The organism is Microbulbifer mixtoriginis (SeqCode), from assembly GCF_052466865.1.
Window position 1 is genome coordinate 1249890 of the sequence record NZ_CP174293.1, and the last position, 115343, is coordinate 1365232.

Below are 115343 nucleotides of genomic sequence, written 5' to 3' on the forward strand. Positions count from 1 at the left end.
TCTATTGAAGAATAAGTATAAGAGTATTTCCATAGAGAGGCGTGAACTAAAAGAACAGGTTAGTAAACTTGAAGAAAATCAAAAGTTAAGAAAAGAAGCAGAAAGTCGAGTTTCTCTCCTAGAGAACGCCCTATCAAAAATTGAGCTTAACTTCAAGAGTGCAAATACGAAGAAGAATGAGCTTGAAGAACAAGTATGTGAATTTCAAGAGAAAGAGAAATCTTGGAAAAAAGTACATTCTCAAGTGGTGCAACAAGAAACTATTATTTCTGATCTAAAACGTAAACTTGAAAAGAATAATATAGAGAAAGATAAGTACAAAGAGCAGATTGGGTCTTTACTAGAGAAACAGAAAACTTGGCAAGAAACAAACGATCGAGTACGGTGTTTAGAAAAAACTATTACAGATCTTAAAAATAACGCTGAAGTTAATGCAGCTGAAAAGGATAAAGTTGAGGGGCAGCTTCAGAAGCTCCATGAAAAAACTAAAGTCGAAACTTTAGAAAAACAAAAACTTGAAGAAAGGATTGATAGTTTAAATGACAAGAATAAATTTCTACAAGGCAAATATGACAACTTAAAAGTTCTAGAAAAAGATTATGGCAATCTCAAACAAAAATACAAAAACATATCTATAAATAAATGTCAGTTAGACGAACAGCTTAAAAAGCTTCATTCAGAACAGAAGAAATGGCAGCAGACAAAAGAACATGCAGATTCTTTAGAAAATAAAATCATTGAAGCAGAAAAAATAGAGAAGTGTATTACAAAAGAACGGAATCATCTTGAGGATCAGGTCCGTATTCTTAGGGCAGAAGAAAGGCAATGGCAAGAAACACAAATCCATGTAAATAAGTTAAATAATAATATTTCAGAAATTAAGAAAAAATCTGAAACCCTTGCTCTTGAAAAAGAGCAGCTTGAACAGAAGTTTCTTAATCTTAAAAAAGAAAAAAATGATCTTATTGATAAAGTAAAAAATCTTGAAGAAATTCAATACAATCTACAACAGGCTCAAGATCGCATCGTAAAGTTTGAGAACGACTTTAAGATTCTAGAAAATAAATTATTGAAAGCTGAATGTATAGAAAAGGATTTAGACGAGTGGATACAAGCTTTTGAGGAAGAAGAGGAGCAACGGAAAAAGTCACAAATTTTCGCAAAACGTTTAGAGCAAGAACTCGCTGAACAATCTCGTGAGACTAAAAAGCTATCTAATGATAAAACAAAGCTAAAAGAGAGAATAATTCTTCTAGAAAAAAAACAACTTCATTGGCAGAAAATTGAAAACAGTAATCGTCAACTTATAGAGAGTCTCGAAGAATATAAACATAAAAATGTTGATCTGGTTAAAGAGAAAAGTGAAATTCTTGACCGCTGTCAAACTCTTAATAAAGATTGGAAGCAGTCTCAACTGTGTACAGATAAATTAAGCCTGGAAGTTGAGAAGCTTAAGCTAAAACTTGAAGATGAAGTCGCTAGTAAAAATTCCAATGAGAAGCGATTAAAGTCTCAGGAAGAGACTCTCATTCATAAAAATACACTTTTAGAAGATAGTAAAAGAAAGTTAAAAGAGCTTACGAATTCCCTTGATAGGTCTCAAAAAGAGAAGCTGATATTAAAGTCAAAATATGAACAAGAATTCACAAAATTAAAGGAAAAAATACAGCGGTTAGAGAGTTCAATTGAGCTGTTAGAGAAAACAATAAAATCGCAGAATGCAAATCTTGAGATACTGAAGAAATCTGAAATCTCTCAATGCAAGGTGATTGATAGTTTAAGGAATGATTTAGCCGAGAAAAATTCTCAGTGGGAGAAAGTTCAGAATCGTACACAGTTACTGGAAAAATCCATTAAGTCCTCTGAGGAGAAATTCAATCAGGCCAGTCAAATAAAACGTGATCTTGAGAAGGCTAGAGAAGATTTGATCCTACGATGTAAGAGCCTTGAAGAGGATCTTAGCACTGTAAAAATCGAAAGAGATAATCTTTTACAAACTAAACAGCAACTACAGCTTCGTGTCCAGTCACTGAAATCAGATCTTTCTGATGCGAAAAATTCTATTGATCAGCGTTTTAAAGAATTAACTTCATTGACCCGTTTACTTGAAGAAAAAGAAAATACATTAGCCCTTCATGAGTATGAAGCAATAGAAAATAACGATGATGAATTGGACGTTAAGTCATCTAGTAAGAGTAAGGCTTTTGTGATTGGTTTTCCTTTTGGTAAGTACACTAAGAAAGTTCGCAAACAAAAAAGAGAGCTGAACCAAATTAACAAATCAGGATTATTTGATTCTGAATGGTATTTAAACTCATATCCAGATATCGCGCAGGATAAAAACTCAGCAAATAACCCTGCTTTACATTATTTAAAAATGGGTGCTTTCGAAGGTCGTAACCCCGGACCAGACTTTAATAGCCAATGGTATCTTGATAGTAATCCCGATGTCAAAGATAGCGGATTTAACCCATTAATCCATTATATTTCAATGGGTAAGGATGAAGGCCGACAGCCACTTCCTTGTTGATCAGAACGATTACTGTGATGCTTATAAAGCGCCTATGGCGCATATTTTCCAAGAAATGTTTAAAAATTTCCCCATTGAGGGAAGATGAGCTTTACTTTACTGAAGAGCAATTCGATTCTGAATGGTATTTAAAAACGTATCCAGATGTTGCCGCAGCAGGATTCGATCCTTGGATTCATTATATTAAACATGGACGTTTTGAGGGTCGACGTCCTTATCGAAATCGTGCTATAGCATGGGAATATCATCTATGGGGGGGGGGGCATAGGTTACTTCTGCCTCGTTTAGAAAAGGCTTTATTGGATCCAAATACTATAACTCAAGAGCGTCAATATATAGCCTGGGCTATAGCGCGTTGGTATGCTGCTCATCAGGAGTGGTTAAAGGCATTGAACTCTCTTAAGCCATTCCTATTTGATCATTTTTTATACCCTTCTCATGCGGGCCCCTTGCTATTGCTGTTTGAATCTGCATTACGATGCGATCAATTAAATTTAGCTCTAAAAGCCTTTCATATATTAGCTCAGAGATTCCCCGACCAAGCCGATGTCCTGCTTGCCGAAGTCAATTTACTTTCTAATAATAATTTCGCTACTGATAAATACTTGAGTGAGCGACGCTTAAAAGTAATCAATAGTATTTTCACAAAGTATGGATTATGTAATCTTGTTAGTCGCAATAGTGAAATATTGAGTCTAGATTCTCTTGACCCTAAAGCTGATATATCCACAATTTATGTCAAGAGTGGGCCAAAAGTATCGGTGATTGTACCTGTCTATAATGCTCAAGAAACTGTGTTAAGCGCGCTTCGATCATTGTGTAAGCAGACCTGGAGAAATCTAGAAATACTTGTCATTGATGATGCAAGCGAAGATGATACATGGCGTTTACTACAAACCTTTGAGAATAATATTCACTCTAATAACGGAGTGAAAATACGCTTATTACGTCATAAAAAAAATTTAGGTGCTTACGCAGCTCGTAATACTGGTCTTTCAGTTGCCGATGGTGACATGATTACAACACATGACAGTGATGACTGGTCACATCCACAAAAAATTGAATATCAGGTAAAAGCTTTATTATCAGCGCCTGATAAAGTCGCTTGCACATCTCATTGGGTACGAAGTAACTCGGAATTATATTTTACTCATTGGCGACTTGAGGATAGCTGGATCTATCGCAATGTATCTTCTTTGATGTTTCGTCGTTCGGTTTTTAAAACACTAGGCTATTGGGATGGAGTTACTATCAATGGGGACACCGAATTTTACTTTAGAATTGAAAATGCCTTTGGTAAGGAATCATTAATAGAAGTTCTGCCTGGTGTGCCTCTTAGTTTTGGTCGCATTTGTGACGATTCTCTGAGTAGATGTAATGAGACAAATCTTCTTACGTGCTTTCACGGTGTCAGAAAGGACTACGAAGACGCTGCTAAGCGTTGGCACTCAGGAGCTAAATCGCCAAAAGATCTTTATTTACCATCCAATCCTAAATTTCGTTACTTCCTGGCACCCTCTTCGATATGCTCTGAAGAAAAACCTGTAAAAAATTTAAACCCGTTGGATCTTGTGCAGCAGTCGGGTTTTTTTGATGTAGCTTGGTACCTGGAGCAATATCCAGATTTACAGGATTCACAACTGAATTTGTTAGAACACTACTGCTTCATTGGTTCTTTAGAGGGGAGGGATCCGGGCCCAGAGTTCAGTACCACTGGTTATCAATATCATGTATCAGAGTCAGAGATAGGCAGTCAACCTATAATATATCATTTTTTGACGATAGGGTTAATGCAAGGACTAAAACCTATTTTAGAAATACTTGGTGCACAGAGTTATCGACCATCGGGATTGAATCTCTTAGTTTGTGCACATCAGGCAGGAAAAAATCTTTTCGGCGCGGAACGTAGTTTATTAGACGTGATAGCTGTTTTAAATAATTTAGAGGTTAATGTGACCGTAGTATTACCAAACGCTATAAACACTGACTATGTTGATACGATTAAATCTATGGTACGTGCTGTGATAATTCTACCCTATGGTTGGTGGAGGGCAGGGCGATTGCCCAATTCTCAAACCATGGCACATTTTGAGCGATTAATAAACAAGTATAATATTCATGCAGTGTATACTAATACTTTGGTCCTCGATGAACCATTACTTTCGGCTCGCGCTGCAGAAGTTATTACCATAATTCATGTACGAGAACTTCCATTTCATGATGAGGCTTTATGTAAGATATTAGGGGCAAATCCAACATTAATAACAGAACGTGTTAGAAATTTATCTGATATCACAATTGTAAATTCCAGGGCTGTTGAGAAGGAAATTGCGTCAAGTAATTCTGTATTAGTTCCCAATATGGTAGATATTACCAGGTTTGATCTGGTGCGTCAGATTAATATTTCTGAGGACAAACTCATATGTATCGCTTTAATTAGTAATAATCTACTAAAAAAAGGTTTAGTAGATTTTGTAAATATAGCTGAGATACTTGAACAAAGAGCTGTTCCTGCTGTTTGTAAATTAATTGGACCTGAAAATGATTTCATTAGGGACTTACGAGCAAGGCAACGCAGTGGAGAGATTTCATCGTATCTACAGTTTACTGGATATATACCCAGCCCGCAGGATGCTTTGGCCGAGGCTGATATTGTAGTGAATTTGTCCCATTTTCAAGAATCTTTCGGACGTACTGTATTGGAAGCCATGGCAGCAGCACGCCCGGTAGTCACCTATGACTGGGGAGCTCTATCGGAATTAGTCGTTGAGGGGGAAACAGGATATCTTGTCCCATTCGGTGAAGTAGAAGCTATTGTTGAACGATTGGTCAGGCTTATTCAAGATGCAGAATTGAGACTAAGAATGGGATTGGCCGGTAGGCGACATGCAGCAAACAAGTATAGTTTTGATAACAATGTTGTTTGTTTTAAATCAATTTTGCGAAAAATAGATCTTCTATCAGTACATACATCTTAGTATAAAAGATTAAATTTTTTAAATTTTATATTCAGAGAAAAATGAATTTTGTCCCAACTGAGGAGCTACCTCTTGGCTATATTTATATTCATGATAAAAGATACGTGTGAATAGTTTGTATGCGAATTCTAATTTACGGCTTGAGTAAGTCGGGTACCACGTTCTTGCATACGATAATAAAAAATTCTATGGAGGAATATCTTAGAGAAAATGTTCAAGAAGTTTTTGAGCCATTTGACATTCAAATGAAAGCTGGTGTAATACAGTATGTAAAGGAAGGCATAAGTAAAACTGTTAAATCTCACGAAAATGAAATTGTAAAAACCTTACTAGATTCTGGAATAACGCCTAAACAGATATTAGCTCATCAAAATTTTTATGATAAAAAAATTTTTATTGTTAGAGATCCTCGTGATAGGTTTATTAGTCAGATACTCTATAGATGGCACTGGGCACATCGACCAGATAAAGTTAAATTTGAGCGAACCCTCAGGTTAGTCAGATATAAGGAACTCAATCCAAAAGATATTCCTGCTACCTTTTTGTTTAATCAGAATCCAAATTTCTACCCAGTTTTTTCAGGAAAAATGTCTGATACCTATTTGAGAGCTTTAAGGTTTCTCAAAAGGGCAAGCAAGGATTGGCTCATCCTCAAGTATGAGGATCTTATCGATGGGAATGTTGAAAAATTACAAGATTATCTCTCTTTTCCAATTTTAAAGAATATTTCTGTTGATGAAAATCATAAAGGAGTTGTTAGAAGTAAAGCTTATGGAAATTGGAGGAAGTGGTATACCGATGAAGATGTAGTTTTTTTTAAGCCAATTTTTAAGAGGTATATGCATTATCTGAAATATGACTTTTCAGATTGGCAATTAGAGTATCCTGAGTCGCTTCCTAAGGAGCATGGTTCTGAATACATGCTAAAAATATCTTCTAAAGAAAAATCTATGTTAATCAATACTTTGAACAGCCTTGGGAATACCTCTGGGAATGGAATGTTTAGCTCTGAATTTAGGGCGCTTTTTTCCAAGATTTATAGGGCCGTCAAGTTAAAATAATACTTTTATATTAATTTCTTGACCAAATAATTTTAAGATTTGATTTCTTTGGAGCTGCGACGCTGTGATAACCAGTATGAAAATAATGGGGACTTATGGAGTTGTATATGAAGACTAAGTGCTCAGGAATATCCGTTCCACATTTAACTAGATACGACTTACGTCCTCTACTGCGCCCGCTTCAAGGGCTGCACGCAGGGGTTGATATAGATGGTTATGTTATAAAAAAAACGAGTGATATTCAATCTAAATTTGCTGTTGATAGTAAGTACTTTTCACGTGGTTGGTATATGGTGGAAGTTTTATTAGAGTCTGATCAAAGCTATTTGGATGCTGCTTTTATCCTGCAGCACAATGGCGGGAGGAAATCACAACACCTCCGCTTACCTATTCGTAGTGGTCGTTTATCAAAGCGTCTGCTCTGGTTTGCTAGAGGAGGGGAAGAATTACAATTTTCTCCTGCACAAAGTGAATGTTATTTAAAAATTCATCATTTAATTCTGGTTCGTGTATCTTTACTTTTCGCACGTGACAGAATGCGTTCGCGCTTAAAGCGCCGTCATTTACGAGTACCATTCAGGTTGGCCAATCGATGGGCTAATTATGATGCGACATTTAGACCTTCAGGTGGACGCGTATCCTATCGAGATTGGGTTAAAAAGATTGAACCTACTTTTTGGCCAAAGACACTTACATCCTGTAATAGTGTAAAATTTATACTATTAATGCCGATTGAAAATTCTGATTCCTTGGAGAATGTAAGATGCACAATCAGTTCAGTATTGGCTCAAGACTATAAATTGTGGCAAATTTTGCTTATGCCTTTAGGCGTTATTGGCAAAACCGTTTTAAATAATCTGAATGATTTCGTTAGTGCTGATAATAGAATCACTTTGATTGATAGATCTATATATGAATCGGTATATCCATCTTTATTTTACTCAGATACCTATCAGTTACTATGTCCTCCACGAGCTCTACTTGCATCCAAAACACTTACCTGTTTACTGCATGTTTTAAAGATGAAGCCTCATGCGAAGGTTATCTATGCAGATGAGGATTTACTTAATGAGGCAGGAAAAAGATGTTTGCCTGATTTTAAACCAGCTTGGAATCCAGATCTTTTCTTTTCTAGGAATTATATCGGTGAGTTTATTCTTTTTGCTCCTGCTTTGTTGGATTCTGCTGAAATTTATGATTTTTTTTCAAGTCAGGCTTGGGATTACTTATTTTTTCTTAAGGCACTACGAAAGCTAAAAGACCCTCAACGGGAAATTGTTCATATTCCCAGAGTACTTTTCCATAGGTTAAAAGGAATTGCCAGCACAACCTATTTGCCAAGCTGTCAACAAGTTTTAAAGAGTTATTTTAATGATATAGGATGTAGGGAAGTTAAAGTTAGAGTAGCCGATAATCATAGAGTGCTCCGAGTACTCTGGCCTTTACAAAAAGAGGAGCCATTGGTTTCACTCTTGATCCCTACACGAGATATGCTACCGATACTACGTCAATGTATCTCAAGTATTTTAGAAAGAACGACGTATAGAAATTATGAAATAATTATTCTGGATAATCAAAGTATTAATCCTGAAACATTAAGATATTTATCTTCTCTAAAAAAATATTCCAATATCACAGTGCTTCGGTACGACGCTCCTTTTAATTACTCAGCAATCAATAATTTTGGTGTGCAAAATTCTCGAGGCGCGATTATAGGCCTAATTAACAATGATATTGAAGTGATATCACCCGACTGGTTGAATGAAATGGTCACTCATGCTCTCAGGACAGATATAGGTTGTGTTGGCGCCAAACTGTATTATGGCGATGGCCGTATTCAACACGCCGGTGTTGTTGTTGGTCTAGGTAGATTAGCAGGTCATGCCCATAAGTTTTATCATCGCAACGAAGAGGGTTATATGAATCGTTTGATGTGTACACAAAATTTTTCTGCTGTTACAGCGGCTTGTTTAGTGGTCCGTAAGAGTATTTATGAATCTGTTGGGGGGCTAGATGAGGAACATTTTGAGGTGGCCTTTAATGATGTCGATTTCTGTTTGAAGGTTAAGGAAGCTGGTTATCGCAATCTATGGACACCTTGGGCAGAAATGTATCATCATGAATCCATCAGTCGCGGTATTGATAATACTCCAGAGAAACGGGCTCGATTTGATCGTGAGGCAATGAGTTTGAAGACACGGTGGTCTACAGATGAGGGAAAAGACCCTTACTACAGTCCATTTTTGACTCACACTAGAGAGGATTTTTCTCTAGGCCTTAATGAGAGAACAAAAGCCCCTTTGTGGCGTTGAGTAATCAAATCAGTCGACAAATGTCAGGGGTATTGTTTGCTCGGTTGATGGTCTTTCAAAACGGCAATATTAATTCTGACTATAGCATTTGAGTAGCTATTCAGGATGCTAAGCGCTCCAGTTTAGGAGTACGAAAAAAAGCTGAAAGACAGCTCGATGAGGGTTAAACTAAAATTTAGGATTTGTTTTAAGCTTCTAAGTCTTTTGTAGATGTAATATCAGTTTGCCCTATATCTCAGGTTGACCGAATATGCCGGCTCTATAGAGCTGACCCCCTAAATCCCTCGATCGCGAGATGATTAAGTTCCCAGCTATCAATAAGATTTCGTATATACGATAGTATATAGATTAATAGCTGATACTCCCTATCATACAGCCGCTTTCATACTCATTGCCAAATTTCATATGAGGCTTTAATGAGTGTTCACGGGCGAAATCAATTTATCCTATGATGACCCTCTGGGTTGGTATATTGCTTTATGTGGTTATGTTTTAACCAGATTGTAACTTTCGCGGTGAGAATCATGTTTGCGGTATTGAGAACCGGCTCCCTCATTAGTCTCTCTAAGGAGTTCTCTGAAAAACATGACCGTATGAACTCCTTTGATAGAAGAGCTGAGTTAATCTTGAGGATGGGAGAAAAGCTAATCGTTGGGTGTTGGCAACAGATTTAGTATAGTTTGCCTTTGCCAAAGATATCTATCAGGTGAAGTATCTACCTAGGTTACCAGAGCGACACTCCAACTTTATGACTTTCTCCCAATTCTTTGTAGCCGGCACTTTCGTTCTAGTTATCTTTACTTTGATTTTTAGTCGCGTTCGTCCCTCTCTGGTTTTTGCCTCTGCTGCTACTGTATGTTTTTTGACCGGCTTGGTTCCTGTCGAGTCGGTTCTACAAAAAGCAGTTAATCCCGGCCTGGTGACATTGGTCGTGTTACTACTAATCTCTATTGGCTTGGAGAAAGCACGCTGGCTCAGGGCGATCTCTGATGGATTGATCGGTGGGAGGTTGAAATCCAGCTTACTAAGACTTACTAGTGCTACAGCCTTGAGTTCTGCTTTTTTAAATAATACAGCTATTGTCGCGGCGTTGGCATCCAGCGTTAAGGCTCAGAAGCGCCACCCCTCAGGTAAGCTGCTGTTGCCGTTATCTTATGCGGCTATTCTCGGTGGTACGCTGACACTGATAGGTACCTCCACAAACTTGATTGTGAATAGCTTTGTTCTGGATAGGGGGGAAGCGTCACTGGACTTTTTTGCTTTCCTACCTATTGGTAGTGCTGCGGTTGTGGTCGGGCTGGTAGTATTGTTTCTGTGCAATCGTCTTCTCCCCGAAGGAGGCGCTGTAGAGGAGGAGGCGGCTCAGTATTTGTTGGAGGCTGAAGTCACTCCCGCTTCACCGTTGGATGGTCGTAGTGTCGAGCAAAATAATTTGCGCCAACTCGAAACACTTTACCTAATCGAGATTGTCCGTGGAGGGCAGAGTATTAGCCCTGTGGCCCCCACCGAACTTATTCGTAGTGGTGACAAGCTGATTTTTAGTGGTGATGTACGTGACATACAAAGGCTCCAGGCTATAGAGGGGCTGCATTTGTTTGCATTGGATGATGATACTCTGCATATGGACCTGACAGAGGTCGTTCTAACTCCCAATTCCAGTATTGTCGGTGAAACCTTAAAAAGTTGTCAGTTTCGAACTCGTTTCGATGCAGCCGTGGTGGCAATGCGCCGAGGCGGTGATCGCCTGTCCGGAAAGCTTGGTGAGATTGAGCTTCAACCTGGAGATGCCTTACTTTTGGCGGTAGGACAGGATTTTAAGCACCATCGTAATATTGATAAGAACTTCTATGTAATCAGTGGTACTGATGTACAGCGCCAACTAACTTCTAGGGACAGCTGGTTACTGGGGCTGGGGTTCGCGAGTGTTGTGGCAGGATCAGCTCTGGGGTTTTTTTCACTACTAAAAGGCTTGGTGGTATTGCTAGGTTTTATGGTGATATTGAACATCGTTACTACCACTGAACTACAGCGGCGCTTTCCATTCCAGATCTGGATCATTATTGCCAGTGCGTTAGTCTTAGCAGAAGCTTTCTCCGGTAGTGGACTGGCAGATAGTCTTGCTCTGTCAATGCGAGATTCACTCCAGGGGGCCGGGCCATTTGTTGGGGTTATTGGTATTTTTTTGTTAACTCTGTTGTTAACCGAATTGATGACCAATAATGCTGCAGCGGCGCTCACATTTCCATTAGCCTGGAGTTTAGCCGATAGCTTTGGCGTTAGTTGGATGCCGTTTGTGATGGCTGTAGCCTATGGGGCCAGTGCAAGCTTCCTGACACCTTTTGGCTATCAAACTAATTTAATTGTACAAAACTTGGGTGGTTACCATTTACGTGACTTCTTACGTGCAGGCTTACCCCTCACAATTGCCTATTCAATTACAGTTTTGATACTACTGCCAATCATATTTCCTTTTAAGTGATGACCCTATATTTACCTGAACTATTGGAGTATGAATGGAAGTAGTCAGCCGTTGGATCGTTGTAGAGGAGGGGCCTAATCCCTCGACCGATTACTTTGTTATTCCCTACTTACGCAAGCTTGGGGTAAATATCAAGCGCTTGAATTTCAATGAGCTTCCTTCTGAAGGTGAGCTCAAAGGGGCGCAGCTCATTTTTGTACGTTATATTTCTCGTTCCTGGCAATCACTGATACAACAGAATTTAAGCAAGTTATCTGGCGTCTCGGTATTTCTTGATGATGATTTGTTGGATTGGTCGGCCTTCGCGAGGATGCCAGTGCGCTATCAGGCCAAAATCCTGCGCTATAGCTGGTCCAAACAGCGTTGGCTAAAGTCTATAGGGGCGAAATTACTGGTCTCAACTTCATTTCTACAGAATAAATATCGGGATTGGTCCCCTGAATTATTGTCGGCAGAGCCACTGGATCTAGATAAAGGACAGCAACTTTCTATTTTCTATCATGGATCAGCGTCCCACTATGAGGACATCAACTGGCTCTATCCAATTATCAAAGAAGTAATGGCAGAAAATCCGGATCTGAGCTTTGAGATTATTGGGGATAAACATGTAAATCGTTTATTTAGTTGTGTACCAAGAGTACGGGTACTGTACCCCATGAAATGGCCTACTTATTTATCCTTGCTACGGAGGCCGGAACGTTCTATAGGCTTAGCTCCTCTCTTGGACAGCCCCTTCAATAGGGCAAGATCCCATACCAAATTTTATGATATTACGCAGGCAGGTGCGGTTGGCATTTATGCGGAGGGGGATATCTACGGTAAGGTGGTTCGACATCAGGAGAATGGAATTCTATTGCCTATGAAGCCATCACTCTGGATAGAAGGCATTTTACAATTGGCAGCTGATGATGCTTTAAGAGGAAAACTGCTGAGTGAGGCAAAAAAATGCCTGTAGTTGGGCACTGCTCTTTAGGGCTTAGCAGAATGCGTACCCTAGAGCGTTTTCTTGGTGCTAAGTGTCAATATGTATTTTCCAGACCTAATAGAAACGTAAGCCAAATGGTGGGCTGGGGGCTCAAGGCTACGTCGATAAAAGCAAAGCGAATAGCCACACGGAATGGGCTTCCTTACTTCTGTATTGAGGATGGTTTTTTACGCTCTCTGGGATTGGGAGTGGAGGGAGCACAAGCGCATAGTTTGGTCATGGACTATAGCGGTATTTATTACGACGCCTCTCGCCCCAGTGATCTTGAGGGCTTGATCAGTGCGAGTGATTTTAGCGTTGAAGAACTCAATAGGGCTGAAAATGGACTTCATCTTCTTCGTACCCACCGTTTGTGCAAATATAACAAATCGGTTGACATCCCTCTGGATTTAGCAGATGAGCGTCCGGCGATCCTGGTGGTAGACCAGACTTATGGTGATATATCAATAACCGCTGGGTTGGCTTCCGAGAGGCACTTCCGGGAAATGCTGCGAAGTGCGATTACTGAAAATCCAGGTGCTGAGATCTGTGTCAAAGTGCATCCTGACGTTATTTCAGGCAGAAAACGTGGTTATTTGCAAGAGCTTGCAAAGCAAGAAGGCTGTAGGATTATTGGACAGGATTTATCTCCATGGTCAATATTTGACCGCGTTGAAAAAGTCTATGTAGTTACCAGTCAGCTGGGTTTTGATGCATTGATCGCAGGTAAGGAAGTGCACTGTTTTGGTGTTCCTTTCTATGCAGGCTGGGGGCTTACAAAGGATCGCCAGCTTGTTAACAGACGCAATGTAAAACGAACACTGGCTGAAATTTTCTGTGCGGCCTATCTTCGCTATTGCCGTTATATCAATCCTTATACGGGTGTTATATGCGAATTTGAAGATACGTTGTCATTGATTTTGGAACAAAAAAGACAGTGGCAACGTTTTCAGGGGACATGGTTAGGAATTGGATTTTCCCCATGGAAACGCAGTTTTATTCCCAATTTTTTGGGGGATAAATCTAGGATTACTTTCTTCAAATCTCTTGATAGGGCTGCAATAACCAGACCTAATACCAATATTTTGGTGTGGGCCAGTAAGGTTACAGATACTTTGGTTGAGCAGTGTCAACAAAATCAATTAAATTTATGGAGAATTGAAGATGGTTTTCTACGCTCAGCGGGTTTGGGTGCTGACCTGGTAAAACCAAGCTCATTGGTGCTGGATGCGTGTGGTATTTATTTTGATGCCCGCTATTCCAGTGATCTGGAAGTGTATCTCAATAGTGCTAGATTGCCATCGGAAAGTTTAATTCAAGCAAAAATATTGCGAGATAATTTAATAAATAAAAGAGTAACTAAATATAACATTGGTCGAGAATTGTCACCTTATGAGCTGGAGATTCCGAGGGGTAAAAAAATTATTCTAATTCCCGGTCAAGTTGAGAGTGATGCTTCCATTGCCACTGGATCGCCACTAATAAAAAGTAACTATGCTTTGTTGAAAGAGGTGAGGACGAGAAATCCTAGTGCCCATATTATCTATAAACCCCACCCAGATGTTGTTGAAGGTGCAAGAGAAGGGGGGATGCCTGTAGGTGCAAAATCCCTTTACGACAGTTTAATTGAAAAAGGTGATATTTCTCTGCTTTTGGATAAAGTGGATGAAGTGCATACCATGAGTTCACTGTGTGGTTTTGAGGCTTTGTTGCGAGAAATCAAAGTGGTAACTTATGGGCTTCCTTTTTATGCTGGTTGGGGACTTACAGAAGATATACTTCTCAGTGCGCCAGTATATGACGCTTTCGATTTTCAGTCTTTTAAACTTCGGCGGCAAAGAGCGTTAAGTTTGGAGCAATTAATCGCTGGTACTCTACTTTTCTATCCTGTATATGTGGATCCGGTGAGCGGTGAATTTATTGATGCAAAAACCAACATTGAGATCTTGCAAAAAAACCGCAAATCTGAACAGTCGGCGAGCTTTTTCTTGCAGATGTTTCGTTGGTATCGGAGTCGATTTTTAAAGTATTAAATTTCAGCTCAATACTTTTTATCTATTGATGCGGCAACAAATATAAGTCGGTTTTGAGTGTTTGATTTTGTTGGGCCTCCCTCTTTTTTGTGGGGGTTAAAACCTGCTTAGAACATATTTTAATTTGGGGAGTGTTATGTGGCGTTCTATGGTTGGGCTAAGCTGGAAAGTACCAAAGTGGATTTTTGAGTTGCTCAGCTGGGGTAAAAGCTTTAAGAATAATCCCCTGCTGGGCAATAGCTTTTTAAATCGCTGTGGGTTACATGTGATCAGAGTTATTCTGGCCCACCTGCTTTTTCGATTTCGTCTTTTACTATTATCTCCTTTGGTCCCCTCAGAAGATCGACGTGAATTCATACGTAATGGTTATTTACTTAAGAAAAATTTTCTTTCTCAGGCTGAGTTTCAGCGCTTGACTAAAGAGTTGATTGAGCTGAAGGCCCCTGTCAGAGAGGTTATTGAGGGAACTACCATTACTCAACGGGTCTTTATGGACTCTACGGAGAGAGCTAAAACACCAAACTTTCAAAGGCTTTATTCCCATAAAGGTTTGGATAGATTGATGCGTTATTGCTCTTCAAAGAATCGACCACCACTCTTTTATATTGAAAATTTATGTAACCATGCGAACGTCACTCCACGTCCAGATCCTCAGCGAGATTTGCATGCAGACACCTTTCATCCATGTGTAAAAGCCTGGTTATACATAGATGATTCTTCAGATACTAATGGCTCATTTGTTTATGTTCCCGGTTCCCACCGGTTGACATGGAAGCGGCTCAAATGGGAATACAGGCAGAGTTTGGAAGCATGCAAGAAAGGAGCCGATCGTGCTCCAGGGCGCTATTGGGATGGCTCATTTCGCGTAAGTGCTCCGGAACTGGCTGAAATGGGTTTTAAAGTGGAGAAGCTATCCGTGCCGAAAAATACGCTTATCATTGGCAATGTTTATGGTTTCCATTGCCGTGGTAGGGCGCTACAAAAGTCACACCGAATGACGGTTTGGATGCAGGCGCGTGATAACCCATTTAACCCCTTGTTCACCCCTTTTCCGAGATCAACCGCGTTGCTATTTGAGTGGATATGGAAGAAGGCGTTGAGGAAGATTGATAGCCGGAAAACAGAGGGAGGAGAACAGAGTAACTATTTTGGTACCTTTAATCGTGCTAAAAGTGTGATGGCTTCCAAAATACTTGAGTCTGAATAATTCTGAGTGCAATCGATTGAAATACATTTTATTTTAAGTTGGGTCTGTAGTGCAGAGAAAAAGTTAGCTCTTGAAAAAGTGAGCGCGCATCAAGTGATTTGAAATATATTAGAGGATTTTAAACCTGCTAGAGACGAACATTGCTAGCGAGTCCCTCGTGTAATAGGCTGTCTTGGCATTATTTTCTTTACTCTCTAGAATAGCCGTCCGTGAAGTACGCCACACTCTTCAAATGAGCAATCTCAGTGAGTCATCTGTTCTGCTATATATAAAGTGAAGGCTACTGGTGTCTATTCCGGTTCCTATAGAGTCTGCTTCCAACCCCATTACTGAAATGAATTTTGAATCTGCATCAATTTAGCAGAGAAGTATTCACAGGCCCGCATCGTTATTTAAGGGGCAAACTTGTCTCTAAAGGTGGCTTTTCAGGCTATCGCCTGATGGATAAATTTGCAGTAATGTATCCTGAAGGCCTGTTTATGCCGCTAAATTAGTGCCTGTACAATCGATGTTCGTTTTTTGTTCAGAAATTCTTGGGCTATTGTATGACCAGCTTTGTGTTTCTTGTTGCGATGTTTATTGGTCTGCTATAGCAGTGGTTTGTATGTGATGAGTTATCGATCGTACCCTTGATGTTTCATTGTTCAGTTTCAATGCCCCTAGTAGGGTGACTCCGGAGTAGGCCTATTCATGTCTGTGGCAGTATTTTTACAGGGACCGCATGGCCCGTTTTTTGCCCAGCTGGCAAAGCGGTTTTCGCAACTCGGTGTTGTTACCCACAAGATCAACTTCAATGGAGGCGATCGCTACTTTGGCTGGGGGAACTACCAAGTAGATTTCACCGGTAGAGAAGCTGACTGGCCATCTTTTTTTCGTCGTTATCTTTCTGAGCATGGCGCTGATACGGTTTTTGCCTATGGTGACTGCCGTAGACTCCATGAGAGCGCAAAGAAAGTATGCCAATCCATGGGCGTCGCCTTTATCGTTTTTGAGGAAGGCTATCTGCGCCCCGATTTTGTCACTATGGAGTGGGGTGGGGTTAATGCTTTTTCCTCAACTGATTGGTCCAGGCAGGCAATAGATCAATATCTACCTAGAGGACGTACCCCGGCGCCTCCCGTTGGTCATACTTTTTGGCGGCGTGCCTACTTCGCATCTGCTTATTACTTGGCTATGCGTTTTGCCCAACCAGAGTTTGCCAGTTATCACCATCACCGGAATCGCAGTTGGTTACAGGAGGGCGTCTGTTGGCTGAGAAGCTTTTATCGTAAGGGGCTCTATAAGTTCAACGAGCGCGGCCTTATCCGCCAGATGACTGGAAAGTACAGTGGCCGTTTTTACCTGTTTCCTCTGCAGACCTGCGATGATTTTCAGTTGCGCAAGCATTCTGACCTGCTCTCGATTGAGAATGCGATAGATGTCGTGTGTAAATCTTTTGCACGAAATGCGCCTGAAGATACGGTCATTGTTTTTAAGCACCATCCGATGGACCGCGGCTTTTGCCACTATCAAAGGCTGATCAGTGTACTGGAAGCGCGTTATCGGATAAGTGGGCGGGTGATTTATTGTCATGATCTGCATTTACCGACCTTGTTGGACCATACAAGGGGTGTGGTAACTATCAACAGTACTGTGGGCATTTCCGCACTGCTTCACAAGGTGCCTACCAAGGTAATGGGGCGGTCCTTATATGATTTGCCGGGTTTGACGCACCAGGGCAGCCTTTCTAGTTTCTGGAAACAGCCAGAGCCGGTAGACATCAATTTTTTCCGGCGTTTTCATACTTATCTGTATGAGCGCACACAGGTGGATGGCAGCTTTTCCCGGGGGCTTAAGTCGACAGTGGACAGGGTTTGTGCCCGCTTGAAGGAAGTTGGTAGAAAAGACTCCATTTTGCCGCTATCAAAGCCTGTCGGCACTAATATCAGGACCGATGCAAAATGAGTGTTCAGTGGTTTTTTAACTAGATTGCGGCCCCTGCCTGGTCTTTTCTCTTCTATCATTCTCCCACTGTGGGGCCGAGATTTCGCAGCTGTTGTGGCTTTCTTCTGATATCTGCTTAAAAAACAGGCTGATCTGGGACGCCTAACCTGTTAGACTGCGCGACCTTTTGACCCACCGCTCCGGTCCCACGACAGGGACTTAGGCTTCAAGTGAATTCCGAAATGACCGATACCCCAAAACCGGCCGGCTTCGACCAGCTGGGCCTGCCGCCTGAAATCCTAACTGCCATCGAAAAACTGGGCTATGAGACCCCCTCTCCGATTCAGGCACAGACAATCCCCTCCCTGTTGGAGAATCGCGATGTGCTGGGCCAGGCCCAGACCGGCACCGGCAAAACAGCTGCTTTTGCACTGCCTTTACTGTCCAAGCTGGATCTGAAAAACCGTCGGCCGCAAGCTTTGGTACTAGCGCCGACTCGTGAATTGGCTATCCAGGTAGCTGAGGCGTGCCAGGCTTATGCTTCTAACCTGAAAGGCTTCCACGTAGCTCCAATTTATGGCGGTGCCGACTATCGTGGACAGATCCAACAATTAAAACGCGGTGTGCAGCTAGTGGTGGGTACCCCTGGCCGAGTGATGGATCATATGCGTCGCGGCTCCCTGGACCTCTCCAATCTGAGTACCTTGGTGCTGGATGAGGCCGATGAAATGTTGCGCATGGGTTTTATTGACGATGTGCAGTGGGTATTGGAACAGATTCCGGAAGAGCGCCAGATCGCGCTGTTCTCCGCCACCATGCCCAAAGAGATCGCTCGGATAGCTCGCGAGCATTTACACGAGCCGGTTGAAGTCAAAATCCGTGTTAAGCAAGAGACTGCGGAGACCATCCGCCAGCGCTACTGGCCCGTGGGCGGTTTGCATAAACTGGATGCCCTGACTCGTATCCTCGAAGCCGAGCCAGTAGATGCCACGATTATTTTCGTACGCACCAAAAACAGCACTGTTGAGCTTGCAGACAAGCTGGCCGCGCGCGGTTTTGCCAGTGCCGCCCTGAATGGCGATATGGCGCAGAACCTGCGCGAGCAGGTAATCGATAAGCTTAAGAACGGCAAGCTCGATATCGTTGTGGCCACTGATGTGGCAGCGCGCGGACTGGATGTGAAGCGTATCAGCCACGTGATCAACTACGACATCCCTTACGATACCGAAGCCTATATTCATCGTATCGGTCGTACCGGCCGCGCCGGTCGTGAAGGGGATGCCATCTTGTTTGTGGCGCCGCGTGAACGCCGTATGCTACGTGTTATTGAGAAGGCTACCAAGAAACCCATTGAGAAGCTGGAGTTACCCAGTGCCGAGATGGTTAACAGTGCCCGTATGCAGCGCTTCCGCGAGCGCATTACCGCAACCCTGGAAGGCCAGACAGACCTGGCACCCTACCGCTTGCTGGTGGAGGAATTCCTCGCCCAGAATGAAGTGGACCCATTGGATGTCGCTGCTGCCTTGGCCTCCATGGCTCAGGGTGACCAGCCGCTGCTGATCAAAGAGCAAGAGTCCAAGCCGCGCAGGGAAAGGGAACGCCGTGAGCGGGACGATGATTTTGAAAGGCGTCGTCGTAAGAAAGACGGTTATGAAAAAGACCGCAAGATGCCAGCACCCGATGAGGGGCTGGAGCGCTACCGTATCGAAGTTGGTCGCGAGCACGGTGTGCGTCCGGGTGGTATCGTTGGTGCCATTGCCAACGAGGTGGATCTGGATAGTTCCTTTATAGGTCGTATTGAGATCTATGGAGACTTCACCACCGTGGACCTTCCGGAAGGTATGCCCAAGGAAATCTTCCAGCATCTGAAGAAGGTACGGGTGGCTGGTAAGCCCATGAAGATTTCCCGTTTCGATGAGTCGGCCGTTAAGGCGAAGGGCAAACCTAAAGGTAAGCCCAAGGGCAAACCCAAGGGCAAGCCCAAGTTCAAACGGGATAATGGCGGGGAGTAATCTTTTCCCAGCGAGTCCCGAGGCATAAAAAACGGCGCTTATAGCGCCGTTTTTTATGCCGCAAATCTAGGGTAGCTGTGCCTAGCGCTGCGGTAGCATACGGGTCAGAGTGCTATCGCGCATGACGAAGTGGTGCCAGAGCGCGGCGGCGATATGCAGTCCCACCAATATCAGCAGGGCCGGCCACAGAACATCCTTATGCAGGAAACCGAGCTGCTTGCCCAGGTCTGAATTCTCTGCCAGTAGGCGCGGTAGGGCAAAAAGGCCAAAAAACTCTGTATCCCTGCCGAACAGCTGACGCATCGCAATACCCGAAACCGGCATTGCCAGTAAAACCAAGTAGAGAGCACCATGGGTCAGGTTGGATAAGGCCTTCTGCCAGGAGCGGCCCTGGATCTGCGGGCGCTTGTGGCGCGCACGCCAGTAGAGACGAACTGCCAGCAGCATTAACACCGCGACACCCAGAGAGAAGTGCAGGCGCATAAACCAGCCGCGCATTGGGTCGTCGCGTTCAAAGAATTCGTGCAGCTCTACGGCGCCCCATACCGCCAGTAGTAGAATCACAAACAGCCAATGCAGGCCTTTACTCACTGAGTTCCAGCGATCATTCGTTGTGGACATAGAACGTCTCCTGTAAAGCAGCGCCCAGCACGGGCGTTAGGTTGCGGCGGGCGTGTGCACCCGCTCCAGTTATCTGTTGCTGATAGTAGTGGCTAGTCCGCTTAACTCGCCGCGCGAATCCCGTTTAGATGGCTAAAACAGGTATCCCGGGCGGTCCGCAGAAAGTCAGCGGCATAGGCTTGCTCCAGCATTTCCTCGCGTACGGCGGCATAAAGAGTACTCCATAGACCCTTTTCCCCCAGACGCAGCTGCGCCACAAATCCTTTTTGCAGATATTCGTGCAAGGCCCAGTTGGGCAGGGCGCAGACACCTCGGCCACTGGCCACCAGCTGCACCATCATAACCGTCAACTCTGCCGTGCGTACACCCGCGGGCTCGATGCCAGCGGGCTCGAGGAAATTCTGGAAAATATCCAGTCGCTCCCGCTCCACCGGGTAAGTGATCTGTACCTCCCCGGCCAACTCCCCGGGAGTCACCCAGCGGCGTTTGGCATCATCTTGCAATAGGGGATGTTTGCGGCTGAGTGCCAGGCACATCTCAAAGCTGAATAGTGGCTGATAGTGGATGCCTTTCAAATCCCGGTCTGGATTAGAGGTGACCACCAGATCCAAGTCACCGCGGGTAAGGGCTGGTAGCGGTGCGAAGTGAAAGCCACTGCACAGATCCAGCTCCACCTCGGGCCAGTCGTCGCGATAAGTATTCAAAGCCGGCATCAACCACTGGTAACAGCTGTGGCATTCGATGGCGATATTCAAGCGTCCCGACTGGCCGGAGGCCAGCCGTGCCAAGTCTCGCTGGGCTAGAGCCGCGCGCGGCAATATGTCATCGGCCAGCTGCAGCAGGCGCAAGCCGGCGCTGGTAAAGCGCAGCGGGCGGGACTTGCGCACAAATAGTGGCAGGTTGTGGCGCTCCTCCATTTCCCGGAACAGATGAGAGAGGGCCGATTGGGTCAGGTGTAGATGCTCAGCGGCGCGCACCAGGCTGCCAGTCTCGCGCAGAACAGAGAGGGCGCGCAGATGGCGCATTTCTATCATCATTAAAATTATTCATGTTCATGGCAAAAAATATGAAATTGATTGAATAACACTGCGAGCACACAATCAAGTCCAAAGCCTCACAAGTGGTGAAGCCGCAATCGGTAGACAAATAGCGCCGACATGTGTGGGCAGGAAATAAGGGCTTGGCCCTCTCACAGGAACGGACTTGGGAAAGTAGAAAATGGTGCAAACGCATGTCCTTGGTTATCCGCGCATCGGCGCTGATCGCGAACTAAAGAAAGCTCAGGAAGCCTATTGGCGCGGTGAAATATCTCAGCAGCGGCTACTGGAAGTTGGTGAGAGTATTCGCCGGGAGAACTGGCAGGCCCAGGCAAGTGAGGGGCTCAATTTAGTGACGGTTGGCGATTTTGCCTGGTATGACCAGGTGCTCAATCATTCGCTGATGTTTGGTGTGGTTGCTGAGCGCTTTGCCGAAGGGGCTGCGAACAATAAATTGGACCAGTACTTTCGTCTGGCCCGCGGCCGCGCGCCCTCCGGTCAACCGGTTGCGGCGAGTGCCATGACCAAGTGGTTCGATACCAATTATCACTATTTAGTGCCAGAGCTTCACGAGAAGCAAACTTTTACCCTGGATAGTAATTGGTTGCTGGAAGAAATACGTGAAGCACAATCCCAGGGTTATAAGGCCAAGCCGGTGGTTCTCGGGCCGCTCACTTACCTCTGGTTGGGGCGGGGTGTTGATGATGTTCTGGATTTGCTCGCCAATCTATTGCCCTGCTATGCCGAGCTGTTTTCCCAGTTTGAATGCCTGGGGGTGGAGTGGGTGCAAATTGATGAGCCGATTCTCGGCTTGGATTTGCCAGAGCAGTGGCGCAAAGCGTTTCACGCTGTGTATGCCCAGCTCAACCACACGGCAAATTTGCAATTGTTGCTGACGACCTATTTTTCCCCGTTGCGGGAAAACCTGCAGTTGGCTTTTTCCCTGCCGGTTGCGGGAGTACACATTGACTGCGTACGGGCGCCAGAGGAGCTTGCGGAAGCCGCGCAGTTTCTTGGGGAAGATCAGGTACTTTCCGCGGGGGTACTGAATGGCCGCAATGTTTGGCGAGCGGATTTGCAGAAGTGGCACTCACAGTTGAAGCCTCTGGCGGATCGTTTGGGCGAGCGCCTATGGGTTTCGGGCAGCTGTTCACTACTGCACAGTCCGGTGGACTTGGATACCGAAACATCGTTGCCGGCTGAGCAAAAACAAAAGCTTGCCTTCAGTCGCCAGAAGTTAGCGGAGTTGGCCCAGTTGCAAAAACTATTGGCCGAGCCAGTTCCATCAACGGCCACTCCTGTAGAGAATCCTATCGCCGGCAACTCCGTCACTGAGCGCTTACAGGACAGCTGGCGTGCACAGCGCTATCAGGAGCGCGCGGTACTGCAGGAAAAACGCTGGCAGTTACCACTGTTGCCGACCACCACGATCGGTTCTTTCCCACAAACGGACCTATTGCGCAAGGTACGCCGCCAGCATCGCAGCGGTGAGATCAGTGAGTCGGATTACACCCAGCATTTGCGTGCGGAGATTGCCGAGGCGATCCGTCGCCAGGAAATTCTTGGCTTGGATGTGTTGGTACACGGTGAAGCCGAACGCAACGATATGGTGGAGTATTTTGGCGAGCAACTGCAGGGGTTTGTGCATACTGGCAATGGTTGGGTACAGAGCTATGGGTCCCGCTGTGTAAAACCGCCCATTATTTTCGGTGACATTACTCGTCCACAGGCTATGACGGTGGAGTGGAGCCGCTATGCCCAGAGCCTGACCCAAAGACCGGTAAAAGGCATGCTCACAGGTCCAGTGACGATTCTCAACTGGTCCTTCCCTCGTGAGGATATCCACCGAAGTGAAAGTTGCTTGCAGATTGCCGAGGCATTACGCCAGGAAGTATTGGATCTTGAGAATGCGGGTATAGGAATTATTCAGATTGATGAGCCGGCGCTGCGCGAGGGGGTTCCCCTGCGTGAATCCGAGCATGCTGATTATTTTGCCTGGGCGGTGGGATGTTTTCGTTTTACCTGCAGCGAGGTAAAAGCGGAAACCCAGATTCACACCCATATGTGTTATAGCAATTTCAATGCAATCATGGAGGCTATTGTCTCCTTGGATGCGGATGTCATTACTATCGAATCCGCCCGCTCAGACCTGCGTCTGCTCAGTGCTTTTGCCGATAGGAATGGCGGTTACCCCAATGAAATAGGGCCGGGAATTTACGATATCCACTCCCCTAATGTGCCTGAGCGGGAGGAGCTGGTTGAGCGTCTGAAGAAAATTGCCGAAGTAGTGCCGATACAGCGGCTTTGGGTGAACCCAGATTGTGGCTTAAAAACCCGCAGCTGGGCCGAGGTGGGCTCCTCCCTACTGAATATGGTGGAAGCGGCGCGTACTGTGCGCAGCGAGTTGGCCTAATATTTGGCTAATAAAAAAACCGGCAGTCTTTCTGACTGCCGGTTTTTACTTTTCTTTTTTTGCTTGCCGCTTTGTCTTTTTATTCAGACTTGGCTGCAATGGTAGTCGTACCATTTAATTCAAATGGCACCGAGGGGTGGAACGATTTGATGCCCAGGGCTTGATACAGTTCATCGGGACGATAGAGATTTTGCCCTTCAATAACCAATGCGGTGCGACGCAGTGCGCTGATATCTTCCAGCGGATTACCTTCCAGTAAAACCAGGTCTGCATTTTTACCCACGGTGATACTGCCAGTATATTGATCGGCTCCCATTACCTGGGCGGGTACCAGTGTGGCAGTACGTAGTACATCCATAGCGGGTATACCGGATTTGGCATAGAGCTCCAACTCGCGCAGCAGGGTAAACCCGGGAATACCATCGGAACCCGCTACCATGGTCACCTTGTGCTCATGCAGTTTACGCATCATTTTCAGCAGGGCATCGGCGGAGAGGTTGTAGTCATCCCTATGTTCCGGTTTTACATCCAGCTCGGCACCGACAAATGCACGCTGAATATTCACCGGTAAATGGCCGGCGATATCTTCAAACTCCGGATCTACTTTGCCAGGCTGGCGCAGCAACATAGAGCTAAATACGGTAGTCGTGGCATCTACCACTGTGCCTTTTTCAGCGAGTTTATCCAGGAAATCGCCAACCTCTGCACTTTCCAAGTCCAGCTCGTGGGCATGTTCACCAATCTCGGTAAAACGCAGTTTTTTGCGGGTGTCGATCTTGCCCATAAAATTGAGGAACAGCATATTGATATGCTGGATTTCATCAAAGCCGGCATCCACTGCTTCCTCTGCGGTCATAAAGGCGGGGATATGCCCGGATAAGCGCATGCCGTTTTCGTGGATATGTTTGGCTAAGGGGGCGATCCATTCAGGTTCCATGGAGCTGTAAGTTTTTATCTGTTGGTAGCCATGTTCCGCATACCACTCGACAATTTCCTTGGCTTCTTCCAGGCTATCTGCCGTTTTACCCATGCGCATGGCATTTTCACTTTCCCTGTCCATAAAGCCCGCACGGAACAGGTCACCGCCGATAATCTGTTCGGACTCATACAGGCCGGAGATGCGCATAATATTTTCGTGGGTATTACCGATATCGCGCACATTAATAATACCGGCGGCCATATTCAGGGCACCATCAGTGGGTGATAGGTGTGCGTGCATATCCCACAGCCCGGGAATCAGGGTGTGGCCTTTGGCATCGATACGGGTGGCGTTTTGGACTTTGATTGGGCGGCGGCTAATCTTGGTGATTTTGCCGTTTTCCACCAGTAGGTGGCGACGCTTGCGAAGCTTGCCCGCTTCTACATCGACCAGATTGACGTTGCTAATCAGGATCGGTTGGGCGGAGGTATGGGTGTGCTTTTCGGCGATATCCAGTAAATACTGGTCGGAAGCGGCAACCTGGTGTTCTTTGAGTTGTTGCAGGTGGGATTTATCCCAGCCTTTGCGCAGTATGGCGAACCAGCCTCCTTCATCGGCAGCAAACAGATCACCGGATTCATCGTACCAGGCCAGGTCCGGAGTAAAACCCAGGCCACTCACACCGTAGAGATACACGGTTTTCTTCTCATCGCCCTGCTCAAGAGTGAGCTGATCCAGCTTGTGTAGCTGAGCTTGTCCTTGGGGTAGTAAACCTATGCTGTGATCCTTATCGGCAAGTAGCGCTTTTACCAGCTGGGTTTGTACGGCCAGAGTCGAGTTTTTGGGAATATAAAACTGCGCTTCGGAAGTTTTTGCGCTGCCGTGTTCATCGGTGCCTTGCCAAGTGGCCACACCATCTTTCAGTGTAAATTCTTCATTAACTGGCGCGCCAAAGGGGCTGATACCTTCAATGTGGACCTGCTCGGGCATTTTGGCCGCGCCGATCGTGAAGCTTTCCTTTAGATTGAGTCGGCGGTTATTCCAACCGAGCTTTAATTCTCCGGAAATTTTCGAGCCCTTTTGTTCGATCACCTCGCTGCCGGCGATACCCTCTTTATCGTAAAAGATATATTCGATTGATTTTGCATAGGCGCAATTGGCCGTGGCAAATACCGCTGCGGCGACCAGTGTCGCTAGCCTGGACTTTTTCATAGGGTGAACCTTTCTTGTTGTTTTTGCGCAGGGGAGGTTGGCTGTTTTTTACTATTCAGGCAAGAGATAGCAGTACAGAGAGTGATGGCTTTAGGAGTAATTTCGGCAGAAGGATGAATCAGGGCGACAGGGCGTTGGGATAAACCTCAGTGGTTTTTTATTTTACCTGTTAAGGGTGAGGGAGAGCTTGAGGAGATCCGGCAACCTGGAAGACAGCAAAACCTGCCAGATTGCCTTACTCTTGGCGAGAGCGAGTTAGAGTATTTGTTTACCTATGGCATTAATACTCTGCCTCGCAGGCGCGGGTGAGGTTCTCGTTCGCTTCGGCACCCACCACAATATTGTCCTCAATACGCACGCCGCCGTAGGGGCGGAACTCTTCAACCTTATTCCAATTAACTTCACTGGTAAGGGAGGAGACTTTCAATTCCGCAAGCAGACTATCGATAAAATAGAGCCCCGGCTCAATAGTAAACACTTGGTTTTCTTCAATAGTACGGCTGGTGCGCAGGAAAGGGTACTCCGCAGGTGGGGGTGTGCTACCGCCATCGGGGCCACTCTGGTGACCACCCACATCATGTACCTGCAGACCGAGGAAGTGGCCCAGACCATGAGGCATAAATGGCCGGGTTAATCCGGACTCCACCGCACTCTCGGCAGAAGATTTGATGATATCGAACTGGGCCAGCAATTCGCCAACTTTCAGATGGCACTGGCGGTGTAGATCCGGGTAGGGCAGACCGGGCTTGAGGCCGTCCACCAGTTGCAGCTGTTTTTCATCCATCGATGCCACCAGCTGAGCGAACTCGCTGTCGGCATAGCTATAGGTCCGGGTGATATCCGCACAATAGCCATTGCAATCGGCCCCGGCGTCGATCAGAAAGGTTTTTAATTCTGTGCCGGGCAGGCGTTGGGTGGAGAGGTGGGTGTAGTGCAGTATCGCCGCGTGTTCATTGAGGGCCACGATATTGCCGTACGGCATGGTGTTCTCGCCCTGGCCGGTAGCACTCAAGTAGGCTTGGTTGATCTCGAACTCGCTGGCGCCACCGCGGAAAGCCAGTTCAGCGGCTCGGTGCCCTGCCACCGCAATGCGGTTGGCCTCGCGCAGGCAGGCGACTTCATAAGGGGTCTTGTTGGCACGCGCCCAATGTAGACGGTTGATTAGGATTTCGGGGTTGATCTCACCGAGTGGCCAGTCCTGGAACCTGTCGGCCTCACCAATGAAGGCGGCGTTATCCGCGTTTAGGAATTCCCGGGCATCTGCTGGCTTACTCAACAGCTCGATATCGTAGAGCTCACTCCAGAAGGTCTGTGGCGCGGGTGGGACATAGTGCCAGAAGTCCACCGGGCGATAGAACAAGAGTTTGGGTTTCTGCCCGCGCCTGAAGATCACCCAACTGTTGGGGTTGTCGGTGATCGGTACCAGGGCCTTGAACTGGGGATTGACCTTAAAAGGGTAGGGGTTGTCATCCAGAAACTGCATCCTGGGTGCACCGCTGAATACATTCAGGGTATCGAAGCCGCAGGACTCCAATATTTCATCGTAGCGGCGGCACAGGGTGGCCATATGATCTGCGTAAAGGTTTTTATCCATGTTCTCCCCGGAATGGATCGCTGAATCGATTAGACGGCATAGTGTATAGTCTGAACTCTGGATATTTGGCCTGAAATTCGACCATGGAAAAGAAGATACTGCTAACCGACTGCCCCGATGATAAGGGCCTGATCGCGAAGATTACCAATATTTGCTACAAGCACCAGCTCAATATCATCAAGAATGATGAATTTGTAGACCGCGCGGAGGGCCGCTTTTTTATGCGCACCGCCCTGGAAGGTATCTTCAACGACACTACCTTCCTGGAAGATTTGGATATGGCCCTGCCGCAGGGAGCCGAGCGGCGCCTGGTGTCCACCAAACGCAAGCGCCTGGTGTTGATGGTGACACGCGAGCCTCACTGCTTGGGTGACATCTTGATGAAGTGCTATTCGGGCGCACTGGATGTTGAGATAGCCGCTGTGATTGGCAACCACCCAGACCTGGGTGGGTTGGTAGAGAAGTTTGATATTCCCTTCCACTGTGTACCGGTACAAGACCTGAAACGCAGCGAGCACGAGGAAAAAGTGGCTGCTCTGGTAGATGAGTACAATCCGGATTACCTGGTTCTGGCCAAGTATATGCGTGTACTCACTCCGGAGTTTGTCGCTCATTATGCTGGCCGAATTATTAATATTCACCACTCCTTCCTGCCGGCCTTTATCGGGGCCAAGCCCTATCAGCAGGCCTATGAGCGCGGAGTTAAAATTATCGGTGCCACCGCTCACTTTGTGACTGATGATCTGGATGAGGGCCCGATTATTGAACAGGATGTAATACATGTGGATCATGCCTATTCGGCGGAGTCCATGGCGGATGCGGGCCGCGATGTGGAAAAGTTGGTTTTGTCCCGCGCACTGCAGTTACTGTTGCAGGAGCGGGTATTTATCCATGGCAATAAAACCGTGGTATTCAAATAATTGATAAAGTCTCCTGAGGCTAATAGCCTTTTATGGAAGCTATTGATGAGCCAAGAGGGCTTGCTGTGCTGAATAAAAATAAATTTAACTCCCCATTTTCCCCAATACGACTATTTGGGGGCTTGGCAATTGCCCTGATATTGACAGGCTGTACCAGTAACAGCCCGATACCAGGAATGAAGGAATCCTTTGAGACAGAAGTTGCTCCCAATGGCGCCAAGCGTTTTACTTTTACGTTAAAGGGAAAGCAGCGTGATATCCCTGCGCCAGTTGTGGCAGGTTCCAGTGCGCAGTCCCGTATGCCGAGAGGGCCAGTGGAGAGCGGTGGCCCTTCAAGTCGTCGGGTAGAAGCCTATTTTGATTGGGCTCTGGAGCAGAAGTTGATAGAAACCGGTTTCTGCGAGCGTGGTTATTTTGAAATTGAGCGAATTATCTCCCCATATGGGGGAGAAGTGCGGGGTGAGTGTAGAGAGGGGGCATTTTGATACTTTTAGTGTCTTGATTAGAAAAACTTATTGAGTTTGTTAATTTTTAAGAGGTTAGTCAGTAAGCTCAGCTATATTCCAGTTTTATACAAAATGTAAATAAGAATAATGAAGTATAAATCAGTCTTGGAACAGGTCTCTACGCAGCAGATCATTGCAGTGTTTGACCTTATATCAGATATTATTTTCTGGGTAAAAGATGAATCCGGCTATGTGGTGCATTGTAACCGGGAATTTATTGAGCATGTCGGCTGCAGGTCATTACATCAGGTAGTTGGCCGTTCAGATATGGATTTTTCCCCTTCTTATCTCGCTAAAAACTATATACGTGATGACAAAAGGGTGATGTCAGGAGAGACGATTACAGATCGTCTGGAATTGAATATTGGTAAAACAGGCGAGTTAGTTTGGTTTACGACATCAAAGCGCCCATTAAAGAGTGCCAATGGAGAAATCATAGGAACCTATGGTGTAGCTCGAGACCTTAATGAAACGGTTAAGACTCTCTCTAGAATGGATAAACTTAAAAGGCCAGTTGAATACATAAAAAATAACTATAGTCAGCCAATTGCGGTTGAAGATTTGGCAGAGGTTGCGAGTTTATCGGTTAGTGCACTAGAGCGGCGATTCAAAAAATATCTGGATAAAACACCTATGCAATTTGTTCGGGAAGTCAGATTAGAGAACTCTCGCCGTATGCTGGTGGAAACACAAAGCCCAATATCTGAAATTGCTTATCGGGTTGGCTTTACATCTCATAGTTACTTCAGTAGACACTTCAAAGGCATGTTTGGACAACTTCCAGCAAATTATCGTAGTGAAGTTCAGTCCAATATATAAACACCGAACAAGCTGAGTGTCCTCAGCTACTTTAGAGAGAGTTGTGTGTTAACTTCCCCCGATGAGTTGACAGCCGCCCATTTCATTCATTTCCGGAAATTCTAGACCCGAGTTTGACTTGGGATTTTATTCCTTAAAACAGGTAGTTAGTCGATTCATTTTTGGCTTTCTGCGACTGCTTGTTTTTTCTTAAAAATCTAAAACGCCGATTTTGTTTCATTAGTATCCCAGTATTGATTACCTCTCCATCAAGGTTTTTTTTTAGGGTTTTAGTGCTCAACAAATGAACTGTCTTTTTGGGGTTTAGGGTCCCCTGACAGTTTTACGCCAGCCCTTTGAAGGGGCTGGCATTTTTTGAACCGGTGAGAGAAAAAATAGAAAGTTGGGATGCTATGAAAATAATGAAGAAGAATAGCCGAAAAAGGGTTAATACCTGGAGCAGAGGTTTCAGGCAGAAGTCTATGGTTACTGCTATCTCGCTGGTCGTTAGCAGCATGGCAATCGCGGAAGATACTTCGGACTCTGATGAGAGAATTGAAGAGGTTCAAGTCATTGGAATTCTTGAGAGTGCTACCAAAAACCTTGAAATCAAAAGGGATTCCCTTGCAGTAGTAGATGCTATTACTGCAGAAGATATTGGTAAGTTCCCCGATAAAAATGTAGCTGATTCTCTCCAGCGTGTGCCAGGTGTCACTATCGATCGCAGTGGTGGTGAAGGTAGCACGGTTAGTATTCGGGGAACTAGCTCAGAGTGGACTCTCACCCAGTTAAATGGAAATTACATTGCTACTTCCGGTAGTGGAGCTCCCTCCAGAAATTTTAACTACTTATTACTTCCCTCCAGTATGATCAGTAGGGCAGAGGTTTATAAAAGCCCCGAGGCAAGAATTGATGAAGGTGGTGTCGGTGGTACCGTTATCCTACATAGCCACAAACCTCTTGATCTTGATGCTGGACAAGGTGTAATCACCACAGAGACGACTTATTCAGATACTACCGAAGAGTGGGACCCACAATATAATGCTTTCTACTCCTGGAAAAATGAGAGCGAAACTTTTGGTATTTTAGTGGGGTACACCAGCCAGGACCGTGGCGTAACCGGAGTTACCAATTATGCAAGTGGCTGGCGTTTGCACTCAGATACTGATGAAAATGCAGATTTGTCAGCTCTTGTTGACCAGACCACAGAAGAAGTTTTCAACAATGTGTGGGCGCCCACGCAGGTCAGTATTCACAACTCTAAGGAAGACCGAACCCGTGATGGATACCAGCTTGCCGCACAGTGGCGACCCACTGAACGCCTGGAGTTTGGTTTTGCTTATTTCGGTTCCAAGCTTGGCTATGACACTAATACTCAAAGCCTGACATTTGCGGAATGGAATGATCATGACGATGCATACTATGGCATTGAAGTGGATGGAGATACAGTCGTCACCTATGGTTTTAACGACAATGGTGACCTTAATGAAAATAACTGGGGCGATGGAGATGTAAATGGCGGTGTAGACGTATACCGTGGTTTGATGTCTCCCCAGCTGACAGGCTATACCCGCAAGGGTGAATCGGAATCTAATACTTATGATTTTGAAGTTATCTATGAAGGGGGCTTTTATACCGCGGCTATAAATGTTGGGCATACAGAAGCAGAGGGGGGAACTTCTGAACTCACATACGCTAATATGGATGCTCGTTATGGTTCCGTGGATAGCTGGCTTTGGTCAATTGCAGATGGTAAGCCGAGCTATGAAGTTTCCACAGATCTCACAAAAGATACTGAAGCTTATCCCTACTATGACTGGTTTGGCTCAGATGCTACGGAAAATAGCGATGAAGAGAGTTACTATCAGCTAGATTTGGCATTTGATACTAACTGGGGAATTGTTAATAAGTTTTATGTGGGCACAAAGTATAGGGATCATGAGGCTAGATCCTATAGAGATATCTATCGCTGGGATGACGAGACTGATGATAATGGCGGTTACCGAGGTTGGTTATCTGGCGATCAATGGTTCCACAATCCTGATTACCACCCAGATACTTCAACTTTAATTAGCGATAAGGTAGTTGATAATAGTGCTGGTAATACAGGTGCAATTGATTATCTGGCATTTGATACCGATGCCTTGATGGACTATGTGCGTGGAAACTTCAACCTCACTGTTATGCCAGTACTATCTGGCACTTATACAATTGATGAAGAAATATTCTCAACCTATGCCCAAGCTGATTTTATATGGCGAGACTTCCGCGGAAACTTGGGGGTTCGCTATGTCAGCACAAAATTATCTACAGAAACGTATGATGATATTACTGGAATGGAATCGGATGAAGTTATTGCTAACTCCCGCAGTAATACCACAAAAGAATTTTTGCCAAGTTTGAATGTTGCCTGGGATCTAACTGATGATCTGGTAATACGATTTACAGCCTCTAAAGCCATGTCAAGGGTGAGTTACGCTTATTTGGGGCAGGCTGAAACTTATGGTCCACCAGTTCATATTGTTTCTCCGGATGAGTGGACGGGGCGAGGAAGTGGCTTCTTTGCGAATACGGATCTGGAGGCCATGATCTCCAAGCAGTTCGATCTGGGCCTAGAGTGGTATTACGCCGATGGTTCTGCATTGGGTGTAACTTTATTTGACAAAGATATTGACAATCTGCCAATCCAAGTAACTGAAATTGTTGAGCGTGAGCACGATTGTTGTAATGGCCCTATTGAAGTGGAAATGAAGGGGCAGATAGGGGGAGGAAACGCAACTTCTAGAGGGGTGGAGTTGTTTGCCCAGCATGCTTTCGAAAGCGGCTTCGGTCTTATGGCCAACTATACATTTACGGATACCGGCACTTCCACCATCATTCTTGCTAATGAGTCAATCGAAGCTGAGATACCTGGTACCGCGAGACACCAATATAATTTATCTGCATTTTATGAGAATGAAAATTTCGGTGTTCGTGCCTCCTATAATTGGGTGGATGACAGGGTTACAAGTTTACATCGTGGGTATGCGGTATACGATAAGGACTACGGACAGTTGGATCTGAATGCAACCTATACCTTCACTGATAACTTTAATATCTCTGCCTCTATTATCAATTTAACTGAAGAAGTGGCGGAGGGATATTGGAAACAGGAAAATCGGATGACATACAACAACTACTCTGGGCGCCGATTTTATATTGGTGCAAACTATAAATTCTAACACCTCGTTGATCGTAGTATTGGGTGTAGAGCAAATGCACTACACCATTTTTTGACTTTAGATGTTAGATTGTAAAATTCACATAACTACATAATAAAAAATGAGCATAGATATGAAACAACCAACACTTAGAGCAATGCAAGCTGCTTGTGCCACCTTTTTATTTCAGGCTGGTGCCTACGCAGATATTGAAGTGGTCAGTTCAGGCGTATGTCCCTCTGATGCTACCAAAGTAAGCTATTCTGAAGCGCTTAATTATCCTGATGAATTTTGTGGTCTTCTCAATAGTGGTGATCTTGTCGGTCTATCAGGAGGGGCTTCAATAGAGCACCTGGGTGACAATTGCCAATTGACGGATAATGAAAGTCGCCAAATCTCCAAGACACTATGTAAGTCTGAACCTTCAGTACCACATGTTGTTAGTGGCAGCAGTTGTTCGTCCGATGCAGACCCGGTTACCTATCTTGAGGCACAAATTTATAAAGATGAGCTGTGCTCTGTTCTGGGAGACTGGGAAATTGCAAACCTTGCCGGTAATGCCTCCATGGATGGCAGTGGCTATGGATGTGGTTCACGCAAGAATGAAATCCGTGAGCTGGGCTCAACACTGTGTAAATCAGATACTCCTCAGGAAAGTGGATCTGCTCCCAAAGTTGCCTACGTAGAGGTTAACAGTAATAACTTGGGAAATGCGGGCTGTTTTACAGAGAGCGATGGCAGTCAGTTGTTCGATATAGCTGTGATCTTTGCGGCAAATATTAATTATGATGGTCAGAAAGCGGTCTTGCATTTTAATGACCAAGTGTCAGACCTGCTCAATAACAATTTGAGTACAGTACAAGACTTGCAAGACAAGGGTACGAAAGTGGTACTCAGTGTTCTCGGAAATCACCAAAATGCAGGTTGGTCTTGTTTTGCCGATGAGCAATCCGCTGATGACTTTGCTCAGCAGTTGAAAGATGCAGTGGATCAATATGGTCTGGATGGTATTGATATTGATGATGAGTACTCACAGTGCAGCCAAACCTATTCTGACTCCCTGGTAAAAGTGACTAGTGCATTGCGAGAGAAAATGCCGAATAAAATCATTTCCAAAGCACTCTGGAGTGATACCGATGCTTTTCAGGCTGAATGGAATGGCAAGAAACTGGGCGATCAACTAACTTATGGCTGGGAGATGAGCTATTGGTTGGGCTCAAGTTGTACATCAAGAATCCAGAAGTATATCAATCTGGGTGTTGATAAGTCTAAGCTGGGTGTTGGAGCTTCCACTGTGATGAATGGTGCATCTACCGCAAGTGCTTTGGCCTCCTGTAACGAAAATAATAACCTTGGTGGCGGCACAATGATATTTAATGTGACTAAAGATTCTAGCAGCTATCTTTCTACAGTTTGGCCAGGTACTTCAGCGGTTCCTAGTTGCCTTAAGTAGTTCAAAAATATTGATAGTTGTGATTTAGTTAATTCTCTTTAGTAAATCTATTTCGGAGTGGGTAGTAAACACTCCGAAATACAACCCTTATACTCAGCTCCTAAGGAGTTGTTTCTGACTCTTGGCGGATACACTTCTACTCTTTTTTAATAAAGCTCTTTTTAAAGAAGGCCTCATTGGGGTGTGGCTTTTTCTTTGCCATCGCTTCCATATGAGCTTTCTGTTCTGCCTTCGCTTGGTTTCTCTTTTTCCTACAGGGCCGGCAGCGAATCGCAGAGGTCTCAAAGTCTCCGTTGGTGATTTCATACCACCATTTTTGTTGCTTTGCTGTCCATACTTCATCTGAGCCACAATCTTTACATTGAAATTCTCGATCCAAGTAGTAGAGAGGAATGTCAATATAGTAAGAGTGGTGAACAATTGCTGCCCTATCTACCGCAATAGCCCAGCCGGGAATGGGGCCACTGAATTGACCAAGGGTCTAGCCCTTAATTAACTTCTCTATTCTCGTTTTCTTCGAGCTTGCTTAATTTCGGTTCTTCTCTGGTTACCGCTTTTCATTGGGTGTTCCTTACCACTGATTGAGAGAGAAAAGGGGTGCTTTTTAGGTGGTGCGAAGCTTAATTAGGCCCAATAAAAACGAAAAAAGCGGGCATTAAGCCCGCTTTTAAACCTTCCTGTGAGAGTGTCGGATTTTACTCGGCGTAGCTCTCGATCGGAGGGCAGGAGCAGATCAGGTTGCGGTCACCGTATACGTTGTCGATACGGTTAGCAGCCGGCCACACCTTGTGCTCTTTTAACCACGCCGCCGGGCGCGCAGCGATATCGCGGGAGTAGCTGTGGGTCCACTCTTCGCTCATCACGTCCTCAAGGGTGTGGGGGGCGTTGTGCAGCGGGTTGTCCTCAGAAGAATATTTACCGCTGGTGACATCTTCCACTTCCTGGCGAATTGTTGCCATTGCTTCGATAAAGCGATCCAGCTCGCCCTTGGATTCGCTTTCGGTAGGCTCGATCATCAGGGTGCCGGCTACCGGGAAGGACATAGTGGGGGAGTGGAAGCCAAAGTCCATCAGACGCTTGGCGATATCCTCTTCAGTGATACCGCTGGCTTCCTTGAGTGGGCGCAGGTCAACCAGGCACTCGTGGGCAACAAAGCCATTGGTGCCGGTGTAGAGCAGGGAGTAGTGTTCACCCAGTTTCTTGGCTACGTAATTGGCGTTCAGGATCGCCATCTCGGTAGCCTGCTTCATACCCTGCTTACCCATCATACGGATATACATCCAACTGATCGGCAGGATGCTGGCGGAGCCCCAGGGAGCAGCGGAGATGGTGCCGTTATCCAGATTGGTTTCCGGTACTTCAGTCACCGGGTGGGCCGCCAGGTAGGGCTTCAGGTGTTCGCCAACAGCGATCGGACCCATACCGGGGCCGCCGCCACCGTGAGGAATACAGAAGGTTTTGTGCAGGTTCAGGTGGGATACGTCACCACCAAACTGGCCCGGAGCTGCGACGCCGATCAAGGCGTTCATGTTGGCACCGTCGATATAAACCTGGCCGCCAGCCTGGTGAACCAGATCGCAAACTTCGCGGATACCTTCCTCGAACACCCCGTGGGTGGACGGGTAGGTGACCATCAGTGCGGCAACGCGGTCGCCGTGCTCTTCGATTTTGGCTTTCAGGTCTTCGATATCCACATTGCCTTTATCATCACAGGCAACCACAACCACTTTCATGCTCACCATCATGGCGGATGCCGGGTTGGTACCGTGGGCAGAGGCGGGAATCAGGCAGATGTCGCGCTGGGTTTCGCCCTTCGCTTCGAAGTACTTCTTGATAGCAACCAGGCCTGCGTATTCACCTTGGGAACCGGCGTTGGGCTGCAGGCTCACCGCATCGTAACCGGTACAGGCGGACAGCATTTGCTGTAGCTGGCGGAACATTTCCGCGTAGCCTTCCGCTTGATCTACTGGTGCGAAGGGGTGCAGCTTGCCGAACTCGGGCCAAGTGACCGGGATCATCTCCGCAGTGGCGTTCAGCTTCATGGTGCAGGAGCCCAGGGGAATCATAGAGTGATTCAGGGCGATATCCTTGGCTTCCAGAGACTTGAGATAGCGCAGCATCTCGGTCTCGGAATGGTAAGTGTTGAACACCGGGTGAGTTAGGAATTCAGTATCGCGCGCTAGGGCGGCGGGTACACCCAGAGAGCCCTTGCTGGCAATTTCGCTGTCCAGAGTATGCAGATCGATGCTGTGTTCGGTGCCGATAAAGGCATTGATCAGGTCGGACACATCCTGCAGGGTGGCGGTCTCACTCAGGCTCACACCCAGGGCGTCTTCACCAATTTTACGCAGGTTGATCTCAGCGGCCAGGGCGCGCTGGTAAATCTCTTCCTGCTTGGCGCCAACGGTGATATTCAGGGTATCGAACCAGCTGTCGTGGGCCAGATTGAAGCCTTCCTGCTGCAGGGCGGAAGCGAGAATATCTGCTAAGCGCTGGATCCGGGCAGCGATGGTTTTCAGGCCTTCGGGGCCGTGGTAAATCGCATAGAAAGCGCTCATTACCGCCAACAGCACCTGGGAAGTACAGATGTTGGAGTTGGCTTTCTCGCGGCGAATATGCTGTTCGCGGGTTTGCATGGCCATGCGCAGGGCACGCTTGCCTTTGCTATCGACGGAAACGCCGATAATACGACCCGGTGCGGAGCGCTTGTAAGCTTCGCGGAAGGCGAAGAAACCGGCGTGGGGACCACCGTAGCCCATGGGGATGCCGAAGCGTTGGTTACAGCCAACAACTACGTCTGCGCCCATATCACCCGGTGCTCGCAGGGCTACCAGGCTCATCAGATCTGCGGCCACGGTTACCAGGGCGTTGGCTTCGTGCACCTTGGTGATGATGTCGGTCAGGTCGCGTACGCGACCGGTGCTGCCGGGGTACTGCAGCAGGGCACCGAACAGTTCGGCGGGAATATCTTTTTCCACATCGCCTACAACGACCTCGAAGCCGAAGTGTTCGGCGCGGGTTTTAACTACGGCGATGGTCTGCGGGTGGCAGTCCTGGTCTACAAAGTAGACGTTGGATTTGTTGCGTTTGACCTGGCGCTTACACATGGCCATGGCTTCAGCTGCTGCGGTACCTTCATCCAGCATGGAGGCGTTGGCCAATTCCATACCGGTGAGGTCCATAATCATCTGCTGGAAGTTCAGCAGGCCTTCCAGGCGACCCTGGGCAATTTCTGGTTGGTAAGGGGTATAGGCGGTGTACCAACCCGGATTCTCCAGCACGTTGCGCAGGATCACATTGGGGGTAATGGTGTCGTGGTAACCCATACCAATAAAGGTGCGGTAGATCTTGTTGCGCGCCGCGATATCTTTCAGCTCTGCGAGGGCCTCAACTTCATTGATCGCGTCAGCCAGATCCAGCTCATCGGTCTTGCGAATGGCTTCGGGCACGGTTTTCTCGATCAGCTCTTCGAGGCTGGCAACTCCGAGGGTTTCCAGCATGGCCTCTACCTGTTTGGCATCGGGGCCAATATGGCGATGGATAAAGGCGTCGTGTTGTTCCAACTGCTGCAGCGATGGTTGGGTCATAAACTTCGTTCCTGTAGTCGCAGGGAGTCGTCGCGGTGCGCTCGCGGTTAAAAATAGCACCTGGCCTCGGTACCGCTTTTCCTGTGGAAAGCCTCGGGCCTCCGCGTAGCGGATAGGCGAGGGTAACGCTTGGGAGAATCGGTTTGATGGCAGCCCCAGTGTTGCAATACGGAACCAGAGGGGAAGCCGGGCCATAGCGGCAGGCGCGCATCTTAGCAATCGGCGCGAGTAGGGGCAATCTGCGGGTTTTGGGCGGGGAAACTGCTAAATTTTGGCGCAAAAAGTGGGTTAAATCCTGTAATGTGGGATATTGAGGTATTTTGTTCTGGGTGAGCCGAAGAAGTTATGGTTTTAAGTGCGAACAAAGGGTATGAGTGAACATATAGTCCCAGACCCTACGGTAGCGAGTAGCCTTCTACTAGGGCATCGAGTATATGTATATTCAGTAACGGCTGGAAACTAGAGATCTCCTTAGATGGGTATAACCTAATTTTGTCTCCAAGCTCATTCATTTAGCTTTCATCTAAGGTGCCTGGCTAAATTTTAAATGAATGATATAAAAGTTAGTAATCTGTAAAAGTGTACTATTACAGCTGTTACTTAAATCTAGCAATATTATTAAATAGAAGAAATATTCTGAGCTGTTCCAATCAAATTTTGTGCTTCAATCAAAATAATCCTTTTCCAAGACCGACGTTACTGGATGGCTAAACTTTTAACTTCAAGAATAATTTCTAAGCACAAAAAGAAATTTTTGAATATATACGCGTTAGATATCTGACGTTCATCAACGCCAAATTCTTTGAGTTTTCATTTGATAGCATAGCTTTACTATTTAATGGCTTTATACGGTAAGAAGAGGTATTTAATTTATCTTTACCTGAAAGATGTAGCGTTAAATGAAGGTTGTCTTTTTGTGTAATCTCTATCTCTTTCAAAGTAATCCTCACTTCAATCGCCATTTCATAATTACTATATATTCTAAGGGGTGGTGCATCTAGTTATATCATAGATTTCCTTTTGTGAAGCAGGTTTATTACGGGATCGACTTTTTTACAATCCCACTTCAGGCTTTAACTCTTCATAAAGTTGGTGGAGATAATCATTTAGACTGTCTTTTTAACCTGAAAATGGTGCAAGAGAATGGTTGGGAGGTTAGTAATTATCGGTGCTAGTAATTTATGAAGCCGTATTTTTATGATGCTGAATCTGGAAAAATGACATGAGACTTATTTAAGGTTAATCTTAGCCAAATACTTATCTTATCGGTTCATGATTCGGGATCCGATAAGGTTGGTATCTAACTATTAGCAAGCTACCGTAGTTAGATAAGTAGGATGTTTGAGTTTTGATACTATCCGGTAGCGGAGCTTATTAAAATGTGCAAAGGATTAGCGAGTGAAAAATAATAATTTATACATGGTGGTAACAATACTCATCCTAAGTGTTTGCAATACTCAAAGAGTAGAGGCTAACGGTGGTAATACCAAAAGAATAACTGAAGTTCTAAAGTCGGGTGAGGTTGGACTGAACCTTCGATACCGTACAGAGTATGTCGAACAAGATAATTTGTATGAAGATGCTGTAGCCTCTACTTTAAGAACACGTATTAACTGGAGAAGTGGTAGCTTTCAGGGGGCGAACTTCTTCCTTGAGTTGGACAATGTGAGTGAGATTGGTGTAGATAAGTATAACTCTACGGTTAATGGCAAGACTGAATACCCGGTTGTGGCTGACCCCAAAGGTACAGAGATTAATCAGGTGTACTTGAGATATAATTTAGAACAATTGAAAGTTACGGTAGGTAATCAGCGTATTAACTTAAATAACCCACGCTTTGTTGGAGGCATGGAGGGTAAAGCAAGCTGGCGTCAGAACGAAAGAACATACGATGGTATACGCTATCAATATGGTAATCCGGGTCAATTACAGTTAGATCACAGCTATATCTACAACATCAATCGTGTTTATGGAGAAGATAGCAACTTTTCAGATTTCAAAGGGGATATCCACTTATTTCGAGCTAGCTACCCTGTTTTAACAAAACATCAACTATCTGTATTTTTATATAATCTAGACTTCGATAATGCCATAAATGATTCTAGTCGTACTTACGGTATGGATTATCTGGGAAATTTTGGTGCCTTTGAAACCCGTTTGAGTTTCGCACACCAGAAAAATATTAATAAAAACCTTAATGATTACTCAGCAAATTATTATCTAGCTGAGATTACAGGCACCTTAGGAAAAATGAAGGGGAAAATAGGTTACGAGATACTGGGAGCAAACAACGGTATTGGTTTCAGTACACCACTTGCAACTACCCATAAATTTCAAGGATTTACAGATAAATTCAGAAAAACACCAGCAAAAGGCGTTGAAGATTTGTATGTTACTGCCAACTTAAAACTGATCGGTGGGAATTTGGGCATTAGTTATCATAACTTTGAAGCCAATCAGGGAAACGCGTTTTATGGTAGTGAATGGAGTGTCAGATATAATCGCAAATTCAGTAAGCATTTGTCTGGTATGATGAAATATGCAACCTATAACGCAAAAGATTATTTATCTGATACAAATAAATTTTGGTTGATGATTACTATGAACTTTTAATTTCAGGGGTGAGATTTAGATATTGACAGTGTATCTTAGATATTAAAATATTTTGAATTGTGGTATTTAGCTTGTCAGGAATATGACTTATATGAAAGGGCAAGCTAACCACCTAGCCTACATTAGCCTGTTGGTTAAAAATTTTGTATAGCATAAACTAAATTTTTTTCTCATCCAAAATAGGTAGAACTACCAGTGTTTAAAGTTGCCAGATGAAATTAAATGACGAACATTTATGCAACCATAAAATATCCAATGATTCTGCTGAAAAGTAGAAGTGATGTCTAAGAAATTTCGATTATCCGACAGATTTAAAGGATAAGTTGTGAGTTCTTTCTTAAGTAGGCTTCAGTCTTGAGAAGAGCAGGTAGTATGATTAATTACATGAACGAAACACCTCTCAAGAAGTCTGACAAATAATTACCCTGAATAGATGAAAGGGCTTTCTAGCGGTTTGGCATAGGAAAACTGTAATCTAGATATGGGAAAATAAGAATGGAAAGATGCTGACTGCTGACGATATTCAAGTAAGAAGTACCATAACAGCAACCTCAGTATAGAAATAGTTTTCCTCTCCTCCTCATGCTGATGCGACATTGCATATAAAAACACTTACTTTTCGTGTGGGAAATCGATAGTTCTTGAATCTCCTAAAGATGGCTTGGTGGGCCACAGTTTAGATAGTATCTGACGAGAAAGTTCAAGTAGAAGAATAGTTTCTAGTATGGATGGAAGAATGTTTCAAAAGTATCAATGGCATAAAGTAGAGTGAAATTTTGAAACTTTTGATATTTTCTGCCCCAGGCAGTTAAGCAGATGATAATTTAACATCTCTTCAGATCTTATATAACTTTACTCAACAAATAATCAAGATAGATAAGTCACAAAATAACACTTTAGATAAATAACATCCTATTTAGTTTCTTACCTGTAGAAAATGAAAGGTCGTTAGTTTAATTTCCTTGAAATGAAGGCAATCTAATGTATTCTCATGTGAAAAATTTGATGGATAGATGGATTAGATCAAATGGAGTTGTGTGGGAAAAAGTCTGTAATTGATGGTTGCGTACCATTTATTGTCTCTGATAATTACTTACAAGAGACAGGTAGGGCCCAGGGCAAGTGGAGCCAAACTTCTCTGCCACCTGAAATTGGCAATACAGAGTTCACGACGTGTAGAATATGCGACGATATTACTTTGACTGGAAGTAGCTGTACGTTTAATGACCACTATCTTTCGTGTATTCGCTATCAAAAAAATACAACACTACTGATATTTGGATTTGAAGGAGTTAGTTCCATTGGGTTTTCCAAAAATGATATAAATTATTTGATTAGACCTGGTGATGTTTGGTTGGTGAATACCGGAGGCAGTAAGCTTTTTCGATATACACCTTCTAAGCAAAAGAATGAAATGGTTGTAATCAAATATGCAACAAAACGTGTCGGTTTTGCCTTTCCTAATAAATCTAGAATTTTTTCCGATAATGGAACACCTTGGCTTATGAGGCTGGGTTATCAAGAAGCAAATGAATCCTGGATTTCAGACTTAATGGGAAACCCTTTTAATACGGCTTTAGATTGTTTGAGTGCTGAGGCAAAAACGCTCGATGTATTGGCTCGATGGTTGAGACCTCTCGCTGAACTTGCACCTGATGATACTCCCGTCGCAAAAAAATCATCCGAAATGGACAAGATAATAAACTTGATGACGGCTGATTTAGCTAATGTCCCTTCGCTGGAGGAAATGTCAAGAATAGTAGGGATGAGCCATAGTCGATTAAATAGAACCTTCAAAAAGACTTTTGGCAAGACAGTATTTGGTTGGCTAAGAGATTATCGGTTGGCGAGAGCACGATCACTGTTAAAAGATAAGCAAAGAAGCATTACAGATATTGCTTTCTTATGTGGATTTAGCAGTGCAAGCCATTTTGCACAGACCTTTAAACAGAGATATAGCTGCACTCCTATTGAATTTAGGAATAATGAAAAACTACAGGAAGTGTACTGTGAGTATGGAATCAGTTAAGTCTTTTAAGAAAGCACAAAACATTAATTTATTACTTCTTATCCTGGTTGCCAATGGAGTAGCACACAGTCTATTTGTTATAACATTTCCTTTACTTGGTAGAAATTTGGGGCTTACAGATATTCAAACCGGTTTTATATTAACGGTCTCCTCTCTCGCTATGATGATTTCGGCTCCATTTTGGGGGGTTAAAAGTGAAATTTATGGAAGAAAAAAAATTATATCTATTGGTATATTGGTCACGGGTTTATTTTTGATATTGACCGCAAGTACCATATATATAAAGCTAACTTTTGATATAACTGTGGCGTCTGTCTTTTTAATTATACTTTGCTTAAGGTTATGCCAGGCAATCGGGGTTGGAGGCATTATGCCGGCAGCTCAGGCATTTATTGCTGATCTCACCTCTCGTGACTACCGCGCAAGAGGAATGGGTAAAATGGGTGCTGCATTCGGAGTTGGTACTGTTGTTGGTGGTTTCATAGCAATGCTTATTGGTAAGCATTCCATTGCAATAGGCTTCTCGATCGTTGGATTAAGTCTATTAATATTGTGGTGGTTAGGCTGCAATAATCTACAAGAATCAAAGGAAATTGGAAGTTCGTCGTTTAATACAAAATTTAGATTATCTTATAAGAATCTGCTACCAATGTTGTTCATAACATTTTGTGGTCTGCTAATTTATGGAACATTACAGCAAGTTATTGGTTTGAGGTTACAAGATGAATTTGGTTATTCCTCGGGAGAGGCACTTAAAAGAACTGGTGCAGTAATGATGACCAGTATGACAGTTATGGTTATAACTCAGGGTGTGTTAATGAAATTACTTTCATGGTCCCCTGAGAAGTTATTAATAGGTGGTTGTATCATTCAAGTTGTAGCCTTAGTTATATCTGCTTCTGCAGATTCTTACCTGTGGTTATTTTTAGGTATGGCAATTCTGGGAGGTGGTATGGGTTTACTTTTTCCCGGAAATCTCGCGTTATTAAGTCTCAGTGGTGATGAGAATACACAGGGGAAAATAGCTGGAATCAATGGCGTCAGTAAAGGCTTAGGATTGGCCCTGGGCCCATTGATGGGAGCATTTCTTCACCAGTTTTCCCCTCTCTCACCTTTTATGTTTACTATATTATTAGGTGGGCTAATGGTCGCTGTTAGTTTTTGGAGAGTTAAAAATCATAAGTTAATCCTTCCAAAAGGAAATCAATCAATCTAATTTCTCTGGTGTAGCCAGAAACTGACTGAAATAGTAGTTCTGGCTTTCAAGGGAATTTAGCTGGCTACGAAACAAGGCCCAACTGATCTTTTTAGACCCTTCGCTATGATATTCATATGGATTTCTGATGTTCCATCTATAATACGATACAGTCTAGCATCGCGATAGAAACTCTCAATCACCTCTTCATCGTGACAGCCCGAGGCGCCAAAGACTTGGACAGCCCTATCCGCAACACGCCCCAAAGTTTCGGTTGCGAGTATCTTTACTTGGGAAATGGCAGCCCGAGAATCTAAGCCAGTATCAATTTCCTTAGCAGTTTGTAAAAGAAGTGCTCTTGCAGCTGCAATTTCAATATTACTATCAACAATCATTTGTTTTATTTGGCCAAAATCAATGAGGGCTTTACTAAATTGTTGACGATCTTGGGCGTGTTTCTTCATCAAATACAACAGACGATGGCACTTTCCAATTGCCCTGGCTCCGACTTTACTTAATCTTGCTTTTCCTAATGTATCGCCCAGGATTCTAAAGCCGTCATTCTCCTCTCCTAGCAGCGCATCTTTTCCCAGAATAAGATTGTTGAAAATTAGCTCACGATGCGTTGTACCCTTAAATCCGAGCATATTAAAACTTTTTCCATAGGAAAACCCCTGTTGACTCCTATCAACCAAAAATAAAGAGATTCCACGTGGACCAAGATCTGGTTGAGTTACAGCTGCAACTATAAAGTAGTCACAGAAATCCGCATCACTAATGAAATATTTCCTTCCATTAAGTATCCAGCCGGCATCACAGCGTACGGCCCTAGTAGTAATAGATGCCGCATCAGAACCTGCCTCAGGCTCAGAGACAGCTAATGCTGAGTGCCGATCGCCTCTGATACTAGGAATTAAAAAACGCTCAATTTGTTCGGCTGTACCTTCCTTAATACACTCATAGATATTTCCGGCCGCTCGACGTGCAAGAATTTCCTTGGTGGCTCCGAACTGTTCTTGCAAGAGAACGTTATCTAATGTGGTGAGTCCCCCCCCTCCAAATCGGCGATCAATATTGGCCGCAAAAAGACCTTCTTGTCGAGATTTTCTTATGATTTCATTAGAAGATTCTGAACTTATTCCACCAGATTTTTCAACCTCCTTTTCAAGAGGAAGGAGTTCTATTTGTACAAAATCACGTGCTCTCTGAACAAGCTTTTCTTGTTGTTTTGTTAATAATGACATGTTTATCCTTTAGCTGCTGGCTTCCATTAAAAATTAATTGCTTAACACGTATGATGGTTAGTCCATAAAAGTAGACATGTCTCGGCATACTGAATCGAAAGCAGAAATAAATCTCAATGCTTCTTGGGAATTCAAAACCAATGGAGGTTGAATGCGCATCACGCGACTATTGTTGGCAGTAAGAAAAGTTAAAATATTATGTTCTTGAGAAAGCTTTGTAACGAATCTTAGGGAAAACATATCTTCCAAATTGGACTCAATTGCATCAATGGCAGCAAGCATATGATGCTTGGCATTATCTGACAGCATTTTGTAAGTTTCACGAGAATTCCAGGGTAAGCGATGAGCAAGTTCCTGAGCAGTAGCATTAATACTGCCTTTGAAAGACTGAGAAAATTCAATTGCAAGCATAAGTCCCTTTCCCCTTACAGACTTAATGAAGGGGTATTGACTGGCAATTTCTTCTAATGAGCTTTTAAGTTTTTCTCCCATAGCTATAGCATTAGCCGCTAAATTTTCTTCTACAATAACATTTAAAGTCGCAAGAGCCGTAGCAGCAGCTAGGTTTCCGCCTCCAAAAGTTGATGTATGCAAAATACAGCGATCCATACTACCGTAAGCGCTATCCCATAAACGAGGATTTGATATCGTAGCACCAATTGGAATAGTGCCACCGGAAAGTGACTTGGATAATATTAAAATGTCAGGTACCACATTCTCCCACTCACAACAAAATAGTTTACCGGTTCGACCTAGTCCCGTTTGCACTTCATCGAGAATCATTATGATATTATATTTAGTACATAAGCGCCTGACTTCTTTTAAATATCCTTTAGGTGGTAATAGAACACCGCCTTCACCCTGTATAGGCTCAAGGATAAATGCCCTCACGTCACCTTTCTGTAATTCCTCCTCTAATGCGGTCAAGGAACCGAAAGGTATTTCATGGCATTCAGGTAATAGAGGTTCGAATTCTGATCTGTGTTTAGTGCGGCCAGTGATAGATAATGCCCCAAGGGTTTTTCCGTGATAGCCATTATCACAATATATCAAACGACCCGTTGAAGTTGCGGCAAGAGCCATTTTAATAGCAGCTTCCACAGCCTCTGTACCTGAGTTACTGAGGAAGACTCTTGATAAATCTCCAGGAGCAAGCTCAGCCAGCCTCTCTGCAAGTAGAGAAGCATGATATGGCATGGAGACATACTGAACAAAAGTAGGATTCTCCGATGATAAATAATCTGTGATAGCTTTTGTTACTTTAGGGTGATTATGGCCAGTATTAAGGCACCCATAACCGGCAACAAAATCTAAGTAAATTGTTCCATCCATATCAGTGAGTTGACATCCACTTCCGTGATGAAAAACACGTTCAATATGATTAAATTGGTAAAAATCTGCCATCACAGGATTAATGTGATGTCGAAATCTACTAATGGTTTGAGTGCGCTGTAGGTGTTTTGAAGTATCAAGAGAGACCTGAATATCACGATGATGGCGAAGAAGCCCATAAAAATGGGAATCGGTAATCCACTCTCCGTCGGTGGCCATTGGTACAGTGGTAAAACCATGTTTTTCCGCTAATTGACCAATGTTTAATACACGCTCTGGCGGCAGTATTCTACCTAATGAATAGTCTTCTCTGCATTGCTCTAAAGTTAAAACTATAGTTTCTGCTAAGCAACCATTCATGAACTTCTTTGGAGCAAAATTTTTAGTGGCTTCCCCGAAGCTGACTTCAGGACCTGCAGAAATCAGGCCACCATCTATAATCAGAATATCTTCTCTCGGCTGTAGTGTGGGCATTACATCCTTAGGTAAGGCTGCGTCAACCACTATTGAGCCAGAAAGAAGTCTGGCTGGATCTATTACACTGCCTGTAGAAGTTGCGGCAATATAGAATTTAATTCTACCGTAACAATCTTCAATATTATTAGTGAGCGTTACAGATGAATGCATCTGGCTAGGCAGGTAGTTCAGATATTTATCAGGATCGCTCTTACCTCGATGCACTAATGTTAGGTGACAACCTTTATCGATAAGTAGTTGAGCAATAGCGAGAGAAATAGAGCCTGGATAGCCTATAATGGCAACTTCTATACCTTGAGGTGATAGTTCGAGCCGCTCCATAGCTTGTAGAATGTTTCTTTGAGCAGCATAAGCTGTTAGAGAGTTACCTGTGGTGATTGGAATTGAGCATTTCTCTGCTGTCTGCAGGCCCCGATTTCCAACGATGCCAGTGAATCCACCTAACCCAACTAGTTCTGCTCCTCGGCTTTGTAAGTCATTGATTCCCTCAATAACACGTTTTGTTACATTTCGATGTTCCGAAAGCATTTCCTCTGCGGTTAGAGGCATATAGTGGATAATTCCACTACATTGTGACCCTGCCTTACTGATAACGGAATCAAAAGTAGTAAATGGCACAAGGTTTTGCTTTTTCCAGTAGTCCTCATGATAACCATTACTTTGCTCATCAATATTTCGGTTGACCAAATCAATAAGTTTAACATGACGCTTCAGGGCAACTGATGTTGGGTGAGCGATAAATCCAAATTTCATTCTTTTAAGTCCAAATTCAAGCTGTAATTCGATTCCAGGAGGCTTCAGAGATTAGGCTTAGACCATCTCCATCAGAATTGTGGGATAGAAGCACCTCAGCAATATTTATTCTTCCCTTTTGATTCAAAAGATCTCCTATTTGCTGCTCCTGATAGCTACTAACCCTTGTTCGATTAACAGTGATATTGCGGGAAGTAACAGGCTCTCTCTTATGCTCGGTATGGTTCTCCTGAAGTGGTAAAGGCACCACTACCTGTCGACCACAGCCGGATGGTGTTCTTTTGTCCAAATATGTTTGAATCATTGATAAAACACCATTGCATAGATACAAAAGTGTAATATTAATTTTTGTCCCATTTGGGTTTTGAGATAAAGCATGGACAAGTTGACTCTCAATATTGGGGACCAGTGCTCGTGCACCATCGCCAATAAATGCCAATACATTTTTATCAGAAGTTCTAGCAATGTAGGGTAGGGCAGAAAGCGCATCTCCCATTAGTGCTCTTCCGTACCAGCCAGAAAAACTACGACAGGTCCTTGGTATATTACGTATTGCAGATAACCCACAGCGCCCTACATCATAAACACCAATGAATTCAAATGCATTGTTCTCAATTAATCTCCTAACCTGTTGACCTAATTTCAACATGAAATAATTGGCTGACATTGGAAGGCTGGCCATATAATCCCCGGGTACACATTCGTCAAGATTTGTAGCCTCTGTCAAGTATGCTAAGCGATTTGCTTTGATGTGATCCTGTACGTCTAAGTGCGCCTTTATATACTCCAAGAGTTTTACAAGAGGCATATTAAGGGCAATATTGCTGTAAGGAGAGAGATGACGTTTATTTTTATTAACTTGGACGATATGGATATTACGCTTCAGTTTACCCTCTGAAAATGGGGTCGCAGCCTGATCAATTTTATGTTTTAAAAAAAATTGACTAAGAGTATCCGGCCCTCGTAGTTTTCCATTGTCATGTAGGTAGTGATAAACCCGTCGACTGAAAGCATAGACGCCGAAGGTTCCAAGATAGTTTTTATTTAGTTTTCCATTTCTATAAGCTTGAACCGTACCTGGATGAGTTAATGAATCGGTTAGAGCTATACCTGCATCTTGCGCAATCTGGGTTACCAACTCAAGCTCATACTTAGAAAGCGGACCACAGTTCCAGAGTAATCTGATATCAGAATTGTTAATTAGGTTCATAACAGTATCGAGATCATTCTGATGTATATCATCAGGTTCGGATACTTTTGATATGAATTCAGATGGGCTAAATGTATTCTCCCTAGACTCGAGTATATTTGGAGTGGCAAAAATGAAAACGGGACCAGGATTTTCATGCATGACTTGAAAAGCCTTATTCAGCTGTTCTGATAAGGTTTCCCGATCATGTAGGTATACGTGGGGTATCCTTCTGGCAGCTATGACCTCACGCCCATCAGTATCAACGTCAATTGTTCCCTGAAAAGCAAACCAAGAATCAGCTGGACTATCAGCACATATAATTAAACCTGGGGCTTTTGCTCTTTGAAGGTTGGATAAAGTACCACGAAATTCATCAATCATACCAGAAGTGACTGTAATAACGTATGAACGCTCGAATAGTTGCCATCCTGCTAATGCGCCAGCAGCTAAACAATGCTCATTATTACCAGTTAAACATCTGGGCGATGAATCATCCTGGACACCCGTACATAATGCCTGTATTGAGCGAATTAAGTTGGCTACCATAGAGCCCGTATAATAGTGGAAATCCCATTGCTTCGGCCAGAATTCTTGCATGTGACTAAATATTGCCTGGGCGAGTCCAATTGGTGATTTAGTGGTTGCTGCAGTTCTTGATAATAACTTATTGAGATAACCGTGCTCCATGTGATCAATCATTAGTTTTAGCAATTTCGCCCTAACTAAATCCGGATCGTCTTGTAGAACTTGAATCTGAGTACTGCCATCAACATATGATAAAATACTATTTAGACTCTCTTCTGGCACGTACATAACTTTAGAAAATGGAGTAAGTGTACGTACTTTACAAGATGATATTAATAAATCAAAAGGGCTTTCGGGTAAGCTAATGTTGGCCTCTTTGGAGTATTCAGGTAAATATTCAGTGTCAACAATAAATATGTCAAAAACAGTATTTTCTCCAGGCAACACCTTAATTGCTTCATTTAAATCTCTAAATATATATGGAGTAAATGAGAATTCATGACGTTTGCCAGCATTCGTTAGATAGTGTTGAGCTTGTTTTATAGTGGCATTCAATATGTCTCTATTATTTTTCGGCGGTAGAGAAAATGGCTCTATCGTAAATGAGCAATCATCCTCAGGATTTTGAATGACATGGATAAGAGAAAAAATATAATCCAGCTCTTCAATAAGAGCAGGATTCTCAGAAATAATGCATATCCCTATGTTGTGATTCATCTCTAAAGTTGAGCCTCTAATTCATTTTGTTAAATATCGTTTGGGTCAATAATTTTTTCTGATATAAGCAGAGCCTGCAGAAGAAAAAAATATCCCCATATTGTTTCACCTAAACTTTCTTCGCTAGAGTTAATACGAAAAAAGCAACCGTTAAAATATGCCTCATGGGACTGGTCGTTTATATTGAAGTAGTCAGACTCAATTATATTTCTAATAATAGAGTTGGCTTCTGCTCGCCAATCAATCATATTGTTTGGACATGCGGAAAGTTTATACATGGATAATGCCGCGATCAGTGATGCAGAGGGGTCCAGGTGATTTCGATTTCCATTTTTAATGTTCTTAGGGAATTTATCAGAATATTCATTAAGCCATTCAACGCACAATGATTCAGCCAATGTATGATAATCTCCGCCCCAAAGACGGGAAGCAGTAGCCAAGCCCAAAAGTCCCCAACTATGGCCTCGAGCCCAACCCTTGGAAGAATTGCTTATTTTTATTTTATTGCTTCCAAGTGTAGCATTTGCAGAAAAATTACCACTTGGGTCGAGCATAAACTTAATAATTGAATCGGTGTGTGATTTTGCAGTAGAACGGGTTTCAGAGTCACCATACTGTAACAGTTGGATAAGAGCAGCAAGGCCATCAATATTTAGTGTGTTTTTTCCTTTTTCTCCTGCCCCCAAAGCGGTTCCCATAGGATAGCAATCCCACTTCGAATTGAAACTTTGAAAGATGGTTTTTGCTGCTTTTTCCGCAAATAAAATAGACTTAGTATCGTTAAATAAACGAATGCCAGGCGCTAATGCATACCAATAAATCATGCTGCGGAATATTGTGTCTGAATATAGTTTTGGTGTGAGACGTTCTAAAATAGAAGACGCGTAATTTCTATCAATATCCTTTCCACTGACTTTTGCCTTTAACCACCAGCTGCCACACCAAAATCCGCCCATCCAAGAACCTCCTGAAGAAAATTTCCACTGATTATCCTGGGGGGATGTAAATATTGGGAAATTATCATCACAAGAATAAGAAATTCTCTCTAAAGTATTGGTTATGGCATATATGGCAGTGTAATTTACACTTGTAGAAGAGTCTGAAAAAGATGACTCTTTATTCTCTACCAACAATGAATTATTCATTTTAAACAGCTTCTTGTTGAGTGAGAGAATGTTGGTTTGCAAGAATCAGGCAAGAACCCCCACTTATCAACAGGATTAAAATAGTAAATATCCATCCACTTGTAAAAGATTCAAAGAATGAAATGATCATTCCAAAAATAGATGATCCGACGGCTATACCAGCAAAAAAAGCAGCAGATATCATTCCAGATGCATAGGCAATAGGGCCAAATCTTGAATCCTTTACAACCATCCCCATAGCTATTGCATTAGTTGCCACAATACTTAATCCAATTCCAATGACTCCAATATAAATTGGCCAAGAGGCCTCAATATTTGATTTCATTGTGATAAATATGGCTAGAATAGCGAATCCAATCATCCCTACGATAAACATTGCTTGATTATCAAATGATGAGGCTATAGGTGTCATTATAATTCGAGAGGACATTCCTGTAATACCAAACAATGTAATGAGAAGCCCTGCTTGCTCTGGGCTTAGGGATAAACTGATTGCAAAGCTTGGTATATAAGTGATGTATGCAGAAAGAACTGCTCCAATTCCTCCTTGGGTTAACATTAATAGCGCAAGCTTTCTATTTGGAATGTATTGTTGAGAGGATTTCCTTACTAGAGGCTTATTTGGAGATACTTTCCAACTTAGTATTGCCATTACTATTGCTATAGGTACTACAGCCAAGAAGGATACTCTCCAACCCCAATTATTTGCTATAAAAGGCAGAGTGAAACCGGCAAGTAATGCTGATAACTGCACTCCAGATTGCTTCATACCGACCATCATGGCCTTGCTAGAGTCTGGGATTCTTAGTGCAATTAACTTATTAGTTAAGGGATTGGCTAAGGCTTGAGAAAGACCAACTATAGAAATTGCGCCAATGATTGTCCATAAGCTATCCGAGATACTAATTATAAAAAAAGATATTGCAATTGTTATGAAGTGAAGAACATATGATGCCCTAAGACCAAAATAGTCGACAGCATTTCCCGCAAATAGGGATAAAATTGATGCTAACCCAAAAGAAACCATCACAATATAGCTCAGGTCACTCTCTTGTACTTGTAGTGCTTTAGTTAAATATGGGCTCAGCACACCAGTTGCATAAAGAATGAACATTGGTAATGCCATTGCAAGTAAAAGAACCAGTCCAATTTTTATTTTATCGAACGGATCTATATGAGTTGGAGGGGCACTCATGATCGATTTAATCCTTTTTAGGGAGATGGGGTATCCAAAATGGTAGCAAAATTATGTTACAGTATCGTATTCACTATTCCTTGATTGTTCTCTGCTCTTTCCCAATGAAGAGATATTTTCCACAAGCATTTTTTTATTAATTTTTCCGGCAGGGGTCATCGGTAGTTGCCGGTAAAATTGCAGATACTCTGGTAGTTTATTTACTTCCAGGCCTTGATCCCTAAGGTAATCATTAATTTCATTAAGTGAGAGAAGATCTGAACCTTCGCGTAGAGTGATACAGATACAAACTCTTTGGCCAAGATCTTCGTCTGGTACAGGAATACAAGCTGCACTTATAATCTCAGGATGAGAGGTTGCAATTTTTTCAATTTGAACAGGGCTAATATTCATTCCGCCCCGAATAATGATATCTTTTTTTCTCCCGAGAAGAATAAGATATCCATTATCATCAATACAACCCAGATCACCAGTATAAACCCAGCCTTCATGATCCCTGTAACGTTGGTCTAGATCTGGGGCATTTACATATTGCATCGGCGTCATTGGCCCTCGCCCAGCTATTTCTCCGATCTCCCCTTGAGCCAAAGGTTGCTTTTGATCATCTACAATTCGAATTTCACAAATACTAGGATTTGGACGTCCAACGGATCTACAAATAGAATCTAAAGAATCTTCCAATGTATTATGACAATTAATACCATCGGCTGATCCATAAAGGCTAATAATTCTACAGTCAAAAGCACTAACACAGCGATAAATTGTCGCTTGATCAATAATGGCGCCACCACTGACAATGGCCGTAAGACACGATAAGTCAGTTTTTTGTAGTTCTGCAGCCGCCGCCATACGCTGAAACATGGTGGGAACACCAAAAATATGACTTGGTTTATGTTGCTGTATAGCCTCTATAGCAGTAGTTATATCAAACTTTGGAAGAAGTACTAATGAACCTCCCATCCAGGAAAGCACGCCAAATGTCGCACTAGAGCCAAATGCAGTACCCAAAGGCATAAGGTATAATGCACGAAAGTCTCTATTGGGCTTAGTAATTCTTTCTAAAAACCGTCCTCTTCCACCCAATATAGCATTGTGTGAATAAGCAACTAATTTGGGTTCTGATTCAGTACCTGAAGAAATAAGAAACCTTACGGGGCTATTAGGGCATACTTTGATCGGTGTTTTAAGCGGATCATTTATAAATAATTCATCAAGATCATTCCAGTTAGTTTCACTGGATGCTGGTTTATCACCTTGGACGATAAATGTTCTCAATGATAATGCATTTGGACGAATCGATTGAATTATTTCACAGTAATCAATATCTGCATAAGATCTTTCAGTAATCAATGCTCTGGCATTAGTACGCTTGATAACAGATTTAATATCAAGGCTGCCTCGCCCAAGTGGAATCGGGCAGACAACAGCACCGATTGCAGCACATGCAAGATCAATAGCACATGATCGCCAGGAGTTGACCAGCTGATAAACAACAACGTCCCCACTGACAATCCCCAATTTTAAAAAACTATTAGCAAGCCGGGCTGCGGATTCAGATAATTGGCTGTAAGTTGTTATTGTATCTTTCTCAAGTACTGCGGGTTTATTTGGTTGTTTTATAGCGTTTTCGCAAAATTTTTCATAAACAGTTTGCTCGGGATAATATCCTTTAGAAGTCCAATCCTGTCGCACCGAAATGGGCACTATATCAATCACACCTGTATTGTTCATTTGAATCTCCATGGCGTGGTTACACGAGAATAATTTGAGGTTTGAAAGTTTTCTTTAAAGCGAGGCTGCTTGGGTAGCTCTTCGAGTGACTCTATTACTTGACTACATGGGATGTTATGTTTCTCGAAAATAAATAACCACTCTTGAGCATTTTTGTCTTCAAGAATTTTCTCTAATTTTTCATCTATGTTCGATTGCTCTAAATCTCTGACCGTCAAATTTATTTCATCTAGCAAAGGAATTAGTTCATTAGATGAGGAGAACTCTAGGATGATATATCCATCTAAGGTCTTGAATAGCCTTCCTTTCTGAAATTCAGGCTTTTGATGTTTTTCCCTAATAGATTTAATAATTGGTTGGGTTAAAAGTGTCGCGCTTCCTAGTAATGAGGTATCTACACGACATCCCTGGTTATTAAAAAATTTACGGAATAGACCTAAGGTGGTTCCTTGAGCTGAAATTATCCCACCAAGAACATCGAGGGCTGTATATAGGGTACCTCCATTATTCTTATTATTATGTGAAAGCTCACTAGCTAGTCCAGAATAAGCCTGTACGGTGAAATCAGTACCAGGATAGTGCACATCGTTATCTAGAATTCCCCATCCACCGGCATAGTTATAAACAATATCAGGATTTACCTTTTTCAAATGTTCGTGGTCGAGTTGTAGTTGCTTGGCTTTTCCTGGAGCCCAGTTATGAATAAAGACATCCGCAGTAGATACTAATGAAAGAACTTCAGCGCGACCCGCAGGTGTTTTAATATCGATTTCCCGAACCTCTTTAAGATGGTTTAGTGCGTCAAATCGCGCTGAACAATCTCCAGCAAGAGGAGGCATTCCTCGTAATGGGTCACCACCAGGTGGCTCAATTCGTACTACCCTAGCTCCCAATAAGGCTAGTAAATGGCCAGCTATAGGCCCTTGAATCCGTCGGCAGGATTCGATAACAGTAAGTCCACTCAAAGGTTTACTTTGGTCAGTAATAAAGTTATTTGAAGTATCTTGATTTAAAATATTTTTTGAAGAATCTTTGTATATATCATTATTAATAACTTCAGGTCTAAGTTGCCATGGGCCTCGTTCCAATAAAATAGATATATCTCTATCAGTGGACCTTTCTAAAAGTGTTCTCTGACGACATACTGCGACCCCCGATTCACTTGCTAACAATTCAATATCTTTAAATTTACAAGAAGAAATTTTTGATATGAGGGTTCTTGGCAGATATGATGTTGCTTTCGCATACCGCTGCAGAAATGACTGCCAACCTTTGCTCATATCCTCCTGGCTGATCCCAAGAGCACTCCAGAATCGACGCCAAGGTTCTGGAGAAAGAGTTTCTAATTCAAAAAGCACACCATCTGCTGAGCAGAAAGGTGGTCGTTGAGAATGATCGTGTACTCCGGGAGGAATATTCTCCGCATATTCATTTACAGTTGCACCAGCAAGGTATTGCCCAACACACAATAACCCTGCAGATACCATGGAGGTTTGAAATCCTCTCGAATTTAATCCGCGTCTATGGCCTATAGCGGTGGCTATACAGCCTAAAAGAGTTAAAACAGCTGATGCGCTAGATAGATAGGGTGCATTCAAGGCATCTATTCCACCAATGGAACGTCCATGAACCGACATCAAGCCAGTTGCGGCTTGAATCACAGACTCTGAGCCTTGCCGTAGGGGATCATCTGACCAAAAAGAGAAAAGGTTTTCCTGAGTTCGTCTATCTGAAGATATAAATTTGAATGGAAAATTTACATCACTATTTAAACTTAAATCATTTTCTACTTGAATTCCTAACGCATGGCACTGATACTGAAAAGTATTTATTGTTGACTGTAGGTGAACCGGAACTTCTTTAAAGTTACCAATAATTGTACAATCGCTAAGAAATTTATCCATTTCCATAATTTATATACCACCAAAATCTGTTGCCAGTAACACAGTTAAGTAAATTAATTTAGGTCGTCATTTAAGAGCAACAAGTTAACTCTGGTTATTTCTCTACCGGTTAGATTAGGTATCACTATATAATGTAAAAAGGTGAATCGATAATGCCGACCACCTTTTTCAGATGTTAAGGTTTTTTACAGTTTTTTATTTGCTTTTAATTAGCCACCTGCGACAGCTGGAAGTATAGTAATGACATCGCTTGACTTTATGTCTGTAGCTAATTGGTTTTTGAAGCGGATATCATCTTCATTTACATAAATGTTCATAAATTTGTGAACTTCCCCTTCTTTTAATAAGCGGTCTCTGATCCCTGGATATTGCGATTCTAGAGATTCTATTAACTCTTTGACTGTTTGTCCTTCAGAGGTTACTTCTTTTTGATTGTTAGTTAGAGTTCGTAAAATAGTGGGAATCTTTACTTTCACTGACATGCTTTTATCTGCCTATTTGTTTTATTGCGATACTACGTTAATTGTTTCTTCGATGGCCTTTTTGTCTACTATGCGATAGCTACGCACTTCACCTGGTTTACCCCCAGTTGTTGAAACCAAAACATAACTGGCATCAGGATACCAAGCATGTTGAATATCTTCTTTACTTGGAAAGGCTCGGGAGTTTGTATGTGAGTGATAGAACACCATTGGCACTTCATTTTTTTCTTCCATTTCTTGCCAGACCTTAAACTGTTCTTTAGGGTCAAATGCAAAAAAATTTTCAGAGCGTGCTGCATTTTGCATTGGCACTATTCTATGGGGTACTTGATTATCTTTTTTACCAAGAATAATGCCGCAAGCCTCTATAGGGTGCTCAGCAAGTGCTTGATTCATAATAGATTCTATATGTACATCTAAAATCTTCAGCATAGTAAATTTCCAGTCTGTGCTTTAGTGTTAATAAGCTGGAAGTTCAGGTTCAATATCTTTAATCCAGGCAAGAATGCCTCCATGGAGATTGTAAAGATTAGTGAACCCCTGATTTTCTAAAGCGGCCAGAGCTTGTCTGGATCTTCCACCAACTTTGCAGTGTAAAACTATGAAGGTGTTTTTATCTACCGACTCTAATCCACGCCCGGCTAGAATGTCAGCTTTAGGAATATGAATAGCACCTTCAATACAGCAGATGTCTCGCTCTCCGGACTCCCTTACATCAATCAGCAGATGCGATTTTCCTGTCTGCCGAATTTTATGCAATTCAGTGGGTGTTAAAGTGGGAATTTCTTCTTGTGCTTGCGAAGGCTTAGTTAGTCCGCAAAAAAATTCATAGTCACAGAGTTCTGTAATTGGTTGTCTATCGGGATTACGATAAATGGGTAATTTACGGAAGGTCATATCCAGTGCATCATAGACCATCAATTTCCCAATAAGAGGACTCCCAATACCGGTGAGTAGTTTTATGGCTTCAGTCGCCATAATTGAGCCTATTGCTGCGCATAGGACTCCTAACACCCCTCCCTCCGAACAGGAAGGTGCATGCTCAGGGGGGGGCGGCTCTGGATATAGATCACGGTAGTTGATTCCTATATCGCCAGGAGCATTTTCCCAAAAAACAGAGGCTTGGCCTTCAAACCTGAATATTGAACCCCATACATAAGGTTTTTTGGCCATTACGCAAGCATCATTGACTAGGTAACGAGTAGCAAAATTATCTGTTCCATCTAAAATAAGATCATAATCTGAAATTATTTCTAGAGCATTTGTCCTATCTAGACGTGTTTCATGCAGTTCAACATGAACGAAAGGGTTGACCTCTTGAACTGTTGCTTTTGCGCTATCTAGTTTATTTTCACCTATATTGGATTGGCCGTGGATAACTTGACGCTGAAGATTAGAGGCATCTACCGTATCAAAATCTACGATACCGAGTGTTCCTACTCCCGCTGCAGCCAGATACAGTAATGCCGGTGATCCGAGTCCGCCTGCACCAATAATCAAAACTTTACTGTTTTTTAACCGTTTCTGCCCATCGATTCCAATATCTGGCAACAGTAGGTGACGGCTATACCTCTCCATTTCTTGTTTACTGAGTTCGTGAACGGGGCTGACAAGCGGGGGCAGTGTCATTACGTAGTCCTTGTTATATCTTTTATCTATCGAATTTGATTATCAAACCGTTTTTTATTGAGGTTCGATATAAAATTAGGCTCAAGATTTTGTCATATCACGAACAGTCGAAAGGGTTAACGGCGTTCAGCAATTGATATTCCTTCGCTCCTGTAATGATAGGAAACGATTGCAGAGCAGCCTATTGTGTTCTCTTAAAGTAAGTATCAAGGAGCGATGTGAATCCTGAAGCTAATTTTGTCTACAGGTTACTTTGGAGCAAATAGGAACTCTGGAATGAGATTTAGATCTGTTTGGTATCTATAGCTATTTATTGCGTTTTCTACTTAACCCTGTTACCAATTTGTCAATAAATGGCTTAAAGCTTTAGTTATTAGCTTTTAAATTTTATAAATAATTTAATCTGACTATGTTTAGAAATCTCAATTGTTAACCGCTGGGTTTTCAGGTCATCTGTCTTATTGGGTAATCTTTGATTATAAAGTTTGTGATTAGATATCTATTGTCAGAAAATATTGGAATTATCAATGTTGTTTAATAAATCCTCCTTTGGGGATGATGCTCAATTTTTTTTATTTGATACTCTAGTGGCTCCTTTACGGTGGGAGATTCTATCAGCAGGGATAAAACTTAAAATATTTGATTATCTGCAGGATGCACGTACAGTTAAGGACGTTGCTCTTCACTTTGATTTTCTAGAGAGCCGGGCTGAACTTTTCCTTAACTCAATGGTTTCAATAGGGTTGATTAATAAGTTTAAAGGAAAGTATCAAATAAGTAGCTCCTATCGTTCTTTATTGACTTCTGGTTCAGATTCTTCTTTGTGTGGGTTATTGCAACATCTCAGTCAGATAAAGCATGTAAGTGAATCTGAGATTATTGACCTCCTGAGCAGTAAGCATCAGAAGAAAAATGGCCCTACTATGAAAGATCCAGAATTTTGGAACGATATGATAGAAGGCCTTAGGTTATTTCATTTATCAGTTAGAAATCCAATAGTTTTAGATGTTCTAATGTCACAGCCTAACTGGTCTGATGTTAATCATATATTGGATCTCGGAGCAGGTTCAGAGCAGTTGGCTATAGATCTACTTTCGGTTAAGCAAGATCTTAAAGTAACAATTTTTGATTTGCCTGGTATTGCCTCTCTAATTAAAAAACAAGTTTTTCAAAAAGCACAGATAAATGTTTTAGAAGGTGATATGAACACAGCTTCTCTAGGGAGCGGATATGATTTAGTTTTTGCTTCGATGGTCTTATATTACGCCGATGATCTTACTCATACCTTAGAGAAAATACGTCAATCTCTTAATCCTGGTGGAATGTTCCTTAGCTTTCATGAAAAGCTGAACAGCGAAAGAACATCTCCTGAGTTTCACATTGTTGGTCGTATTCACGCAGAACTAAAGTTGGGTCCACTCTCTTTATCTGCTGGTTCAGTAGAAAAAGCTCTTGCTGAAGCTTGCTTTAAAGATATCTTTACTCAAGTCTTGAAGACTCCGTTTGGTGATATCGAGCTGGTGAGTGGAATTGCTTAGTAATGGTTACTAATTTTTGTTAGAAAAATATTCTCTTGGGAGACCATATATAATGGAGCAACTATTTAGAGGGATTCTATCGCGTCCAAAATTGGTATTGTCTATTTTTTTGCTTTTTTTTGTTGCCTGTACAGTTGGTGCTAAAAACCTTTTTTTTCGTGGTGATTATGCAATTTTTTTTGACGATTCGAATAAAGAGCTTCAGGCGTTCAATGAGATTGAAGGTACCTTTAACAAGACTGACAGTTTGGCGATAATTATAGCGCCAGAAACTGGCGATATTTATACTGAAAGATATCTCGAATTGATAATGCTCCTCACAGAAGATGCTTGGAATATTCCTTATTCCAGTAGAGTGGATTCAATTGCCAACTATCAGCATACTGAGGCTCAAGAAGATGATCTTTTAGTTGAAAATCTCGTATTCAAGAATTATCCGTTAAATACAGAATATATTAATAAAGTTAAGTTTGTTGCTGAGAATGCCCCAAGGCTTAAGGGGGCCTTGGTTTCAAAAACAGGTGATTCCGCAGTTATTAATATCACTTTTCAATTGCCGTCAGGCGATAAGACCGCTCGAGTAGCTGAAATCACGGACCATTCAGATAGGATGCTTGCTTCCTATCAAGAGTCATACCCTGATGTTTCATTTCATCAGGCTGGCATCGTTGCTATGAACTCTTCCTTTACCAAGGCTGCTCAAAAAGACATTCTCACTTTAGTGCCAGTAATGTTTGCGGTAATTAGTTTATTATTAATTATGACGCTAAGGTCGATCACCTATGTAATTTTAACCTTGGTTATTGTTGTTACAAGTGTAGTGGCAACTATGGGGATTTATGGTTGGGCAGGAATGTATTTGAGCATTGCCACAGTTAATGTTCCCACAATGATAATGACTTTGGCAGTGGCAGATTGTGTACACTTGATTACCTCTGTCAATGAAGGCAAAAGGCAGGGATTGGGGAATCGAGAAGCTGTTGTTCATAGTTTTAAACTGAACTTTATGGCTATTTTAATTACTTCTGTGACGACGGCTATCGGATTCCTAATAATGAATGTTTCTGATTCGCCTGTCTTACGGCATATGGGTAGTTTATCTGCTTTGGGAGTTATGTTGGCTTTTGTTTTTTCGATTTTCCTTTTGCCAGTGCTGTTATTATTGATACCAGTAAAAGTATATAAGGAAAGAGGAGGTGTTTATTCTAAATTATTTCAATTGCTGCCAAATCTGATAATTCGTTACCATCGAAGTATCTTTTGTGTCTCCACTATTGTGGTTTTGATTGCTGGCTATATGGTGATGCAGAATCGAATAAATGATGAGCCGATAGAGTACTTTGATTCCAGTCATAAATTTAGAATTGCTGCCGATTTTATGGAGAACCATATTAGCGGCATGACTAATATTAGTATTGCTGTCAAGTCTGGTAAATCGCAGGGTGTAGTTGATCCTGATTTTATTTCTATGCTAGATGATTTTACAAATTGGCTTCGTATGCAGCCACAAATAGATCATGTTGCTAGTCTAGTGGATACCTATAAAAGGTTAAATAAAAACCTACATGGTGACAAGGAAGAATACTACAAGTTACCCAATGATAGAGAGTTGGCTGCACAATATCTTCTATTGTATGAACTTTCCTTGCCCTATGGATTAGATATTAATAATGAAGTCGATATTGATAAATCAGCGGTTAAACTGCAATTGACAACTAAAAATTTAGGTAGCGGTGAGCTTGTTGATTTTGAAAACAAAATATATGACTGGTTCAGTAGTAATGCTCCACAATATGAAATAGTTGCATCTAGTCCCTCTCTTATGTTCGCACATATTGGAGAGACAAACATGCACAGCATGCTTAAATCATTACCAATTATTTTAGTGTTAATTTCTACACTCTTAGTTATTGCATTAAAGTCTTTGAGGATTGGAATAATCAGCTTGTTACCTACATTGGTTCCAGTTTTATTGGGGTTTGGTTTATGGGCGTTTATTTCAGGAGAGGTGAATCTAGGTTTGTCTGTTGTCGTGTCACTTACATTGGGTATTGTGGTGGATGATGCTGTTCATTTTTTGAGTAAATATCAATATTCTCGTCGGCGGGGAAACTCTGTGGAAGAAGCAATATCCTACTCTTTTAATACCGTGGGGCGTGCTCTCTGGGTAACTTCTCTCGTACTGGTTGCTGGATTTCTTGTTCTTGCATTATCTAGTTTTCGGTTGAATTCAGATTTAGGTCTTTTAAGTGCTTTAGTGATTACAATTGCCCTAGTTGTCGATTTCTTACTTCTGCCAGCTGTGCTTTTAATTTTTGATAGAAGAACGGATATTGTGCAAGCCAAGGCCAACAATGAGCTTTTGTCTGCTGCCAATTAAAAATATCAATAGGAAAAATCATGATAAAGAATGGAATTTTAACTTGCCTGTTACTTCTTTTGGCTTCCCTCGCGATGGCGAATACCGAAATGGGGCTGGAAATTGCCAAAGAGAGAAAGGTAAGAGATGAAGGCTGGAGAGACTCAATTGCAACTGTCAGTATGTTGTTGAAAAATGCATTGGGTGAAACTAGCTCAAGAGAACTTAGGGTTAGAACTCTGGAAATTGAAGGTGATGGAGATAGAGGATTAACTGTATTTGATGAGCCTCGTGATGTAAAAGGAACTGCTTTTTTATCCTATTCTCACATTAATAGTCCAGATGATCAGTGGCTTTATCTACCTCGGTTAAAGAGAGTTAAGCGAATAGCCTCACGAAATAAATCAGGGCCTTTTATGAGTAGTGAATTTGCCTATGAAGACATGACTTCCTTTGAATTGCAGAAATATAAGTTCAGCTATCTAAGAGAGGAGCTAATAAAGGGGAGGGAAACCCTTGTTGTGGAACAAATACCTACTGATGAGTATTCTGGCTATACAAGACAGGTAGTCTGGATTGATAAAGATCACTATCAACCAATTAGAACGGAATTTTACGATCGAAAGGGGGAGTTATTAAAAACATTACATTTGGAGGACTATCGCCAATATTTGGAGCAATATTGGCGGGCACATGTTTTGACAATGATAAACCATCAGACGGGCAAAAGTACTGTGCTCACCATTCATGATCTTAAATTTAAAGTAGGGTTGGGTGAAGATGATTTTAATGTAGCGACGCTTAAAAGAATACGTTGATTTTTTTACAATGAAGCTACACATCTTTAATTGTCTTTTTTTTATATTTCTACTTGCTTCCGCCTCTAGTGCTAGTTGTGTCGAATTACGAGGGATTGCTGCAGTTGAGTATCGCCAATTCCTTGCTAGAGGCGAGGTTGGTCAGAAGACCTTTCAGCCTTCTGTTTTTGTTGAACCAGAACTCTATCAATCTTTTTTGAAAGACAGTGCTAGCATCACTGTAGTACCTTTTTTACGGTTAGATGCTTTAGATGATGAACGGTCTCACTGGGATATCCGTGAATTTATGGTGCGATATCACTTTAAAGAGGTAGATCTTGAGGTTGATCTTGGAATAGGTAAGGTATTTTGGGGTGTAACTGAGTCTCAGCATCTAGTGGATATAATTAATCAAACTGACAGTATCGAATCATTAGATAATGAGGATAAACTCGGTCAGCCAATGCTTCATGTTTCATGGATTAAGGAATGGGGAAGTGTTGAGGGTTTTCTACTCCCTTATTTTCGAGAACGTACATTTCCAGGTGAGGATGGGAGACTTAGTTTAGGCGTTGAAAATTCGTCTGCTCAGTATAAGTCCTCGAAAGGGAATAGGCATTTGGATTTTGCAGTTAGATACTCTACTAGTATGAATTCGGTTGATCTGGGGGTAAGCTATTTCCAGGGCACTGGTAGAGATCCTGATTTTATCTATAACCAGCAGCAATTTTTACCTTTTTACCGGCAGATTAGACAAGTTGGAATTGATGCCCAGTGGCTAAAAGGAGATTTTTCTTGGGTTTCCGAAGCTCTATGGCGTGATACTGGTGAAAAAGAGTACTTTGCAATAACCGCAGGTTTTGAATACAGCCTTGTAGGGATCACTGATACAAATATGGATTTAGGTATTCTAACGGAAGTTTTGTATGATTCCCGTGGACAGAGTGCTACGACAGCATGGCAGCAAGATATTTTTATAGGAACTAGACTTACAGTTAATGATATCGCAGGGACTGAGATATTGCTGGGGGTAACCCAGGATCTTGATTATTTTAATTCCAGAGCTATAAAGCTTGAAGCATCGAGCAGGATTACAAATTCTTGGCTGTGGAGGGTGAATGGATGGATTTTTAATAGTTATGGTAAAGAGGATCCATTGAGTAGTTTCCAAAAAGATGATTATTTAGAGGTAGGTTTAGAATATTATTACTAGTACTTTAGGGTTGACTAATTTCTCAAAATTACCTTATTAAGGATCTTCGAATGCCCCCCAATATCCCTCATAACACTCTGTCAATAGAGTACGGGGGGCTAATTTCAATTTAGTAAATTACAGTCTACATCTAGATCCCTTACGGGCAGAATTAAAACGATCGCGCAGGCGCTCAATCATTGTAGTGCGTGCGGCATCGTGGTTGATACCCATTACGACATTCACTTCTAGGCCCTCGCCGTTTTCGGCAAAAGTGGTTTTACCCACGGTGGGGTCGAAGGAAATGGGGTCGTAAGGAGTCATACTGTCAGCCAGACCGGTATTTAACTGGTCGACTTCAATAAATCCGGTCACCAGATCCATTTCTAGAGTTTCAGGCTCCAACAGTACCAGTGCGGCGATAATATCCCACAGGCGAATTACTGCATCCATAGCGAAGTCACCATTACCCTGGAAATCCCCACCTTCAAATTCACGGATAGAGCTGAGGAGTTTAGAGGTATAGCAGGCCTCAGGGGTTGCGCGACGTTTAGCCAGGGCTTCGATGGTGCTGCCCTGTACCTTGGCCATGTCGGTAGAGTTGGTGGGTACCAAATAGGTTTCAATATCATTTTCACTCAGGGCGTTAAAGGCCCACTGCGCACTCAGTGGGTCGAGTAGAATATTGAATTCCTGGTGGGTGCTGAAGTCGCTGTCACAGCCAAAACTTGGGTGGGAGAAAATATTGCCGCCCAGATTTCTAGATTTATCGCCAAAGCAGGCTGCTTGGTGATTCTCGGTAAACGGCTCATAATTCTCAAAGCCTCCACCCATCATAATCACACGATCAATTTTTGCCAGCTGCTCTTCGTTCGCTTTTCCAAGTACCCGGGCCAGTGTGGTGAGTTTGCCGGTATTGAAAACCACTGGGCGTTGCTCCAGTTTATCCAGAGTTTCCAGGATAATGTCTTCGGCCAGTTCAAAATTGAAGGAGACACCATTGTTACCTTGGTAGCGGTAGTGTTCCTGTTTTGCGCGGGGGATTAGGTGGTCAGTTCCGTATAAGGTGGAGCCGTTGTCACGCCAGGGACCGGGCACATACTGGCCATAGAGGTTAATGCCCATGGCATTGCGGCGCTCCAGATTCCATGTGCCGGTGCTGAAATCGGAGGAGTTGGGCAGCTGGTAATCATCGCGGTCAGTTACAGCGTTGTCGTCATTTACCGGAGCGCTGGAAGCCTTACCGTTAGCCCCGTAAGCGACCTCCTCAGTGGCAAAGTAGGCACCGCGTATCACTTTGGTATCGTTGTTACCCAACCACTCGAGGATGTTGTAAACCGTATTGGCTCCGTGCGCTACAGTATTGAAAGAGTCTTCAACCACTGCCAGCTCCAGGGTGTAGCGCGGGTCTTTGGCAATCAGCATCAATGCTACGGCATCGTCAAAGTTATTGAAGTCGCCGATCCAGATAATCGGTTGGGCATCTTCATTTTTGGTTGCTTGGTGCAGGCGCTTTACATGGCGACCATTATCCGCATGGCAGGAGGCCAGGGTTGCAAAGCTACCAAGAATCAGGGCTCCGGCAGATAGCCAACGTTTTAATTTCATCTATATTTCCCTATGGTTCGAGAGTCTTTAATTGGCGATTTCACGACCCTTCCCTGTGTCGATACATGGCCACTCCTGTAATAACTGCTATTAACGCTTGTTAGCTATAAATAGTGCTCAATTACAAAAGTTAATGCCGGCTTTTAGGCCGGCACAGGTATATCCCTATACCATTTAATTTCTTTTATTCGTTTTCCATTAGCTTTTAATTCTGGATAAAAGATTTCAGGTTGCGTGCTAGTTGCTGAGGCAATGGTTCGTTCCCTTTAATGCCCAGGTTTGTTAAGCGCGATTTATCCAGCTGACAATTGTAGGGGCGCGGTACTGAAAAATCGGGTTTGCTATCTGCGCTGATATGGTCAGCACTCAATTTGCACACTTTGGCAATAATATGCGCAAGTTCAAAGCGGGTGCAGGCGGTGTCGCCGCTCCACTGATAGATACCTTCAAATTGGGTGCCACGCTGGGTTTTCAACAGGCATTGCTCCAATACTTCTGCCACTTCCTCCACACTGGTGGGAAAACGAATTGCCCAGTGATCCAGTGTGACGGGTTTTTGTTCTCGCAGTGTCTCTAATAGGGCGGTAATACCCGATTCCTCCAGGTAGGAGACGGGTCCAAACAGCCAGGGCAATCTTAAAACCCAATGGTTACCGTTTTTCAATACTGCTTCCTCTCCCGCCAGCTTGCTGCGGCCGTAGAAATTCACGGGATTGGGTGTGTCATCAGGGGCATAGGGTGGGGCAGTACCATCAAAGACATAGTCTGTGCTGATATACACCAACTGTGCATTGATTTCGCTACAGTGCTTGGACAGCAACTCTGTGCTGCTGACATTGAGTTGCCAGGCGGTATCTGGATTGTCAGCACAGCGGTCTGGCCAGCGCTCAGCGGCACAATGGATCACCACTTCCGGCTTGATATCGTTCAGGGAAGCTTTCACTGCGCTGCTATCCGATAAGTCCAGGCGAATTAAGTTTTCGCCTGCGCGAGAAAAAGCGGTGCCGATTACGGAAAAAGTAGGGTTGTTGGAAAGTTGCTTAAATACACTACGGCCCAGCAGGCCGGAGGCGCCGGTAATCAGGATTTTCACGGGTTACTTTCCTTTAATTAGACCAGTGGGGAAGCGGTGGCCTATGTGGGGCAATGAATGGTGCAGGATAGTTTGGCTGGAGGCTAGGGAAGCCTGCCGGCCAGAGAGCCGCCCGGCCAGCCAGCCTGCAAATTTGCTGGAGGTATGGCCGGGCAGGAACAATTTACATCTGCTCCATAACTTCAATACCGAGCAAGCCGAGGCCAGTCGCGATAGTGCTGGCCACCAGGTTACACAGCTGCAGACGGCTGTGCTTCTGCTCTTCACTTACCCCTTCTTTCAATACCGGGCAGGCTTCGTAGAAGCTCATATAGGCACTGGCCAGCTCGTACAAATAAGTACAGAGCACGTGTGGGAAGGTGTCTTTGGCTACCTGATCCAGTACTTCACCAAATTGGTTCAGTTTTACTGCCAGTGCGCGCTCTTGGGGGCTTTCCAGATTAATATCGCCCTTGAGTTCACTCGCCTCAATACCGGCCTTGCGAAAAATACTGCGCACGCGGGTATAGGCATACTGTAGGTAAGGCGCCGTATTGCCTTCAAAGCTGAGCATGGATTCCCAGCTGAAGATGTAATCGTTAGTGCGGGTCTTGCTCAGGTCCGCATATTTCACCGCGCCGATGCCCACCTTGCGCGCGATTTCCGAACAGGTTTGTGCATCCAGCTCAGGGTTCTTCTCGGCTACCAGTTTTTCTGCTCGCTCCACCGCTTCCTCTAGCAGGGCGGCCAGTTTTACCGTACCGCCGGTGCGGGTTTTAAACGGCTTGCCATCGTCGCCCATCATGGTGCCAAAAGCGCAGTGCTCAAGAGAAACGGATTCTGGTAAAAAGCCCGCTTTGCGTGAAGCGACAAAGGCCTGCTGTAAGTGCAGGGATTGACGGGCATCCACTACGTAGAGAATACGGTCTGCATTGAGCTGGTTTGCGCGGTAGCGAATGGCAGCCAGATCGGTGGTAGCGTATAGGTAACCACCGCCCTTTTTCTGGATAATCATCGGGCTTGGATTGCCTTCTTTATCGGCCATCTCTTCCAGGAAGACTACGATAGCACCCTGGTCCTCTACGGCGATGTCGTTATCCAGCAGTTCTTTAACCAGCACCGGCAGATCGTCGTTGTACTGGCTCTCCGCGTAAACGTCTTCCTGCTTTAGGGTGACATTGAGCTTGGAGTAGATCTCTTCACAGTGGCTGATAGAAATATCGATAAACTGTTTCCACAGTTTCAGGCACTGTTCGTCGCCGCCCTGCAGTTTTACAACGTATTCACGGGCGCGGTCTGCAAAACCCTCTTCCTCGTCGAAGCGTACTTTGGCTTCGCGGTAGAAGGCTTCCAGGTCGGCCAGGGCTACTTCCGCAGCATTGTCTGCCAGCTTGTCGGACAGATGTGCCAGTAACATACCGAACTGGGTGCCCCAGTCGCCCATATGGTTTTGACGGACCACCTTGTGGCCCTGGAACTCCAATAAGCGCGCCAAGGCATCACCGATAATGGTGGTGCGCAAATGGCCTACGTGCATTTCCTTGGCCAAATTGGGGTGGGAATAGTCGATGACTACGGTTTTGGGTTCTTCAACAGAGGCAATATTGAGACGCTTGTCGCCTTGGGCAGCCAACAGCTGTTGGCTCAGCCACTGTTCACTCAGATGGATGTTTAAGAAGCCAGGACCCGCGATCTCGACCTTTTCGATCATATCGCCCTTGTCCAGCTGCTCAAGGATCTTGCTGGCCAGCTCACGCGGGTTGGTGCCCAGTCGCTTGGCGGCGCCCATAGCGCCATTGGCCTGGTAGTCGCCAAATCCGGCTTTCTTCGCAGGTGCCACAATCGGGCCGCATTCTTCGGGGATACCGGCGGCAAGCATGGCGGCCTGGAATTTGTCGGAGAGGAGTTGGCGAATATTCATAGAGGGTTATAGCTGTCTTAAATTCGTGGAAACGCCGAATTTTAATGGGCGGTGGCGGCTTTGCAACCAGCGAGGGCTGGAGAGCGACTCAAATCTGGGTACAGGTGTCCAGATGGTGTGGTGCTCAGTGGTATGATGCCGCCAAATTATGGAGGTACCGTGAGTTCTACCACACTTTATTGGCACGATTATGAAACCTGGGGCACAGACCCGGGTGCCGACAAACCGGCGCAGTTTGCCGGTATCAGGACCGACGAAGCACTGAATATCGTCGGCGAGCCATTGATGATTTACTGTCGCCCCTCGGCGGACTGCCTGCCGCAGCCTATGGCGAGTCTGGTGACGGGCATCAGCCCGCAAAAGGCCCTGGCTAACGGCGTGCCGGAAATTGAATTTATCCAGCGTATCCTCGCTGAACTGGGTGCGCCGGGTACCTGCGGAGTGGGCTACAACAGTTTGCGCTTTGATGACGAAGTAACCCGCTACACCCTGTACCGCAACCTGCTCGACCCCTATGAGCGAGAGTGGCGCTCCGGCAATAGCCGCTGGGACATTATCGACATGGTGCGTCTCACTTACGCCCTGCGCCCGGAGGGTATCCAGTGGCCGACACGCGAAGACGGTGCGCCGTCTTTCCGCCTGGAAGAACTGACTGCAGCCAATGGAATTTCCCACGAGGGCGCTCACGATGCACTCTCTGATGTCCACGCTACGATAGATATGGCGCGGCTGATCCGCAAGCAACAACCGAAGCTTTACGATTATGTTTTCCGCCTGCGCCGAAAGCAGGAAGCCGCCAAGATGATCGATATGCGTGAGCGCCGCCCGCTGTTGCATATCTCCGGCAAGATCTCTGCCAATCATGGGCATTTGACCTACGTGATGCCGTTGGCCAGCCATCCGGTGAATCGCAACGCCGTAATTGTTGCCAATTTAGCGATGGACCCCGAGCCTTTACTCAACCTGGATGCGGATACGCTGCGTGAGCGCCTCTATACCGCTCGCGATCAGCTGGGCGAAAGCGAACTGCCGGTTGGGCTGAAACTGGTGCACTTGAACAAGTGCCCGATATTGGCCCCAGCCAATATGCTCGACGATAAACGCGCCAGTGAGCTGGGCATCGATAGGGCGGCTTGCGAAGCCAACTGGCAGAAGTTGAAAAGCGTTGATCTGACCGAGAAACTGCACAACGTATTTCTGGATCGGGAGTTTCCCCAGAAAGATGTAGAGGCGGATCTCTACGGCGGTTTCCTTAGCGATGCCGACCGCGATATCTGCCGTGAGCTGCACCGCGGCTTGGCAGCCCGCGGGCCCGAAGCCCTGGCTGGCGAAGTGCCATTCAGTGACAAGCGCTTACCCGAGTTATTGTTCCGCATGCGTGCGCGCAACTTCCCAGAGACCCTATCGGACGAGGAACATCAGCGCTGGCAGATCTGGTGTTTCCAGCGGTTAACCGATCCCACCGCAGGGGCCTCTATCACCCTCGAAGATTACTTCCGCCAGCTGTCCGAACTGCGAGTACAGCATCCAGAGCGGATATCGCTGATTACCGAGCTGGAAAACTGGGGCGATAGCCTACTCGCCTAATGTGTTGAATCGCGCCAGCGGCCATTCTTTCACTGGGCTCTATTGCGGTGCCCGAGTAGAATGCCGCTCGCGAACACCCGCGCCCACAAGGCGCAATCACTGGAGTAACCATGGACTTTATCGGAGCCAATATTCTGTCCGTCAGCCAGTTCGAACGTGCCGATATAGAGCGCGTATTCGATGTGGCTGACGCCATGACCCCTTATGCAAAGCGCGAAAAAGTAACGCGCGTATTGGAGGGGGCGATTCTCGGCAATATGTTTATGGAGCCGAGCACCCGTACCCGCCTGAGTTTTGGGGCTGCTTTTAACTTATTGGGTGGCACGGTTCGGGAAACTGTGGGGATTACTGCCAGTGCTATGGCTAAGGGAGAATCCCTCTACGATACGGCACGGGTACTGTCGGGCTACAGCGATGTGATTTGTATGCGCCACCCTCAGGAGGGCTCTGTGGCAGAATTTGCCGCAGCGAGTCGCGTGCCGGTGGTCAACGGCGGTGATGGCGCTAATGAGCATCCCACCCAGGCGCTGTTGGATCTCTACACTATTCGCAAAGAGCTGGCCGCCCATGGCCGCACCCTGGATGATTTCCGCATTGCCATGATTGGCGATCTCAAACACGGCCGTACCGTGCACTCCCTGTGCAAGCTGCTGTGCTTATTTGGCAGTGTGCATATCACTCTGGTTTCCCCACCGGAGCTGGCAATGCCCGATGCGATTGTGGAGAAGCTGCGTGAGGTGGGGCACGAGGTAACGGTGACCGACCAGCTGGAATCCTCGATCGCCCATGTGGATATCGTCTATTCCACCCGTATCCAGGAAGAGCGCTTTGCCTCTCAGGATGAGGCCAACCGCTATCGCGGGCGTTTCCGCCTTAACCGGGCGATTTTTACTCGCTACGCAGAGCCCAATACGGTGATTATGCACCCCCTGCCGAGGGATTCACGCGCAGAGGCCAACGAACTGGATACCGACCTGAACGAACATCCTAGCCTGGCGATTTTCCGCCAGACCGATAACGGCCTGCTGGTGCGTATGGCTCTGTTCGCCCTGCTATTAGGGGTGGAACGTCAAGTGGATAAATACGCCCGCGAAGTTAACTGGCATAGCCGTCGCAACCCAGTTTAACGTCACTTTCCTTGTTTTCGGATAACGCCGTTTTTTTCTGTTAATCTGATTGAGTTACCCCGGCCAGAAATACGATGGCTGGCCCGGGTTTCTCCGCAATCGCATCAGGGAAAGATGCATGTCGAATCAGATATCGTCAGCGGTATTCTTGCGCGGCGCGCTCATCCTGACGCTGCTTCTCGTCGTTTTGATTTCAAAAAGTGCCGCACAGGAAAGTACTTCCCCCCATGTGGCGCTGTTGACTATTGATGGCGCTATAGGCCCCTCTACGACGGATTACTTTAAGCGTGCCACTGAGAGTGCTGGTGAGCGCGGCGCTGAGTTAATCATTGTACATATCGATACTCCAGGCGGTCTGGATGCGGCTTCCCGAGATATTATTCAGCATATCCTTTCCTCTCCTATCCCTATTGCCATGTATGTGTACCCCTCGGGCGCCCGTGCAGCCAGTGCCGGCACCTATATCCTCTATGCCAGCCAGATAGCAGCCATGGCCCCGGCTACAACTCTGGGGGCCGCCACGCCGGTACAAATAGGCGGACCACCGGGAACGCCATCTCCAGGTGGCAACCCGAAAGAGAGCGACCAAAAAGAGGAAAAAGAGAAAGCGAATAAAGACGACGAGGAAGGTAAAGACGAGGACAAAAAGGAAAAGCCATTATCCGGCACCGCCATGGAGCGCAAGATGGTTAATGACTCCGTTGCTTTTATTCGAGGCTTGGCACAACGCAATGGACGCAATGCCGAGTGGGCGGAGAAGGCCGTTCGTGAAGCGGCAACTCTGACCGCTTCGGAAGCGCTAGAGATGAATGTTGTCGATATTGTTGCCAAGAATGACGAGGATTTACTGAAGCAAGTGGCCGGACGTAAAGTATCTCTTGATTCCGGTGAAATTACCATTTCAGCAGAGATTGCCCAACTCCCCATAGAAAATTACGAGCCAGATTGGCGTAATGAGTTACTGGCTCTGATTACCAATCCCCAGGTGGCTTATATTCTTTTATTGATCGGTATTTATGGGCTGATTTTCGAGGGGTATAGCCCCGGCGCTTTTGTGCCCGGCATTGTGGGGATTATCTGCCTGCTTTTGGCATTTTATGCTTTGCAGGTTTTGCCGATTAATTATGCCGGATTGGCGTTGATTATTGTTGGGGCGCTTTTGATTGTGGCGGAAGTCTTTATGCCCAGTTTTGGCGCCTTGGGAATTGGTGGGATTATTGCCTTGGTGATTGGTTCAGTAATGCTGATCGATACCGATGTGCCGGGCATGCAGGTATCGCGAAAACTCATCGCGGCAATTGCTGGAGTGAGTGGTGTTTTTCTTTTGGGTCTTTTAATGGCGGTGGGCAGGAGTTTGCGCAAACCGCGACTTGCCTCCGATCAGGCCCTGGTGGGACGAGTGGCGGTGGTGAGCAATGTGAGCGAAGAAGAGGTGCTGGTGCACCTCGGTGGTGAAATATGGCGGGCGCACTGTGAGACGCCACTGGAGCCTGGGCAGCGAGTGCGTGTTATCGCCCAGCGTGGTTTGCTGCTCTATGTTGAGCCGGGCTAGTCATTGCGGTTGGCATTTAAATTGGCTTTTGCTGGTGCGAATTTACCCCAGCAAAATTTACAAGCAGTTATAGGGAGAGATAAGCATGGTCAGTTATTTTGTTGGGCTGTTGGTGCTCGCGGTATTACTGCTATTGATGTATGCCATCCGAATCTTGCGGGAATATGAGCGTGCGGTGGTCTTTTTTCTGGGGCGCTTTCAGACGGTGAAAGGACCTGGCCTGATTATCATCATCCCAATTATCCAGACCATGGAGCGCGTGGACTTGCGCACCGTAGTGATGGATGTCCCTACACAGGATGTGATCAGTCGCGATAATGTTTCAGTAAAAGTGAATGCGGTCGTTTATTACCGGGTTGTTAATTCACAGTCAGCGATTATCAATGTTGAATTTTATCACGAAGCTGTCAGCCAACTGGCCCAGACGACGCTTCGATCTGTACTGGGTAAGCATGAGTTAGATGAGATGCTTTCCGAGCGGGACAAACTCAATGTGGATATTCAAAAAATCCTTGATGAGCAAACTGATGCCTGGGGTGTTAAAGTCACTAATGTCGAAATTAAACATATCGACCTGGATGAGAGCATGGTGCGTGCTATTGCCCAGCAGGCTGAAGCAGAGCGGGCACGACGAGCCAAGGTAATTCATGCAGAAGGCGAAGCCCAGGCAGCCTTAAAATTAACAGAAGCTGCCAATCAGCTATCTCAAAATGCTAACGCCATTACTTTGCGCTACATGCAGACCATGATTGATATTGCCGGAGCAAATAATAGCTCAACCATTGTGTTTCCACTTCCACTGGATTTGATTGAGCCTCTATTGAAGCGTGGTGCTGAGGCGCAGAAATAAAGAATTCTCTTTCTCTGTGAAACATAACTAAAAAGGCCACATTTTGATGTGGCCTTTTTAGTGGAGCTCTCTGTAAATGGTCTTACAAGAGCTTTTCCATCAGAGAGCGAGTTGAACTATCCCAATCCTCGGGAACATTTCCATCTGCGGCATTATAAATCTGCGCACTTAACTGTTTGCCTAGCTCTACCCCCCATTGGTCAAATGGGTTAATTCCCATAAGGCAACCGCTGGTGAATACCTTGTGCTCGTAAAGCGCTAACAGAGCTCCCAAGTGATGCGGGTCTAACTTTTCCAGTATCAAAGTATTACTTGGGCGATTACCGGGAATGGCTTTATGTGGTGCCAGCGCATGGGCTTCGCGGTGGGTATAGCCGGCATCTTCCAGTTCCTGGCGGGCTTCGTGCAGGGATTTGCCCCGTAGTAGAGCCTGGCTCTGGCTGATACAGCAAGCCAGTAACCAGCGGTGTTGCTCGCTTAGCTCAGAGGTCGGTTGCTTGATGGCGATAAAATCCGCTGGAATCAGGTCAGTGCCCTGGTGCAATAGTTGATGGAAGGAGTGCTGTCCATTGGTCCCCTCGCTGCCCCAGATCACACTGCCGCTGGGATACTCCAGAGGCTTGCCCTCTTTATCCACGCTTTTACCCAGGCTCTCCATATCCAATTGCTGCATCCAGGCAGGAAATTTGGATAGACGCTGAGCATAGGGCAGAATCACTTGGCTGCTGGCACCCCAGCACTGGCGATACCAGAACTGAATAAGAGCCAGCAATACCGGCAGGTTTTCCTTCAGAGGGGCACTGGCAAAATGGGTGTCCATGCTATGGGCACCGGCCAATAGTTGCTCATAAACGTTGTAGCCGCAGGCCAGGATGATCGGCAGACCAATGGCCGACCACAGTGAGTAGCGGCCACCTACCCAGTCCCACATAGGGAAAATATTTTCTGGGGCAATACCAAAGTCTTGTGCGGCCACAATATTGCTGCTTACGGCAACAAAGTGTTGGGATAATTGTTTTTCAGTGGCACCTGCCGCTAGTACCCATTGACGTGCACTCAGAGCATTCTCTCGGGTTTCCAGAGTGGAAAAAGACTTAGAGGCAATGATAAAGAGAGTCTCTTCCGGGTTGAGACCTTTGAGGGTACTACTGAGGTCGGCACCATCAATATTTGCTACGAAATGTACTCGAATACTTTCCTTATGCCATGAGCCTAGAGCCTCAACCACCATGCGCGGACCGAGATCGGAGCCACCGATGCCGATATTGACGATATGGCGAATAGCTTTGCCGCTGAATCCGAGCCATTTTTGTTGATGGATGCTATCGGCAAATCGCTGCATCTGAACGCGGCAGTCGGCCACGGCGCGTTCGTGTTCGGTTTTTGCCGCTCCCTGAAAGCGAAGGGCGGTGTGTAGGGCTGGTCGATGTTCGGTATTATTGACATTGGCACCGTCAAGCAGGGCAGCAATCTGGCTGCCCAAATCCTGATCTTCGGCATAGTCGAGTAACAGTTGCAGAGTGTCCTGCCGCAGGTGATTTTTACTGAAGTCCAGATAGATACCAGAGGCTTCACAGCTAAAACTGGTTGTGCGCTGGGGATCGGTGGCGAAAAGTTCGCGTAAAGACCACTTTTGTTGTTTGAAATGAAATTGGAGTTGTCTGATTGCAGAGGCACGGCTCAGGGCCAGAGTTTCACTTGTCATGGTGGTCGTTAATAAACTCTCTTTTGAGTAATTTTTTTCGGTCTTCCCAAGCTGAATGGCGCTTGGTGTCAACGGGCTGGCCATCCTAACTTATTACTTTCGCGGGACCAGTATTAGAGACGGTACAGTCTATTACAAGAAAAGAGTCTTCGCTAAGAATGGGGGAGAGAAAAAACAAATGCCGCTCGTTAAAGCGGCATTTGGTGGTGATCCATACTAAATAATGCTTTGTTACTTGTGTGTCTGTCAGTGTAAATTTAGTCAAAACCTCATTTAGTATGAATCACCACGCTGTTCTGCTTGAAAAGATTTTACTTCACCACTTTCATGCAGCGTACTCTGTCAGAAGCCATCCAGCAGTCAGCATCTGCAGGGCAGGCCATGGAAACTGGAATTTGTTCAGCACCTGGTGGGCAGTAAGCTGGCGGTGCCGGAGGGCTACAGCAACCTGCTAGAACCAGTGCACTGATAATACCGATTAAGTACTTGGCTGGAGTGAAATTCATCCCCTAACTCCTTTCCGTTGATGTTAGCCATTAGCATAGCCAATAAAACGTCACCTGTTGGTCAGCTTTGTAAAATGTGTTTTACAAAGAAGCCGCCTAATTGAGTGTAATAGGCGCAGGAAAAAAATAGCTGTCAGGTGCAAAGTCAGGGAGAAGTTTGCGCCAATTTGTGGGGTTTTAGGCTGTAAAAATAGCGTTTTCTTTCTGAGGCGCTGCTAAGTGTATTGTTTTTTGTGACGGCGGAAGGCGTTGGAATTTATTTTTTAATGTTTTTTGTTGCAGTTTTCTTTAGCGGGATTTTAGGTGAACTATTGCTGGAATAGAAGTTGGCGAATTTAAAAATGGCAGTCTTTTATTCGTTACGTGGATGAGTACATTTTTTATGAATATGGCGAAATTCACTTATAGGTGAAATGTGTAAAGATAAGCAATGAAACATGGCAATGAGGTAGGCTGAAATTTTGCTACATCATTGCCAGATTGAAGACCCTAGTGAATGGGTTTGGGTCCATGAAGGAAATGACCGAAGGCCTGAGCTAGGGTTTCATTCCGTTCGGGGTCCCGTAATGTACTCAGTAGAGAAGTGCGCACCTTGGGCAGAAACATCAAGTCAGAGAGCAATAAGTTAAAGGTATCCTGGTTATTACTATCTGCCAGTGCATTGAGCCAGAGTTTGGCTAATTGTGGATTTTCTAGGTCTTGGGGGCAGCGGCTGCCGATGGCAGCGAGAAGCTCTAGAGACTTGGCCTTGATGCTCTGAGTGCCACTCGATGATTTTTGTGCCAGATGCTTTAAAACTTCTTGCAGTAAAGTGCTGCGCAACCCCTGCGCCGGCGAATGAGAGATACCACGCACTGCAGCTGCAATCAGGGTGAAATCTGGAGTGTCATCGTGTAAAGAGTCACGTGCCCGAGTGGCGATGACTTCTACCAACTGGTGATCGACCGCTTCATTTTCCAGACAGTGGCACAGATTGACAAAAACTGGCGCAGCAATATGGGGCAACTGATTTAACAGAAGCTCTTTCTGGGAGTCCCAGCGGGCTGATAGATCGGCAATGCCCTGTAGGGCCAGGTTATCCCAGCGGGACTTCTGGGGGTTGTGAAAATAGTCGAGTACTGCTGCATAGTGCGCGCTAGGTGTACGCTTCAGAAGCCGTTGGGTGTGCGCGTGAAATGCAGCTTGGCGCTCGTTGGAAGGGGTATAAAGTAGACCGCTTTGTTGCAGTAATTGGTCCAGCTGCGCTGCGGATTCCGAAGCGGGCGCCTGCTTCAGCTCTTGGGCCAGGGCGCGCAGCAAGCCATCGCGGGCCTGTAGCTGTAGCTTGCCCTGCTCATCGAGGGGAAAGCGCAAGAACCATACCGCCGGTTGACCACCCTCAACGGGCTGCAGTAAGAGCCCGCTCCAGGCCTGGCGCAAATAGGGGTGAGGCCAGGCTTTTTGGCCCGCCTCGAAAGCCTCGGCTGTAGACTTTGGTACAGATTGAAGACGCCGGCCCAGATCGAACCAGCGTAATTTAAAGTCCGCCTCTTCTATCAGAGCGCTCAGGGTACCGCTTTCACTCATGACAGCTTTGTAGATTTCCTTCTTTTTTATCGGAGGGTGCTGTGGCCGCAACTGAGATCGGCATCTGCTTAAAGTGCAACCAGCCGTAGGCGATCGCTAGCAGCGGGCAGATGATGTTAAACAGGGCATAGGGTAGGTAAGAGAAGGTATAAATGCCAAGGGTAGCCGTCATATAGGCCCCACAGGTATTCCAGGGGATTAGCACGGAGGTGATGGTGCCGGAGTCCTCCAGTGTACGGGACAGGTTTAGCCCATGCAGGCCCTTCTCTTCAAAGGCTTCTCTGAACATACGGCCCGGAATAATAATTGCCATGTACTGGTCGCCAGCGGCGGCGTTCATGCCGAAACAGGTGAATACGGTGGAGGTCACCAAGCCGCCCACGGTTTTAATACGCGACAGAGTCCAGTTGACAATCACTTGTAGGAAGCCGGCGCGCTCCATGGCGCCACCGAAGGCCATGGCGGAGGTGATCAGCCACACAGTATTGAGCATGCTGCTCATACCGCCTTTCGAGAGGAGTGCGGCGACATTCTCATTCGTAGAGGTGGATTTATAGCCATCGAACAGGCTGTACCAGGCGCCTTTGAGTGCGGCCAGGGCACCTTCATCTCCCCCCAGACGGCGGGCAGTCTCCGGTTCGAAAATCAATGCGATGGCACAGCCCACCAGGGAGCCGACGATCAACGTGGGGAAGGCGGGGACTTTGCGCCAGGCCATAGCGAGTAGCAAGATCAGAGGCAGCAGGCTGATCAGGGAGATTTTGAATTCGCTCTTCAGGGCGGTAAGTAAAGACTCGATATCTGAGGCGGAGGCAGTGCTGGCTTCAGAAGTGAGGCCGAGATACGCGAACACCACCAGGGCGATAACGAAGGCTGGAATCGCGGTCGACATCATATGGCGAATGTGCTGGAACAGATCGTTCGATGTTACCGCCGCAGCCACGTTAGTCGTATCAGATAGCGGCGACATCTTATCGCCAAAGTAGGCGCCGGAAATTACCGCACCCGCAGTGATTTCCGGGGACAAGCCAAGAGCACCGGCAATCCCCATCAGAGCCACACCCAGTGTGCCTGCGGTGGTCCAGCTGGAGCCGATGCTAAGACCCACTACGGCACAGATAATACAACTGGCGGCGTAGAACCATTGGGGCGAGAGTATCTGTACCCCGTAATAAATCATCGACGGCACGGTACCGGCTAATATCCAACTGCCGATCAAAGCACCCACTGCCAGTAGTATCAGAATCGCGCCGAATACCAGGCCGATGCCGTGCAGCATGCCGCCTTCCATATCACTCCAGCTGTGGCCATTTTTCATGCCCATCAGCGCAACTACACAGGCGCACAACAGCAGTGCAATTTGGTTGGGGCCGTAAGAGGAGTCGGCGCCATAGAAGTACACTGACAGCGATAAGAGAGCGACCAGGATCCCCAAGGGGATCAACGCATCCAGCAGGCTGGGCGTGCGCGGTTCATTGGTGGGGGTGGCTTGAGACAAGGTGGACTCCTGCTTGACTGCGTGGCTTGTGCCGTATTCGTTATCGTTGTTTTTGCCGTCGGCGGCGGTTGACCTTGCTATTCTCCCGGCTTGGGACGGCGAAGTCTACTTTGAATAGCAATTGGGACAGGAGGACCTTTTTGCTGACTGACCCGTCTAACGGCTATTTCATCGCCTTGGTCATCGATCTGGTCGGGTGAGGCGCTAGCAGTTCGGCGAGGCTTCCGGTATGTTCTGCGCCGATTTCTTATCCCGGCTACCCTGTGGCCGTACAATAAAATGAGCCTGGGCCACGGGTAGATAGTCGGTCCGGCAGGTAGTGATGTCATGAGAGCAAGTGAGTTAGACCCCGCTCAATTTGAGGATATGCGCCCTTATCGCGACGATGAGGTGCGTGCTGTATTGGACAGGCTGATCGCCGATCCGGAAATGTCCCATGCTGTAGCGCATTTCCTGATCCCCAAACTGGCGCGCCTGGAAGGCCCCCTGGCCTGGCTGGTACGCCAGTTCCTGCGTTTTGAATTTCGCAAAGTTAACGATGTACGTGGTGTACAGGCGATTGTAGAAAAATATATCGACAAGGTGGTGAGCCGCACCACCTCCGGGCTGACGATTTCCGGGCTGGATACCCTGCCGCGGGACCGCGCCTGTCTCTTTGTAAGCAATCACCGGGATATCGCCATGGACCCGGCTTTTGCCATCGTGTCCATGTACAAGGAGGGGCATGAGACCTCCCGAATCGCCATCGGCGATAACCTGCTGGGCAAGCAGTTTGCCGGCGATATTATGAAGCTCAACAAGTGCTTTACCGTTAAGCGCAGCTCTGGCACCCGCAGGGAAAAGCTGCAGTCGGCGACAATGCTGTCTAACTACATCTACCATTCCATCGTGAATGACAATGAGCATGTGTGGATCGCGCAGCGCTCCGGGCGTGCGAAGGATGGTATGGATCGTACTAATCCGGCCTTGGCGGCCATGTTCGCCATGACGAAAGATCGGGATATGCCCTTTGCGGATTTCTGGCGCAAGTTGCACATAGTGCCCCTGTCCATCTCCTACGAGTGGGACCCCTGCGATGCCCAGAAAGCCAAGGAACTCTACATCACCGAACACAAGGACGAGTACAAGAAGGCCAAGAACGAGGATCTGGCCTCCATCGGCAAGGGTGTGATTGGCTTCAAAGGGCGGGTGCACACCGCGTTTGGTACACCGATCGAGGCGGATTTCAATGACGTTAACAGCGTCGCTGAAGAGATTGATCGCCAGATTGTCGGCAATTACACCCTGCATCCCACGAATCTGATCGCCTACGAAATGATCTACGGCGAGGTGTCCGGATTGCCGGTGGGTTACCCGCACAAGCCCTGGGATGCCAGTGAACACCTGGAGACCCGTGAGAAGTTTGAAGCGCGCATGGCCAAGGTCGATGAGCGTTGGCGGGAAAAGGCGATCCAGGCCTATGCCAATCCGGTAGTTTCACGCCTCGCATTTGAATAACTGTTTTGGAATCAGTGTAAGAGGGGCACTCAGCCTCTGCGGTGCTGGTGAGGAGGGGGCGCTTAGTGGATAATAACGCCCCCTGCGCCACCCACTAGCGAATAGACTCTCCCCCGTGCTCAACGATAAACACAAAACTGCCATCCAGGCTGCCTACAGCCAATTCCTGTCCAGCCGTGGCCTCAAGGCCCGTTATGGGCAAAAACTGATGGTGGCAGCCATTGCCCGTACGCTGGGCTCGATTGTGCAAAGTGCCAGTGGCGAGCGCGACAATAGTAAGACAGATGGCGAGCATATCTGTGTGGTGGAAGCCGGTACCGGTACCGGTAAAACGGTCTCCTATTTACTTGCCGCCATTCCCCTGGCCCAGGCCCAGGACAAAACCCTGGTGATTTCCACCGCCACAGTTGCTTTGCAGGAACAGATTATCCACAAGGACCTGCCCGAAGTGGCGCGTCACAGTGGCCTCAACTTTGAGTTCACCCTGGCTAAGGGGCGCGGTCGCTACCTGTGCCTGTCAAAATTAGATCAACTACTCTCCAGTTTTTCCGCCAGCGGTACCGGCCTCTCTCTGGGACTCTATGAAGACGAGCTGCCCCAGGTGGGAGAGGACAGTGTTGCCCTCTACCAGAAGATGACTGACAGTCTGACCTCTGGCCGTTGGGATGGTGACCGCGACAACTGGCCGGAAACTATCGAGGCCGATGACTGGGGTCGGATAACTACAGATCACCGTCAATGCAGCGGCCGTCGCTGCCCCCATGTCACCAATTGCAGTTTCTTTCGTGCGCGCGAGAGCTTGGGCAAGACCCAAGTGATTGTTGCCAATCACGATTTGTTACTGGCGGACCTGGCCCTGGGCGGCGGTGCCATATTGCCTCCCCCAGAAGAGACGATTTACGTGCTCGACGAGGCCCATCACCTGCCGGACAAGGCCCTCAATCACTTCTCCCATCACAGCCGTGTCGGCGCCTCCACCGGTTGGCTCGACCAAGCCAACAAGGCCCTTGGCCAGATGTTGGGAGAGATCGGCGATGGTGCCGAACTGGATCGTTGTGGTGAACAGCTACCGGCGGTGCTCACCTCTGCCAAACAGGGCTTGGAGCAAATGTGGCCGCTGATTGAAGAATTGTGCGAATTTGAGGATGAGCGGGGTAATACCACTCGACACCGCTTCGAGGGTGGAGTGGTGCCGGATTCCATGATGCAGCTGGCGGAAAAGTTGCGCGAGGATTTTGACGAGCTGGAGGGGCTGTTCGGCAAAATGTTGCAAACGGCCCAGCGTATGCTCGAGGACGCTCACTCTCCGGTGCCTATTGTAGATCTGGAGCGTTGGTACCCGCAGCTAGGCAGCTGGTATGGGCGTGCCGAAGCCAATTTGTTGCTCTGGGCCAACTATGCCCGCGCAGATGCCGATGGGGCCCTGCCTCAGGCGCGCTGGGTTACCCTGGTGGATTGGGGTGGTTCGACCGATTTCGAGGTGTGCAGCTCGCCCATCCTGGCCGGCAAGACTTTGGATTACAGCCTTTGGCGGCGCTGCTACGGTGCGGTGCTTACCTCCGCGACGCTCACCGCACTGGGCAAGTTTGACCGCCTGCGCATGCGTGCCGGTACCCCGGAAAATGCCAGCTACCAAGTGGTTCCCAGTCCCTTTGATTTTTCCAGAGCCACTCTGCAGGTTCCCGCTTGTGCCGTGGACGCAGGTAATGCGGACCAGCACACCGATGCGGTGATTGATGCTCTGCCGGAGTTGCTCAAGGACTCAGGTGGTTCCCTGGTACTCTTCTCCTCTCGCCGCCAGATGGAGACGGTCTACGAGGCATTGCCCGGTACTTGGCGCAACCGCATCCTGATGCAGGGGCAGCAGTCCCGTCAGCATTTACTCGACTCACACCGTGAAATCGTCGATGGTGGTGGCAGCAGTGTGTTGTTTGGTCTTGCCAGTTTTGCCGAGGGCCTGGATTTGCCTGGGGATTACTGCAGGCATGTGGTGATTGCCAAGTTGCCTTTCGCGGTGCCCGATGACCCAATTGAGGCGGCCTTGGCAGAATGGATTGAGGCCAAGGGTGGCAATCCATTTATGCAGATCACCGTGCCGGATGCAGCCCTGAAACTGGTACAGGCCTGCGGTCGTTTGTTGCGTGCGGAAGGGGATAGTGGAACAGTCACCCTGCTGGATCGCCGTGTAGTGAGCCGTCGCTACGGCCAGGCGATTCTCAATTCACTGCCGCCCTTTAACCGCCATATCGAATAACCTCTTACTCTTTGGCGTGCCCCATTTTCGTCTGCAGGTTTGGAATTCCTGCCAGGGGCACTGGGATTACAAGCCGCCCGGCAGGGCGGTTTAGGGATTGGATCTATGCAAGCTATTTACTCTGAAGTCGCCGATCAATTATTACAGCTCGAAGCCGAGTTGCGCCGCATGGCCCTGTGGCAGGAGGAGGCCCCAACAGCGGAAGCCTTAGCCAGCAGGGAACCTTTCTGTGTAGATACCCTGACTCTGCCGCAGTGGCTGCAATTCATCTTTTTGCCGCGTATGCGCCAGCTAATTGAGGGGCAGATGCCGTTACCGCAACAGTGTGGCATAGCGCCAATCGCGGAAGAGTTCTTCAAAGAGAGGGGAGGCGCTGAGCCTCTGATCAAGATTCTCAAGGGCATCGACGAGCGCCTGCAGCGCGGCTGAGTCCTCCTCTCTGGCGTCCACTGGGCGCCCCACCTCGCTTTCATCTACTTTGTTAGCTATAACGATTCACGGTTGGCCGTCAAATTCTCAAGATCTGGCGCGTGTCACATTGTGGCGCTTGCATCGCTCGACTCTAGGAACATCCCTGTTCACCAAGCTCTTTCATAGGCTAATATCGGCCTTTTGCTTGCGTTGGGAGGAATTTCTGCGCTTGCTACCGTGAACGCTGCGAAGACAGTGCGGTCGGATTGGAATGCTAATGGGGCTAGAGGTAATCGTTAGGATGCAGAAATTTTCCCTTCTGTGGTTATTGGTCGCGGTCCAGTTATTGCTGGGCTGTCAGTCGCTGATGTACCCCGCACAGAGCCAGCAAGGGGCAGAACCCGCTACTGCACAATCGGGCCAATCTCAGGGCGAAATACTCCAGTGCCCAGAGCCTGTGGAGGTGATCTGCGCAGAGCCAGAGGTCAGGGTCGTTGAAAAAGTCATCGAACGAACCCTAGAAAAAGTAGTCGAAGTGCCCGTCGCCAAGGACAAACTGGTACTAGGAGCGGTGGAGAAAATCTCTATCGAGCCCTCCGGTCTGGTTGTTGAGTCTGTGGTGGATACCGGTGCGCCGACAACCACCTTGCGCGCCCAGACACTGACACGCTTTGAGCGCGATGGTGAGGACTGGATCAGAATTCAGCTGGCACTGCCGGAAGTGGATGGTAAGGCCGAAACTTCTACCATCGAACTGCCCATCAAACGCCATATCCGTGCGAACCGTATTGGTTTCCCGAGCCAGCGTCGCCCGGTAGTGGAGATGAATCTTACTGTGGGTGAGGTTACTCATATGGTTGAGGTCAGTCTGACGGATGAGGGCCGCAACGATATTGTGATGGTGCTGGGACGCAATTTCCTCAAAGATGCCGCGGTTGTTGATGTGAGCCGGCGCAATATCCAAGGGCAGCCTCGGGTGTTCGGGAATAAATAGGCCGCTTATTAAGATTAGGTTCCTTTTGGAACCCTAGAGTTACGGGGAAGGGCGAATGTCGCCGCGCGTTCAAGTTTATGTTATTGCGGCATTGCTCGCATTGATCGGGGCGGGTCTCACCGCTTACAAACATTTCGAATTAGGTTTTCCACTGCTGCCGGGTGAATACCGTACTGTCTGGACCATTGAGGCCAAAGTGGGTTTCGATGCGGAGGGCGGCCCGGTAAAAGCTGCGCTGACTTTGCCCCGTGAGCAACGCAATATGGAAATCCTCGGCGAGACTTTCAGTTCCTCCGGCTTTGGCTTTTTTATCGCCCGGGAAAATGATGAGTATCGGGCAGTTTGGACGCGCCGCTCTGCCGAGGGACCCCAGTCCCTGTTCTATCGCTTGGATGTGTACCAGACTCCCGGTGCGGCGCTCGAACAGCCTTTGAATCTCAGCACTCAAGTACAGAAACCTTTCCTCGGTGCACGGGAGCAAGAAGCCGTGCGCCTGGCGATTGATTCGTTAGTTAAGCAGGCCCGCGAGCGCTCCTCCGACGTGGAATCTTTCACCACTCAATTGCTGTTTGAGCTGAACGACGATGGTAACCAGGATCGCAACCTGGTCTTCCGCCACTACACCGATAAATCCCTGGTGGATGTCGCTCTGCTGATGCTGGCCACCGCCGATATTCCCGCGCATCGCATCCGCGGCCTTTACCTTGAGGACGACCGTCGCCGCCTTGCTCCAGAGGATCTGCTCGAAGTTTACGATGGTCAGCGCTGGATTGTTTTCGAGCCAAGCAGCGGCTTGCCCGGAATTCCAGAAAACTTCTTTATCTGGCAGCGCGGTGGCAAGAGTCTGCTGGACCTGGAGGGTGGCCGCAATTCGCAGGTGACTTTCTCGGTCATTTCCAATGACGTGCCTGCACGGGATGTCTCCATGCGCAGCACAAAGGGCGAAAAAGAGGCGCTGGTGGATTTCTCCATCTACAGCCTGCCCATCGAGCAACAGAGCATCTTTAAATTGATTTTACTGGTGCCGGTAGGTGCCCTGGTGGTGGTGCTGCTGCGTATCTTTGTCGGCTTGCGCACTTCCGGTACCTTTATGCCGGTACTCCTGGCAATAGCCTTTATTGAAACTCAGCTGCTCACAGGGCTATCAATTTTTGTATTGATCCTGGTGCTCGGATTGTGGGTGCGTTTCTACTTGAGTCGGCTCAATTTGCTCCTTGTGTCGAGGATCGCCGCCGTGGTAGTCACGGTGGTGCTCATTATGGGGGTGATCAGTGTGGTCAGTTATAAGCTCGGAATTGAGCAGGCACTGACGGTGACCTTTTTCCCGATGATTATTTTGGCCTGGACTATTGAGCGCATGTCCATCGTTTGGGAGGAGGATGGCCCCTACGAGGTAATTGTACAGGCCGGCGGCAGCCTGCTGGTGGCTGTTTTGGCCTGGTGGGTGATGACTAACCGCTATGTGGAACACTGGACCTTTAATTTCCCCGAGCTGCTGCTGGTGCTGCTGGCCTTTATCCTGGTTGTGGGTAACTACACCGGTTATCGCCTCAGCGAGCTGATGCGTTTTCGGCCTCTGATCAAATAGGGGGTTGCGATGCTTCAATTTTCATTCAAGCACATCATCAACAAGGTTCGCGGTGGTATGGTTTCGCCGATGGCCCTGAATGAGATGGGCATACTCGGGATGAATGCACGCAATATCAATTACATTGCGCGCTACAACGATCGGGAAAAATTCCCAATTGTCGACGACAAACTGAACACTAAACGAGCGGCCAAGCGCGCAGGCATACCAGTACCGGAATTGATCGCAGCCTTTGAAACCCCGGCCAGCCGCAAGCGTGTGATGGAAGTGATCGATCCCTTGTGGAAGTTTGTAATCAAGCCCGCACGCGGTTCGGGTGGCAAAGGTATTCTGGTCATTGCCGGTCGCGATGGGGATAAGTACAAGAAGATTTCCGGCTCTGAAGTTGAAGCCCTGGATATTCTGCGTCACGTTAACAATATCCACAGTGGCCTCTACAGTCTCGGGGGCAAGCCTGACCGGGTAATGGTGGAGGCTCTGGTGGATTTCGACCCGGTGTTTCAGGATTACTCTTTTGAGGGAGTACCGGATATTCGCGTGATTGTGTTTCGCGGTTTTCCGGTGATGGCAATGCTGCGCTGTTCTACCCATAGCTCCGATGGTAAAGCCAATCTGCACCAAGGCGCTGTAGGAGTGGGTATCGACCTGGCCACAGGCAAGAGCTGCCACGCTGTACAGCGCGGCCTACGCATCCAGCACCACCCGGATACCAAGATGTCTTTCGGTGAGCTGAAGGTTCCGGGTTGGTACGATCTGGTGCGTCTGGCGGCGAGCTGTTATGAAATGACCGGTCTCGGCTATCTCGGTTGCGATATCGTTTTGGATCGCGAGCGCGGTCCGCTATTACTCGAAGCCAATGCTCGTCCCGGTCTCGCAATACAGGTAGCTAACGGTGTGGGTCTGCGCCAGCGCCTGCGCTTTATCGAGGGGCTGGATGAAGAGATGCTCGAGAAAGGGGTGGACGAGCGGGTGGCGTATTCCATGCGTGAATTCGCCGCGGAAAAAACCCTTTAACCCACTCGAAGGCAGTTGCCTATTGCCACTTTCCAGTATTTTCGCAGCACTGTTAGGAGGATGTGGCTGAATCCGTCTGGCACTGCTTTATCAGTCTACTCAGACGCCGGCTCTGCATTTTCAAGCCGAACTCTAACTCCTTAACCTTGTTTTGAATTGCCAGCGAACGCCACTTCTCAGCGATCTTATCCCCGCGGCACTGGGCGCGCTGTAACTGCAGATTTTTCCAGTTTTCCAGAGCCCTGGCGAATTGTATGGCCTCGTTCTCCAATAGTTTTAACCAGTCCTCCCGGTGTGCGCTGCCTCCGAGCTTCTCCTCCGCCTGGCTGAACTGCACCGACAGTTTGGCTTTCTGTATTTGTACCGCTGAGGGGGTTTTCAGGTCGTTGGTAATACCGATCCAACTGAATAGCTTGATCATCCATTTAGTTGGGTCGTACGCAAACCAGCCGACGCCATTGCGATAATCCGCAGGAAAGGCGTGGTGGTAGTTGTGGTATCCCTCACCGAAAACCAACAGGTTCAGGAAGATATTATCTCGCGCACTGATATCGTTTTTGTAGGGGCGTTTGCCCCACATGTGCGCCAGGGAGTTGACCAAAAAAGTTGTGTGGTGGTTGACTACGATACGGAGTATTCCTGCGAGCAATAGCATGCCGATCACATCGCCGGTGAGAAGCCCAAGCGCTAAAGGAATGCCCAGGTTCATACTGAGGGTGATGGGGATATAGTGATTGTGTTGCCACATCACGATCTTGTCGCGCTTTAGATCCCCGACATTTTTATAATCCAAGTGGCTGCTTGGATATTCGTGCATCATCCAGTCGATATGTGAAAACCAGAAGCCGCGCATTGCTGAGTAGGGATCGCGATCATTGTCATCAATATGGCGGTGGTGCAAGCGGTGCGCAGCGCTCCAGGTCAGGGTGGAGTTTTGTAGGGCAGCCGCGCTGAACAAGGCAAAGAACAGGCGTAGAGACCAGTGGGCTTTATAGCTTCTGTGGGACCAGAGCCGGTGATTGCCTGCTGTTACCGAGAGACTGCACAAGGCGGCTAATAGAGCGAAGGCGAGCCACTGGTACCAGTGATATCCAACCATCAGCCCGTAGATGGGCACGGCGGTCAGGGCCAGGAAACCTGTACTGGCAAACAGCACTGTGGGAACCCAAAAGCATTTGCGCTTAGTTGTGGATGTTGGTGAAGCAGTATTCATAATTCGAGCCTGTTTGTGAAACGGCCTCGGGAAGCCCCGTATAGTTAGTGGCGCAGTTTTTCTATGATGTTATTTGGCGGTGTATTTCTGGGGATAATTTCCAATTACCAATACGACGCTACACAGAGAATATAGATAATTATTTTGAGGAGGCGCAGTGGGCTTTTTACCGTCATCCATACTGCCAAGTGCTGCCCAGCCAGCTGAGACCCTTTCGCGGGAAAGGCGTGATGGGAGTTGTGATAGCCCTCGCCAAAAGCAAAAGCATGGATAACAGAGTTGTCCTGGGCCGCAATATCGCCCTGAATTTTCTTTTGCTCCAGCGGTGCCCCCAATGAGTTGAAAGCGAATACGGCATGGTGATTGTGTACCATACGCAAAGCACCTGCCAGAAAAAGCATGGCGGCAATATCTCCGGTAATCAGACCGAGGATTAGGCCGAAAGCAAAGTTCATACTGGCGGCGATCAGCAGAGAGTGGCGGTGTTGTCCCATCACAATGTTGTCCCACTGAAGGCCTTTGGCATTGATGTAGTTTTTTCTACCTAAGGGATGTTTTTGGATCATCCAATCATGTGGCGCACAGAATTCCTCAGAGGCATTTGCATCAGACCTCTACTGGTTGCTGCCCTTGGCAGGTTGCGCCTCTTTTTGGTGCGATATTTAGGTTTTTTGGCACTTGTTGGTTCATATTGCTTGGTCGCCAGGAAAAAAAAGAGATCGGCCACCGCAAAATCCTACGAGAAGTTGGCATACCGATTGCAGTATTAGAAGCGTACGGGACGCATGACCCGTACTTCGGGGAGTTTGCATGGGGTTATGGCAAACCGTTTCCAATGAGGAACTCCCCGTTTTCTCTCATCATCGCTGATTATGGCCCCGCTTTGCGGGGCCTTTTTTATTCTTTTATCCCTCTTTCCAAGCGCTCCCGCTCGAAAAAAATTTTATTTTTGTGACTCTGTGTGGAATTCTGATTGGCACTAATGCTTGGTAAATAGACGCCCTTTTCGCGCCTAGGTATAAATGCCCCTTTTTTTGCCAGCAATGCCAACGAATCGAGTTAAGCGTGTCCGAATTTCAGAACCCCGTTCCGCCCCATCTCCCTTTCCTGCTGGCAACTCCAGAGGAGTTGCACTCTCTGGATGTTCTGGAGCTCACACACCAAACCGGTCGCCTGCAGGGGCTGATGATGGATGTGGATTGCGGCCTGTGGGAGTGGCACCTAAATAGTGGCGCCCAGCGCGCTCAGGGGGATATCTGGCATTTGTTTGCCGATAGTGCTGATCGCGCCCTTCAGGGTCTGTGGTCTGGCGCCGAGTTGCATCCGGTGCATTCTGATGAGCGTCACCGCATTTTTGCGTTACGCAAAAGGATCGCCAGCGAGGGTGGCTACTTCGACATCGCTTTTCGCGCCTACGACATCTCCGGACAAATGCGCTGGCTGCGCTTTTGTGGCCGGGCTACCACCAGTGCCGATGGCAGCGAGGTGATCGCGATTGGCACTTGTGCCGATTATAGCGAGGCACTTTCGCAGCGCTATCTGACCAATCTACCCAGTGAGCGGCCACTGCAGGCGTTGTCCGGGGTGGGAGATGGTTTGTGGGAATGGGATTTACGCGCCGATGAAATGGTACTCGATGACGCCTGTTGGGGGATTCTTGGCTACGAGGTGAGCCCGATTCGCAGTATTGGGCGCTCTGCTGCGGAGCAATGGAAAGCGCGTATTCTCACCGAGGATATAGCCAGGGTGGAACAATCCATGTTGGACCATGTGCGCGACCGGCTGCCCCTGGATGTGGAATTCCGCCTGTGGCGCTCCGATGGCAGCTTGGTTTGGGTTCGCTGTCGCGGCAAGGCCCAACTGGACAGCCGCGGTCAACCGGTGCGGGTGTTCGGGGTTTTGCAGGATGTTAGCGCTGGACGTGAGAGCCAGGCGCGGCTGGAACGGGAGTTGCACCAGCAGCGCGAGGAAAATGCCCATCGAGCCGATCTTTTATTCAGCCTGAGCCACGAGCTGCGGACCCCTCTCAACGCCATTTTGGGGTACAGCCAAATGGTGGAGTTGGATCAGAGCTTGAACTCCGACCAACGCCAGCGGCTGGGGGAGATTCGCCGAGCGGGCCAACACCTATTGCACCTGGTGGGGGATGTACTGGAGCTCGCCCGTATCGACAGTCGGCGGCTCGGCCCCTCAATGGAGTCGGTGCGCCCGGTGGAATTAGTGGCCGAGTGTAAGCGCCTGCTGGAACCTCTGGCGGAGACCCGCCGGGTCAGTCTGGTCTACGAGCCTCTCGGCTGGGAATCCGCCTATATCTGCGCTGATCCGGTACGTTACAAGCAAGTGGTTTTGAACCTCGCCGGCAATGCAGTGAAATACAACCGGGATAACGGCAGGGTCATTATTAATTTTACTCCCCAGGCAGAGGGTTGGCTGCGCCTGAGCATTCTCGATACCGGTAAGGGCATTTCGCCGGATCGGCGCAGCGAGGTGTTCGAGCCCTTTAATCGTTTGGGGGAGGAAAAGGGCCATATTGAGGGGACCGGCGTGGGTCTGGCAATTGCCAAGCGACTCACTGAGGCTATGGGTGGACGAATCGACTTTGATAGTCAGGAGGGGCAGGGCTCAGTTTTCTGGATCGAATTCCCTATGATTGATGCGCCCGATGCTCTTATGAGCTTTTCCGCTCATCCACAGGAGCCTCCGCAGTTGCCGGAGGGGCGCGTTTTACTTGTGGATAACCGCCCTGCTGCGGCCGACCAGCTAAAGGAAATGCTGAAGGAGAGTCCCCAGGTTCAGTGCCTGATTGCCACCGATGTGGTGGAGGCAATTTTTATCGCGCGAACGCAGCGCCCCGATGTACTGTTGTTTCACAGTGAGGTGCCGGGCATGTCCGCTGCGGACCTAATCTCTATTTTGCAGGAGGATATCGCCACCAGAGCCATGCGCTTTGTACTGGTTGGTAAAAAACCCAGTGGGGAGAACTATCCGGCACTGCCGGCAGAGTTTGACTTTATGCAGTTGTCGCGTGTGCTGGCGGAAACCCTTGGGCGGGCCGGTCGGTCAGTTTAGCGGCACCGTAACAGCTGGCCCGGCAGTCGCCGGGCCAGTGAGCGAATAAAGCTTAGCGCACGGAGCCCAGGTGCTTACCGACGATCTGCACCAGCGGCTTGAAGACTTTGGGGGTGGCACAGACCAGATTGCCGGATTCCAGGTAGTCCTCTCCACCGCGGAAGTCGCTGATTAAACCGCCGGCCTCTTTGACCAGTAGCGAGCCTGCAGCAATATCCCAGGTATTCAGATACATCTCCCAGAAACCGTCGAAGCGCCCGGCCGCTACATAGGCCAGGTCCAGTGCGGCGGCGCCGGGGCGGCGGATGCCGGCGGTCTGCCCGGCGATCTCTTTCAAAGCGCCCAGGTAGGGGTCGATGTTTTCCAGAGCGGGGCCATTGAAGGGTAGGCCGGTGCCAATTAGAGCGCCGCGCAGGCCCTGGCGGGGGGAAACGCGGATGCGACGGCCGTTAAGGGCCGCGCCGCGACCGCGGCTCGCGGTGAATTCTTCGCGCTTAATCGGGTCGAGTACCACCGCGTGCTCAATGCGGCCGCGGTAGCGGCAGGCGATAGATACCGCAAACTGGGGTACGCCGTGGATAAAGTTGGTGGTGCCATCGAGAGGGTCGATAATCCACTCGTAGTCGGGCTCGGCGCCTTCGATCAGGCCGCTCTCTTCAGCGCGGATGCTGTGCTTGGGGTAGGCTTTGCGCAGGTGATAAATAATCTCCTGTTCGCTGGCCTTGTCCACTTCGGTGACGAAATCGTTGCGCGCCTTCTCCTCGAATTTCATCAGGTCGCCGCGCTCCCAGGCCCGTTCGATCAATTCTCCGGCCTTGCGCGCCGCGCGCAGGGCAATATTTAGCATGGGTTCCATAACTATTCCGCACTAAGTGGTTGAAGTGGTTAAAAAGCAGACCGCGGGTTAACCGCAGCGGACGCGATTGTATGGATTCCCGCTCCTTTTTGCTACACTCGCGCGCCCCCATGACACCGAATTATTACTTTCAGTATGGCCAAGTCCCCATTAGACACGACTCCGCTCAGTGCGCTCGACAATGTGCGTGTGGTTCTGGTTAACAGTGCCCACCCAGGAAATATTGGCGGCGCGGCGCGCGCCCTGAAGAATATGGGCCTGAGCCAGCTCTATCTGGTTGCACCGCGGGAATTCCCTGCGGCCAATGCCGTGTGGCGCGCCGCCGGTGCGGCGGAGCTGCTCGACAGTGCAGTAGTAGTGGACACTCTGGAAGAGGCGGTGGCAGATTGCGGCCTGGTGGTGGCTACCAGTGCCCGCGAGCGACGTATTCCCTGGCCTCTGCTGACACCACGCCAGTGCGGTGAGCGCGCAGTGGCCGAGGCCTCCAGCCACCCGGTGGCGCTGGTGTTTGGTCGCGAAGACCGCGGCCTGACCAATGAAGAGCTTCAGGCGTGCAATTACCATGTGCATATTCCGGCCAACCCCGAGTACAGCTCTCTAAACCTGGCGACCGCCGTACAGGTGCTTTCTTATGAGGTGCGTATGGCGGCGCTGGAAGCAGAGAAAGGCGAGCCTGTGAGTTATGCAGACTGGGATCGCCCACCGTCCAAAGCCAGCGATATGGAGCTCTATTTTGAGCACCTCCAGCAAGCTTTAGGTGAACTGGGCTTTATCGATCCGGATAACCCTCGCCAGACTATGACCCGACTGCGCAGGCTGTACAGCCGTGTGCGCCCGGATGATATGGAGCTGGGTATCCTGCGCGGCATGCTCACCTCCATCCAGAACTATATTCACCGCTCTGGTGGCAAGGGGCGCCCAGACTAGTTGAGTACCCGAGTACTTTGCTTGGTTATATACTTGACTAAGGTGCTGGGTTATTTCATACTCGCGCCCCGATCGGAAAAGGGCTGTTCATCAGTTGGGAGCTGGTATGCGTTTAACAACCAAAGGCCGCTATGCGGTAACCGCCATGCTGGATCTGGCGTTGCATGCAGAGCGTGGGCCGATCAGCTTGGCAGATATTTCCAAACGGCAGGGTATCTCCCTGTCCTATCTGGAACAGTTATTTTCCCGCCTGCGGCAATCCGGACTGGTGTCCAGTGTGCGCGGCCCCGGCGGTGGTTATCGTCTAGCCCGCGATGGCGAAGAGATTTTTGTGGCTCAGATCATTGATGCAGTCAATGAATCGGTGGATGCCACCAGCTGTGGCGGCAACGCCGATTGCGCCAATGGCGAACAGTGTCTGACCCATTACCTCTGGTCAGACCTGAGTGATCAGATTCACGGTTTCCTGAGCGGAATCAGCCTGGCCAACTTGGTGTCTCGCGCCGAGGTACAGGAAGTGGCACGCCGCCAGGATATGCGCGAAGCGCCGGAAGAGCGGGTCGCCGTACTCGGCGGCTTGTAAATATCGGTCACAACTGTGGCCAAAGCGGAATATTTGAGAATTATTGAGCGGAAACGGTATGACTATGAAGCTTCCCATCTACCTGGATTATTCAGCTACCTGTCCGGTTGACCCGCGTGTCGCTGCAAAGATGGCAGAGCAGCTGACGATGGAAGGCAACTTCGGTAACCCGGCTTCACGGTCTCACCTGTACGGCTGGAAAGCCGAAGAGGCGGTGGAAAATGCCCGTCGTCAGGTGGCTGAGCTGATTAATGCTGACCCCCGCGAGATCGTCTGGACCAGTGGTGCCACCGAGTCCGATAACCTGGCGATCAAAGGTGCGGCGCACTTCTATCAGGGCCGCGGCAAGCACATCATCACTTCCAAGATTGAGCACAAGGCAGTACTAGACACCTGTCGTCAGCTGGAGCGTGAAGGCTTCGAAGTAACCTATCTGAACCCCCGTGAAGACGGCATCGTTACTCCGCAACAGGTTGAGGAAGCGCTGCGTGAGGACACCATTCTGGTGAGCCTGATGCACGTGAATAACGAAATCGGTGTAATTAACGATATCGCCGCGATCGGTGAGCTGTGTCGCTCGCGCAAAATTATTTTCCATGTGGACGCGGCGCAAAGCGCAGGCAAACTGCCTATCGACCTGCAGGAGATGAAGGTCGATCTGATGTCCTTCTCCGCCCACAAAATCTACGGCCCCAAAGGTATCGGCGCCCTATATGTACGCCGCAAACCCCGCGTCCGTCTGGAAGCGCAGATACACGGTGGCGGCCACGAGCGCGGTATGCGTTCCGGCACCCTGCCGACTCACCAGATTGTCGGTATGGGTGAAGCCTTCCGCATCGCCAAAGAGGAAATGGTGCAAGAGGGCGAGCGTCTGGTTTCCCTGCGCAACCGCTTCTGGGATCAGATCAAAGATATGGAAGAAGTCCATATCAATGGTTCCGCCGAACAGCGTGTACCGGGCAACTTGAACGTGAGCTTTGCCTTTGTAGAGGGCGAGAGCCTGATTATGTCCCTGCGCGACCTGGCAATTTCCTCCGGTTCCGCCTGTACCTCCGCCAGTCTCGAGCCCAGCTACGTGTTGCGTGCCCTGGGAGTAAACGATGAGCTGGCGCACAGCTCCCTGCGTTTCAGCTTCGGCCGTTTCACCAGCGAGCAGGACGTGGACACCGCCGCGGCCGCCGTGCGCAAGGCAGTGGAGAAACTGCGTGAATTGTCGCCGCTTTGGGATATGTACAAAGACGGTGTGGACCTGAACAAGATTGAATGGGCCGCTCACTAAGCGCGCACAAGAGTTAGGAGAAAAGTCATGGCCTATAGCGATAAAGTAATTGACCACTACGAACACCCCCGCAATGTCGGGCGCATGGACGACAAGGCGGACAATGTAGGCACCGGTATGGTGGGTGCGCCCGCTTGTGGTGATGTGATGCGCTTGCAGATCCAGGTGAACGACGCGGGTGTGATTGAAGACGCCAAGTTCAAAACCTACGGTTGCGGTTCCGCTATCGCCTCCAGCTCCCTGCTCACCGAGTGGGTGAAGGGTAAGACGATCGATGAGGCGGAGCAGATCAAAAATACCGCTATCGCCGAGGAACTGGCGCTGCCACCGGTGAAAATTCACTGTTCCGTGCTGGCCGAAGATGCAATCAAGGCCGCTGTACGCAACATCCGTGAAAAGCGCGGTGAGTCTGCCGAAGCCGCTGACGCGCCGGAATCCGCCGCAGGTTAACCACCGGGCCCAGGGCCCAATAGCAGTGAAGGTATTGTTTTGGCTATTACTATGACCGAGGCCGCTGAGGCTCATATCAAGAGTCAGCTGGCCAAGCGCGGTAAGGGAATCGGCATTCGTGTGGGTGTTAAGACCGCCGGGTGTTCAGGCCTTGCCTATGTACTGGAATTTGTCGATTCGGCAGAGGCCGAAGACGTGGTATTCGAGCAGGATGGAGTAAAGCTGATCGTAGACCCCAAGAGTCTGGTTTACCTAGACGGTACCCAGCTCGATTTCGTTAAAGAAGGGCTCAACGAAGGCTTCACCTTCACCAACCCCAACGTCAAAAACGAGTGTGGCTGCGGCGAGAGTTTCCACGTCTGAGCGTGGCCCGCTTCAGCGAGGCCGGATGCACTGCGCATGCCGGCCTTTTTATTGGCCCGGCAGTTGCCGGGTGCGGCGCCGCCGCCCAGTTTTTAAGGCCCAGTGCCGGCAGGTGAACTGAGATGGCAACCAACCTGACCCATTTTGAAATATTCGGGCTTGACCCCGCCTTTGAACTCGATCGCAGTGCTCTGTCCGCACGCTATCGGGAATTGCAGCGGGAATTCCACCCGGATAAATACGCTTCCAAATCCGAGCGCGAACAGTTGCTCGCTATTCAAATGGCTGCGCAGATCAATGAAGCCCACACGGTACTTCGCGATCCGGTGCAACGCGCTGCTTACCTGCTCAAGTTGGCTGGGGTGGAAGTGCCACCTGAGCAGACTACTGCCGATACAGAGTTCCTGATGCAGCAGATGCTGCTGCGCGAGCGCCTGGAGGAAGTGCGCGAGCAAGCAAATCCCACTGTTGCCCTGGAGGAACTCGCCGAAGAGGTGGATGACCTCTACCGCGGTGCGCAGCGGCAATTTGCTGGGGCCTATGCCGCGGGCAAGTTCAGCGAAGCAGAAGACGCCCTGCGCAAGCAGCAATTCCTGGTCAAGCTGCAGTCGCAAGTGGAAGAGCTGGAAGCTGATCTGTTCGGCGATTAAACAAGCGCTACCAGAAAATAAACCGGGATCAGGCACAGGCGGTGCCAACGCGAACAATCCCGCTGATAGAAGAGATAAGTAATGGCTTTACTGCAGATTTCCGAGCCGGGACAGAGTCCCGACCCCCATCAGCGCAAATACGCGGTGGGCATCGACTTGGGCACCACCAACTCACTGGTGGCCACGGTGCGCAGCGGCTCGGCAGAGGCCATTGCGGCAGAGGATGGCAGTGTCATCCTGCCCTCGGCGGTGCACTACAGCCGCGACGGTATTACCGTTGGTAGCGAGGCGCGTCTGCGTGCTGCTGCTGATCCCTACAACACCATGCTGTCGATCAAGCGCTTGATGGGCCGTGGGGTCGCCGATGTAAAAAGCCTGGGCGAGCAGCTGCCCTATCATTTTTCCGATACCGATGGCGGCATGCCCACTATTGAAACTGCCGCCGGCCCGGTCAACCCGGTGCAGGTGTCTGCGGAAATCCTTAAGAAGCTGGCCCAGCGTGGCCGCGATGCACTCTACGGCAAAGTGGATGGCGAGCTCGACGGCGCAGTGATTACCGTGCCGGCCTATTTTGATGATGCCCAGCGCCAGGCGACCAAGGACGCGGCCAAGCTGGCCGGCCTGAAGGTGCTGCGCCTGCTCAATGAGCCGACTGCCGCGGCGGTAGCCTATGGCCTTGATCGGGGGGAAGAGGGCGTGATCGCTGTCTATGACCTGGGCGGCGGCACCTTTGATATTTCAATCCTGCGACTGTCCCGCGGTGTTTTTGAGGTAATGGCCACCGGTGGTGATACCGCCTTGGGTGGCGATGACTTTGACCGCATTATTGCGGCCTGGATTGCCGAGCAGGCGGGTTTGGGCACCGATCTGGATGCGTCGACTCAGCGGTTGTTACTGGATAGTGCCTGCGCTGCTAAGGAGTCCCTGAGTGGTGCCGAGCAGGTAGAAATACACCATGGGGACTGGCGGGGCGTGCTCGATCGGGCGACCATGGCCTCGTTGCTGGATCCCATGATCGACAAGACCCTGCGCGCCTGTAAACGCGCCCTGCGCGATGCCGATATCGGTGTGGATGAAGTGCAGGAAGTGGTTCTGGTGGGTGGTTCCACTCGGACTTTGCGGGTGCGTGAGCGGGTCGAAGACTATTTTGGCCGTGCGCCCCATGCGGAAATCGACCCGGATCAAGTGGTAGCCATTGGCGCCGCCCTGCAGGCCGATGTGTTGGTGGGCAATAAATCCGACGACGACCTGCTGCTGCTGGATGTAATCCCGTTGTCTCTGGGTATTGAGACCATGGGTGGACTCACCGAGAAGTTGATTGCGCGCAATACCACCATTCCGGTGTCTAAAGCTCAGGAATTCACCACTTTCAAAGATGGTCAGACCGCCATGGCGATTCATGTGGTGCAGGGTGAGCGAGAGCTGGTTAGCGACTGCCGCTCGCTGGCACGTTTCGAATTGCGCGGAATTCCTCCAATGGTGGCGGGTGCCGCTCATATTCGCGTGACCTTCCAGGTGGATGCGGATGGCTTGCTATCGGTGACTGCCATGGAGAAGAGCAGTGGTGTTAGTGCAGATATCGTAGTGAAGCCTTCCTACGGCCTGGAGGATAAGGACATAGCGCGCATGCTGCAGGAATCCTATACCCACGCCGCCGAGGATATTGCCCTGCGTGCTTTGCGCGAGGCGCAGGTTGAGGCGGAGCGGACTTTAGAGAGCTTGCTGATGGCCCTGCGTGAAAACGGTGCCGAGCTGCTGGAAGAGCATGAGCTGAGTGAGTTGGAGCATGCAATGGAAGCTCTGCGCTTGGCCCATAACGGGGGCGATGCCGATGAGATTCGTCAGCGTATGGAGACCCTTAACCAGCTGTCAGAGCCCTTTGCGGCCAAACGTATGGATGCTTCTATCAAGCGCGCCATGCGCGGCCACAGCCTGGATGAATTTGATAAATAAGCGGTGGGCGCCTAGCCCGCACAACTTGCGGCCGGGGCTTGCCCCCGTCGGATTGAGACCATAGAGAGTCAGTACCCATGCCGAAGATAGTATTTTTACCCCACCCAGAAATGTGCCCTGAAGGTAAAGTGGTGGAAGCGGAGAGCGGTGTCAGTGTAATCGATGCGGCACTGGCCAACGATATCGAGATCGAGCACGCCTGCGAGAAGGCCTGTGCCTGTACTACCTGCCATGTGATTGTGCGCGAAGGCTTCTACTCCCTGGAGGAGCCCGATGAGCTGGAAGAAGACCTGCTGGACAAGGCTTGGGGCTTGGAGCCCGAGTCGCGCCTGTCTTGTCAGGCGATCGTTGAAGATGAAGATCTGGTGGTGGAAATTCCCAAATACACCATCAACCAGGTATCGGAAAAGCACTGAGTGCCGCGGGTAGTGAGGAAGCCAAAACAATGAAGTGGACCGATATTCACGATATCGCTATTGAGCTCTGCGAAGCCCATGAAGATGTGGACCCGCTCACCGTCAATTTTGTCGACTTGCGCAACTGGGTGATGGCGTTACCTGAGTTTGATGACGAGCCGGGCCGTTGTGGTGAAAAGATTCTGGAGGCTATTCAGGCCGCCTGGATTGAGGAACGCGAGTAGTCAGAATGGGTTTAAGGGGGTATTGGTATTGGAGTACAAAAGTCGATCAATACCCCGTATAATCCGCCGGCCGCGAAATGCGGTGATCAAAAATTGAGTACCCCCGGTGGGTATGAAAGGAATACTAGGGAAGAGCAACTGTGTAGGTTGCTCTTTCTATATGTAAGTTAAGTTACAAAAATCAATTTGGAGATAACCATGGCCCTGGAGCGTACCCTTTCCATCATCAAGCCGGACGCAGTAGCCAAGAATGTAATCGGTGAAATCGAGAGCCGTTTTGAGAAAGCTGGCCTGAGCATCGTTGCCATGAAAATGGTTCAACTGTCCCGTGAAAAGGCTGAAGGTTTCTACGCTGAGCACAAAGAGCGTCCTTTCTTCAAAGACCTGGTTGACTTCATGACTTCCGGTCCGGTTGTTGTACAGGTTCTGGAAGGCGAGAACGCTATCCTGGCAAACCGCGATCTGATGGGCGCTACCAACCCGAAAGAAGCGGCTGCTGGCACCATCCGCGCTGACTTCGCTGACAGCATCGACGCCAACGCTGTACACGGTTCCGACTCCGCAGAGTCCGCTGCCCGCGAAGTAAGCTACTTCTTCGCCGACGACGAAATCTGCGCGCGCGCTTAATTGGCGCCACAAATCGCACCGGTCTGTCCGGACCGGTGCAATTCTTCCCCCGAGGTGAAATGAATGACCACAGAGAAAACCAACCTGCTCGGCCTTTCAGTAGAAAAGCTGGCCGCCTTTTTTGAATCATTGGGCGAGAAGCGCTTCCGCGCAGTTCAGGTTTTAAAGTGGATTCACCAGAATGGGGTTGATGATTTTGCTGAGATGACCAATGTCAGCAAGGCCCTGCGTCAAAAGCTGGTGGAAGTGGCCGAAGTCCGTGCCCCGGAAGTATTGAATCAGTGGGATTCTGCCGACGGCACACGCAAGTGGCTAATTAAAGTCTCCGGTGGCAATGCTATCGAGACGGTTTATATCCCCGATGGTGATCGCGGCACTCTGTGTGTCTCCTCGCAGGTGGGCTGTTCCCTGGATTGCAGTTTCTGTGCAACTGGCAAGCAGGGCTTTAACCGCGATTTAACCGCGGCAGAAATTATCGGGCAGGTGTGGATCGCCTGTAAGTCTTTCGGCCAGCTGGACCCGAAAGGACCGCGCAAAGTCACCAACGTGGTGATGATGGGCATGGGTGAGCCATTGCTCAATTTCGACAATGTGGTCGATTCCATGAATCTGATGATGGAAGACAATGCCTACGGTATTTCCAAGCGCCGCGTCACCCTGTCAACTTCCGGTGTCGTGCCCGCACTGGACCGCCTAGCCGATGTGACCGATGTGAGCCTGGCGATTTCCCTGCACGCGCCCAACGACGAATTACGTAACGAGTTGGTGCCGATCAATAAGAAATACCCCATTGCTGTGTTGTTGGATTCCGCTAAGCGCTATATCGAGCGTATGCCGGATACGCACCGTAAAATGACCATTGAATACACGCTGATGCGCGAGGTTAACGACCGCCCGGAGCACGCTGAGCAATTGGCGGAGCTGCTGAAAGAGATTCCGGTGAAAATTAACCTGATTCCCTTTAACCCGTTTGAGCTGTCCGACTATCAGCGAGTGAGCAATAACGCACTGCGTCGCTTCCAGCAGATACTGCTTGATAAGGGTTATACGGTTACCGTGCGCACTACCCGCGGCGACGATATCGATGCAGCCTGTGGCCAGCTGGCCGGCAGTGTTAACGACCGCACCCGCCGCTCCGAGCGCTACCGCAACGCCGAACGCCCCGTCCGTATAGTCGGCTGATCACTCAATCCAGCCTGGATGATTTGCATAGCCACTTGCTAGCTTAGATCCGGGCTTGTCCTATCATTTCTGTAGGCCTTAGGGTCGTAATTCCTTTAAAGCCTCTCCATTTTTTTCTGATCTCCCTTTTATTGGTGTCAACCAAATCCCAGGATACTGCGTTAACAGTCCAAAACTTTACGAAAGTGGATGGAAAGGACTGTTAAATTTTATGCGTACTGAAAAAGTGGATTTTAAGGTGTCTGCCAATGTCCTATTGCGATATTTATTTTTAATACTCTGTATATCCTTGGCAGCTTGCAGTTCAGGATCATCTGGAGGTGATGATGATACTTCGACACCGAATACTGTAGAGGGTGATTCAGACTCAGACTCAGACTCAGACTCAGACTCAGACTCAGACTCAGACTCAGACTCAGACTCAGACCCAGAGCCCGATCCGCAATCAGAGCCGGGTAGTGGGCCCGGTAAATTGATTGGCCATGCCTTTTCCGGGACCAGCATCGGCCTTGCTTGGGAGCGGGATGGTGAGACCTATTTTGTTTATCGCAATGGTGAAAGAGTCGCGCAAACCAGTAATAACTTTTTTGTCGATAAAAACCTCACGGTAGCGACTGAGTACAGCTACTTGCTAAATACGGTCGATACTGCCAGCGCCTCTGAGGCCGATCAGATTGTTGTTAAGACATTGGTAAATGACACGAATACTGGGCTAAATAACGGCACAGAAGACGATGTCTTAAACGAGCGTATATCCACTTTTGCCGAGTGTAAAAATGTCGCCAGCGCCCTGGATTTACTCGAGGAAGATCTTGATAACTGCCTGGCAGCAATGCTTGAGCTCAATCGCATGGCCTCTCTTGTTGAGGATATACGTGCTTTTGCCGCGCGTGTTCGCAGCGAGCAGGAACCAGCCATGGTCGAGCTGGGTATGCGCCTGTTCCACAATAAATCCCTGAGTGCCAATCAAGATGCTTCCTGCTCCTCTTGTCACCACCCGGCGATTGGCTGTGGTGGGGATGATCTATCAATGCCGGTTGGCATTAATGCGGTAGATAGTACGTTGCTAGGGCCGGGGCGCTCTGACGGTATTAATGAAGTGCCGATAGTGCCGAGGAATTCACCAGCGACCTGCAACACTTCGCTCTGGTCTCGTGGCCTGTTTTGGGACAACCGGGTTTCATTGACTCCTAATGGTGTGTTGCGCACAGATTCAACGGACGTTACCCGAAATACTTCCTCCGCGGTAGGTTCTGGTTCCCTGGCGCTACTGATGGCACAGGCACACTTCCCTGTTACAGCACCACCTGAGATGGGGGATATCGTCGACTTTGGCTACGATGATTCTGTCGACGAAAACTTTACTGCATACCGCGAAGATATATTGGCGGCGAATCTGGATATCGAAGCTTGGGGGCCGCTATTTACATCCGCTTTTGGTGATCCTGAGATTAACTTTAGCCGTATTGCCCAGGCTATTGCAGCTTATGAGGCGGTGCAGATATTTATAGATAATTCATTTTTTGCCTATGTTGAGGGCAATTTACAAGCGCTTAGCGCCGAAGAGAAGCGTGGTGCTATCACGTTCATGTCAAGAGACTCTGGCTGTACTTTCTGCCATAAGGGGGCCTTCTTTACTTCCGAAGCGCTGATGGCTGCCAGCTATCCGCAGATTGGAATTGGTACTGACGAGAGTGGCAGTGGAGCCGATTTGGGTGGTGAGGGGTCTTTGGGTTTTGAGGCATTCCGAGCCCCAACTCTGTTAAATGTGGCGATTACTGGCCCCTGGGGACATAGCGGGCAGTTTGGCAGCTTGCGTAGAAATGTCGAGCATTACAGGGATCAGGGTGTCTCAATTGCCAGTTACTTTGCCAATAATGAAATGTGTGATCTTGAACAGTTTAAAGATTTACAGGATTGCCCCAGTAAAGTAGCGCCTAATGGTTTGGTTTTGTCTCAGGATATTCTTGCAGGGAATGATGGTGGTGGTGTCAACCGCCTGACTGATGATGAGATCGACCTTGTTGTCATTTTTCTGGGCACTCTCACTGACCCAGCCGCTGCCGATAGTAGCTCTAATGAGATTCAATTTTTGATTCCTCCCAGAGACGGTGGTCCGGATGGCAAACAGCTGGATGCTAGAAACCGGAATGGGGAGAGTTTGTAATTCTCTGTTTACCTTGTTTTATAGCCAAGTGAATAGCTAGAAAAAAGTCAAAAGTATAGAGGGTATAGTTTTTATACCCTCATACTTATCTTTGCGATTTGTGAAATTAATTTTTTAGGCTGGGTCGCAGTATGGGCAAACTTAGCTTGTAGCCTTCTCAATACCGTTTTCTCTATTTCTTTAAACCCAGAGACAATTCACAGTATCCAATATCACTGTTCCAGCATCAGTGCTTTGCGACTCTCTCAACAGAATTTGCCAAGTAAAAGCTTTAGGGTCACTACCTCGGTATCCCATGAAATTGACAAAAAAGTTCGGTTTCATGAAAAGTATTGTGAGGGCAGGCAACTCTTTCTGCTCCCCAAAAAACTACCTTTAAAAATGTTGGATAGTTCCAAAATATTAGCTTTTGGTGCCGTGTAGGGCACTAGTAGCTCCATTGCCTGTCCAGTGCTGTTCAAAACGATTTTTCAGTGGCGGAGTCGAGCTGTATTTATGAAAACCCAGAGCAATAATTTGCCGATATCATGCGCAGCACTGTTGCGATTAGTGCTACTGCCGCTTGTTCTGTTGGCAGTGGGCTGCAGCTCCGGTTCATCCGGTGGCGATGACAGCTCTGGCTCGGAAACGGTGGAAGCTGACACTGACACTGACACTGACACTGACGCTGGGGGAAATACCGATACAAACTCCGGTGGTGATGATACGGTCAATGGCGGTGACACAGATAATGACGATGATGCAGGCAATGGCACAGAGACCGGGCAAGGCAGTGCGCCGAAGGCCTTGATCGCCAATGCTTTTTCAGGAACGAGTATCGGCCTTTCCTGGCAGCGCGATGGGGCAACCTATGCTATCTATCGTGGCGGAGAAAAAATTGCCGAGACAGATAATCATTTTTATGTTGACCAGGGCCTTTCGATAAATACCGAGTACAGCTACTCAGTGACCAGTGGCGATGTGAACAGCGAGAGTGAAACGGCCCGGGTCAATGCGAAAACACTAATCAATAATACGAATGGCGGCCTTAACAATGGTGCGGTTGCGGTACCGGTCCTCGAGCGCCTTGTGAACATTAGTGAATGTAAAAATGTTCGCAGTGCATTGAATTTATTAGATGAAGATCTGGATACCTGCCTGGCGGCCATGCTGGAATCGAACAACATGGCTGGGCATCTGGAAGATATGCGCGCTTTTGCTGCCAGGGTGCGAAGTGAACAAGACCCTGCCATGGTCGAGCTGGGTATGCGCCTGTTCTACAGTCAATCCCTCAGTGCCAATGGCGATGTAGCCTGTGCCTCCTGTCACCACGCTGCTATCGGCTGTGGCGGTGACAATCTCTCTATGCCCGTGGGTGTGAATCCATTAGATCCTGCATTGGTTGGCCCAGGCCGCTCTGACGGTATCAATGAGGTACCCATAGTACCCAGAAACGCTCAGCCGATATGTAATGTGGCATTGTGGAGTAGTGGGCTCTTTTGGGATAACCGGGTGGCACTTACCGATCGCGGTATCCGCACCGACTCACGGGATGTCAGCTTCAATACCGAAGCGGCGGTGGGTACTGGCACCCTGGCCCTGATGATGGCGCAGGCGCATTTTCCCGTAACCAATCCTGCGGAAATGGGTGATGTTACTCAATTTGGTTACGATGCGAGTAGTGATAGCGGCACCACCGATTACCGCGAAGATATAGTGGCGGCCAATCTGGGACGGGAATCCTGGAGTGGGTTATTTAACGCAGCTTTTGGTGACGACGAGATTACTTTCAGCCGTATTACACAGGCTATAGCCGCTTTTGAAGCGGTGCAGCTCTTTATCGACAACCCTTTCTTCGACTATGTAGATGGCGACTTGAATGCGCTCGATAATGATGAGAAGCGCGGTGCCATTACTTTTATGTCAGGGAATTCCGGCTGTACTAATTGCCATGCGGGTGCATTTTTTACTACTGAAGGGCCACGGCCTGCGAATTATCCACAAATTGGTATAGGTACCGATGAGAATGGTAGTGGCGCGGATCTGGGGGCGAACGGTGCTGGTGCCTTCCGTCCCCCAACATTACTGAATGTCGCGCTCACTGGCCCTTGGGGGCACAGTGGTCAATTTGAGACGCTACGCAGAAATGTCGAACACTATCGCGACCGTGCGGCATCGGTTAACCAGTATTACACCAACAACGAAATGTGCGATTTGTCACAATTTTCTGGGTTAACAGATTGTGCCAGTAAGGTGGCGCCCAATGGCCTTGCGCTCTCCCAGGCAATCCTTGCGACCACTGGTGGTGATGCCGGTAATAATCTCAGCGATGCCGAGATCGACCTGGTCGTACGTTTTCTTGAGACCCTGACCGACCCGGATGCGGCCAACACCTCTTCAAATTCCGTTCGCGCCCTGATCCCTCCCCGCGACGGGGGTCCTGATGGCAAACAGCTGGATGCGAGGGATAGCTCCGGTAAGGAACTCTAGTGGTGGTTTTATTACCGGTACTAACGAAATTTTCTGACTTTTGTGCAGGTTCCGCACTGCCCCGATTTTATTTTGTTATCAGCGAGAGATATCGCCGAGTCAATTGGAATTAATTAGGGGTACACAGCTGAAACTCACGGTGCTTTGCGGCACTATATGAGTCGGGAGGCAGGATCTGCGTCCGGGTCCAGTATCGGAAGAGGCATTGCAGACAGGTTATCTTGGGGACTGCTCTGCCATCACAGTGGGCACACCACTATTTTTTTACTTTGCCCCCGCCCTGGTGCTTGATCGATAGTGATTAATCACTGCGATCCCGCTTGATGGATAGATGAAAAATAAATGTACAGGTGATGTCGTGTCTGCAAATTCTTTTGGCCTGCGGTTCTTAGGCCTGATTCTCACTGTGTTACTGGGGGGGTGTGTAACCACTGGTTTGCCAGAGCGCCAGGAGGTCAATCTGGAGAAGGCTTTGGAAACCCATGTTCAACTGGGTATTCGCTATCTGCAGAGTGGAGAGAACCGCGAGCTGGCTCGCCGCCACTTCAACAAGGCGCTGGAGCTGGGCAAGAAGAATCCTATGGCCCACCATGGCCTGGCTCTGCTGTATCAGGCCGATGGCGAATTGAAGGTGGCCGAGTCCCATTTCAAAAAGGCCCTGCGCTACAGCGACAATTTCTCCATGGCGCGCACAAACTATGGTGTGTTCCTTTACCAGCAGGAGCGCTATGAGGATGCTTTAGAGCAATTTCGTCACGCCTCCAATGACCTGACTTACAACCGCCGTTTCTTTGCCTTGGTTAACTATGGCCGTACTGCCAATCGCCTGGGCTTAGCAGATGAAGCAGAACGGGCCTACACGCGTGCGCTCGCTCTCAACAGCAATCTGCCGGTAGCGCTACTGGAGTTGGCGGAGCTTAAATATGAGGCCGGCGACTATTCTGCGGCCAAACAGTACCTTGATCGTTACAGTGAGAATAAACGCCAGACACCCCAATCCCTATGGTTGGGGATACGTATCGAAAAGGTGTTTGGCAACCGCGACAAGGAGCTGAGTTATGCTCTTGCGCTAAAAAATCTGTACCCGTACTCTGCGGAAACACTGAAATATCAGGAGTTGAGTGGTAATGACGGATAGTAACTCCGTGCACCGCGACAGCGGCCAAATCGAATCCAGTACACAGGCTTCTCCCGGTGCGCTACTGCACTCTGCGCGCGAGGCGGCCGGGCTGTCTCGCGAGGAGCTGTCCCGACGCTTGTGTATTATCGACAATACGGTGGAGTGGTTAGAAGAAGACCTTTACGAGCGCCAGCCGGAAGCGGTTTATGCGCGGGGTTATATTCGCAATATTTGCCGGGAGCTGAGCATTGACTCCGCTCCTGTGCTTACCGCCTACGATGCCGCACGTCCAAAACAGCCGGTGCGCAAAGAATCGCGACGTATCGAGATGAAAGCCGACGCCCTGCGCCCGGCGCGCAAACACGGCTATGGTCTGTTGGCTCTCCTGCCATTTGTGGTGGCGGGCGCTGTATTTTGGTGGCTCTATGTTGGCCCGGTAAATATTCCCGGTCTGCAGAACTCAGTAGAGCAAAATGCAGCCCCAGCCGAAACTGCTGAGCTATCCGTTGCTGAGCCATCCGTAAATATCAATGAAATAGCATTGGCGGAGCCTGGTTCAACCCAGTTGCAGGTTGCTGAGGCACCGGCGCAACAACTAGAGCCCGCCGTGGAAGCAGTCGCGGAGGAGGCTCAAACTCCCGAACATAATGCGCTTACTGAACCTCAGATCCGCGTGCAAGCTGAAGACACTACCGCCCAGCTACCCGCAACCGTTGCGCAGCTGGATGAACAGTTGCAAGGAGCGCTGCGTCTCAGTTTCGACGAGGATTCCTGGGTTGAAGTAAAGGATGCCGAGGGTGTTGTACTGCTCGCCGGTGTTCAGCAAGCCGGCAGTTCCAAGAACCTGGATGGGCGCGCGCCCTTCGAAGTGATGCTCGGTAATGCCCGTGCAACCAAGGTGGTTTACCGCGAGCAGACGATTGAAAGCGACCCCATTGGCAATCGCCGCACCCGCCGCCTGATTGTGGGCAATTAAAGGATCTCCGCCGTTTGGGCGCGAACTCTGTAGGTTTGCGCCCAATCTCTCTATAATCTCCCCCTCGAATTTTTAGCAGCAATACTGCCAGGTCAGCCCTATGCAATTTGAATCTCCCATTGTCCGCCGCAAGTCGCGCCAGATCATGGTGGGTAATGTACCGGTCGGTGGCGATGCGCCGATCTCGGTGCAGAGCATGACCAATACCGAAACCTGTGATGTGGCCGCCACTGTGGGCCAGATCCAGCGTCTGGAAAATGCCGGTGCGGATATCGTGCGGGTCTCAGTGCCCAGCATGGAGGCCGCTGAGGCTTTCGGGGAAATTAAAAAGCAGGTGAATGTTCCGCTGGTGGCGGATATTCACTTCGACTATCGCATTGCTCTGCGAGTGGCCGACCTGGGGGTGGATTGCCTGCGCATCAACCCCGGTAATATTGGCCGTGAGAAGCGTATTCGTGCGGTGGTGGACAAGGCCCGCGATCTGAATATCCCGATTCGTATCGGTGTAAACGCAGGCTCTCTGGAAAAAGACCTGCAAAAAAAATACGGTGAGCCCACGCCAGATGCACTGGTGGAGTCCGCACTGCGCCATGTTGAGATTCTTGATAGCCTGAATTTTCAGGACTTCAAGGTGAGCGTGAAAGCCTCGGACATCTTTATGGCTACCGCTGCCTATCGCAAACTGGCCCAGCAAATTGAGCAGCCCTTGCACCTGGGTATTACAGAAGCCGGCGGCCTGCGAGCCGGTACGGTGAAATCCGCAATTGGCCTCGGCGCCCTGTTGCTCGACGGTATTGGCGATACCCTGCGGGTATCCCTGGCGGCAGACCCGGTGGAAGAGGTGAAAGTAGGTTGGGATCTTCTGAAGAGCTTGCGACTGCGCAGTAAGGGGATCAATTTTATCGCTTGCCCCAGCTGCTCACGCCAGAACTTCGATGTGGTAAAAACCATGAACGAGCTGGAGACGCGCCTTGAAGATGTCACCACGCCGTTGGATGTGGCGGTGATCGGCTGTATCGTCAATGGCCCGGGCGAAGCGAAGGAAGCGGATATTGGCCTCACCGGCGGTACACCGAGCCACGCGATTTATGTGGACGGCCAGCCAGACCGCAAATTCAAAAATGAGAATCTAGTGGATGATTTGGAACGCCTAATTCGCGAAAAGGCCTCTGCCAAGGCCGAGCGCGAGGCAGATATCATCGCCAAAGCGTAGCGGGCACGTCTATTGCACTGCCCTATTCGTTGATTTAAGTAATTAGAAATTTAAGGAACAGCGTTGAAACAACTTCGCGCAATTCGCGGCATGAACGACCTGCTGCCGGAACAGTCCCCGGTTTGGCAATATGTGGAAGCCACCCTCAGTGAACTCTTTGCCCGCTACGGCTACAGTGAAATCCGTACGCCGACTCTGGAGGCAACCCAGCTGTTCAGCCGCGCCGTGGGCGAGGCTACCGATATTGTCGAAAAGGAAATGTACACCTTCGAGGACAAGAGCGGAGACAGCGTTACCCTGCGCCCAGAGGGCACCGCAGGCACCGTGCGCGCAGCGATCCAAAACAACCTGCTGATTCAGCCCCAGCGCCTGTGGTATTTCGGCCCCATGTTCCGCTATGAGCGCCCACAGAAAGGCCGTCTGCGCCAGTTCCACCAGTTTGGAGTGGAAGTGTTCGGCATCGAAGGGCCGGATATCGACGCGGAAATGCTGATTATGACCGCGCGGCTGTGGCGTCAGCTGGGTATCGGTGAACACGTCACCCTGCAGTTGAACTCCCTGGGCAATTCCGACAGCCGCGCAGCCTATCGCGAGGCCCTGGTGGCCTACCTAAGCGAGCGCCGCGAGCAGCTGGACGAGGACAGCCAGCGCCGCCTGGAGCGCAATCCCTTGCGTATTCTCGACAGTAAAAATACGCAAACCCAGGAACTGCTCGTCGAGGCGCCCTGTCTATTGGATTTCCTCGATGAGGAATCTGCCGCCCACTTTGCCCAGTTGCGCGAGCTACTGGATGCAGCAGGGGTGAAATACGAGATCAACCCCAAACTGGTGCGCGGTCTCGATTACTACGGTAAAACCGTTTTTGAATGGGTGACCGACAGTCTCGGTGCCCAGGGCACTGTCTGTGCCGGCGGCCGCTACGATGGTTTGGTAGAACAGATGGGTGGGAAGCCCACTCCAGCAGTTGGCTTTGGCCTGGGTGCCGAGCGCCTGGTATTGATGTTGGAAACCCTTGAAGTACTACCGGAGAGTCTGGCGCAGCAAGTAGATGCCTACCTGGTGGCGGTGGGTGATGTACAATCAGCCGCCTTGGCTGCCGCCGAACAATTACGCGACGGGCTACCATGGTTGCGTCTACAGGCGCACTGCGGAGGTGGGAGCTTTAAGAGCCAAATGAAGAAAGCGGATAAAAGCGGTGCCGATTACGCACTGATTATCGGCGAGGATGAGGCTGCAAATGGTCAGATTACAGTGAAATATCTGCGCTCTGAGCAACAGCAGCAGACTCTCGCGCTCACGGAACTTGCGGCATTGCTGCAGGGCTGATTCAAATACTCAGGGTGGCGGTGGCCCCCGCCAGGATAGTTAGAAACCACAGGAAAGGCGATTTACCCAATGTCTGAGCATCTTACCGAACAAGAACAAATAGAAACGCTGAAGCGCTGGTGGGCGGAAAACGGCAGGGGCATTCTTACCGGCATAGTCCTGGCTCTGGCCGGCTACTTTGGTTATCAATGGTGGCAAGGTGACCAGCGCTCCAAGGCTGAGGCGGCCTCGGACCTTTACCAAGGTTTTATCCAGGCGGTATCCGCTAATGACAACCAGCCAGACAACAAGCAGCTGACTACTGCGAAGTCACTTGCCGAGCAGCTGAAAAACGAGTACGGCAGCCGTATCTACGCTAGTCAGGCCTCTCTGCGCCTGGCCGCAATTGCTGTGGAAAAGAATGACCTGGAAGTCGCGCAGACTCACTTGCAGTGGGTGCTCGACAACACCAAAGAAGATGCCATGAAGCTGCTGGCCAAGCGCCGCCTGGCCACGGTGATTGCCGCGCGCGGCAAACCAGATGAAGCTTTGAAGCTGATTGAGGGCAGTGTGCCCCCGGCCTTTGCCGCCCTCTATTCTGAGACGCGCGGTGATATTCTCCGACAGAAAGGCGATGACGCCGGCGCGCGCAGCGCCTACGAACAGGCTTTGACCGAGCTGTTACCAGAGCAAGCGGGCAGTACCCAGCTGCTACAACTCAAAGTTGAGAGCCTAGCAGTGGCCTCTGGCGAAGAGCAGAAACCAAGTGAACCAGCACCTGAGGGAGGCGAATAATGGGATTTCTCAATCGCGCTGTGGGGCGCACCGCAGCGGTTGCCCTAGCGGTAGCTCTGGGTGCCTGCGCCTCCAACGAGAGTAAGGAGGATGTCGAGCCGGTAGACCTGGTCGATTTCGCGCCTAGTGTTCAGCTGCGCGAAGTCTGGTCGGCGGATGTGGGCAGCATCGACGAGAAGCGTTATGCGATGCTGCAGCCGGGTCTGGCTGACGGTAAACTGATTGCCGCCAGCAGCGACGGTGAAGTGACCGCTTTTGATCGCAGCAGCGGTAGGCCCCAGTGGGAAACCGATCTGGATATTGAATTGAGCGGTGGTGTCGGTGTTGGATTGGGTATCGCTGTAGTTGTTGACTACCGCGGCCGTGCGGTGGCCCTGGACTTGCGAAATGGCGCTCAACTATGGACCTATCAGGTCTCTGGTGAAGTGGTCTCCGCTCCGGCAATAGGATCCAGTGTTGTGGTCCTGCAAACCGTTGACGGTAAGTTGGTGGGCCTGGATGCCAGCAGCGGAGAAAAGTTGTGGAGCCAAACCACCACCTTGCCGGTACTGACTCTCCGCGGCACCGCGGCCCCCGTGATTAGCGGCGGTCTGGTAATTGCCGGTCTCGATAATGGCAAATTGGTTGCCCTGGACGCCCGCGACGGCATAACTCGCTGGGAACAGCGCGTTGCCATTCCGCAGGGTTCTGCTGAATTGGAGCGGGTTGTGGATATCGACGGGTCGCCGGTAGTGCGCGGTGATCTGGTGTTTGCCGCCAGCTACCAGGGTCGTGTTGTCGCTTTATCCAAGGAAAACGGTCGTGGCCTTTGGGCGCGTGATGCCTCTACCAACCACTCAGTGGCTGTTGGTGGAGGGCATGTGTACCTGAGCGGCGCCTCGGGCAGTGTATACGCTTACAATGTGGGCGCTGGCCAGATCGCCTGGAGTAACAATGAATTACTGCGCCGCGAACTGAGTGGCCCGGCTTATTTCCAGGATGTTGTGATTGTCGGCGACTTGGAAGGTTACCTGCATGTGCTTGACCCCAGTTCCGGTCAGTTTATCGGCCGCGAAGAGGTGGATAACGATTCGATTCGTATCCCCATGCTGGTGGATGGCGACCTGTTGTTTGTCCTGTCTGATGACGGCAAGTTGGTAGCCCTGACCCTCGCTCGGAGCTAAGCGCGCAATATTGCTGTGGCGGACAGGCAGTCCGCTTTTGGGCACCAGCCCGCAAAAGGAGCCTGCTTCGCAGGTGAATTGAAATCGCCCGCCTTGTGCGGGCGTTTGTATTTATTTATTAGGCTAAAGCCAGAATTCTATGCTGCCAGTTATCGCCCTGGTCGGGCGCCCCAACGTGGGCAAATCCACACTGTTTAATCGTCTAACCAAGAGCCGTGACGCCTTGGTGGCTAATTACGCCGGTCTTACTCGCGACCGCAAATATGGCGAGGCCGAAATCGATGGACGCAAAGTACTTCTCGTAGATACCGGCGGTATCACCGGCGGGGAAGAGGGCATTGATGCGGCCATGGCGCAGCAGTCTATGCAGGCTATCGAAGAAGCGGATATCGTGCTGTTCCTGGTGGATAGTCGCGATGGCCTGACCCCGGCGGACGAAATGATCGCAGACCGGCTGCGCACTCGCTCCAAGCCGACCTTCCTGGTTGCCAACAAGGTCGATGGTGTCAACCCGGATATCGCCCTGGCGCCCTTCTATGAGCTGGGTATCGGTGAACTCTTTCCCACCACTGCCACCCACGGTCGTGGTGTGCGCAGCCTGATGCAGCGCGTGGTTGAGGATCTTCCTGAGGTGGCGGCTGAAGAGGAGCCGGAAGAGGCCACCGGAATCAAGATTGCCATTGTTGGGCGCCCCAACGTGGGTAAATCTACCCTGGTCAACCGCCTGCTCGGCGAGGACCGCGTAGTGGTATACGACCAGCCTGGCACCACGCGCGACAGCGTCTATATCAATTATGAGCGGGATGAGAAGCCCTATACCTTGATCGATACTGCCGGTATTCGCCGACGCAAGAACATTAAGGAATCGGTGGAGAAGTTCTCTATCGTCAAAACCCTGCAGGCCGTGGAAGACGCCAATGTGGTGGTGCTGGTGATTGATGCTCGCGAGGGCCTGGTGGACCAGGATATGCACCTGATGGGCAGCGTGATTCAGGCCGGGCGAGCCTTGGTGGTGGCTCTGAACAAGTGGGATGGCCTGGAGGCAGATCATCGCGACTACGTGAAAACGGAGCTGGAGCGCCGCCTGCGTTTTGTCGAGTTTGCCGACGTGCACTTTATTTCCGCCCTGCACGGTACTGGCGTCGGCCATTTGTACGAGTCTATCGAGGCCGCCTATCAGAGTGCGACAGATAAGCTCTCCACCAACCACCTCACGCGTATTCTGCAATGGGCAGTAAGTGAGCACCAACCACCGCTTGTGCACGGCCACCGTATCAAACTGCGTTACGCCCATGCGGGCGGCCAGAACCCGCCGGTGATCGTTATTCACGGTAATCAGACCGAACAGGTGCCTGCGCACTATGTACGTTATCTGGAAAAGACGTTCCGCAAGGCCTTGGAGCTACACGGGACACCGGTGAAAATCGAATTCCGTACCGGTGACAACCCCTACGCCGGTAAGAAAAATAAACTGAGTGATCGCCAGAAGGCCAAGAAACGCCGCCTCATGAAGTTTGTGAAAAAGAAAAAATAAAGTTCCACACGCCTACAAGCCAGAGTGTCGCCAATCCCCCCCTTGTCTTGCACTGCGGGGGGCATTTTACGGGTTAATATCCTTAGCGGTAGATCGCGGATCCGACCGGGATCATGGACGACACCTAAGGAGATGGCGATGCTGGAGCTGAAAAAACCCGCGCTATTGCGCACCCAGTCCTATATCAACGGCCAATGGGTCGATGCCGATTCCGGCGCTACATTCGACGTTAAAGATCCGGCCACCGGCAAGGTAGTGGCCAGCATAGCTGACCTTGGTGCCGATGAGACCCGTCGCGCTATTGAGGCGGCCAGTGCTGCCTGGCCAGACTGGGCCGCTACTCCGGTTAAGGAGCGGGCCAAGTTACTGAGGCATTGGTACAACTTGGTGATCGATAACACCGAGGACTTAGCCAGAATTCTTACCGCCGAACAGGGGAAGCCCCTCTCTGAGTCACGCACAGAGATAGTCTACGGTGCCAACTATATCGAGTGGTTTGCCGAGGAGGCTAAGCGCATTTATGGCGATGTCATAGCGCCCCCCGCCAACGACCGCCGCATCGTGGTGATCAAGCAACCTGTTGGGGTCACTTGTTCAGTCACGCCATGGAATTTCCCCAATGCCATGATCGCCCGCAAGATGGCGCCGGCCCTGGCGGCCGGTTGTCCATTTATCGCCAAGCCGGCCCATGAGACGCCATTATCCGCTCTGGCGCTGGCGGTACTGGCGGAGGAAGCGGGTATTCCCCCGGGGATCTTCAATATTGTGGTTGGTCAAAATGCGCCTGCCATCGGCACTGAGATGACGAAGAATCCTCTAGTGCGCAAGTTTACCTTTACCGGTTCCACTGCTGTGGGCAAGAAACTGCAGGCGCAGTGTGCTGAAACCATGAAGAAAACCTCCATGGAGCTGGGCGGCAACGCGCCATTTATTGTTTTTGATGATGCGGACCTGGATGAGGCAGTGAAAGGTGCCATTGTCTGTAAGTACCGCAACGCCGGGCAAACTTGTGTCTGCGCCAATCGTATTTTCGTACAGGAAGGGGTTTACGAGGCTTTCGCGGAGAAATTTGCCCAGGCAGTTAACGCGCTAACAATGGGGAATGGCTTTGCAGAGGGAACCGATATTGGCCCTATGATTACCGTCAAAGCGGTCGAAAAGGTGGAGGGGTTGGTAGAAGATGCCCTACAAAAAGGTGCGAAAACTCTGGTTGCTGGCGGACCCGATGCTATGGGCGATCAGTTCTATGCACCCATAATACTGGGAAATGCCACTGAGCAAATGAATCTGTTTAAAGAGGAAATCTTTGGTCCGGTGGCACCACTGTTTAAATTCTCCACGGAAGAAGAGGTGATTCGCATGGCTAATGATACCGAGTTTGGCCTCGCCTCTTATTTCTATTCCCGTGATATTGGACGGGTTTGCCGAGTGTCAGAAGCGCTGGAGTACGGCATGGTGGGTGTGAATGAAGGGATTATCTCCAATGAAATGGCGCCCTTTGGAGGTGTAAAGGAATCTGGTCAGGGACGGGAAGGTTCTAAATACGGTATTGAGGACTACATGGAAATAAAATATTTGTGTATTGCTGGTGTCGATAAATAATTCCCGCAACTGGTTTAAAATATCGGGCTCATTATTGGTTGTCTGGATTTTCCATGGTTGTTGAGCCCATTGCCCGTGTGCACTCCTGTTTTGGTGAAAAATTTGGTGTTCCCCGTCAGCCACTGCTCGCCGATGCCAGTCGGGCCAGTATCGAACTACTAGCGCCACTGAATGTGGCAGATGCGGTAGCGGGGCTGGAGGAAAACAGTCATATCTGGGTTGTTTTTCAGTTTCACCAGGCTGCCGGGCAATGGTCCGCCAAGGTCCGCCCCCCGCGCCTGGGTGGTAATAAAAAGCTCGGTGTACTCGCCACTCGTTCCCCCTTTAGGCCCAATAATATTGGTCTTTCCGTGGTGCGTTTACTGGAAGTGCGCACCTCCCCCAAAGTGGAATTGATTGTCGGTGGAGCCGACCTGGTAGACGGCACACCCGTGTTGGATATCAAACCCTATGTGCCCTATGCCGATGCCCTACACCATGCTGAAAGCGTTTTTGCCGATGCCGCCCCGGCATTAATCACTGTAAATATCCCGGAAGCGATTCTTCACCAAGCCAAGGCCTATAAAGATGACTGGGGCACCGATCTGCCGAAGTTAATTGAGCAGGTTCTGGCACAAGATCCCCGGCCCGCTTACCAAAAAAACGATCC

General features: G+C 48.0%; 83 protein-coding genes (2 of these 83 cut by a window edge). 56 read left to right on the forward strand and 27 right to left on the reverse strand.

The features are described 5' to 3' along the window. The 10 genes from ACJJJA_RS05685 to ACJJJA_RS05730 form a co-directional block, all read left to right on the forward strand. Positions 1–2530 carry the 3' portion of a coiled-coil domain-containing protein gene (locus ACJJJA_RS05685; RefSeq protein WP_444903977.1) on the forward strand. 1817 nt of this gene lie to the left of the window's left edge, so 2530 of the gene's 4347 nt are visible here — the last part of the coding sequence; its start codon lies off the left edge, out of view; it ends in the stop codon at positions 2528–2530. Between the two features lie 17 nt (positions 2531–2547). After that, entirely contained in the window at positions 2548–5508 is a 2961-nt protein-coding gene (locus ACJJJA_RS05690) for a glycosyltransferase (RefSeq protein ID WP_444903978.1), read from the forward strand. Between the two features lie 119 nt (positions 5509–5627). Next, positions 5628–6569, forward strand: coding sequence for a sulfotransferase domain-containing protein (locus ACJJJA_RS05695; RefSeq protein WP_444888154.1), 942 nt, complete (start codon positions 5628–5630; stop codon positions 6567–6569). A gap of 107 nt (positions 6570–6676) precedes the next feature. Further along, positions 6677–8881: a glycosyltransferase family 2 protein gene (locus ACJJJA_RS05700; RefSeq protein WP_444903979.1), complete on the forward strand. Its 2205-nt coding sequence runs from the start codon at positions 6677–6679 to the stop codon at positions 8879–8881. 706 nt (positions 8882–9587) lie between these two features. Then, positions 9588–11360 carry an SLC13 family permease gene (locus ACJJJA_RS05705; protein WP_444903980.1) on the forward strand — a complete coding sequence of 591 codons (1773 nt, stop codon included), beginning with the start codon at positions 9588–9590 and terminating at the stop codon, positions 11358–11360. Between the two features lie 34 nt (positions 11361–11394). Then, a complete protein-coding gene (locus ACJJJA_RS05710) occupies positions 11395–12315 on the forward strand; it encodes a glycosyltransferase (protein ID WP_444903981.1) in 921 nt (306 codons plus the stop codon). A 29-nt stretch (positions 12316–12344) separates the two neighbouring features. After that, the gene (locus ACJJJA_RS05715) at positions 12345–14357 is read left to right on the forward strand and encodes a capsule polysaccharide biogenesis protein (protein WP_444903982.1); all 2013 of its coding nucleotides are present in this window, start codon (positions 12345–12347) and stop codon (positions 14355–14357) included. Between the two features lie 136 nt (positions 14358–14493). Further along, entirely contained in the window at positions 14494–15564 is a 1071-nt protein-coding gene (locus ACJJJA_RS05720) for a phytanoyl-CoA dioxygenase family protein (protein ID WP_444903983.1), read from the forward strand. 690 nt (positions 15565–16254) lie between these two features. Further along, entirely contained in the window at positions 16255–17508 is a 1254-nt protein-coding gene (locus tag ACJJJA_RS05725) for a capsule polysaccharide biogenesis protein (RefSeq protein ID WP_444903984.1), read from the forward strand. A 221-nt stretch (positions 17509–17729) separates the two neighbouring features. Further along, a complete protein-coding gene (locus ACJJJA_RS05730; protein WP_444903985.1) occupies positions 17730–19499 on the forward strand; it encodes a DEAD/DEAH box helicase in 1770 nt (589 codons plus the stop codon). Positions 19500–19580: 81 nt separating this feature from the next. Here ACJJJA_RS05730 and ACJJJA_RS05735 read toward each other — a convergent pair whose 3' ends face one another. Both ACJJJA_RS05735 and ACJJJA_RS05740 read right to left on the reverse strand, forming a co-directional pair. Then, complete coding sequence (locus tag ACJJJA_RS05735; RefSeq protein WP_444888162.1) at positions 19581–20120, reverse strand: cytochrome b; 540 nt, start codon at positions 20118–20120, stop codon at positions 19581–19583. 101 nt (positions 20121–20221) lie between these two features. Further along, entirely contained in the window at positions 20222–21157 is a 936-nt protein-coding gene (locus ACJJJA_RS05740) for a LysR family transcriptional regulator (protein WP_286037006.1), read from the reverse strand. Positions 21158–21338: 181 nt separating this feature from the next. On the opposite strand from ACJJJA_RS05740, the gene metE reads away from it, so the two are divergent. Beyond that, positions 21339–23570, forward strand: coding sequence for a 5-methyltetrahydropteroyltriglutamate--homocysteine S-methyltransferase (gene metE, locus ACJJJA_RS05745; protein WP_444903986.1), 2232 nt, complete (start codon positions 21339–21341; stop codon positions 23568–23570). Positions 23571–23649: 79 nt separating this feature from the next. Here metE and ACJJJA_RS05750 read toward each other — a convergent pair whose 3' ends face one another. Further along, positions 23650–25701, reverse strand: a complete 2052-nt coding sequence (locus ACJJJA_RS05750; protein ID WP_444903987.1) for an amidohydrolase family protein — start codon at positions 25699–25701, stop codon at positions 23650–23652. Between the two features lie 280 nt (positions 25702–25981). Further along, a complete protein-coding gene (gene pepQ, locus ACJJJA_RS05755) occupies positions 25982–27295 on the reverse strand; it encodes a Xaa-Pro dipeptidase (protein WP_444888166.1) in 1314 nt (437 codons plus the stop codon). An 83-nt stretch (positions 27296–27378) separates the two neighbouring features. On the opposite strand from pepQ, the gene purU reads away from it, so the two are divergent. The 5 genes from purU to ACJJJA_RS05780 all read left to right on the forward strand — a co-directional run bounded on the left by purU (position 27379) and on the right by ACJJJA_RS05780 (position 34172). Continuing rightward, the gene (purU, locus tag ACJJJA_RS05760; protein WP_444903988.1) at positions 27379–28215 is read left to right on the forward strand and encodes a formyltetrahydrofolate deformylase; all 837 of its coding nucleotides are present in this window, start codon (positions 27379–27381) and stop codon (positions 28213–28215) included. A gap of 32 nt (positions 28216–28247) precedes the next feature. After that, complete coding sequence (locus tag ACJJJA_RS05765; RefSeq protein WP_444888168.1) at positions 28248–28700, forward strand: hypothetical protein; 453 nt, start codon at positions 28248–28250, stop codon at positions 28698–28700. Between the two features lie 108 nt (positions 28701–28808). Then, a complete protein-coding gene (locus tag ACJJJA_RS05770) occupies positions 28809–29540 on the forward strand; it encodes a PAS domain-containing protein (protein ID WP_444903989.1) in 732 nt (243 codons plus the stop codon). 335 nt (positions 29541–29875) lie between these two features. Next, positions 29876–32740 (forward strand): TonB-dependent receptor, encoded by a 2865-nt coding sequence (locus ACJJJA_RS05775; protein WP_444903990.1) that lies wholly within the window; start codon positions 29876–29878, stop codon positions 32738–32740. Between the two features lie 112 nt (positions 32741–32852). Next, positions 32853–34172: a glycosyl hydrolase family 18 protein gene (locus ACJJJA_RS05780; RefSeq protein ID WP_444888170.1), complete on the forward strand. Its 1320-nt coding sequence runs from the start codon at positions 32853–32855 to the stop codon at positions 34170–34172. 136 nt (positions 34173–34308) lie between these two features. On the opposite strand, the gene ACJJJA_RS05785 is transcribed toward ACJJJA_RS05780, so the two are convergent. From ACJJJA_RS05785 to ACJJJA_RS05795, 3 genes are all read right to left on the reverse strand, one after another. Then, a complete protein-coding gene (locus tag ACJJJA_RS05785; RefSeq protein WP_444903991.1) occupies positions 34309–34551 on the reverse strand; it encodes a zinc-ribbon domain containing protein in 243 nt (80 codons plus the stop codon). A gap of 316 nt (positions 34552–34867) precedes the next feature. Next, the gene (gene gcvP / locus ACJJJA_RS05790) at positions 34868–37759 is read right to left on the reverse strand and encodes an aminomethyl-transferring glycine dehydrogenase (protein ID WP_444903992.1); all 2892 of its coding nucleotides are present in this window, start codon (positions 37757–37759) and stop codon (positions 34868–34870) included. 734 nt (positions 37760–38493) lie between these two features. Then, positions 38494–38721, reverse strand: coding sequence for a hypothetical protein (locus ACJJJA_RS05795; RefSeq protein WP_444903993.1), 228 nt, complete (start codon positions 38719–38721; stop codon positions 38494–38496). 436 nt (positions 38722–39157) lie between these two features. On the opposite strand from ACJJJA_RS05795, the gene ACJJJA_RS05800 reads away from it, so the two are divergent. From ACJJJA_RS05800 to ACJJJA_RS05810, 3 genes are all read left to right on the forward strand, one after another. Then, positions 39158–40372 (forward strand): hypothetical protein, encoded by a 1215-nt coding sequence (locus ACJJJA_RS05800; protein ID WP_444903994.1) that lies wholly within the window; start codon positions 39158–39160, stop codon positions 40370–40372. A 1027-nt stretch (positions 40373–41399) separates the two neighbouring features. Continuing rightward, a complete protein-coding gene (locus ACJJJA_RS05805; RefSeq protein ID WP_444903995.1) occupies positions 41400–42401 on the forward strand; it encodes a helix-turn-helix domain-containing protein in 1002 nt (333 codons plus the stop codon). Continuing rightward, on the forward strand, positions 42388–43617 hold the full coding sequence (locus tag ACJJJA_RS05810; protein ID WP_444905227.1) for an MFS transporter: 1230 nt from the start codon (positions 42388–42390) through the stop codon (positions 43615–43617). Before ACJJJA_RS05805 ends, ACJJJA_RS05810 begins: the two co-directional genes overlap by 14 nt. 56 nt (positions 43618–43673) lie before the next feature. Here ACJJJA_RS05810 and ACJJJA_RS05815 read toward each other — a convergent pair whose 3' ends face one another. From ACJJJA_RS05815 to moeB, 10 genes are all read right to left on the reverse strand, one after another. Then, positions 43674–44840 carry an acyl-CoA dehydrogenase family protein gene (locus tag ACJJJA_RS05815; RefSeq protein WP_444903996.1) on the reverse strand — a complete coding sequence of 389 codons (1167 nt, stop codon included), beginning with the start codon at positions 44838–44840 and terminating at the stop codon, positions 43674–43676. A 57-nt stretch (positions 44841–44897) separates the two neighbouring features. Beyond that, the gene (pigE, locus tag ACJJJA_RS05820; protein WP_444903997.1) at positions 44898–47402 is read right to left on the reverse strand and encodes a prodigiosin MAP biosynthesis aminotransferase PigE; all 2505 of its coding nucleotides are present in this window, start codon (positions 47400–47402) and stop codon (positions 44898–44900) included. 16 nt (positions 47403–47418) lie between these two features. Continuing rightward, complete coding sequence (locus tag ACJJJA_RS05825; protein ID WP_444903998.1) at positions 47419–49836, reverse strand: hypothetical protein; 2418 nt, start codon at positions 49834–49836, stop codon at positions 47419–47421. Between the two features lie 29 nt (positions 49837–49865). Beyond that, on the reverse strand, positions 49866–50981 hold the full coding sequence (locus tag ACJJJA_RS05830; RefSeq protein ID WP_444903999.1) for a hypothetical protein: 1116 nt from the start codon (positions 50979–50981) through the stop codon (positions 49866–49868). 1 nt (position 50982) lies between these two features. Further along, positions 50983–52176 (reverse strand): MFS transporter, encoded by a 1194-nt coding sequence (locus tag ACJJJA_RS05835; protein ID WP_444904000.1) that lies wholly within the window; start codon positions 52174–52176, stop codon positions 50983–50985. A 51-nt stretch (positions 52177–52227) separates the two neighbouring features. Next, entirely contained in the window at positions 52228–53907 is a 1680-nt protein-coding gene (locus ACJJJA_RS05840) for a class I adenylate-forming enzyme family protein (protein WP_444904001.1), read from the reverse strand. Then, positions 53904–55817, reverse strand: a complete 1914-nt coding sequence (locus ACJJJA_RS05845) for a CoA transferase (RefSeq protein WP_444904002.1) — start codon at positions 55815–55817, stop codon at positions 53904–53906. The genes ACJJJA_RS05840 and ACJJJA_RS05845 overlap by 4 nt, the downstream gene beginning before the upstream one ends. A gap of 203 nt (positions 55818–56020) precedes the next feature. Then, positions 56021–56293, reverse strand: coding sequence for a MoaD/ThiS family protein (locus ACJJJA_RS05850; RefSeq protein ID WP_252084778.1), 273 nt, complete (start codon positions 56291–56293; stop codon positions 56021–56023). A 21-nt stretch (positions 56294–56314) separates the two neighbouring features. Further along, entirely contained in the window at positions 56315–56725 is a 411-nt protein-coding gene (locus ACJJJA_RS05855; protein WP_252084779.1) for a M67 family metallopeptidase, read from the reverse strand. Positions 56726–56752: 27 nt separating this feature from the next. Beyond that, a complete protein-coding gene (gene moeB / locus ACJJJA_RS05860; protein WP_444904003.1) occupies positions 56753–57922 on the reverse strand; it encodes a molybdopterin-synthase adenylyltransferase MoeB in 1170 nt (389 codons plus the stop codon). 527 nt (positions 57923–58449) lie between these two features. On the opposite strand from moeB, the gene ACJJJA_RS05865 reads away from it, so the two are divergent. The 4 genes from ACJJJA_RS05865 to ACJJJA_RS05880 are packed head-to-tail and all read left to right on the forward strand — an operon-like array spanning position 58450 to position 63829. Then, on the forward strand, positions 58450–59460 hold the full coding sequence (locus ACJJJA_RS05865; RefSeq protein ID WP_444904004.1) for a class I SAM-dependent methyltransferase: 1011 nt from the start codon (positions 58450–58452) through the stop codon (positions 59458–59460). Between the two features lie 52 nt (positions 59461–59512). Next, on the forward strand, positions 59513–61840 hold the full coding sequence (locus tag ACJJJA_RS05870) for an efflux RND transporter permease subunit (RefSeq protein ID WP_444904005.1): 2328 nt from the start codon (positions 59513–59515) through the stop codon (positions 61838–61840). A 20-nt stretch (positions 61841–61860) separates the two neighbouring features. After that, on the forward strand, positions 61861–62637 hold the full coding sequence (locus ACJJJA_RS05875; RefSeq protein ID WP_444885890.1) for an outer membrane lipoprotein-sorting protein: 777 nt from the start codon (positions 61861–61863) through the stop codon (positions 62635–62637). A 10-nt stretch (positions 62638–62647) separates the two neighbouring features. Next, complete coding sequence (locus ACJJJA_RS05880; protein WP_444904006.1) at positions 62648–63829, forward strand: hypothetical protein; 1182 nt, start codon at positions 62648–62650, stop codon at positions 63827–63829. Between the two features lie 117 nt (positions 63830–63946). On the opposite strand, the gene ACJJJA_RS05885 is transcribed toward ACJJJA_RS05880, so the two are convergent. From ACJJJA_RS05885 to argS, 3 genes are all read right to left on the reverse strand, one after another. Further along, positions 63947–65416 (reverse strand): nucleoside hydrolase, encoded by a 1470-nt coding sequence (locus ACJJJA_RS05885; protein WP_444904007.1) that lies wholly within the window; start codon positions 65414–65416, stop codon positions 63947–63949. A gap of 205 nt (positions 65417–65621) precedes the next feature. Next, entirely contained in the window at positions 65622–66509 is an 888-nt protein-coding gene (locus tag ACJJJA_RS05890; protein ID WP_444904008.1) for a dTDP-4-dehydrorhamnose reductase family protein, read from the reverse strand. A gap of 163 nt (positions 66510–66672) precedes the next feature. Beyond that, positions 66673–68409, reverse strand: coding sequence for an arginine--tRNA ligase (gene argS, locus ACJJJA_RS05895; RefSeq protein WP_444904009.1), 1737 nt, complete (start codon positions 68407–68409; stop codon positions 66673–66675). A gap of 135 nt (positions 68410–68544) precedes the next feature. Between argS and sbcB the strand changes: the two genes are divergently transcribed. The 4 genes from sbcB (at position 68545) to ACJJJA_RS05915 (ending at position 73525) form a co-directional block, all read left to right on the forward strand. Continuing rightward, on the forward strand, positions 68545–69996 hold the full coding sequence (gene sbcB / locus ACJJJA_RS05900) for an exodeoxyribonuclease I (protein ID WP_444905228.1): 1452 nt from the start codon (positions 68545–68547) through the stop codon (positions 69994–69996). 110 nt (positions 69997–70106) lie between these two features. Then, positions 70107–71123, forward strand: coding sequence for an aspartate carbamoyltransferase (locus ACJJJA_RS05905; protein WP_252084788.1), 1017 nt, complete (start codon positions 70107–70109; stop codon positions 71121–71123). A 118-nt stretch (positions 71124–71241) separates the two neighbouring features. Beyond that, positions 71242–72675 carry an NfeD family protein gene (locus ACJJJA_RS05910; RefSeq protein WP_444898924.1) on the forward strand — a complete coding sequence of 478 codons (1434 nt, stop codon included), beginning with the start codon at positions 71242–71244 and terminating at the stop codon, positions 72673–72675. An 85-nt stretch (positions 72676–72760) separates the two neighbouring features. Beyond that, positions 72761–73525 (forward strand): slipin family protein, encoded by a 765-nt coding sequence (locus tag ACJJJA_RS05915; protein WP_252084790.1) that lies wholly within the window; start codon positions 72761–72763, stop codon positions 73523–73525. An 82-nt stretch (positions 73526–73607) separates the two neighbouring features. On the opposite strand, the gene pgi is transcribed toward ACJJJA_RS05915, so the two are convergent. The 4 genes from pgi to nhaC all read right to left on the reverse strand — a co-directional run bounded on the left by pgi (position 73608) and on the right by nhaC (position 78800). Further along, on the reverse strand, positions 73608–75230 hold the full coding sequence (gene pgi, locus ACJJJA_RS05920; RefSeq protein ID WP_444888190.1) for a glucose-6-phosphate isomerase: 1623 nt from the start codon (positions 75228–75230) through the stop codon (positions 73608–73610). Positions 75231–75541: 311 nt separating this feature from the next. Then, complete coding sequence (locus tag ACJJJA_RS05925; RefSeq protein ID WP_252084792.1) at positions 75542–75736, reverse strand: hypothetical protein; 195 nt, start codon at positions 75734–75736, stop codon at positions 75542–75544. Between the two features lie 489 nt (positions 75737–76225). Then, entirely contained in the window at positions 76226–77302 is a 1077-nt protein-coding gene (locus ACJJJA_RS05930) for a DUF3549 family protein (protein WP_444904010.1), read from the reverse strand. Then, entirely contained in the window at positions 77295–78800 is a 1506-nt protein-coding gene (gene nhaC, locus ACJJJA_RS05935) for a Na+/H+ antiporter NhaC (RefSeq protein ID WP_444885882.1), read from the reverse strand. The genes ACJJJA_RS05930 and nhaC overlap by 8 nt, the downstream gene beginning before the upstream one ends. 327 nt (positions 78801–79127) lie before the next feature. On the opposite strand from nhaC, the gene ACJJJA_RS05940 reads away from it, so the two are divergent. The 6 genes from ACJJJA_RS05940 to ACJJJA_RS05965 all read left to right on the forward strand — a co-directional run bounded on the left by ACJJJA_RS05940 (position 79128) and on the right by ACJJJA_RS05965 (position 86558). Further along, positions 79128–80297, forward strand: a complete 1170-nt coding sequence (locus ACJJJA_RS05940) for a 1-acyl-sn-glycerol-3-phosphate acyltransferase (RefSeq protein ID WP_252084795.1) — start codon at positions 79128–79130, stop codon at positions 80295–80297. Between the two features lie 115 nt (positions 80298–80412). Further along, positions 80413–82551, forward strand: coding sequence for an ATP-dependent DNA helicase DinG (gene dinG, locus ACJJJA_RS05945; protein WP_444904011.1), 2139 nt, complete (start codon positions 80413–80415; stop codon positions 82549–82551). 105 nt (positions 82552–82656) lie between these two features. Further along, complete coding sequence (locus tag ACJJJA_RS05950) at positions 82657–82980, forward strand: YqcC family protein (RefSeq protein WP_444885880.1); 324 nt, start codon at positions 82657–82659, stop codon at positions 82978–82980. Between the two features lie 283 nt (positions 82981–83263). Then, on the forward strand, positions 83264–83956 hold the full coding sequence (locus tag ACJJJA_RS05955; RefSeq protein WP_252084798.1) for an ATP-dependent zinc protease family protein: 693 nt from the start codon (positions 83264–83266) through the stop codon (positions 83954–83956). 55 nt (positions 83957–84011) lie between these two features. Next, positions 84012–85544 (forward strand): inactive transglutaminase family protein, encoded by a 1533-nt coding sequence (locus tag ACJJJA_RS05960; RefSeq protein WP_252084799.1) that lies wholly within the window; start codon positions 84012–84014, stop codon positions 85542–85544. A gap of 9 nt (positions 85545–85553) precedes the next feature. Beyond that, positions 85554–86558, forward strand: a complete 1005-nt coding sequence (locus ACJJJA_RS05965; RefSeq protein WP_252084800.1) for an alpha-L-glutamate ligase-like protein — start codon at positions 85554–85556, stop codon at positions 86556–86558. A 52-nt stretch (positions 86559–86610) separates the two neighbouring features. Here the strand turns inward: ACJJJA_RS05965 and ACJJJA_RS05970 are convergent, their stop codons facing one another. Both ACJJJA_RS05970 and ACJJJA_RS05975 read right to left on the reverse strand, forming a co-directional pair. Beyond that, the gene (locus ACJJJA_RS05970; protein ID WP_444885878.1) at positions 86611–87771 is read right to left on the reverse strand and encodes an acyl-CoA desaturase; all 1161 of its coding nucleotides are present in this window, start codon (positions 87769–87771) and stop codon (positions 86611–86613) included. A gap of 104 nt (positions 87772–87875) precedes the next feature. Continuing rightward, entirely contained in the window at positions 87876–88268 is a 393-nt protein-coding gene (locus tag ACJJJA_RS05975) for a hypothetical protein (protein ID WP_444904012.1), read from the reverse strand. Between the two features lie 568 nt (positions 88269–88836). Between ACJJJA_RS05975 and ACJJJA_RS05980 the strand changes: the two genes are divergently transcribed. Then, positions 88837–90840 (forward strand): hybrid sensor histidine kinase/response regulator, encoded by a 2004-nt coding sequence (locus ACJJJA_RS05980; protein WP_444904013.1) that lies wholly within the window; start codon positions 88837–88839, stop codon positions 90838–90840. Positions 90841–90892: 52 nt separating this feature from the next. On the opposite strand, the gene ACJJJA_RS05985 is transcribed toward ACJJJA_RS05980, so the two are convergent. Continuing rightward, entirely contained in the window at positions 90893–91696 is an 804-nt protein-coding gene (locus ACJJJA_RS05985; RefSeq protein WP_252084804.1) for an inositol monophosphatase family protein, read from the reverse strand. A 135-nt stretch (positions 91697–91831) separates the two neighbouring features. Here ACJJJA_RS05985 and trmJ point away from each other — a divergent pair, with 135 nt between their 5' ends. The 22 genes from trmJ to tsaA form a co-directional block, all read left to right on the forward strand. Continuing rightward, on the forward strand, positions 91832–92623 hold the full coding sequence (trmJ, locus tag ACJJJA_RS05990; RefSeq protein WP_444885875.1) for a tRNA (cytosine(32)/uridine(32)-2'-O)-methyltransferase TrmJ: 792 nt from the start codon (positions 91832–91834) through the stop codon (positions 92621–92623). Positions 92624–92729: 106 nt separating this feature from the next. Then, entirely contained in the window at positions 92730–93206 is a 477-nt protein-coding gene (gene iscR / locus ACJJJA_RS05995) for a Fe-S cluster assembly transcriptional regulator IscR (protein WP_252084806.1), read from the forward strand. A gap of 64 nt (positions 93207–93270) precedes the next feature. Continuing rightward, the gene (locus ACJJJA_RS06000) at positions 93271–94485 is read left to right on the forward strand and encodes an IscS subfamily cysteine desulfurase (protein WP_252085971.1); all 1215 of its coding nucleotides are present in this window, start codon (positions 93271–93273) and stop codon (positions 94483–94485) included. Positions 94486–94512: 27 nt separating this feature from the next. Continuing rightward, positions 94513–94935: a Fe-S cluster assembly scaffold IscU gene (iscU, locus tag ACJJJA_RS06005; RefSeq protein WP_252084807.1), complete on the forward strand. Its 423-nt coding sequence runs from the start codon at positions 94513–94515 to the stop codon at positions 94933–94935. 51 nt (positions 94936–94986) lie between these two features. Continuing rightward, the gene (gene iscA / locus ACJJJA_RS06010; protein WP_435583629.1) at positions 94987–95298 is read left to right on the forward strand and encodes an iron-sulfur cluster assembly protein IscA; all 312 of its coding nucleotides are present in this window, start codon (positions 94987–94989) and stop codon (positions 95296–95298) included. A gap of 122 nt (positions 95299–95420) precedes the next feature. Continuing rightward, a complete protein-coding gene (hscB, locus tag ACJJJA_RS06015; RefSeq protein WP_444891111.1) occupies positions 95421–95948 on the forward strand; it encodes a Fe-S protein assembly co-chaperone HscB in 528 nt (175 codons plus the stop codon). A gap of 81 nt (positions 95949–96029) precedes the next feature. Next, a complete protein-coding gene (gene hscA / locus ACJJJA_RS06020; RefSeq protein WP_444904014.1) occupies positions 96030–97901 on the forward strand; it encodes a Fe-S protein assembly chaperone HscA in 1872 nt (623 codons plus the stop codon). 77 nt (positions 97902–97978) lie between these two features. After that, entirely contained in the window at positions 97979–98317 is a 339-nt protein-coding gene (gene fdx, locus ACJJJA_RS06025; RefSeq protein ID WP_152451921.1) for an ISC system 2Fe-2S type ferredoxin, read from the forward strand. 29 nt (positions 98318–98346) lie between these two features. Continuing rightward, a complete protein-coding gene (gene iscX, locus ACJJJA_RS06030; protein ID WP_444885872.1) occupies positions 98347–98541 on the forward strand; it encodes a Fe-S cluster assembly protein IscX in 195 nt (64 codons plus the stop codon). A gap of 198 nt (positions 98542–98739) precedes the next feature. After that, on the forward strand, positions 98740–99168 hold the full coding sequence (gene ndk, locus ACJJJA_RS06035) for a nucleoside-diphosphate kinase (RefSeq protein ID WP_108731991.1): 429 nt from the start codon (positions 98740–98742) through the stop codon (positions 99166–99168). A 63-nt stretch (positions 99169–99231) separates the two neighbouring features. After that, positions 99232–100350, forward strand: a complete 1119-nt coding sequence (gene rlmN, locus ACJJJA_RS06040; RefSeq protein ID WP_444904015.1) for a dual-specificity RNA methyltransferase RlmN — start codon at positions 99232–99234, stop codon at positions 100348–100350. Between the two features lie 211 nt (positions 100351–100561). Beyond that, complete coding sequence (locus ACJJJA_RS06045) at positions 100562–102517, forward strand: cytochrome-c peroxidase (RefSeq protein WP_444904016.1); 1956 nt, start codon at positions 100562–100564, stop codon at positions 102515–102517. Between the two features lie 516 nt (positions 102518–103033). Continuing rightward, positions 103034–104986: a cytochrome-c peroxidase gene (locus tag ACJJJA_RS06050; RefSeq protein WP_444904017.1), complete on the forward strand. Its 1953-nt coding sequence runs from the start codon at positions 103034–103036 to the stop codon at positions 104984–104986. Positions 104987–105344: 358 nt separating this feature from the next. After that, entirely contained in the window at positions 105345–106124 is a 780-nt protein-coding gene (gene pilW / locus ACJJJA_RS06055) for a type IV pilus biogenesis/stability protein PilW (RefSeq protein ID WP_444888201.1), read from the forward strand. Further along, positions 106114–107082 (forward strand): RodZ domain-containing protein, encoded by a 969-nt coding sequence (locus ACJJJA_RS06060; RefSeq protein WP_444904018.1) that lies wholly within the window; start codon positions 106114–106116, stop codon positions 107080–107082. The genes pilW and ACJJJA_RS06060 overlap by 11 nt, the downstream gene beginning before the upstream one ends. Before the next feature lie 100 nt (positions 107083–107182). Then, positions 107183–108295, forward strand: a complete 1113-nt coding sequence (gene ispG, locus ACJJJA_RS06065) for a flavodoxin-dependent (E)-4-hydroxy-3-methylbut-2-enyl-diphosphate synthase (RefSeq protein WP_444888203.1) — start codon at positions 107183–107185, stop codon at positions 108293–108295. A 63-nt stretch (positions 108296–108358) separates the two neighbouring features. Next, positions 108359–109621 carry a histidine--tRNA ligase gene (hisS, locus tag ACJJJA_RS06070; RefSeq protein ID WP_444904019.1) on the forward strand — a complete coding sequence of 421 codons (1263 nt, stop codon included), beginning with the start codon at positions 108359–108361 and terminating at the stop codon, positions 109619–109621. Between the two features lie 69 nt (positions 109622–109690). Beyond that, the gene (locus tag ACJJJA_RS06075) at positions 109691–110395 is read left to right on the forward strand and encodes a YfgM family protein (RefSeq protein WP_444888205.1); all 705 of its coding nucleotides are present in this window, start codon (positions 109691–109693) and stop codon (positions 110393–110395) included. After that, on the forward strand, positions 110395–111558 hold the full coding sequence (bamB, locus tag ACJJJA_RS06080) for an outer membrane protein assembly factor BamB (RefSeq protein ID WP_444904020.1): 1164 nt from the start codon (positions 110395–110397) through the stop codon (positions 111556–111558). Before ACJJJA_RS06075 ends, bamB begins: the two co-directional genes overlap by 1 nt. Positions 111559–111697: 139 nt before the next feature. Further along, positions 111698–113092 carry a ribosome biogenesis GTPase Der gene (gene der, locus ACJJJA_RS06085; protein ID WP_252084821.1) on the forward strand — a complete coding sequence of 465 codons (1395 nt, stop codon included), beginning with the start codon at positions 111698–111700 and terminating at the stop codon, positions 113090–113092. A gap of 138 nt (positions 113093–113230) precedes the next feature. Further along, positions 113231–114694, forward strand: coding sequence for an NAD-dependent succinate-semialdehyde dehydrogenase (locus ACJJJA_RS06090; protein WP_444888206.1), 1464 nt, complete (start codon positions 113231–113233; stop codon positions 114692–114694). Between the two features lie 53 nt (positions 114695–114747). Continuing rightward, on the forward strand, positions 114748–115343 hold the 5' portion of the coding sequence (gene tsaA, locus ACJJJA_RS06095) for a tRNA (N6-threonylcarbamoyladenosine(37)-N6)-methyltransferase TrmO (protein ID WP_444904021.1). Its footprint extends 94 nt past the window's final position; 596 of the gene's 690 nt are visible here — the first part of the coding sequence; the start codon lies at positions 114748–114750; its stop codon lies off the right edge, out of view.

Excerpts from the sequence above, each read along its gene's own strand:
- ACJJJA_RS05690 (WP_444903978.1), top strand. The coding sequence starts at position 2,548 with ATGCTTATAAAGCGCCTATGGCGCATATTTTCCAAGAAATGTTTAAAA.
- ACJJJA_RS05695 (WP_444888154.1), top strand. The coding sequence starts at position 5,628 with ATGCGAATTCTAATTTACGGCTTGAGTAAGTCGGGTACCACGTTCTTG.
- ACJJJA_RS05700 (WP_444903979.1), top strand. The coding sequence starts at position 6,677 with ATGAAGACTAAGTGCTCAGGAATATCCGTTCCACATTTAACTAGATAC.
- ACJJJA_RS05710 (WP_444903981.1), top strand. The coding sequence starts at position 11,395 with ATGGAAGTAGTCAGCCGTTGGATCGTTGTAGAGGAGGGGCCTAATCCC.
- ACJJJA_RS05715 (WP_444903982.1), top strand. The coding sequence starts at position 12,345 with ATGCGTACCCTAGAGCGTTTTCTTGGTGCTAAGTGTCAATATGTATTT.
- ACJJJA_RS05720 (WP_444903983.1), top strand. The coding sequence starts at position 14,494 with ATGTGGCGTTCTATGGTTGGGCTAAGCTGGAAAGTACCAAAGTGGATT.
- ACJJJA_RS05725 (WP_444903984.1), top strand. The coding sequence starts at position 16,255 with ATGTCTGTGGCAGTATTTTTACAGGGACCGCATGGCCCGTTTTTTGCC.
- ACJJJA_RS05730 (WP_444903985.1), top strand. The coding sequence starts at position 17,730 with ATGACCGATACCCCAAAACCGGCCGGCTTCGACCAGCTGGGCCTGCCG.
- ACJJJA_RS05735 (WP_444888162.1), bottom strand. The coding sequence starts at position 20,120 with ATGTCCACAACGAATGATCGCTGGAACTCAGTGAGTAAAGGCCTGCAT.
- ACJJJA_RS05740 (WP_286037006.1), bottom strand. The coding sequence starts at position 21,157 with ATGATGATAGAAATGCGCCATCTGCGCGCCCTCTCTGTTCTGCGCGAG.
- metE (WP_444903986.1), top strand. The coding sequence starts at position 21,339 with ATGGTGCAAACGCATGTCCTTGGTTATCCGCGCATCGGCGCTGATCGC.
- ACJJJA_RS05750 (WP_444903987.1), bottom strand. The coding sequence starts at position 25,701 with ATGAAAAAGTCCAGGCTAGCGACACTGGTCGCCGCAGCGGTATTTGCC.
- pepQ (WP_444888166.1), bottom strand. The coding sequence starts at position 27,295 with ATGGATAAAAACCTTTACGCAGATCATATGGCCACCCTGTGCCGCCGC.
- purU (WP_444903988.1), top strand. The coding sequence starts at position 27,379 with ATGGAAAAGAAGATACTGCTAACCGACTGCCCCGATGATAAGGGCCTG.
- ACJJJA_RS05765 (WP_444888168.1), top strand. The coding sequence starts at position 28,248 with ATGGAAGCTATTGATGAGCCAAGAGGGCTTGCTGTGCTGAATAAAAAT.
- ACJJJA_RS05770 (WP_444903989.1), top strand. The coding sequence starts at position 28,809 with ATGAAGTATAAATCAGTCTTGGAACAGGTCTCTACGCAGCAGATCATT.
- ACJJJA_RS05780 (WP_444888170.1), top strand. The coding sequence starts at position 32,853 with ATGAAACAACCAACACTTAGAGCAATGCAAGCTGCTTGTGCCACCTTT.
- gcvP (WP_444903992.1), bottom strand. The coding sequence starts at position 37,759 with ATGACCCAACCATCGCTGCAGCAGTTGGAACAACACGACGCCTTTATC.
- ACJJJA_RS05795 (WP_444903993.1), bottom strand. The coding sequence starts at position 38,721 with ATGGCGATTGAAGTGAGGATTACTTTGAAAGAGATAGAGATTACACAA.
- ACJJJA_RS05805 (WP_444903995.1), top strand. The coding sequence starts at position 41,400 with ATGGAGTTGTGTGGGAAAAAGTCTGTAATTGATGGTTGCGTACCATTT.
- ACJJJA_RS05810 (WP_444905227.1), top strand. The coding sequence starts at position 42,388 with ATGGAATCAGTTAAGTCTTTTAAGAAAGCACAAAACATTAATTTATTA.
- ACJJJA_RS05815 (WP_444903996.1), bottom strand. The coding sequence starts at position 44,840 with ATGTCATTATTAACAAAACAACAAGAAAAGCTTGTTCAGAGAGCACGT.
- pigE (WP_444903997.1), bottom strand. The coding sequence starts at position 47,402 with ATGAAATTTGGATTTATCGCTCACCCAACATCAGTTGCCCTGAAGCGT.
- ACJJJA_RS05825 (WP_444903998.1), bottom strand. The coding sequence starts at position 49,836 with ATGAATCACAACATAGGGATATGCATTATTTCTGAGAATCCTGCTCTT.
- ACJJJA_RS05830 (WP_444903999.1), bottom strand. The coding sequence starts at position 50,981 with ATGAATAATTCATTGTTGGTAGAGAATAAAGAGTCATCTTTTTCAGAC.
- ACJJJA_RS05835 (WP_444904000.1), bottom strand. The coding sequence starts at position 52,176 with ATGAGTGCCCCTCCAACTCATATAGATCCGTTCGATAAAATAAAAATT.
- ACJJJA_RS05840 (WP_444904001.1), bottom strand. The coding sequence starts at position 53,907 with ATGAACAATACAGGTGTGATTGATATAGTGCCCATTTCGGTGCGACAG.
- ACJJJA_RS05845 (WP_444904002.1), bottom strand. The coding sequence starts at position 55,817 with ATGGAAATGGATAAATTTCTTAGCGATTGTACAATTATTGGTAACTTT.
- ACJJJA_RS05850 (WP_252084778.1), bottom strand. The coding sequence starts at position 56,293 with ATGTCAGTGAAAGTAAAGATTCCCACTATTTTACGAACTCTAACTAAC.
- ACJJJA_RS05855 (WP_252084779.1), bottom strand. The coding sequence starts at position 56,725 with ATGCTGAAGATTTTAGATGTACATATAGAATCTATTATGAATCAAGCA.
- moeB (WP_444904003.1), bottom strand. The coding sequence starts at position 57,922 with ATGACACTGCCCCCGCTTGTCAGCCCCGTTCACGAACTCAGTAAACAA.
- ACJJJA_RS05865 (WP_444904004.1), top strand. The coding sequence starts at position 58,450 with ATGTTGTTTAATAAATCCTCCTTTGGGGATGATGCTCAATTTTTTTTA.
- ACJJJA_RS05870 (WP_444904005.1), top strand. The coding sequence starts at position 59,513 with ATGGAGCAACTATTTAGAGGGATTCTATCGCGTCCAAAATTGGTATTG.
- ACJJJA_RS05875 (WP_444885890.1), top strand. The coding sequence starts at position 61,861 with ATGATAAAGAATGGAATTTTAACTTGCCTGTTACTTCTTTTGGCTTCC.
- ACJJJA_RS05880 (WP_444904006.1), top strand. The coding sequence starts at position 62,648 with ATGAAGCTACACATCTTTAATTGTCTTTTTTTTATATTTCTACTTGCT.
- ACJJJA_RS05885 (WP_444904007.1), bottom strand. The coding sequence starts at position 65,416 with ATGAAATTAAAACGTTGGCTATCTGCCGGAGCCCTGATTCTTGGTAGC.
- argS (WP_444904009.1), bottom strand. The coding sequence starts at position 68,409 with ATGAATATTCGCCAACTCCTCTCCGACAAATTCCAGGCCGCCATGCTT.
- sbcB (WP_444905228.1), top strand. The coding sequence starts at position 68,545 with ATGCCGCCAAATTATGGAGGTACCGTGAGTTCTACCACACTTTATTGG.
- ACJJJA_RS05905 (WP_252084788.1), top strand. The coding sequence starts at position 70,107 with ATGGACTTTATCGGAGCCAATATTCTGTCCGTCAGCCAGTTCGAACGT.
- ACJJJA_RS05910 (WP_444898924.1), top strand. The coding sequence starts at position 71,242 with ATGTCGAATCAGATATCGTCAGCGGTATTCTTGCGCGGCGCGCTCATC.
- ACJJJA_RS05915 (WP_252084790.1), top strand. The coding sequence starts at position 72,761 with ATGGTCAGTTATTTTGTTGGGCTGTTGGTGCTCGCGGTATTACTGCTA.
- pgi (WP_444888190.1), bottom strand. The coding sequence starts at position 75,230 with ATGACAAGTGAAACTCTGGCCCTGAGCCGTGCCTCTGCAATCAGACAA.
- ACJJJA_RS05925 (WP_252084792.1), bottom strand. The coding sequence starts at position 75,736 with ATGAATTTCACTCCAGCCAAGTACTTAATCGGTATTATCAGTGCACTG.
- ACJJJA_RS05930 (WP_444904010.1), bottom strand. The coding sequence starts at position 77,302 with ATGAGTGAAAGCGGTACCCTGAGCGCTCTGATAGAAGAGGCGGACTTT.
- ACJJJA_RS05940 (WP_252084795.1), top strand. The coding sequence starts at position 79,128 with ATGAGAGCAAGTGAGTTAGACCCCGCTCAATTTGAGGATATGCGCCCT.
- ACJJJA_RS05950 (WP_444885880.1), top strand. The coding sequence starts at position 82,657 with ATGCAAGCTATTTACTCTGAAGTCGCCGATCAATTATTACAGCTCGAA.
- ACJJJA_RS05955 (WP_252084798.1), top strand. The coding sequence starts at position 83,264 with ATGCAGAAATTTTCCCTTCTGTGGTTATTGGTCGCGGTCCAGTTATTG.
- ACJJJA_RS05960 (WP_252084799.1), top strand. The coding sequence starts at position 84,012 with ATGTCGCCGCGCGTTCAAGTTTATGTTATTGCGGCATTGCTCGCATTG.
- ACJJJA_RS05965 (WP_252084800.1), top strand. The coding sequence starts at position 85,554 with ATGCTTCAATTTTCATTCAAGCACATCATCAACAAGGTTCGCGGTGGT.
- ACJJJA_RS05970 (WP_444885878.1), bottom strand. The coding sequence starts at position 87,771 with ATGAATACTGCTTCACCAACATCCACAACTAAGCGCAAATGCTTTTGG.
- ACJJJA_RS05985 (WP_252084804.1), bottom strand. The coding sequence starts at position 91,696 with ATGGAACCCATGCTAAATATTGCCCTGCGCGCGGCGCGCAAGGCCGGA.
- trmJ (WP_444885875.1), top strand. The coding sequence starts at position 91,832 with ATGGCCAAGTCCCCATTAGACACGACTCCGCTCAGTGCGCTCGACAAT.
- iscR (WP_252084806.1), top strand. The coding sequence starts at position 92,730 with ATGCGTTTAACAACCAAAGGCCGCTATGCGGTAACCGCCATGCTGGAT.
- ACJJJA_RS06000 (WP_252085971.1), top strand. The coding sequence starts at position 93,271 with ATGAAGCTTCCCATCTACCTGGATTATTCAGCTACCTGTCCGGTTGAC.
- iscU (WP_252084807.1), top strand. The coding sequence starts at position 94,513 with ATGGCCTATAGCGATAAAGTAATTGACCACTACGAACACCCCCGCAAT.
- iscA (WP_435583629.1), top strand. The coding sequence starts at position 94,987 with ATGACCGAGGCCGCTGAGGCTCATATCAAGAGTCAGCTGGCCAAGCGC.
- hscB (WP_444891111.1), top strand. The coding sequence starts at position 95,421 with ATGGCAACCAACCTGACCCATTTTGAAATATTCGGGCTTGACCCCGCC.
- hscA (WP_444904014.1), top strand. The coding sequence starts at position 96,030 with ATGGCTTTACTGCAGATTTCCGAGCCGGGACAGAGTCCCGACCCCCAT.
- fdx (WP_152451921.1), top strand. The coding sequence starts at position 97,979 with ATGCCGAAGATAGTATTTTTACCCCACCCAGAAATGTGCCCTGAAGGT.
- iscX (WP_444885872.1), top strand. The coding sequence starts at position 98,347 with ATGAAGTGGACCGATATTCACGATATCGCTATTGAGCTCTGCGAAGCC.
- ndk (WP_108731991.1), top strand. The coding sequence starts at position 98,740 with ATGGCCCTGGAGCGTACCCTTTCCATCATCAAGCCGGACGCAGTAGCC.
- rlmN (WP_444904015.1), top strand. The coding sequence starts at position 99,232 with ATGACCACAGAGAAAACCAACCTGCTCGGCCTTTCAGTAGAAAAGCTG.
- ACJJJA_RS06045 (WP_444904016.1), top strand. The coding sequence starts at position 100,562 with ATGCGTACTGAAAAAGTGGATTTTAAGGTGTCTGCCAATGTCCTATTG.
- ACJJJA_RS06060 (WP_444904018.1), top strand. The coding sequence starts at position 106,114 with ATGACGGATAGTAACTCCGTGCACCGCGACAGCGGCCAAATCGAATCC.
- ispG (WP_444888203.1), top strand. The coding sequence starts at position 107,183 with ATGCAATTTGAATCTCCCATTGTCCGCCGCAAGTCGCGCCAGATCATG.
- ACJJJA_RS06075 (WP_444888205.1), top strand. The coding sequence starts at position 109,691 with ATGTCTGAGCATCTTACCGAACAAGAACAAATAGAAACGCTGAAGCGC.
- bamB (WP_444904020.1), top strand. The coding sequence starts at position 110,395 with ATGGGATTTCTCAATCGCGCTGTGGGGCGCACCGCAGCGGTTGCCCTA.
- der (WP_252084821.1), top strand. The coding sequence starts at position 111,698 with ATGCTGCCAGTTATCGCCCTGGTCGGGCGCCCCAACGTGGGCAAATCC.
- ACJJJA_RS06090 (WP_444888206.1), top strand. The coding sequence starts at position 113,231 with ATGCTGGAGCTGAAAAAACCCGCGCTATTGCGCACCCAGTCCTATATC.